We start from the raw sequence: 115343 nt of genomic DNA, 5'->3' as shown, positions 1-115343 counted from the left end.
TCGCGCGACGCTTTCGGCAATACCGCGCCAGAAAGTACGGGCCTTGTCGAGGCTAAAAGGGAGCATAAAGCTGACGGATGCCCCGCCGTTTACGCAGTTTTCGAGGATCCCGGCCAGCGCATCAAGATGGATGAGGATCTCTTCCCGGGTGAGGGTTTTGATTTGCAGTGAGGTATTCATTGTTTTTCCTTACGTTGAATACGCTCACTTTGGGTTTAACAACTTATTAACGCAAGCGGTTCGGACATAGGCTTTTATTATGTCACCGGGCGCGCTGGCGCTGCTGCTTCATGGCATACATCTTTTCATCGGCATCTTTTAACCACTGTTGCAGGTCGTTGCCGTTATGATCGAATTCACTGAGCCCCCATGAGAAGTGTAGCGACCACGGGTGAAGCTTGCGGGCGTTATAGCTTTCCACCTGCTCGGCGAGATACTGCATGGCTATCCAGGCGCCCTGCTCGTCGGTATCCGCGAACAGCACCGCGAACTCATCCCCGCCAAAACGCACCAGCATATCGGCCTCACGGAAAGCGCTGCGCATCAGCTGCGCCATAACTTTAAGCGCCTTATCGCCCTCTTCATGCCCGTAGCGATCGTTAATCTCCTTAAAGCGATCCAAATCCAGCCAGCCGAGCGTCAGCGGCTCCGCCCGGCGTCGGGCAACCGAAAGCGTAAACCGCACCAGCTGATTAAAGCCCCGGCGGTTGAATAAGCCGGTTAACTCATCCGTGGTCGCCGCGCTGATCGCGGCAAACTCATCTTCTGCCAGCGCGCCCAGGTCTCCCAGCACGGCAAGATCGGCCGCCGAGAACTCACGGGGGGCGTAATCAATCAGACACAGCGAGCCCACGCTGGCGCCGTCACGCAGGCGCAGCGGGAAGCCCGCATAAAAACGCACGCGAGGTTCACCCGCCACCAGCGGATTATCCGCAAAACGATCGTCCTGCAGCATATCCCCTACCACCAGCGGTGCTTCGGTGAGGATCGTATGGCCACAAAACGATATATTACGCGGAACGGTGTCAGGCGCCTTGCCATCGGCCGACTTCACGATCAGCGAGTGCTCATCAATGAGGTTGACCATTGCCAGCGGCACCTGGAAGAAGCGCTTCGCCAGACGCGTAAGCCGGTCAAACGCCGGGGAGCTGTCGATCTCAAGCAGACCTGATTCGCGCAGCGAGTTCAGTCTGTCTGTTTCATTTTCAGGGGTTGCAGGTGCTTTCATAATGTCTCCTGACGTAAAGCGTTACTAAAAGCGTAGCTTAAACAGTAACATTGTCAGTGTTCTGACAGTCTGTTAAGCCACTTGCTATTCACGTCAATGCCTTATGACGATTAACGCAGCTCTGTTTCATGCCCGGTGGCGGCAGTAATATGCTCGTCCGCGACCCGGGCGCTGGTACGATTTCGACCCGCTTTTTTTGAACGATAGAGGTGATCGTCCGCTTCGGTCATGAGTTTGTTGAAGACCTCGGTTAACTGCCATGCCTCCGCCTTCCCGCTTCCAAGGCCAATACTGACCGTCAGAGAGAGCGTTTGCTGACGCCATGTAAAAGGATGGTTAGCGACGGTAGTTCTGATACGTTCCGCCAGTTCATAACCGTGTCGAGCGTCGCCAGAGTTGACCACCACCGCGAACTCTTCCCCGCCCATACGCGCGACCATCCCGTCTTCACCGACCACCTGCTGAACCTGCCGGGCGAATGACGCCAGCACGCGGTCGCCACACTCGTGGCCGTAGTTATCGTTGATGCTTTTGAAGTAATCGATATCCAGCAGCATAACGGTCAGGAAACGCGAATGGCGGTGCGTCTCTTCGTGTTTTAACGCCTCATAAAGCCCGGAACGCGAATAAACCTGCGTTAAAAAGTCATAATCCGCCCGCAGGGAAACCTGACGGATCAGAGAATTAATGGCCGCCATGCTGACGGAAACCAGCACCGGACAGATCGCCATCGTGGCAATACCCAGCCGGGCAGAAAACATCATTGGGGTGGTCAGCGGTGTCGCCACGGCAATATTAATCACCGAATTGGCGACCAGAATAATTTCAATGGCGCCCGTGACAAACGTCAGCAAGCAGGTCACAGGCAATGGGTAGCGTACCGCACACCAGATAAGCGCAGGCAGTGGAAAAGAGAGGCTCCCCGCGCCGCCAATCACGACTGACGCGACCACCGAGACGATCAGCGCAATAACCGGTAATAGCTGCTCCAGACGTAACCTGAATTCGCGCACGGGCATGCCTATCGTGAGCATACACGGCACAACAAGCACGCCGGTTGAGAACTGCTCGCTAAACCAGTCGGCAAAGAGCGGCCAGAAGGTGTGGCTGTCAATCCCGACCGACCCCACCGCGCCGAGCAGTGCGCACAGCAATGCGGCAATCAGGCAGTAGTTGAACAGGCGTAATGCGTTAAGCGGATCCGGGGTTTTCTTCATCAGCCGCCTGTCACGCTGAATCAGCACGGCGACCACGACGATAAAGACCATGTTAGACAGGTTGATCACCACGGAGGCTATCCCCCAGTTGGTCGTCACCGCGTCGTACATCAGCATGGCGACATAGGATACCGCGTAGTAATGCAGGCGATTCAGAAAAACATAGCGGGCAAAGATCCCTGCCATCACGCCGTTGAGGGGCCAGAACAGCGACAAGGCCTCCACGAGACGTAATTCCGCACCCACAAAATAGAACAAAGTGGTGAGGATAAAGATCGTCGATGCATTTCGCAGCGGCGTGTCAGGCTGGAACGGCCTGAAAGCGGTAAGAGCAGAACGCATTAAATTTCATTCCATATGAAAGCTTACGGCAGTTATTGCGGTCGTCAGCACGATCGGCGCTCACTTAGGATGAATCTATAACACAAATATAACGGGATCATAACTCGTCAAATTTAGGCGTTCATCTGGAGCACCAGCCAGTGGTGAATCACGCTGACGATATACTGCTGCTGCTGCGCGGTGAGCTGAACACCGTGAGGAATATTATGCCATTTCGCCAGACAGCCCCGACAACAGGTGGCGGTGGCATGCTGGGCGATAAATACCGGGTGACCGCGCATGGGCGTCTGTTTGCCGTCATTCGCGGGTTGTGCAGGGGCAAGGCGCTTTTCGACAAAATCAGCGGCATGCTGATCAATGGTATCGGGGCCTTTGTCCCAGCAATACTGCCGTTCCTTATCGCCTAAGCGGAAGCGCGAGCGAAACGTCGATCGCGCCAGACGGGAAAAAAGGGGATCCAGGTCAGACATCAGTAAACGGAACGTCCCATACGCTGGGTCAGTTTCTCCAGAACCGCGACACCGGCAAGCGAATTTCCGGTTTCATCCAGCTCCGGGCTCCAGACCGCAATCGCCATTTCATGCGGTACAATCGCCACCACTCCGCCGCCCACGCCCGACTTGGCCGGGAGACCAACGCGCCAGGCAAACTCGCCGGCGTTTTGATACATCCCGCTGGTTGCCATCAGCGCGTTGACCTGGCGCGCCTGCAGAGGAGAAACCACCTCCTGATCGAGGTGCGGCGCGTGCCCCTGATGCGCAAGGAACAGGAACGTCTGAGCCAGCTCAACGCAGCTCATTTTCAGGGCGCAGTAGTGGAAATAGTTTTGCAGGACGGTCGCCACGTCGTTATGGAAGTTGCCGAAGGATTTCATCAGCCACGCGATGGCCGCGTTACGGGCAGAGTGTTCGAACTCCGAGCGGGCCACCACAGGATCGTAGGCAATGTCGTCAACCCCCGAGAGCTGGCGTACTATCTCCAGCATTCGCTGACGCGGCGCGCTGAGGCGGCTCTGCAGCATATCGCAGACCACCAGCGCCCCGGCGTTGATAAAGGGATTTCGCGGTTTACCCTGCTCGATTTCAAGCTGAAGCAGCGAGTTAAAAGGCTGGCCGGACGGATCTTTACCCACGCGCTGCCAGATTTCGTCTTCTTCATACTGGCGCATCGCCGCAACCAGACTGAGCACTTTCGAAATGGACTGAATGGAAAAACGTTCTGTTGCATCCCCTGCCTGGAATCGCTGTCCGTCGATGGTGCAGATAGCAATACCCAGCTTATTCCCGCTGACCGAGGCAAGGGCCGGAATATAGTCGGCAACCTTCCCCTTTCCAATTAACGGACGAACCTGCGCCAGAATCTCGTCCAACATCTCATTATGGATGACCGCAGCCACACTTTGCTCCTTGCCCTCAGGCTAAAACGGGCTGCGAGTATAACAGAGGCTTATGTATTGCGTCAGGCGCTAAGACGAAAACGCGAAACGGCCTGCAATAAAAGATCGGATTGCTTTTGCAGCCGCTCAGAGGCCTCCGAGGCGTCAGAGACCAGCAGGTCCGTCTGACGGGAGACCTGGTTCAGCGCCTGAAGCTGACGCGTCATCAGGTGAATACGCTCTCCCTGACTGAGCGTGGCGGTGGAGATCTCATTCAGCAAACTGCTCAAATTGCCCACCAGACCGGTGACCTGCTGCAAATTCTCTTCCATCAGGGTGACGGCGCGGGAACCGTCTTCGATACCCTGCAGTGAACGGTTGATAAGCTCCTGAATGGTCTGCGTCGAGTGGCTGCTCTTTCTGGCCAGCAGTCCAACCTCCCGGGCGACGACGGCAAACCCGCGCCCCTGATTTCCGGCATGGGCGGCCTCAATGGCGGCATTCAGCGCCAGGATGTTCGTCTGAAACGCCACGCTGTCGATCATCGCCACGATCCCGCGCATCTCAGACGATCGGTCAACGATCGCCTGCATAGACGCGTTTACGGTCGACATCATCTGGTCGCCGCCCACGGCTGCCTGGCGCGCTTCATCGGCCCGGGAGCTGGCGAGTCTGGCATAGCCGGTATTCCCTTCCACGTGGCTTTCCAGCGCCGCAATATGCGCCGTCACATCCTCAAGCTCTTTCGCCTGACGTGCCGACTGCTGATAGAGCTTCTGGTTACCCTGCGCCAGAGAATCAATGTTCTCCACCATGGTAGCCGTGGCGTGGCTGACCTGCGTCACCAGCTGCTGCAGGCCGTGCTGCATCGTGGCAATGCTGTCGCTAAGCTGCCCTATCTCCCGGTTGAAGCGCATGACGTTCGGCGGCGTGCCGGAGAGATCCCCTGCTGCCAGCCGGTTGATATGCGCGATGAGCCGACGCAGCGGCGTAATCACCCATCGGGACATACCGAACCAGACGACAGCGGCAATGGCGACTAACAGCAACGGGGCAAACAGGAATAACGTTTGCAGGTCAGAAAGCTGCGCCATGAGGCTCTGACGCCCCTGCATGGCCTGCTTCTCGCTTGCCTGCTGGTAGCGCGCATAGTTGTCGTTAAAATCAGTCTGAAAAGCCTGCGCCGGGACGGCAAAAAAAGCGTCGATGGTATTGGTTTTGACCAGACCTTCCGCCTGCTCGTTGATCGCGCCGTAGAAGAGCTGATAGCTGTTCACCAGCGCGTCGTCTTTCGGCGGATTCAGCGCCAGCCAGGCCTTCCACGCCTGCTGAGACACCGTCAGCGCCTTTTGCGCGTCATCCATCAGGCTGTGCCAGCTTCCGTCGGATCCGGTCTCTTTATCCTGCATAAACCACACCCCGGAGCGGTTAAGGAGATCGCTTGCCGCCAGCAGAGAGACGCGGGCCAGATCCAGCTTGCTCTGCTGCTGCCACGCCAGCAGGTTTTGCTGCTCGTTGCGCTGGGCTTCGTTCAGGGAGGCGTTAAGCAGGAATGACGAGGAGAGCTGCAGCGCGGAGAAAAGGCCAATAATGCAAAAGATCCCTGTCAGCAGGCCAAAGTGACGGGGAGTGAGACGCTGCGCAATACGGCGAAAAATTTGCGTTAGGTTCATAATTAGCTTCATTTACAAGGCGTTAGACGCGAGCGAGTCTACGAAATGAAAATGACAGAACCATTGCAGATTAATGACAACGGCCCTCGCGATGAGGGCCGACATCGCGGGATTACACGCGATCCTTCCACACCGTCTGCACGTTGCAGAACTCATGCAACCCAAAGTGGGAAAGTTCGCGGCCAAAGCCACTTTTCTTCACGCCGCCAAAGGCCACGCGCGCATCGCTGGCGCTAAAGCCGTTGATAAACACCCCGCCGCACTCCAGCTCGCGGGAGAAGGTCTCTGCCAGCGCATCACTGGCCGTAAAGACCGTGGCAGACAGGCCAAAATCGCTGTCGTTGGCCAGCATCAGGGCATGCTCCGCGTCTTTCGCGATAGTAATGGCCGCGACCGGACCAAACAGCTCCTGCCGGAAGGCCGTCATCGCCGGGGTGACGTTCGCCAGCACGGTTGGGGCGTAATAATTCCCCTCACCGCTGATTTTCTCACCGCCCAGCAGCAGCGTTGCACCTTCCGCCAGCGTCGCCTGCACCTGCTGATGGAGTTCATCGCGCAGGTCAAAACGCGCCATCGGGCCAATATAGTTTTCTTCCTGGTCCGGCGCGCCCAGCTTCAGCGCAGCAACCGCATCGACAAAGCGCTGGGTAAAGGTCTTCGCAATACCCTCTTCCACAATGAAGCGTTTGGCCGCCGCGCACACCTGCCCGGTATTCTGGTAGCGGCCTGCTACCGCCGCCTTCACGGCAAGATCCAGGTCGGCATCGTTGAGGACGATGAACGGGTCAGAGCCGCCCAGCTCGAGAACACATTTTTTCAGCGCGGCCCCCGCCTGAGCACCAATGGCAGCCCCGGCACGCACGCTGCCGGTGACGGTCACCGCCGCAATACGACGATCGTTAATCGCCTGGCTGACGCCGTCATTGGTGGCGTTTACCCAGCCGAACACGCCTTCAGGAAAACCGGCATCCGCAAAGATCTGCGCGATAAGCTCCGCCGAGCCGAGGACGTTGGGCGCGTGTTTAAGCAGATAGCTGTTACCTGCCAGCAGAATCGGCACCGCGCCGCGCAGCACCTGCCAGAGCGGGAAGTTCCACGGCATGACCGCGAGGATCGGCCCCAGCGGACGGTATTCAATGACCGCATTCTGGTTTTCGACCAGCGTCGGTTCCGCCTGCAGCATCGCCGGGCCGTGCTCGGCGTACCAGTCGCACAGGCCGGCGGATTTCGCCACTTCGGCCCGCGCCTGCTGAATGGGTTTGCCCATTTCACGGGAGATCGTCTGCGCCATCTCTTCAGCGCGATGACGCAGCGCGGCGCCAAGATCGCGCAGCTTTTGCGCCCGGTGGGAGATGCTTTCGCGACGCCACAGGCGATAGCCCGCATCGGACAGAGAAATCGCGCGGTCAACCTGTTCCGACGTCGCCCACGGATACGCGGCGAGGGTTTCACCCGTTGCCGGGTTGACAGAGAAGGCATGTGTTACAGAGGAATAAGTCATGGTGTTCTCCACGTTTTTCGGTTGATTCATTGTGGCCCACTCTGCTATTTCTTAAAAATGAATAATACTAACCACCTTATTCACGAAACGAGAACGCTATGGATTTAACCCAGCTTGAAATGTTTAACGCCGTCGCGCTGACGGGCAGTATCACCCAGGCGGCGCAGAAGGTGCATCGCGTGCCGTCAAACCTGACGACCCGCATCCGCCAGCTGGAAGCCGATCTGGGCGTTGAGCTGTTTATTCGTGAGAACCAGCGTTTGCGTTTATCCCCGGCTGGCCATAACTTCCTGCGCTACAGCAAGCAGATCCTCGCCCTGGTGGATGAAGCGCGCATGGTCGTCGCGGGGGATGAGCCGCAGGGGTTATTTGCCCTCGGCGCGCTGGAAAGTACCGCCGCCGTGCGCATTCCTGAAACGCTGGCACAGTTTAACCAGCGCTATCCGCGCATTCAGTTTGCCCTTTCTACCGGGCCGTCCGGGACGATGATTGATGGCGTACTGGAGGGAACCCTGAGCGCCGCCTTTGTCGACGGGCCACTGTCGCACCCGGAGCTGGAAGGAATGCCGGTCTACCGGGAAGAGATGATGCTGGTCACGCCTGCCGGGCAGGCGGAAATCTCACGCGCCGCGCAGGTGAGCGGCAGCGACGTTTATGCCTTTCGCGCCAACTGCTCTTATCGCCGGCACCTGGAGAGCTGGTTTCACGCTGACCGCGCCGCGCCCGGCCGCATTCACGAGATGGAGTCCTATCACGGCATGCTCGCCTGTGTTATTGCGGGCGCAGGCATCGCGCTGATGCCGCGCTCGATGCTGGAGAGTATGCCCGGGCATCATCAGGTTGAAGCCTGGCCGCTGGCAGAAAACTGGCGCTGGCTCACCACCTGGCTGGTGTGGCGACGCGGGGCAATGACCCGCCAGCTGGAGGCCTTTATAGCGCTGCTAAACGAACGTCTTCAACCAGCGCCTTCTCCATAAACAGGCTGAGCGGATCGTCAACGTACGGGGGAAACGCCGGACGCAAATCGTATCCGCACTGTTCATAAAGACGCACCGCGGCGCGCTGCTTGATGCCCGTCTCCAGCCGTACCGTATGGCAATGACGGCTCAGGGCCTCATCTTCCAGGGCGGCCAATAGCGTCTCCCCAAGGTGCTGCCCACGATGGGCCGGATCGATATAGACCCGCTTCATCTCCCCCGTACCGTCGCCGTTGAGCACGATGGCGCCACAGCCAACGGCCTGAAGCTGCTGGTCGCGAATGACCATCAGGATCAGCGACGTTTCCGGCAGCGCAGCCAGATCGATCAGATGATTGCTTTCGGCGGGATAGAGTTCGCTCTGATAGCGGTCCAGCGCCGCGATCAGGCTGAGAATGTCCGGGTGACGTGCAGATTCAGAGGTAATGGAATACATGGCAGGCTCCTTGCTTTTTTTGTGAGGCTAAATGTCAACATAGCGCAGGCCTGCCAGGGTGCTTCATACAATTAACTTATCGTACCGCTCCGTTAGCGCAAAAAGATTTTCCCTTTCAGATACAGGGTGGCCTGACCGCCAATCAGCACGCGGTCGCCCTTCATTTCGCAGCGCAGATCCCCGCCACGGTGCGCCCCCTGGTGGGCATAAAGTGACGTTTTACCCAGCTTTTCGCTCCAGTATGGGATCAGCATGCTGTGGGCGGATCCGGTAACCGGATCTTCCGGCACCCCTTCCCCCGGGCAGAAGAAGCGGCTGACGAAGTCATATTTTTCGCCCGGCGCCGTCACGCAGACCATTTTATCCAGCGGGATCATCGCCCCAATATCCGGCGTTAACGCTTCCACCTGCTGCTGGCTCTCCAGCACCACCAGGTAATCACGTCCGACGCGCACCTCTTTTGCGTCTGGGATGCCCAGGGCGCTAAACAGCAGCGCAGGTGGGTTCTCGACCACCTCGGTTGACCACGCGGGGAAGTTCAGCGTCAGCCAGTCGCCGCTGCGTTTGACCGTCAGCTCGCCCACGAAGCGCGTGGTGAAGGTAATTTCAGTGTGAGGATAGTCAAGGTATTCGAAAATAACGTGCGATGCGGCAAGCGTAGCATGGCCGCACAGGTTAATTTCATCGAGCGTGGTAAACCAGCGCAGTTCAAACCCACCGTCGGTGCGTACAAAAAAGGCGGTCTCAGACTGGTTATGCTGCTGCGCCATTTTGAGCAGCGTCTCGTCCGGCAGCCACGCTTCCAGAGGACATACCGCTGCCGCGTTGCCGCCAAAGGTTTTGTCGCTGAAGGCATCCACCAGATAAAAATCAATTTCCTGCATTGTCTCTTCCTCTCTTGTTATGGGTATTTAGCGCAGAAAAACTGTGCCTTTCAGATAAAGTGAAGCCTGTCCGCTCATCAGCACGCGCGAGCCTTTCAGCTCACAGCGCACGTCGCCGCCGCGCGCGGAAACCTGACGGGCAAGCATGGCTGTTTTCCCCAACCGTTCACCCCAGTATGGGATCAGCATGGTGTGCGCGGAGCCGGTGACCGGGTCTTCCGGAACGGATACCCCGGGGGAGAAAAAGCGGCTGACAAAATCGTATTCCCCCTCACCCCGTGCCGTCACGCTCACCTTATGCTCGCCCGGCGTCATCGCCGAAAAGCGTGGCGCGAGTGCTTCAACCTGCTGGCGATTGTCAAGCACGATCAGCCAGGCGCGCCCTTTGCGGGCTGCAACGTAATGACGGATACCGAGCGCCGAGAGCATCTCCGGCGGCGGCGTCTCTTCTTGGGTTGGACATGCCGGGAAGTCCAGCGTCATCCACTCCCCCTCCCGGCTGACCGTCAGGCGGCCAGAGGCGGTATCAAAGTGGATCCGCGAGTCGGGATAATCCAGTTCATTAAACAGAACGTACGCGGCGGCAAGGGTGGCGTGGCCGCAGAGATTGACTTCGGTAAGCGTGGTAAACCAGCGTAGCTCAATGCCTCCTTTAGTGCAGACGAAAAAGGCCGTTTCCGACTGATTATGCTGCTGTGCCATTTTCAGCAAGGTCTCATCGGGTAACCATTCCTTGAGCGGACAAACGGCGGCCGGGTTGCCGCCAAACGTGGTATTGCTGAACGCATCGACCAGATAAAAATCTATCTCCTGCATTGTCTTACCGCCTGTTTTTATTGTGTTGTTCTTTTATATTCAATGAAAACAGCGCTCCCGGCTACCGCTTTCATAAGGTAAATATTGAGATCTGCGTCACATAATGGTTGAGTTTTCGCCATTCAACGTTTTAAGATCGTCTCCTCTTCTTTTCAGCAACGAATCTCCGACATCCCTATGACAACGAACACAGTTTCCCGCAGGGTTGCGTGGCTACGCGTGGTCACGCTGGCAGTTGCCGCGTTTATTTTTAACACCACAGAATTTGTGCCGGTTGGGCTGTTGTCTGACATCGCTGACAGTTTCCAGATGGAAACGGCGCAGGTGGGCATTATGTTGACCATCTACGCCTGGGTAGTGGCGCTGATGTCATTGCCGTTTATGCTGCTGACCAGCCAGATTGAGCGGCGCAGGCTGCTGATCGGTCTGTTTGTCTTGTTCATCGCGAGCCACGTGCTGTCGTTTATGGCGTGGAATTTTACGGTGCTGGTCATCAGCCGCGTCGGTATCGCCTTTGCCCATGCGGTGTTCTGGTCGATCACCGCGTCGCTGGCGATTCGCCTGGCACCGGCGGGTAAACGCGCGCAGGCGCTAAGCCTGATTGCTACCGGTACCGCACTGGCGATGGTGCTGGGCCTGCCGATTGGCCGCATCGTGGGGCAATATTTCGGCTGGCGTACCACCTTCTTCGCCATCGGCATGGGCGCGCTGGTGACGCTGGTGTGTCTGATTAAGCTGCTGCCCGCGCTGCCGAGTGAGCATTCCGGCTCGCTGAAAAGCCTGCCGCTGCTGATGCGTCGCCCTGCGCTGCTGAGCATCTACCTGCTGACCGCCATCGTGGTAACGGCCCATTACACGGCGTACAGCTACATTGAGCCGTTTGTGCAGGTGGTAGCAGGCTTTAGCGCCAACTTTGCCACCGTCTTACTTCTGATCCTCGGCGGCGCGGGGATTATTGGCAGCGTGCTGTTCGGCAAGCTGGGTAACCGGCACGCCTCCTCGCTGGTAAGCAGCGCTATCGGCCTGCTGCTGGCCTGTCTGCTGTTGCTGATGTCCGCCGCGGGCAGTGAAAGCCATCTGGCGATCCTCAGCCTGTTCTGGGGCGTGGCGATCATGATTATTGGCCTGGGCATGCAGGTGAAGGTGCTGGCCCTGGCGCCGGATGCGACGGACGTCGCCATGTCGCTGTTCTCGGGAATTTTCAATCTGGGGATTGGCGCGGGTGCGCTGGTGGGTAACCAGGTCATCCTGCACGTGTCGATGTCGGCGATTGGCTATCTGGGTGCCATTCCGGCGCTGATGGCGCTGATCTGGTCCGTGCTTATCTTCCGTAAGTGGCCGGTGGCGCTGGAGGAACAGGGGCAGCACGGGTGAGGTTTGTTGGTGCCGGGTGGCGCTGCGCTTACCCGGCCTACAAAAAGACGGATTTCGTAGGCCGGGTAAGCGCAGCGCCACCCGGCAATGAACTTAATGATAGGTCTTAATAATTTCCAGCACGCCGTTAATAATAAACTGCACGCCCATACAGACCAGTAAGAAGCCCATCAGACGGGAAATCGCCTCGATACCGCCCTTGCCTACCCAGCGCATGATGGCGCCGGAGCTGCGCAGCGATGCCCACACGATAATCCCGATAATCGCAAAAATCAGCGGCGGTGCCACCGTCAGCACCCAGTCCGGGAAGGTTGCGCTGTCACGCACCGTCGACGCGGAGCTAATGATCATCGCGATGGTCCCCGGCCCCGCCGTGCTCGGCATGGCAATCGGCACGAAGGCGATATTCGCGCTCGGTTCGGTTTCCAGCTCTTCCGATTTGCTGGTCGCTTCCGGCGACTCATGCGCTTTTTGCGCCGGGAACAGCATGCGGAAACCGATAAAGGCCACGATCAGCCCCCCGGCGATACGCAGGCCGGGGATGGAAATCCCGAAGGTATTCATCACCAGTTGCCCGGCGTAGTAAGCCACCATCATGATGGCAAACACATACACCGAGGCCATCATCGACTGATGATTGCGCTCGGCGCTGTTCATATTCCCTGCCAGCCCGAGGAAAAGCGCCACCGTCGTTAACGGGTTAGCCAACGGCAGCAAGACCACCAGCCCAAGGCTGATTGCTTTAATCAAATCCAACATAGTGCGTTGTCGTCCTTATCCATATTTAACACAGCAATTATAGGGGGAAAGTGTGACATTCAGCCATGGGCGCAACGTAACGATTATTTTCCTTCTGAAAAGATAACAGGAAGTTATCCCTATGATTTGAAACACCTTAAAAAAAGTTCATGAAACGTTTTAGCAATTCGTGGCATCGGCTGATTCATTCAGTTGACTTATACTTGCCTGAGCAATAATATCTGCCGTGACTAATTACTTGCCAGGGCAACCATTGTGAAAAGCACCAGTGATATCTTTAACGACGTTGTTCCGCTGGGTCGTCTTATTCATATGGTCAATCAGAAAAAAGATCGCCTGCTCAATGACTATCTGTCACCGCTGGATATCACCGCAACACAGTTCAAAGTGCTGTGTTCCATTCGCTGCGAAGTGTGTATCACGCCGGTTGAGCTGAAAAAGGTGCTCTCTGTCGATCTGGGTGCGTTAACCCGCATGCTCGATCGTCTCGTCTGCAAAGGATGGATAGAACGAAGCCCTAACCCGAATGACAAACGCGGCGTACTGGTGAAGCTGACCAGCGATGGCGCGGCCATGTGCGAGCAATGTCATCAATTAGTAGGACAAACACTGCATCAGGAACTAACAAAAAACTTAACGGCAGATGAAGTGGCAACCCTTGAGCTTTTGCTGAAGAAAATCCTGCCGTAAACAGAAAAAAGAGGTATGACGATGTCCAGACGCAATACTGACGCTATCACCATTCATAGCATTTTGGACTGGATCGAGGATAACCTGGAATCGCCGCTCTCCCTTGAAAAAGTGTCAGAGCGTTCGGGTTACTCCAAATGGCACCTGCAACGGATGTTCAAAAAAGAGACCGGCCATTCATTAGGTCAATATATTCGCAGCCGCAAGCTGACGGAGATTGCCCAGAAACTGAAAGAAAGCAATGAGCCGATCCTTTATCTGGCGGAGCGTTACGGTTTTGAATCGCAGCAAACCCTGACGCGTACGTTCAAGAACTATTTTGACGTGCCGCCTCACAAGTACCGAATCACCAGCGTGCCGGGCGAATCCCGATACCTGTATCCGTTAAAACACTGTAGTTAATCATCGCCTGTCACAGACGTAACCGAGGAAATCATGAAAGTTATCGCCTCCGCCGCCCTCGCCTTGCTGGTGCTGTTCTCCAGCCAGACCTTCGCGGAGCAAACCCCTCGTGCAACGCAGCAAAATAATCCTGATACGATGATTTTGCCGTCCGCACATGACCAGTCGCCTTATGATTTCAACCACATGGGTGCTGGTAGCGACAAATCCGACGAATTAGGCGTGCCTTATTATAATCAGCACGGCTTCTGATTCGTTTTTGCCCCGCAGATGCGGGGCTTTTTTTTATGCCTTTTCGCTTACCCGCGTCGTCCGACGCACCCGCAGACCAAACACGTTAATGTACAGCCCGGCCATGATCAGCACGGCACCGAACAGCTGCAGCGCGCTTAGCGTTTCATCCAGCAATATCGCCGCACTGGCAAGCCCTACCACCGGCACCAGCAGGGATAACGGCGCAACGCGCCAGGTCTCATAACGCCCCAGCAGTGATCCCCAGATCCCGTAGCCCACAATGGTGGCGACAAAGGCCAGATAGACGAGAGACAGGATCGTGGTCATATCGATGTTGACCAGACTGTTCAGCATCACCGCCGGACCGTCCAGAATACTCGACACCAGCAGAAACGGGATAACCGGGATCAGTGCGCTCCACACCACCAGCGACATCACCGCCGGGCGCGCCTCGTGCTGCATGATCAGCTTGTTGAAGATATTTCCGCAGGCCCAGCTCAGCCCCGCCGCCAGCGTCAGCATAAACCCGAGCAGCGCCACGTGCTGACCATTCAGGCTGGCCTCGATCAGCACCAGTACGCCAAACACCGCCAGCGTGATCCCCGCCAGCTGTTTGCCCTGCAGGCGCTCGCCAAACACAAACGCCCCGAGAATAATGGTAAAGAACGCCTGCGCCTGTAACACCAGCGAGGCCAGACCGGCCGGCATACCGAACTTGATGGCGCAAAAGAGAAACGCGAACTGGCCAAAGCTGATGGTCAGACCGTAGCCCAGCAGCAGTTTAAAGGGGATCTTTGGACGCGCCACAAAGAAGATGGCCGGGAAAGCGACCAGCATAAAACGTAAGCCGGCCAGCATCAGCGGCGGCATGTTGTGCAGCCCCAGCTTAATGACCACAAAATTGAGCCCCCATACTACGACCACCAGCAGTGCCAGCAGCCCGTCTTTCCGCGTCATATCCCGCCCCTGAATTATTAATAATTTGTTAACACTTCAAGGTAACAGAAAAAAGTGCGTCACGAGAAGATCATTATTTCTGGCAGGCAGCTGAAGCACTTAGGGATAAATCGGGTGCTATACAAGCCCCTTATGTCATGGTAATCCTGTTAACACACATCGAATAAAAGCATAAGCAACTGTCGGGCAGGAATATGAAACCATCTCTCAGGCGCTCAACCGCAGCGCTGCTGGCATCGTCATTGTTATTAACCATCGGTCGAGGGGCAACGCTGCCGTTTATGACCATCTATCTCACGCGCGTCTACAGCATGAGCGTCGAGAATATTGGTTATGCCCTGACCGTGGCGCTGACCATTGGCGTGGTATTCAGCCTGGGATTTGGCATTCTGGCCGATAAGTTTGATAAAAAACGCTACATGCTGATCGCGATTGTGGCGTTTATCGCCGGATTTGTGGCGATCCCGCTGGTCAATAACGTCACGCTGGTGGTGCTGTTCTTTGCGCTGATCAACTGCGCCTACTCCGTCTTTTCGACGGTGCTGAAAGCCTGGTTCTCCGACGTGCTCACCTCCAGCCAGAAGGCGCGGGTCTTCTCGCTGAACTACAGCTTCCTGAACATTGGCTGGACGGTCGGCCCGCCGATTGGCACCCTGCTGGTGATGTACAGCCTGCAGCTGCCGTTCTGGCTGGCAGCCTTCTGTGCCGCCCTGCCGCTGGGTTTTATCCACTTCTTTGTACAGAAAAGCGTGGCGTTAGATACCGCCGAGGAGAAGACGCCGTGGCAGCCGTCGGTCTTGCTGAAAGACCGCGCGCTGTTCTGGTACACGCTCTCTGGCCTGCTGGCGTCGTACGTGGGCGGGTCGTTCGCGAGCTGTATTTCGCAATACGTTCTGGCCGCACATGCGGACAGCGATTTCGCCGAAAAGGTGGTCGCCGTGGTACTGCCCGTCAACGCCGCCGTGGTGGTAACGCTGCAATATGCGCTGGGCCGCAAAATCTCAGCCAGCAATATCCGCCCGCTGATGTCCCTCGCCACCCTGTTTTTTATCGTGGGGCTGGGCGGCTTTATGCTCTCCGGCGAGAATCTGGTTTACTGGGGCATCGCTGCCGCCATCTTTACGTTGGGTGAGATTATCTATGCCCCGGGTGAATACATGCTGATTGACAACATTGCGCCACCGGGAATGAAGGCGAGCTATTTCTCTGCGCAGGCGCTGGGCTGGCTCGGCGCGGCGGCAAACCCGATGATCACCGGTATCATCCTGACCAACCTGCCACACTGGTCGTTGTTTGTGATTATGATGGCCGCGATTATTGTGGCGTGGCTGATGATTTTGCGCGGGATGAGCGTGAAGGCATGGTGCGAGTCACCCAAAGCGGCGTAGCAAATGTAGGCCGGGTAAGGCGAAGCCGCCACCCGGCAAAAGCAAAAACCTAGTGGTGCAACATCTCCTCTACCACCTGCTCTTTATACATCTCGTTCGGATAATAGGTCGGCCAGTTATCCATCTCTTTCAGCAGCGCCTCGTGGGAGGTATTGCCCATGAAAATATGGAAGTGCGAAGAGGCCTTCGGTCCGATGGTATGGTCGCTGAACTGGACGAACTTCGGCGCCTTGCTGCCGGCGTCCTTGCACTCAAAGAGATAGCGCACGCCTTTCTTGCCTGACGCGTAGGTCAGAATTTTGTAGCCGCTGTAATCATACTGGCAGCGGCTGACCGCTTTCCCCTGATGGAACTCCATCACGTTATTTTCGATGCCGATGGCATCCACGTCCGTCGCATAACCCGTGCGGTAGTAGGCTTTCACCTCATCAAAGGATTTGCTTTTATCCTTCTGCGCTTTCTGCTTAAAGACCGGATCCAGCGAACCATCGAGCAGGAACGGATAGACCGACTGCCAGGTGCCGTCCCAGTCAGACAGCGCTCTGTCCTTCACGTCTTTATCCTCAAATACGCCGTTCGCCGCTTTCTGTTCTGCTTCGGTCATCTGGTGGCCGTGCGAGTGAGCAAACAGCTGGCCGCTGACCAGCAGCGCCCCCAGAGTCATGGCAAGTTTCCCAATATGTGCAGCCAAAGTAACGCCCTCATTCCGTTTTATAAGAATGAAGATGTTATATTATAACATTTCAGATCGCAACCAGCCCGCGAACGCCCTCCTGCTCCATATTTTCACCCCGCCCGCGCTGAATAATAGTGCCGCGGGACATCAGCAAATAGCTGTCGGCCAGCTCGGCGGCAAAGTCGTAAAACTGCTCAACAAGCAGGATCGCCATGTCGCCTCTGTTTGCCAGGGTGCGGATCACGTGGCCGATCTCTTTAATAACGGAAGGCTGTATGCCTTCGGTCGGTTCATCCAGGATAAGCAGCCGCGGACGACTCGCCAGCGCGCGACCAATCGCCAGCTGCTGCTGCTGCCCACCCGAGAGATCGCCCCCGCGACGGTGCTTCATCTCTTTGAGCACCGGGAACAGCTGCCAGATCTCCTCCGGCACCTGCTTCGCCTCGCGGGCGGAAAACCGCGATTGCCCCAGCAGGAGATTCTCCTCCACGGTCAGGCGCGGAAAAATCTCGCGTCCCTGCGGGACATACGCCACGCCAGACTGCACCCGCTGGTGCGGTTTGCTGTGGGTAATCGTTTTCCCCTGCCAGATGACCTCCCCGGTTTTCGCCGGGATCAGCCCCATCAGACACTTCAGCAGCGTGGTTTTCCCCACGCCGTTGCGCCCCAGCAGGCAGGTGACTTCGCCGGTGATGGCCTCAAAGCTCACGCCGCGCAGGATATGGCTGCCGCCGTAATACTGATTCAGTTCGTTGACCTGTAGCATTCCCTCTCCTTAACGTCCCAGATAGACCTCAATCACCTGCTCGTTGGCCTGAACTTCGCGAAGCGACCCTTCCGCGAGCACCCGCCCCTGATGCAGCACCGTCACGTGGTCGGCAATCGTTTCAACAAAGCCCATATCGTGCTCCACCACCATCAGGGAGTGCTTGCCCGCCAGCGTTTTGAACAGCTCTGCGGTGTATTCCGTTTCCGCGTCGGTCATTCCGGCGGCGGGTTCATCCAGCAGCAGCAGATGCGGGTCCTGCACCAGCAGCATGCCGATCTCCAGGAACTGTTTCTGTCCGTGGGAAAGCAGCCCGGCCCGTCGGTCGCGCTCCGCGCTAAGGCGCAGCAAAACCAGCATCTCGTCAATGCGGTCACGCTGCTCGCCGTTGAGTTTTGCCCGCAGGCTCGCCCAGACGGATTTATCCGTTTTCATGGCGATCTCCAGGTTTTCCCACACCGTCAGCGCCTCAAAGACCGTGGGCTTCTGGAATTTACGCCCGATGCCCTGGCGGGCGATGGCCGCAGGCTCCAGCGCGGTCAGGTCGATGGACTGATCGTAAATCGCCCTGCCGCTCTTTGGCCGCGTTTTGCCGGTGATGACGTCCATCAGCGTGGTTTTACCCGCACCGTTGGGGCCAATCACGCAGCGCAGCTCGCCCACGCCGATATTCAGCGAGAGATCGGTCAGGGCCTGAAAACCATCAAAATTGACGTTAATGGATTCAAGCTGAAGTACAGGGTCAGTCTGGTCCCGGTAGCGATCGCCGGGCAGCTGGCGGGTAAATAATCCTTCCGTTGGCTGCATTATTTCTCTCCCTTACGCAACAGACCGTAGACGCCGCCCGGCAAGAACAGCGTGACGGCGATAAAAATCAGCCCCAGAAACAGCTGCCAGTACTCCGGCATCGCGACGGTGAAGAAACTCTTCGCCCCGTTCACCAGCGCCGCGCCAATCACCGGCCCCACCAGCGTGCCGCGCCCGCCCAGCGCCACCCAGATGGCGGCCTCTATCGAGTTCGTCGGCGACATTTCACCGGGGTTAATAATGCCGACCTGTGGGACGTAAAGCGCCCCCGCCAGACCGCACAGCACGGCAGAAAGCGTCCACACCAGCAGCTTGAACCCGCGCGGATCGTAGCCGCAAAAGGTCAGGCGGTTTTCTGCGTCGCGCACGGCGGTCAGGATGCGGCCAAACTTGCTCTTCGCCAGCGCAAACCCGGTGCCCAGGGCCAGAAGCAGCAACAGCACGGTCGCCAGGAACAGCGCGATGCGGGTGGTCGTTTCCGTTACCGAAAACCCGAGCAGCGTGGTAAAACCGGTAAAGCCGTTATTGCCGCCAAACCCGGTTTCGTTGCGAAAGAACAGCAGCATCCCGGCATAGGTCAGCGCCTGGGTCATAATCGAGAAATAGACCCCTTTGATCTTCGAGCGGAAGGCAAACCAGCCAAACACCAGCGCCAGCAGGCCCGGCACCAGCACAATCAGCACCAGCGCCCAGGCAAAGTGCTGGGTGCCCCACCAGAACCAGGGCAGCTCACTCCAGGAGAGAAACGACATGAACGCGGGGAGACCGTCACCTGACGCCTGGCGCATCAGGTACATGCCCATCGCGTAGCCGCCCAGGGCGAAGAAGAGGCCGTGCCCAAGGGACAGCATGCCGGCATAGCCCCACACCAGATCCAGCGCCACCGCCACGATGGCATAGCAGAGGATTTTGCCAATCAGCGTCAGCATCCAGGTCGACAGCGCCAGCGGATGCGTCGCAGGCAGTAAGGCGAAAAACGGCAGTATCAGCAAACACACCACCAGCAGGCTGCCCGCTATCTGCGTGGTGCGTGGCGCTTTGCGCGCCAGCGTTAAGGTCAGCGGCTGGCTCATCAGTCAATCACCCTCCCTTTCAGCGCAAACAGTCCCTGCGGGCGTTTCTGAATAAACAGCACGATCGCCACCAGAATCACGATCTTGCCCAGCACCGCCCCCATCTGGGGTTCAAGGATTTTATTAAAGATCCCCAGCCCAAACGCCGCGGCCACGCTGCCTGCCAGCTGGCCTACGCCTCCGAGCACCACCACAAGGAAGGAGTCGATGATATAGCCCTGGCCCAGCTCAGGCCCGACGTTACCGAGCTGCGATAGCGCCACGCCGCCTAACCCCGCAATCCCGGAGCCAAGCCCAAACGCCAGCATATCGACGCGCCCTGTCGGTACCCCGCAGCAGGCGGCCATGCTGCGGTTTTGCGTCACCGCCCGCACGTTAAGCCCCAGACGGGTTTTATTCAGAATGAGCCAGGTAAAGAACAGCACCAGCAGCACGAAGCCCAGCACCACGATGCGGTTCCACGGCAGCGTCAGGTTGGCAAAAACCTGCACCCCGCCGGAGAGCCATGCCGGGTTCGCCACCTCCAGGTTCTGGGCGCCAAAGGTCATGCGCACCAGCTGGATAAGCATCAGGCTGATGCCCCACGTCGCCAGCAGCGTTTCCAGCGGACGACCGTACAGATGACGGATCACCGTGCGCTCCAGCACCATTCCAATGCCCGCCGTCAGGCAGAACGCGACCGGCAGCGCGATAACGGGATAGAGCGCCAGCCACTGGGGCGCAAGCCCGGCCATCGCCTGCTGCACCATCCAGGTCGCATATGCCCCCAGCATCAGCATCTCGCCGTGGGCCATATTAATCACGCCCAGCAGGCCGTAGGTGATAGCCAGCCCCAGCGCGGCCAGCAGCAGCACCGACCCAAGGGACAGCCCCATAAACGCCTGGCCCAGCAGGTCGCCCCACATCAGGCGGTGCTGGATCTGGCTAAGACTCTCTTCTGCGGCCGCGCGCACCGCGCTATCCGGCTCCGTCTGTGGCAGGGTAAACGGGGTAAGCCTGGACTGCACGTCCGGATCGTCTGACTGGCCTAACAATTCGACGGCCTTGCGGCGCACTTCCGGCTGCGGGCTGGCGAGCTGGAGATTCGCGACCGCCAGCAGCAGCGCCTGACGCGCCACGGCGTCCGTCTCATCGTTCACACGCTTTTCCAGAAAAGCGAGCATCCCGGGCTGAGCATCGCGCTGCAGCTGACGCGCCGCCGCCCGTCTTTCGGTGACACTGTCACTCATCAGCTGATGCGTGGCGATGGCGGTTGCTGCCAGCACGCGCAGCCGGTTCGTCAGGCGCACGGCTTTGGTTGGGCCCTCTGCCGTCTGACTGTCCCCCAGCGGGATGACGTTGCCATCGCGTTGTGCAAAGGCGTGCTTTTGCGTATCGACGTAGAGATTTTCCTTTTGTAGCGCCTCAAGGAGCGGCAGTCTTGACGCATCCGGCGCGGCGGCCCACTGCGTCAACAAATCCGCCTGCTGGCTGCGGCTGGCGGCAACAAAACGATCGGCATCCGATGCCTGCACCATCCCTGGCAGCAGTCCGGAAAGCCATACAAGAGCGATGAACAGGCGCATGGCGTTCATGACGTTTCTCCCTGCGGTGATGGCTTAGTTGCTGGCGGTTTTCATCGGCTGGTCGGGCTTTTTATCATTCCCGGCGATGAACGGACTCCACGGCTGGGCGCGTACCGGCTGTTCGGTCTGCCACACCACGTTAAACTGACCGTTGCCCTCGATTTCACCGATCATGACCGGCTTGTGCAGATGGTGGTTGGTGGCATCCATGGTGAGCGTAAAGCCTGACGGCGCCTTAAAGGACTGACCGGCCATCGCCGCACGCACTTTGTCCACATCGGTAGTGCCCGCTTTTTCCACCGCCTGCGCCCACATGTGAATACCCACGTAGGTGGCTTCCATCGGATCGTTAGTTACGACGGTATCGGCGTTCGGCAGCTTGTGCGCCTTCGCATAGGCTTTGTAATCCGCTACAAACGCCTGGTTAGTCGGGTTATCCACGGACTCAAAGTAGTTCCAGGCTGCCAGGTTACCCACCAGCGGTTTGGTGTCGATCCCGCGCAGCTCTTCTTCACCCACGGAGAACGCCACCACCGGCACGTCCGTCGCCTTCAGCCCCTGGTTAGCCAGCTCTTTGTAGAACGGCACGTTAGAATCACCGTTGATGGTCGACACCACGGCAGTTTTGCCGCCCGCGGAGAATTTTTTAATGTTGGCGACGATGGTCTGGTAGTCGCTATGGCCAAACGGGGTATAAACCTCTTCGATGTCCTTATCCTCCACCCCTTTCGAATGCAGGAACGCGCGCAGGATCTTGTTGGTGGTGCGCGGATAGACGTAATCGGTTCCCAGCAGGAAGAAGCGTTTCGCCGCGCCGCCGTCTTCGCTCATCAGGTATTCCACCGCCGGGATGGCCTGCTGATTCGGCGCCGCGCCGGTATAGAAGACGTTTGGCGACATTTCCTCGCCCTCATACTGCACCGGATAGAACAGCAGGCCGTTCAGCTCCTCGAAAACCGGCAGTACGGATTTGCGCGACACCGACGTCCAGCAGCCAAATACCACCGCCACTTTATCCTGGCTCAGCAGCTGACGGGCCTTCTCGGCAAACAGCGGCCAGTTTGAGGCCGGATCCACCACCACCGGCTCCAGCTTCTTGCCCAGCACGCCGCCTTTGGCGTTGATCTCATCGATGGTCATCAGCGCGACGTCTTTCAGCGGGGTTTCAGAGATGGCCATGGTGCCGGACAGCGAATGCATGATCCCCACCTTGATGGTATCGGCCGCCTGCGCGCCAAAACTCATCCCCATCGCCACGACGGACGCGGATAACGCAAAAGCTTTTAATAAGGTACGACGCTGCATATTTTCACTCCTGAAAAAGAACGCTGTGCGAAAACGTCCGGTACGGCGTGGACGCGGAAAAAAAGTGTCAGCGAAGCAGGAGCAAAAAGAGTGCCAGAATGGAGATAGCGCTATTTCTGGGAGGGGAACGCCGGATGTAAAGAGAACGACTCAGAATGGTACAGCGCTGCACTTTTATAATGCAGCGCCGTATAACGGGGTTACCAGACTTCGCTGGCGATCTGCGTGACCAGCCGGACTTTGTCCCACTGCTGGGCTTCGCTCAGGCTGTTGCCCTCTTCGGTCGAGGCAAAACCACACTGCGGGCTAAGGCAAATCTGCTCTTTCGCCACGTATTTCGCCGCCTCTTCGAGACGGGCTTTAATTCCCTCCGGATTCTCCAGCTCGCCGTTTTTTGTAGTGATAAGACCCAACACCACCTGCTGTTTGCCCGGGCGAACAAAGCGCAGGGGCGCGAAATCCCCGCTGCGGTCGTTATCATATTCGAGGAAGAAGGCGTCAACGTTGACCGTTCCGAACAGCACTTCCGCTACCGGCTCGTAGCCGCCTTCGGAAATCCAGGTGGAACGGAAATTGCCGCGACAGACGTGCAGTCCGATGGTCAGATCGTCCGGCTTGCCCTCCAGCGCCTTGTTCAGCACGCGGGCATAGATGCGCGCCAGCTCATCGGCGTCGTCGCCGCGCTCGCGGATCTGACGGCGCTGGTCGTCCGAACAGAGATAGGCCCAGACGGTGTCATCCAGCTGCAGATAACGGCAGCCCGCGTCGTAGAAGGCCCGGATGGCATCGCGCCACGTGGTCGCCAGGTCATCAAAATAGACGTCAAGGTCCGGATACACGGTCGCATCAATGTCTTTGCGACCGCCGCGGAAGTGCAGCACGCTTGGGCTCGGAATGGTCATTTTTGGCTGGGCGTTACCGCTGATGCTTTTCAGATAGCGGAAATCGTCCAGCATCGGGTGCTCGCCAAAGCCCAGCTTGCCGGTGACGCGCACGCCGTGGGCTTTGGTTTGCACGCCGTTAAACTGGATGCCCTGCTCGGAATCGTAACGCTCAACGCCCTGAAGACCGTCGAAGAAGTCGAAGTGCCACCAGGCACGACGAAACTCACCGTCGGTCACCACATGCAGGCCGCACGCACACTGCTGCTCGACGACGTGGCGAATGGCCTCGTCCTCCACCGCGCGAAGCTGCCCGGCATCAATCTCACCGCTGGCAAATTTCAGGCGAGCCTGCTTGATGGCATCCGGGCGTAAAAAACTGCCGACTACGTCGGCGCGGTACGGGGCGTGGTGTCGTTGCATGGCAATCTCCTCAGTCTGCCGGCGATAATTGCCCGCAGTGATAATTCATTATTCGAAGCTTTAGACTTCTGGATGTCTAAATGTCCAAAAACAATGTCATACCTCACCGGTGCCGGCAAACGAGAAAATTTCACGTATGTTGAAAAAAATTCATCTTCACAGCGCGGCGACGGACGCCTCGCTGGCAAACGCGTAGCGTTCATCTTCCCAGCCGGTGATCCCACCGAGCATGATTTTGACCGGCAGCCCGAGACGCGCCAGCTTCAGCGCCGCCCTGTCCGCGCCGTTACAGTGCGGCCCTGCGCAGTAGACGACAAACAGCGTCCCTTCAGGCCATTGGGCCATGCGCTCAGCGGTCATCTGGCTCCACGGCATATGCAGAGCGCCCGGCACATGGCGACGGGCAAACTGCTCCGGGCTCCCCACCACGTGCAGCAAAACAAAGTCCTGCTCGTTATGCGTGATGGCATGATGCACATCGGCGCAGTCGGTTTCGACGCTCAGGCGACGCAGAAAATGGGTAACGGCTTCCTGCGGTTCGGCAGCCGGAAATTCAGTAACATAGCTCATGATCCTTCCTCATCTTTGGCGTTTGTGTTAACACTACTCTATCCACAAATTCAGCTCATGAATGCGCTCGCTTATGCCAGAAAACAGCAAAAAGATGACAACGTTAAGACAGATTGCCCGCCCGAAGGTGGTGGTGCTGGCGTATGACGGTCTGTGTACCTTTGAGTTTGGGGTGGCGGTGGAAATCTTCGGCCTGCCGCGGCCCGAGCTGGGCGACGACTGGTATCGTTTTGCCGTGGCAAGCGTTGATAAGGGTGAGCTTCGGGCGACAGGCGGGATCCGCATCATTACCGATGGCGATCTCTCCCTGCTTGCGTCTGCCGATCTGATCGTGGTGCCGGGCTGGCGGGGGGTGGACTCGCCGGTTCCGGACGCGCTCTGCAACGCATTACGTCAGGCCAGCGCGCGGAGCTGTCAGCTACTCTCCATCTGCTCGGGCGTATTTGTGCTGGCCGCCTCGGGGCTGCTCAACGGACGCAAAGCCACGACGCACTGGCGCTACATTGAGACGCTTAAAGCCCGCTACCCTGACATCGACGTGGTCGAGGATGTGCTCTACCAGGACGAAGGCGAGATCCTGACTTCCGCAGGCAGCGCGGCGGGGATCGATCTCTGTTTGCACGTCGTGCGTCGGGATTTCGGGATGGAAACCGCCAACAGCGTGGCGAGGCGGCTTGTCATTCCCCCTCACCGGGATGGATCTCAGCCGCAACAGCTGAGCCGCCCGGTGGCGCAGCTGCGGGAAAGCCAGCGCCTCGGTCAGCTGTTTGATTTTCTGCACACGCATCTTACCGAGCCGCACAGCGTCGACTCGCTGGCGCGTCGTGTCGGTATGAGTCAGCGCACGTTTCTGCGTCGCTTCGAAGCGGCAACGGGAACGACGCCTGCCCGCTGGTTACTCAATGAGCGCCTGCTGCGGGCGAAAGATTATCTGGAAAGCAGTCGTTTAAGCATCGACAGCATCGCGGAACAGACCGGGTTTGGTCAGGCATCGACGCTGCGTCATCATTTTCGCCAGCAGTTCGCGATTTCCCCGGCCCAGTACCGTAAACAATTTTCTCATGCCGGTACTGCCCGCTGAGGCGTCAGTCTTTTGGTTTCGCTGGAATACGGAGAACCTGATGGTCACCACACACGTTTTTATCGCAACCAGTCTTGATGGCTACATCGCCCGACACAATGATGATATCGACTGGCTGCTGCAGCGCGATGACCCGAATGAGGATCATGGCTACACGGCGTTCATCGCGGACAAAGACTGGATCGTGATGGGCCGGGGGAGCTATGAGAAGGTGCGGACCTTTGAGACATGGCCTTATGACCGGCCCGTGCTGGTGCTCTCCCGACAGCTGGTCGACACGCCCGTACCCGACGCGCTGAGGGGCAAAGTACAGTTTTCCGGCCGCACGCCAAAGGAGGTGCTCGACGATCTGGCGATACAGAACGCCCGTCGCGTCTATCTCGATGGTGGGCAAGTCATACAGTCGTTCCTGAGAGAAGGACTGGTGGCCGATATGGTGATCACAACCGTTCCTGTCCTGCTCGGTTCGGGAAAATCGCTGTTTGGCGCCCTTCCCGGGGATATCGATTTGACGCTGGTCTCCAGCCGCTGCTTCCCCTCGGGTCTGGTGCAGTCGCACTATCGGGTGACGCCATAACCCCACGGCCAACACCGCTACGTTATGCGCAAAAAAAACCGCCAAAAAATGGCGGTAAATGCTTGCATGGATAGATTTGTATTTTGGTCTCTACGTCCCGACACTCCATGGCCGGGCTGCGGATCCCATACAACCTAACACTCGTTGTCTTAACGAAGGTTAAACAGTTTTATTAACCTGCATGGGTATTGATCTGCAAATAACGCATAAGCCCCTGTTCAGCGCTCTGTTTTGCATCATCATTAATGGCTTCAAGATAAAAGGATCGCGCTACGCCATAAGGTGCCTTTTCAGAAGGAAACACCGCAAACTGGAATGTTTTTCCTCCCTCTTGATGAGTACAATCTAATTCCCAGCGCAGATCGTTAACTTTTTTGCTGCCGCAGGCAACAAGGCCATAGTCGCTGGTTAAATAAGAACCAACGCGAATCTCTGCTGATTGAATATATTCTGGTTCGTCATTAGCTGCATAACGAATTCCCACAACAGCCCCGATCGCAACCGCCAGAAGCGCAAGCGCTATTATTTTTTTCATTTTGTAATGACCCATTCCTTAGCCAGGGATTCTCTATTATATAGGATTTATCCTTAATGCAAATATCCAACTCTGGACCAGAAATGGGACGTTTACCATACGTATATGTACTTTAGGAAAAGTCTTAATCCTTATTATGAACGTACATTATTTGACATTCTCTTTGCGCTAGTTTGAATAGTTGAATAATAACAATAATAAATAATCGGCATCATTAAGCCGCAACGTTATTCGGCGGTGACCTCATGGTTAAAAAAGGTTTATCTCTCGTGATGCTTATCTGTGCCCTCTTTTCAGGCCAGCTTATGGCCGGGCACAAAGGACATGAATATCTGTGGGTAAAGAATGTGGATCATCAGCTGCGTCATGAAGCCGATAGCGATGAATTGCGAAGCGCGGCGGAGGAGTCGGCGGAGGGTTTGCGCGAACACCACCTGTGGCAGAAATCGCGCAAACCGGACACGCACGTTCGGTAGTTAGCTGCCCTTGCGTTTTGGCAGGGTTTTCATCAGATCGTCCGGGCTGACGGACGCCACAATACTGCCGGGCTGCGGCATTTTGAAGATGTGGTTTTTCATCTTGCCAATCACATGCATTTCGCACGGACGGCAGTCAAATTTGAGGGTCAGCACTTCGTCACCGTTTACGAGCTGCATAGGCGTGGCCTTCCAGCTCTTGATGTTGCCTTTCGCCTGCTTAGGACACAGGTTAAACGCGAAACGAAGGCAGTGCTTGGTGATCATCACCGGCACATCGCCCTTCTCTTCATGCGCCTCATAAGCCGCGTCGATCAGCTGCACGCCGTGGCGATGATAGAATTCACGCGCTTTATGGTTGTAGACGTTGGCGAGGAAGGATAAATGCGTATCCGGGTAGACGGGCGCAGGAACGGTTTCTGCTTTACGGCTAGCGCGCGGGTAGTTCGCCAGGCGCGCGTCATCCAGCATCTCGGCGGTTTCACGGCGGAACTGGTTGAGTAAACTGTTCGGCACAAAGAGGGCATCCGGCAGATTGACCTCAACGTTGCGGGCGTAGTAAATCGTCTGCCCCAGCTTCGCGACGCCATCCTTCAGGCTGTTGCGCGCTTTCTCCGCGTTGTTTGCCACCTCGAACAGGCCATCAAGCGTATGCGTTACGCTGATGCCGTCTTCACAGGTCATGGTCAGAATCAGCTGCTCTTCCCAGCCGCCCAGTTCAATATCCACCGCGATACGACGTTCGCTGGAGGTTTTCAGCAGCGCCTGCTGCCAGTTATGATCGAGGTTACGGTTAAGCGCCGCGTTCGGCCGCGCCTTGTAGAGATCGGCCGGCATTTCATTCGGCCATACGCGGTAGCGGTTCTCACCGGTTTTCTCCACCGTGTTGGCGCGGAAGCCCACGACCTCACGCTTAATCATCACGTTAAGGCCATCGCCGTTCGCCAGCGGCTCCGTCACCGCAACATCAAGGTGATCTTTCGCCACTTTCAGCACTTCACCCACCGGCAAACCGATAAACTTCGGTGAGTCAAACGCGCCGATATCCCCTTTACGGGCATTCACGAAATAGTCCGTGCTGCCGCGGTGGAACGTTTTGTCCGTCGACGGAATAAAGAAATGCTCGGTACGACCGGCCGACGCGCGCGCCAGGTCACCGCGATCTTCGATGATGGCGTCCAGCATCTGGCGATAGTGCGCGGTGATGTTCTTCACGTAGCTCATATCTTTATAGCGCCCTTCAATCTTGAAGGAACGCACACCCGCGTCGATCAGCGCGCCCAGGTTGGCGGTCTGGTCGTTATCCTTCATCGAGAGCAGGTGTTTTTCAAATGCCACCACGCGGCCCTGGTCGTCTTTCAGGGTATACGGCAGACGGCAGGCCTGAGAGCAGTCGCCGCGATTGGCGCTGCGGCCCGTCTGCGCGTGCGAAATGTTGCACTGGCCGGAATAGGCCACGCACAGCGCGCCGTGGATGAAGAATTCAATCGTCGCGTCTGTCGCCTGGTGAATATCGCGGATTTGATTCAGGTTCAGCTCGCGGGCCAGAACGATCTGCGAAAAGCCGACGTCGGAGAGGAACTTCGCCTTCTCTACCGTGCGGATATCACACTGGGTACTGGCGTGCAGCTCAATGGGCGGAATATCCAGCTCCAGCACGCCCATATCCTGAACGATCAGGGCATCCACCCCGGCCTGATAGAGATCGGTAATCAGACGTTGCGCAGGCTCCAGCTCATCATCATGAAGAATGGTGTTCAGGGTGACGAACACCTTCGCCCCGAAACGGTGGGCGAACGGCACCAGTTCAGCAATATCGCTCAGGCTGTTGCTGGCGTTATGGCGGGCACCGAAGCCCGGGCCGCCAATGTAGACGGCGTCTGCGCCATGAAGGATCGCTTCACGGGCAATGGCGGCGTCACGGGCCGGGCTTAAAAGTTCAAGATGATGGGATTGCAGGCGCATACTTCGTCGTTATCCGTTATGGTCAAAATGGCGGCTATTGTAGTCAGAAGTCTGCGCCAGCGAAACAGTTTTGCGTAGCCTCAGCGGGGATAATGAATGAGGGAATGAAAATGCACCGTCCGGTCGCTGCTGTTGCGGTAGGCGTGCGGTTTATCGCCGGCAAAACGGACGCCGGAATCGGCAGAAATCGTCTGCCATTTGCCCTCGAGCTTCATCTCCAGCTCGCCGCTGACCACCACCACATGTTCAATCACCCCCGCCTCATGCGGCGTGGATTCACTCAGGGCGCCGGGGGCCAGGGTAATGGAGAAATAATCAAACCGGAGCGCCTCGTCCCACGGAAAGAGCGGCTTGACGACCATCGCCTGCTGCTGCGGGTCAAACACCGCCTGCCGGTCCGCCTCCGGTGTGATGAAGGCGGAAAACGGCACGTTCAGTCCCGTGGCAATTTTCCACAGCGTCGACACCGTGGGGCTGGATTCATTTCGCTCAATTTGCCCGAGCATGGCCTTTGATACGCCGGTTTCGTCCGCCAGCTTCGACAGGCTCCAGCCCCGTGCCTGGCGTAATGTTTTCAGTGTTGCTGCAAGGTGTTGTGTGATGTCCATATTTCCTCCTGACGACGAGCATACCACTTGTACGCTATAACGCACAGTGTTACCTTACCCAGGACGTTATAACGCACAATGGAGTTTTCATGCGCCCTTCCTCTCATCTTGTTCCGGTCGTACTGGCTGGATTTGTCGCCGTTCTGGTGGGTTACGCCAGCTCGGCCGCCATCATCTGGCAGGCCGCCGCCGCGGCTGGCGCCAGCGCGCAGCAGATCGCAGGCTGGATGACCGCGCTGGGGATTGGGATGGGCGTCAGCACGCTGGTGCTTTCCTGGTGGTACAAAGCGCCCGTGCTGACCGCCTGGTCGACGCCCGGCGCGGCGCTGCTCGCCACCAGCCTGCACGGCGTCACGCTGGCGGAAACCATCGGCGTGTTCATCTTTGCCAACGCGCTAATTTTGCTCTGCGGCATCACCGGGCTTTTCGCCCGTCTGATGACGCTGATCCCCCATTCGCTTGCTGCCGCCATGCTCGCCGGGGTACTGCTGCAGTTTGGCCTGCACGCGTTTGCGCATCTTGAGGGGCACTTTCTGCTGTGCGGCAGCATGATTGCGGCATGGCTGATCGCAAAAGCGCTGTCGCCGCGCTATGCCATCGTGGTCACGCTGCTGGTGGGCGGTATCGTGGCCTGGGCCGGTGGTGACGTTGTCACGGATAAGCTCACCCTTTCTCTGGTGATGCCCGACTTTATTGCGCCAGACTTCACCTTCACCAGCCTGGTGAGTATTGGCTTTCCCTTCTTCCTCGTGACCATGGCCTCGCAAAATGCGCCGGGTTTCGCCACCATGAAAGCCTCCGGCTACCCGCTGGCGGCCTCACCGCTCATCATCGTGACGGGTGGACTGGCGCTGCTGTTTTCTCCGTTTGGCGTCTTTTCTATCTGCATTGCGGCCATTACCGCCGCCATTTGTCAAAGCCCGGATGCACATCCGGACGCGGATAAACGCTGGCTGGCAGCCATCGCAGCCGGCGGGTTTTATCTGCTGGCGGGGATTTTCGGTGGCTCCATTACCGGGCTGATGGCCGCCCTGCCGCTCAGCTGGATCCAGACGCTCGCCGGTCTGGCGCTGCTTGGCACCATTAGCGGGAGTTTATACCAGGCGCTGAGTCACGAAGCGGAGCGCGACGCGGCCATCGTCACGTTTCTGACGACCGCAAGCGGCGTCACGATCCTGGGCATCGGTTCGGCGTTCTGGGGGCTGGTGCTGGGCGGGGTATGTTACGCCCTGTTTTCACGCGCTCGCCGCGCGTAGCTGCGACGGCGTCATGCCCGTCGCGCTGCGAAAGCGGTTGCTGAAGTGGCTGGCGGAGTTAAACCCGCAGGCCAGCGCAATGTCCGTCAGTGGAATGGAGGTATGCTGCACCAGCTCTTTCGCTTTGACCATTCGCCTGTGCATCACGTACTGGTGCGGTGCCAGCCCCGTCGACTGGCGGAACATGCGGGCAAAATGGTATTCGCTGAGGGCAGCCTGCGCCGCCAGCTCGGCCAGCGTCAGGGGCTGCCCCAGGTTCTCTTCGATAAAGGCCAGAACGTTGCGCAGAACAAACGGCGATAACCCGCCGGTGACGACCGGCAGCTTCCACTGCACGTTTGAGTAGTTTTGCAGCAGATGGGTCAGCAGCAGCGTGGAGGCCGTGCTCAGGGTAAGCTGGTTGGCGTGCTGCTGCCAGTCACAGCCCAGTAAAAACTGGCGATACAGCGTGGTGATCTTCGGGTCGCTGCCAAAAATACGCTCGTCCAGGGTCAGCGAAAGCGGCCGCTTATCCCAGATTTTTTCTCCCACGTCGCGCAGGTGTTCATCGGTGCAGTAGAGATGCACAAACGACAGGTCATCGCGGATATCCCACGTCGATTCGCTCTCTTTGGGCATCAGGCAGAAACGGTCCGGCCCCCCGCCGTTCTTCCAGCCGCCCGGCGTTTTTTGATAGCTTTCGTAGCCGTCCGCCACGTACAGGCTGAGGGTATGATGGTTGCTCTTTACGGTGATCGTGTCGTGCTTGTTGTACCACGCGGCGAGCTGGATACCCGAATTCAGCGAGACGGTTTCCCGCAGGACTGCATTCTGTTGGCAAAGCGTTTCAAAGGTATCGTAAGCGTGAGACATAACCGTTAGCGCGTGAAGAATTGGAATATCAGTCTAAGAAGAGTTGCCGCCCGTTGCCAGTCCCTCCAGAAGAAAAAAGCGCAAGATTTTGCAAGTCTGCCGCAAGCGGGTGAAAGCCCGTTACGCATCTCAGCGTCATACTGCGGGCTTCCGCGGTGTAAGAAGAGACAACTATGAACGCATTATTATACGGACTCGTGGTCATTATCTGGGGAACCACCTGGATTGCGATTTTCCTGCAGCAGGGCCCCGTCGCGGCGCCGGTGTCCATTTTCTGGCGCTTCGCCGTCGCCAGCCTCACCATGATGGTGGTGTTACTCGCCCTGCGTCGCCTGCGCACGCTGGCGCTTCGGGATCATCTTTTTTGCCTGCTTCAGGGATGCTGTGTTTTCTGCTTTAACTTCTGGTGTTTTTACACGGCAGCGGCACATATCAATACCGGGCTGGAGTCGGTGATCTTCTCCATGGCGGTACTCTATAACGCCATTAACAGCTTTATTTTCTTCGGACAGCGCCCGCCCGCGCGTTTCTGGACGGCGGCGGCGCTGGGGCTGGTCGGGATTGTCACCCTCTTCTGGGACGATCTGCTGGCCAGCGGCTGGAGCGCGTCACTCCTGACGGGCATTGGCCTTTCCGCACTCGGCACGTATGGGTTCTCGCTGGGTAATATGATCAGCATGCGCCATCAGCGCAGAGGCCTGGAAACCATGACCACCAACGCCTGGGCGATGCTCTATGGCACGCTGGTGATGGGCTGCATTGCGCTGTTCAGAGGCGATAGCTTTGTACCGGAATGGACGGTGAGCTATCTCGGCGCGCTGGTGTATCTGGCCCTGTTTGGCTCGGTGATTGCGTTTGGCGCCTACTTCACGCTGGTGGGACGTATTGGCCCGGGCAAAGCGGCCTACAGCACGCTGCTCTTCCCGCTGGTGGCGCTCTCCATCTCCACGGTGTATGAAGGCTACGTCTGGCATGTCAACGGTATCGTGGGATTAGTGCTGATTCTGGGAGGAAATATGGTGATGTTTACCAAACCGGAAACCTGGTTCAGACGCTTACGAATGGCATAAATAAAAAGGCCTGCATTACGCAGGCCGTTTTATTTTATTTCGCGGTCTTTTTCACATCAAACATGGTGGCGTCCGTCGCCATGTCATCAACAACCTGCTTCAGCGTCGCAAAGGTCATTGGTGTGTTTTCGTTATTCAGCTCTTTACCTTCGCCTTTACGTACCACCTTCATAACCGGTTTGTTGGTGGCCGCATCGATCAGCTCGCCTTCAAAGAAGAGATGCGTATCCATGGTGCGGTGTCCGGTTGCCATCTGCGTCCCGGCAACCACCAGCGCAACAGGCACCACTTCATAGAACTGCAGCCCCTCTTTCTGCGAACTCACCCCGGTAATCGCGCCACGGAAAATCAGGCTGTGTTTACCCGGCGTGGTGACAACTGGCTTACGCGTACCAATCGCCGTTTTCATTTTGTTATTGGTGTAATTCAACAACTCATCAAGCGTTTTTTGCCCAATTTGCGTGGTGGGTTTTGGCGTTGGATAATAGGTAATTGGCGTCCAGAGAATGCTGTCGTAATTGGCTTCGTTATACGAAGGATCGACCCAACGCAGCGTTGGTTTTCCCGTCGCCGAGGTCGTTTGCTGCAAGCCTGAATAATCTTTTAAAAAGCCGGAGTATTGTTCCGGAGCGGCGACTTTTGAAGAACAGCCCGCCAACGCCAACAGACCAGTAAGCACTGCAACTTTAAAAAAAGTTTGAGTACGCATGATAGTTTTCCATGTTATCTGCAAGTATGCATTTGAAGTTATAGCAAAAGTCTGGCGGGTTTGTTGTGACAAAAAATGATGCCGGGAGCACAAATTGCAAAAAGATTGCCCGGACGCATGCCGGGCAGTGAAAAATTACTGATTTATATCCACTTGCCAGAACAGATGTTTGCCAAACGGGTCGATTTCATAGCCCTTCACCTCCTTGCGCACCGGTTCGAAAATCGTTGAATGCGCAATCATCACCGCAGGCATCTGGTCATGCATCATCTGCTGAGCCTGTTTATACAGCGCCACCCGTTTATCATGATCGGTTATCGATTTGGCTTCAGCAATGATCTGATCAAACGGCTTATAGCACCATTTCGCCGAATTTGAGCCACCGTTCGCCGAGGTGCAGGTAAACAGCGGACCAAAGAAGTTGTCAGGATCGCCCGTTGCGGTCGTCCAGCCCATCAGCGCGGCCTGATGTTCCCCGCCCTTCACACGCTTAAGGTATTCGCCCCACTCGTAGGTAACGATTTTGGTCTGTACGCCAATTTTCGCCCAGTCCGCCTGAATCATCTCCGCCATGCGTTTCGCATTCGGGTTATAGGGCCGCTGGACCGGCATCGCCCATAAATCGATGCTGACGCCGCTGGCAAAGCCGGCCTCTTTCAGCAGCGCTTTGGCTTTTTCAGGATCGTAGTCGTAATCCTTAAGCTCGCTGTCGGCGCTCCAGACGCCAGGCGGCAGCAGGTTCTTCGCCGCCGTTCCGGTACCGTGGAACACCGCGTCAATAATGGCCGGTTTGTTGATGGCCATCGCCAGCGCCTGACGGACCTTCACGTTATCCAGCGGCGGCTTCTGCGTGTTGAACGCCAGGAAGCCGGTATTCAGTCCGGCTTTGCTCATCAGGTTGATATCTTTATTGGCCTTCATGCGCGGCAGATCGGCCGGGTTCGGGAACGGCATCACCTGACATTCGTTCTTCTCAATTTTGGCAAAACGCACGGAGGCATCCGGGGTGATGCTAAACACCAGCCTGTCCAGCTTCGATTTCCCCTGCCAGTAGTCGGCAAACGCCGTGAACAGGATCCGGGAATCCTTCTGATACTGCGCCAGCTTAAACGGCCCGGTGCCAATGGGCTCCATATCCACCTTCTCCGGCGTGCCCGCTTTCAGCATCGCGTCAGCATACTCCGCCGAAAGGATTGAGGCAAAATACCAGGCCAGATCGGCGACAAACGGCGCTTCCGGGTGCGCCAGGGTAAAGCGCACGGTGTGGTCATCGACTTTATCAATGGCGGTTATCAGGCTGCCGAACTCCAGGCTTTCGAAGTTGGAGTAGCTGCCGTTAGAGACGTTGTGGTAGGGATGATTCACGTCTTTCTGGCGCATAAACGAGAAAATCACGTCGTCGGCGTTAAAGTCGCGGGTCGGCGTGAAGGATTTATTGCTCTGGAACTTCACGCCCTGACGCAGATGGAAGGTGTAAACCTTGCCGTCGTCGCTCACCTCCCAGCGCTCCGCCAGGCTCGGCACCAGCTCCGTGGTGCCGGGTTTGAAATCGACCAGACGGTTATAGACCGGCACGGCGCTGGCATCGACGCTGGTTCCCGAGGTGTAAAGCTGAGGGTTAAAGTTTTCCGGCGATCCTTCGGAGCAATACACCAGCGTTTTTGCAGCGACGGCGGAACTGACCGTGAGTGCCGCGAGCGCCAGCGCTATAGTTGTGAGTTTGCTTGTCATCATTTATTCCTGTCTTTTTAATTCGACGGCTAATTAATTCTTTTGCCATTTCATAAATAACATTAAAGTAATGTGGCAAACACCTGAAAAATAAATAAGGAATAAATCACTATGGGCTCGCCGCTTTCCAGACAATTAACGCACCGTTTTTTCCGCTATCTCGCGATCACCAGCCAGAGCGATCCCAAAGTCAAAACTCTGCCCTCAACGCCGGGCCAGCACGACATGGCGCGCGAGCTGGCGCAGGAGCTGGCACAGCTGGGGTTAGACGACATTGTGATTGATGAATTCGCCACGGTGACGGCGGTTAAAAAAGGCAACGTGCCCGGTGCGCCGCGCATCGGCTTTATTACCCATATTGATACCGTCGACGTGGGACTTTCACCGGATATTCATCCACAAATATTAACGTTTACCGGTGAAGATCTCTGTCTGAATAAAGAGAAAGACATCTGGCTACGGGTAAACGAGCATCCCGAAATTCTGGCTTATCCGAACGAGGAGATTATTTTCAGCGACGGTACCAGCGTATTGGGCGCCGATAATAAATCGGCGGTCACGGTGGTCATGACGGTGCTGGAAAACCTGACGGCGGAGCACCGGCATGGCGATATCGTCGTGGCGTTTGTGCCTGACGAAGAGATCGGCCTGAACGGTGCCAAGGCGCTCGATCTAAAGCGCTTCGACGTCGACTTTGCCTGGACCATTGACTGCTGCGAGCTCGGTGAGATTGTCTACGAGAACTTTAATGCGGCAGCCGCGGAAATCCGTTTTACCGGCGTGACGGCGCACCCGATGTCCGCCAAAGGCGTGCTGGTGAATCCCCTGCTGATGGCGACTGATTACATCAGCCATTTTGACCGCCAGCAAACGCCCGAGTGCACCGAGGGACGTGAAGGCTATATCTGGTTTAACGGCATTCAGGCAGGACAGAACGAGGCCGTTCTTAAGGCCAATATCCGCGACTTTGACAAGGAGCGCTTTGCCGCGCGCAAGCAGCAGATTGCCGACGTGGCCGCGCTGATTGCCGCCCAATATCCGACGGCCAAAGTGGACTATCGCATTGAAGATACCTACAGCAATATCAGCAATGCGATTGGCGAAGACCGACGCGCCATCGATCTGATGTTCGAGGCGATGGAATCGCTCGGCATCACGCCGAAACCGACGCCGATGCGCGGCGGCACCGACGGCGCGGCGCTCTCGGCTAAAGGGCTACTCACCCCGAACTTCTTCACCGGGGCGCATAACTTCCACTCGAAGTTTGAATTCCTGCCGCTGTCGTCGTTTGAGGCGTCTTATAAGACTGCCCTGCAGATCTGCCTGCTGGCCGCCCGTTAAGCGGGCTTGCGTGCCAGCATCGTGGCAAAGCGCAGCTTGATGCGGTTGCCGTTTTCATCGGTGCGGTGCAGTTCGCCAACGTCTTCGTTGTATTTGAGCAACTGCCAGCCTTCATAGTAGTTGCTCAGCTCACCGCTCCTGAACGCAAACGGGAAGCCGACCGTGCAGGGGTAGTCTGCCGTATCCATGGCGGCAACGATCAGGTTGTAACCGCCCGGCGTCGTGCAGCGCTGCATATTGGCGATAAGGCCCGGGATGGTTTTTGCCTCCAGGAACATCAGCACCACGGTAGAGAGAATAAAATCGTACTGGCCGTCAAAGCTCAGGTTGTTCAGATCCTTAATCGCGGTATGCAGATTAGCGAACCCTTCTTCCGCCTTGATGCGCTCGATATTGTCGATGCTCATCGGGTTCTTGTCCCACGCGGTGACATCGTAGCCGTTGGCTGCAAGATAAAGGCTGTTACGGCCGTTGCCGCAGCCCAGATCCAGCGTTTTACCGGGTTTCACGATCTCCGCGCTGTACAGCACTTCTGAATGGGTACGCGTTAAGCCATATTTCTCAGTGAAGTAATTCTCATCGACGGTCATTATTGTTCCTCGGATTGCATAAGCTGCGCTTTATCAGCACGAACCAGAAGTTTGCCCTGAAGCAGCAGAATCAATGTACGCACCAACAGCCACCCAATAATCGCGTTGGTGAAGATAAACAGCGGCACGGCAATGGCGTGAAAAAAGCCCGTCGGACTGCTTTGTCCCAGATGCAGACCCGTGGTTGCCAGGGCCGATACGCCAAAGGAAAAACTCCAGAATGAGGCATTGAACGGCTGGGACAAATACCATGGCATCAGGCGGAGCATAAATAGCAGCTGCAGCAGACCATAGCCGAACAGCATTTTCGCAAACGTATCCGCCTGACCGCCATTTACGCTGAACCAGGCGCTACATGCCACCAGCGCGGGCGCCAGTTGAATACCCAATGAAGTACGCAGTGCGGAGGGCAGTTCTCCTGCACTACGAAGACGCTGAAGAATAACCGGTTCCAGGCTGAGCCAGGAAAAGACGCCCGCGCCAAGGAAGACTAACCCTGCATCGTTGAAGCCCAGGGCACCGCATGCCATCGCGCTGATAAAATTATTCGCCACCGTAGGCAGATATAATCCAGGCGTGGTCGCCTCTTGCGGATGTTTCCCGCGCCATAACCCGGCGCTTTGCCAGGCGGAGTATGCAAGCTGCACCACCACGCCAATGCCAAACAATGCCAGTGACACCGCGCGACACCAGGGGACAAAGCCGATGGCGACCAGCATCGTGGTGGCCGGGAAAAGGCTGACAAAACTGCTCATCACCGGGTGTCGCATCTCTGCCAGCACGCTGCGGGGGAAACGGATCGCGCGCGTCACAAACGCGACCGTTAAAAGAAACCAGCATATCACCGCAAGGGCTACGAGGCCCTCACCCGGCCAACGCGTCACTGGCCAGAGGGTGCTGGCGTATCGCCAGGCGAAACCCATCCCGATGATGCCAAGCACCATGCCAAAATACCCTGCGGGCAAGTTAAGTACCTGTTTGGGTTTGTTAAATTTATTCATTAATTTTAATTTTTAAAATGTATTTTAAATGCCATTTTAAGCGGTTTCTGCAGCGGATGCCAGCAAAACGAAAAGCCGAAAATTTGCTACGTTTAGTTGAGATGCTTACCAGAGATCAAACGATGAAAAAGTACCGGCTCAGCGATGAAACCCGCCTCTGGCAATGGAAAAACGGCGAAACCACCCACGCCACGACGCTGCGGCAGATTATCGCCACGGCGGACTTTAACGACGTGACGGTCGGCACGAAAGGCGGCTGGATTGACGATGAGCGCGCCCTCGCACAGGACGGCGACTGCTGGATCTACGATGAAAACAGCGTGGTGTTCGCCGGGGCAACCGTATCCGGCAACGCGCGTCTTACCCTTCCATGCATCATTAGCCATGACGCGCATATCAGCGACAGCTGCTGGCTGGACGGCGCGGAGGTCAGTCACGGGGCGCGAATAAGTGACAACGTCACCGTTCAGCAATCCTGCGTACGGGGCGAGTGCCATATCTACGGCGACGCGCGCGTGCTGCATCACAGCGTGGTCATTGCCGCCAAAGGGCTGACGCCGGACCATGAACAGATTCTGCAAATCTACGATAAGGCGACGGTGAGCCAGTCGCGCATTGTACACCAGGCGCAAATCTACGGCGAGGCGATGGTCAATTTTGCCTTCGTTGAACATCGGGCCGAGGTCTTCGACAACGCGATCCTGGAGGGTAACGAACTCAACAACGTCTGGGTGTGCGACTGCGCGAAAGTCTACGGCAACGCCCGCGTGATAGCCGGTTTCGACGACGATGCCATCCCGACGGTGCGCTACAGCTCGCAGATTGCGGAGAATGCCGTGGTTGAAGGCAACTGCGTCATCAAGCATCACGTCCTGATTGGCGGTCAGGCATGGCTGCGCGGCGGGCCGATCATGCTGGATGATAAAGTGGTGATCCAGGGGCGCGCGCGAATCAGCGGCGATGTACTTATCGAGCATCGGGTTGAAATCACCGACGATGCGGTCATAGAAGCGTTTGCTGGCGAGAGCATTCACCTGCGCGGCGAAAAAGTGATTAACGGCGACCAGCGCATCACCCGCACGCCGCTGCTGGGCGCGTTATAGGGTATAGATCCGGCCGTAGATATTGACATCGTCAAAGCGGCCATTCAGATATTCCGCTTCCCGCAGGCACCCTTCCAGCGTAAAACCGTTGCGCACGGCAACGCTGTTGCTGTGCTGATTCGCCACCCGACACTTGATCACAAAACGACGGATCTCACCGCGTTCAGCGTAGTAGCACATAAACGCCTGCAGTGACTGAGAGAGAATGCCCTGACCCTGGTGGGCTTCATCCAGCCAGTAGCCGATGTAGCCGGCTTTGTTGGTCGGTTCAATGGTGTTGAACGACAGGACACCAACTAACGCATCATCCTTGAAAATCAAAAACATTTTGGCGTAGCCGCGCTGATGTAGCATCTGGTTGCTCTGCACGTTGCGGCGGGTATCCTCTTCGCTGCCCACGTGCTGCGCCCAGTCAAAGGCTGTTTGCAGAAAGGCTCTGTTTTTAACAAAGAGATTGTGCAGGTCGGCGGTGTAGCGCTCTTCGACGGCGCGAAGTTCGATATCCTGGGTGACGGGGATGATTTCTGAAGACATGGTGCCTCTCAATTGCCGGGTGGCGCTAGCGCTTACCCGGCCTACGTTTCGAAACTGTAGGCCGGGTAAGGCGAAGCCGCCACCCGGCACAATCCCACAAGGGTTAACGCATTACCCTGTCGTCAACGTACTGACGTTTATCCGGCGCCGGTGGGAAATACTGGTACAGCCAGGTTTCACTGATGGCGTCGCCCTGACAGCGCAGGAACAGGCGCATATCCACCGGCTCCGTCGAATCCGACGTCGGGTACCAGTCAAACAGAATGCGATAGCCGTCAAACGGCTCAACGTAGAGGATCTCTACCTGCTTCGCTTCACCGCTGGAGAGCGTAATCACCGGCTCGATGCCTTTTGGCGCAGCGGCCTTCAGGTCGCCACCGACGAAGTCAATCGCAAAGCGACGGGCCCACACTTTCGGGTAGTTTTCCCCTGGAGCCCAGCCTTCCGGGAAGCCGCCCATGCCGGTGCGGGTCGCATAAACGTTCGCCAGCGGGGAGCGCACCGGCGGCATCGCGCTCCAGTAGAGACGATATTTGAAGTCCAGCTCGTCGCCTGCTTTGACGGCTTTTTCCGGCTGCCAGAAGCAGACCACGTTATCCAGCGTTTCACCGGTGGTCGGGATCTCCATCAGGCCAACCGCGCCTTTACCCCAGTCGTTACGCGGTTCCACCCACAGGCTTGGGCGCTTGTTGTACCACCCCATCACGTCCTGATAGTGCGAGAAATCGCGATCGAGCTGCAGCAGCCCGAACCCTTTCGGGTTTTTATCCATATAGGCGTTGAACTGCAGCTTCTGCGGGTTGTTCAGCGGACGACAAATCCACTCCCCGTTGCCGCGCCACATCGCCAGGCGGTCGGAGTCGTGAATTTGCGGGTGAATAGTGTCGCACATGCGGCGTTCGTTATTGCCGCAGCTGAACATGCTGGTCATCGGCGCAATGCCGAGCTGCTTGATGTCCTTACGCGCATAGAGGTGGTTTTCCACCTCCATGATCACCTGGCTCTTCTCGCAGTGGATCACGAACTTATAGGCGCCGGTGATGCTCGGGCTATCCAGCAGCGTATAGACGGTAAAGGTGGTGTCGCCGGGCTTGACGGTTTCAAACCAGAAGGCGGTAAAGTCCGGGAACTCTTCCGGCGTGTCGGTAAAGGTGTCTACCGCCAGACCGCGGGCGGAAAGGCCGTACTGGTAGGTGCCGTCCACCGCGCGGAAATAGCTGGCCCCCAGGAAAGAGACGATATCGCGACGCGCCAGCTCCGGCGCCTTAAACGCGCGGAAGCCCGCAAAGCCGAGATCGCTTTGCCCTTCCAGCTGTTTGGTATCCACGCCCGTTTCACCGTAGCTGAACAGCTCAGGACGGAAGTGGATCTCGCGCGCCATAGAGGCCGACTGGTCCAGCGAGAACATCCGCACGCGGCGACGGAACCCCATTCCCATATGGAAGAACTGCACGTCCAGCTGACGCCCTTCAATGTTGTTCCACAGAGACTGCTTTTCGTCGTAGCGAATGGCGTTGTACGCCTGCGGCGTCATGGTTGCCAGCGTCTCCGGCAGCGGACGCGGCGCGCCACCCCACGGGGTTTTCGCCAGGTCATGCGCCATGGATTGCAGTACGGAGAAGTCAAAACGACGGCTCTGGCCGTCAGCAATGTCAGAGTCGGCAGCGTATGCCGCTTTGGAAAACAGGGAAGCAAGGCCGGATGTGCCGCTCAGGGCTGCCACTGCCAGCGAGCCTTTTAGAAAACGTCTGCGATTCATGCCTGGAAAAACGTCCTTATGGTCGTGTGAATGTGTTCCGCGCTCGGCGAAATGACGGCAAGAAAGAACGCACAGCCTAAACAAAAATGGTTAAGAATCCAATTGTTGGCCGGTGATTATATGAACAAAGTGAGAAATATTTTCTGTCGACCAGAACGGCCCGAAAGTGGTGTAAAGAAAGCCTGGAAAATGTGTATAAAAATGCCCCGTCAGGACATCAGCTGACGGGGCCAATGGGGCGGTTATTTTACGCTGACATCGATACCCAGGAAGTACTTATCAGCGAGTTTGGCGATCGTGCCGTCGGCACGTACCTTATCAATTGCGGCATCAAGCTGCTTTTTGGTGGCCTCGTCACCTTTGCGCAACCCAAAACCGATCCCGCTGCCGAGGATGGTGTCGTCAGATACCGGTTTGCCGATGAAGCCAAACCCTTTTCCCTGCGGCTTGCTGAGGAAACCTGCCTGCCCGGCCGCGGACATGACCAGCGAGGCGTCGATACGGCCATTCAGCAGATCGCCCCAGGCCATATTCTGATCTTTATACGACACCACGGTGACACCCTGCTTTTCCCAGTGCTCTTTGGCATAGGTTTCCTGAATGGATCCCTGCAGCACGCCGATGGTTTTCCCCTTCAGCCCTTCAGGCGTCGCCTCGACCGCCGTCCCGGCCTTGCCGACCAGCTGCGATGGAATACGGTAGATCGGCTGGGTAAAATCAATGCTCTTGCGGCGCTGCTCGGTGATATTCATCGCCGAGTTGATGGCGTCGAATTTCTTCGCCACCAGCCCCGGGATCAGCGCATCAAACGAGGTTTCCACCCAGCTGCACTTCAGCGCTGCCGCTTTGCAGATGGCATTCCCCAGCTCAACGTCAAACCCTTCCAGTTCGCCTGCCGCATTGCGGCTTTCAAACGGCGGATATTCGGCTTCCAGACCGTAACGCAGCTCGGACGCTGCGAAGGAGGAAAAGGTACACAGCAATCCCATGCCGACAACTAGCGCGCGTAATTTCATCTCAAACTCCTTAGCGTGGTTTAACCCGACACAGGGCCTGGGCACCTGCCCGTAACGTCGCCTCATCTTTCGCAAAAGAGAGACGAATCAATTTATTATCCGTACCGTCCGCATAAAACGCCGACAGCGGAATGGTGGCTACACCGTACTCAACGATCAGCCGTTTCACCAGCTCGCTGTCGCGCTCGTCGCTGAACTGGCTGTAGTCCGCCAGCATGAAGAACGAGCCGGCGCTTGGCAGCAGCGTAAACGGCGAATCGGCCAGCAGACTGTGCAGCAGATCGCGCTTGCGCTGGTAAAACGCCGACAGCGACAGCCAGGTTTGCGGGTCGACCATATGTTCAGCAAACGCGTGCTGCATTGGCGTATCGGCAGAGAACATTAAAAATTGATGGACTTTACAAATCTCGTCCATCAGTACCGCCGGTGCAACACAGTAACCCACGCGCCAGCCGGTGACGTGATAGGTTTTTCCGAAAGAAGAAATAATCACGCTACGCTCCGCCAGCTGCGGGTGCGTAGCCATCCCGTGGTGCGGCTCACCGTCAAACACCACGTGTTCGTACACTTCGTCAGACAAAATAATGATGTCAGTATTGCGGGTCAGTGCCGCCAGCTGCTGCAGATCGTCGGCGGAGAAGACCTGACCGCTCGGGTTGTGCGGCGTATTGATGATGATCATGCGCGTGCGCGGGGTGATCGCGGCGCGAACCTCGTCCCAGTTGACGGCAAAATCCGGCACGGTGAGCCTGATGGCAACCGGCGTTGCCCCCTGCAGGCGGACAATCGGCGCGTAGCTGTCAAATGACGGCTCAAAATAGATCACTTCATCGCCCGGATGCACCAGCCCGCTGATTGCCGAGTAGAGCCCTTCGCTGGCGCTGGCGGTCACCAGCACCTCGCGGCCCGGGTCATACTGCGTGCCGTAAAGCGTGGCAATTTTATCGGCAATGCGCTCTTTGAGCGTCTGCAGGCCGGTCATCGACGCGTACTGGTTATGCCCTGCCTCCATCGCGCGGGTGACGCCCGCAACAAGCTTCGGGTCGCAGGAAAAATTCGGTGCGCCCTGAGAAAGGTTTATCGCGTTATGCTGCGCCGAGAGCTGGCCGATAACGGTAAAGATCGTGGTGCCCACATCGGGCAGTTTGGAGCGCGTTTGCACAGGCGTTTGTAAAGTCATCCTCTTTCCCTTCTCATGGACATTGCATAACTATTCAAACAATATCTCTGTTGTCGGGACAATCGAATTGTTGTCATAATAGCCATGAGAAAAATGCATAGCTGAGGTGTTTTCATGTCGCGCCGTTCGCTCCCGCTCAATGCCATCGACGCATTTTTAGTCACCGCGCGTCACCTGAATCTGACCCATGCTGCAGCAGAGCTATGTCTGACGCAGGGGGCCGTGAGCCGCAAGATAGCCTCCCTCGAGGCCTGGTTTGGCTTTCCGCTTTTTGAACGCCACGCGCGCGGCCTGCGCCTCTCTTCACAGGGCTGCGCCCTGCTCCCGGAACTGCAGTCTGCGTTCGAACACTTGCTGACCGTGGCCGACCAGGCCCGCAGCCAGCAAACCGTGATCCGACTCAAGGCGCCCACCTGCGCCATGCGCTGGCTGGTGCCGCGCCTGCTGGAGGTGGAGCGTGAGCAGCCGGATCTGCAGATCGCCCTGACCACCACCACCGATCATAACGTCAATTTCAAAACCGAATCTTACGACGCGGCCATCGTGTTCGGCACGCACATGAGCGCAGGCGACCTGCTGTTCGAAGAGGCGCTCACCCCGGTGATAAGCCCGGTGCGGGCGGGTGCCGCACTGGGTTCGCTGACGTTCCTGCACCCGACAAGGGATAAGACAGACTGGTCGCTGTGGCTGACGAAACAGGAAGGTCCGGGCTTTGCCATGCACAAAAATCAACACTTCGACACGATGGATCTCGCCATCACGGCCGCCATTCAGGGGCTGGGCGTCGCCATTGCCGACGAAACGCTGGTGGCCGAAGATGTCCGCGCGGGAAGACTGATGCGGCCTTATGAAACCAGCATAAAAACCGGCGCGAGCTACCGGCTGGTGCTGCGCGAAACGCCAGGGGAGGAAAATGGGCTGGCGGCGTTTCGCGCCTGTTTGCTTAATCGAGGCTGACGTGGTGCTTCATCACCCGTTTGAAGAGGCTCATCCGGGCGCGCATAAAGCGGTTTTCAAGCCTGAAACCTGCATGTTTATTCACGCCAATGCGTAACAAAACGTCCCGCCCTTTACGGCATGCGGGCCAGTGCGTCGGCCCGGGCAGGATCTCACGAGGTCCTGCGTCTCGCGCAAAGCTCACCCAGTAATCGGCCACCTGAGCAGCAAACTGCACATCCCGTTCGTTGACATACTGGCGTGAAGGCTCCACCTGGCCGAGGGTATCAAAGACGTAAGGCACTTCATTGCCGTGCCACGCGCCGTTGATATAGGTGGCATGTTCCGCTTCCGCAACATAGTCAAACCAGTAACGCCAGCACAATCCGCCGACGCGCTGCTGCGCCTGCATCACGACGTAGCCCATCGTAGTGAACGCCATGTCGCGGCACACCTGCCTGCCCAGCTCCTCATCGCCTTTGACGCCCGGATAGAGCAGCTTAATCAGCCCCAGCCCGAAGCGGCGCTCCCGGCGAAGCTTCTGGATTTGCCCGGCGAGATCGATGCCAAACACCGCCATCACGCTGGCCTCATCGCTGTTCGAGCCGATCATTACCGGCACGGGGTGCTGGCGAGCGGCGAAAAAGACGTCCAGCATCGCTTCAGGCAGAACGCAATCCCCGACGATGGGGGCCGGAGCAATGTTCAGCGTCGCGGTGAGCGGCCAGAACGCCTCCGGCGGAATGGCGCGCAGCTGTTCGGCTGTCGCCTTTTCCAGGCCAAAATGGGCGGCCAGCGCCTCCCCTTTTTGCAACGCCTGCTCTCGCGGCGTGTCCGGCAAGGTGTACCCGCTTTGCACAATCGCCTTATGGAACAATCCTTCTGCAAGCGGAGAGGCCAGCAGAGAGAGCACGCTGCGCGCGCCCGCGGATTCGCCAAACAGGGTCACGTTAGCGGGGTCGCCACCAAATGCGGCGATATTGTCCCTTACCCATTCGAGGGCGGCGATCTGATCCAGCAGGGCAAAATTATGCACAACGCGATCTTCTTCGCCTTCCAGCGCGGGATGGGCAAAAAAACCAAGATGACCGAGACGGTAGTTGATCGTCACCACAACTACGCCGCGCGTGGCCAGCGCTTTGCCGTTATAGGGCGGTAAGCCACCCGCACCGATGGTAAAGCCGCCGCCGTGCAGCCAGACCATAACCGGAAGCGGCCCGGCGCGCTCTGTGGGAGACCAGACGTTCAGATAGAGGCAGTCTTCCGAGAACTGACCGGGATCGCCCCCGCCCAGCTCCTGGCAATATTCGCTGCTTTGCCAGCTTGAGGCCGAAAAAGCGGTAGCCTTGCGAACGCCATCCCACGGCTCAGGATGCCGCGGGGAGCGCCAGCGCCATTCGCCAACGGGCGGTGCGGCATAAGGAATACCGCACCAGACGTGGACATTTTCATCGGTTAAACCAGAGAGTGCGCCCTGGCGCGTTTCAACCACAGGGGCGGAAGGATTTTGCATAACGACCTTATTTTTTCCATCACACCCCAGCAGAGTAACGCTTTCAGAGCAAACCGCAACGCTGTTTGCTGCGCGTTTCAGCCTCCTCATAGAGGGTAAATTCGTCATACACCGGGCAGCCGAGGGCCGCTTCAAACGCATCGCGGCTGGCGTTACCGTGGCTGCGGGCCTGGGTTTCGTTCCCGAGATTGGACTGGAAAATCCCCGCGGCGCTGACCGGGAGGAAATCTTCGTAGGTGATCGGCTGTGCGACGACCCATCCGCGCTCGATCAGCGGCTGCGGATCGTCGCCCGGCCGGAACGCATGCCGATGCGCTTCACCCGCTGGCGTCAGACGGTAGCGGAAATACGCCAGCTCCTGACGGCGCATTAACAGTTCGCTGTCAGGGAAGGCGCTAAAGATCTCCTGCAGATGCAGCTGGTGCGTCAGGTTATCTTTGCCGGTACCAGCCTGGGCAAGGAGGCTATCGTACAGTTCCCGGCCTTTCGGGGTCAGCGCCACGCCGCGCTGCTCAATCTCACCGAAGCGCGCGGTGTGGGTGCCTTTGTGTTCACCGGCAAACAGCACCGGCTCTTCCAGCGCCTTGAAACTGGTTTGACGCAGCAGGACGGGCACCTCGCGACGCGGCGGCCCTTCAATCAAAATTTTCGGCTCAATACCGTACTTCGGCATCAGCTCCTGCACCCGGTCAATATCCAGCGTGCGCGGCGTCAGGTGGTTAATATGACAGCCCGGGAAGCAGACCACATCGGCGATCAGCCGGTGCTCGTTATGCAGCGCGAGATAGGTCTCCTGATCGACCGTCGCATGGCGGTGCCAGCGGAAGGTTTCCAGCGCTTCCTGCACAAACTCCTGCGCCTGCTCGACGGTAAACTGCCCTTCCGATTCATACAGATCGAGAAGCGCCAGACAGCGCGGGGTGAAGATGTTTCGGTGAGACAGAATTTCCGCCGCACGTTCGCGCAGCGCGACGTTTTCAATCAGCTCAAGGCGCAGCAGCGAAGTAAAGATGCGGAACGGATTACGGCACAGCGCCGCATCATCAATCGGCCGAAATGCCGTTGAGTGGACCGGCACCCCCGCCTGGGAGAGATCGTAATAGCTGACCGGGTACATCCCCATAATGGCAAACATACGGCGCAGGGTTGAAAGTTCTTGCGCACTGCCGACGCGAATAGCCCCGTGACGCTCGACGTTCAGACGCGCAAGCTCATCGGCGTTTGCCAGTTGTTCATGTAATAGTGGATCATTTTCCAGCACCGCCAGGTTTACGTCCGCTATCAGTTCAAGCAAGGTGCCGTACTGCGGAACTTCCTGCTGGTACATCGCCGACATAGCCTGCGAAAAGTGTTCCCGAATGTCATCAGCCGTGATGGTGTTCGCCATGATGTCATGCCTCCAGTGAATATTACCTGGAGTGTAGAGAAACCCGTTCCTTCCGGGGGGAAAGATTTCTGATTTGTGATCTTAAGACGACAGTGGTCAAACCGTGTGCGACTGGCCTCTGAACAAGCCTTAACGAAACCGCCCTTTCGCGCCTGGCGCTTTTTATCCAGGATTTTCCTTATAATTATTTATGGTTTCGCTTTCTAGCTATAAAGGAGTATTTTTTATTTTCCCCTGGCTGCAAATCAACCAATTTGAGTGCGTCATTATTTTTATCCTCAGCTTTCAAATTTTTAGCTCAAAGTTAGGAATAATCTGAACAGTTGTTTACAAGTCCTTCCTGTCTATCCATATTTCCAACGCAAGCGAAGCGCAAATTTACAAATATTTAAAAATAACGCAACCGCAAATAGCAAAACGCATTTGACGGATCGCACACAGCGACTAGAGTTATTACTCGAACGACGAGTGATACGGAATATTTTCGTATCGTACTGACATAACCAATATATGACTATGAGGTTTAATATGGCAGAGCATCGTGGTGGTTCCGGTAATTTCGCTGAAGACCGTGAAAAAGCATCAGAAGCTGGACGTAAAGGTGGCCAGCACAGCGGTGGTAATTTTAAAAACGATCCGCAACGCGCATCTGAAGCGGGTAAGAAAGGGGGACAGAACAGTCACGGCGGAGGCCGTAAATCTGATAACTCCTGATCTTATTTAGTACTCTTTTAATAAAACCAGAGAGCATGCTGCGGGCTGAAAAGCTCGCAGTACCCTTTCTTTATTTTACCGGAGCGTAATAATTATGAATATGAAAAGTGTAGAGGATGTATTTATTCATCTTCTGTCGGATACCTACAGCGCGGAAAAGCAGCTTACCCGAGCGTTAAGCAAACTTGCCCGCGCCGCCTCCAGCGAGAAGCTGAGCGCCGCCTTTACCGCACACCTTGAAGAGACGCAAGGCCAGATAGAACGCATCGACCAGATCGTGGAACAGGAAGACGGCATCAAGCTCAAGCGCATGAAATGCGTCGCAATGGAAGGCTTAATTGAAGAAGCTAATGAAGTCATCGAAAGCACGGAAAAAAATGAAGTCCGTGATGCCGCATTAATTGCCGCTGCGCAAAAAGTGGAGCATTACGAAATAGCCAGCTACGGTACCCTTGCCACCCTGGCAGAACAGCTCGGCTATAAAAAAGCCGTTAAGCTTCTTGCCGAAACGCTGGAAGAAGAGAAAGAGACCGACCTTAAACTCACCGATCTGGCCGTAGGCAATATTAACCAAAAAGCGCAGAAATGACGCGATAATACAGGTTAAATAAAATGAGCATCAGTCCCAGGACTATTAAACGGTGCCATTTAGCGGCAGCGATAATATGGTTCATTCTCGCTATCCCTTCCGTCATCTGGTGGAAAAACAGCGTGCTATGGGTCATTATCATCAGTATTTATGCCAATATTGTCGGCCATTTATCTGGCTACAGTGCCGCACGTGCCGATCAGGCTGCTGAAAGTGAGACCAAATAAGCGAACCCCTAATGAGGATACAATGATGAATCACGTAGAACACTACCATGACTGGCTACGCGATGCCCATGCAATGGAAAAGCAAGCCGAATCTATGCTGGAATCCATGGCCAGCCGTATCGATAATTATCCTGATGTTCGCGCCAGAATTGAGCAACATATTAATGAGACAAAACGGCAAATCACATTGCTGGAGGAAATCCTCGACCGTAATGATATTTCTCGTTCGGTCTTAAAAGACTCGATGAGCAAAATGGCGGCGCTGGGACAATCCATCGGCGGCATGTTCCCTTCTGACGAAATCGTGAAGGGCTCGATCAGCGGCTATGTTTTCGAACAGTTTGAAATCGCCTGCTATACCTCCCTGCTGGCGGCGGCCAAAAAAGCGGGTGACACCGCCTCGATACCCGCTATTGAGACGATCCTCGCCGAAGAGCGCGAAATGGCCGACTGGCTGATTCGTCATATCCCGCAAACGACGGAACAGTTCCTGCTGCGTTCAGACGCGTCGGGTGTCGAAGCGAAAAAATAACCCACAGGAGAGTGAGCATGTTTCGACACGTCAAACAGCTGCAATACACGGTTCGCGTCGCCGAACCGAATCCCGGCCTGGCCAACCTTTTACTGGAACAATTTGGCGGACCGCAGGGTGAACTGGCCGCCGCCTGCCGTTACTTTACGCAAGGGTTGAGCGATGACGATCCGGGCCGTAAAGACATGCTGATGGATATCGCGACCGAGGAGTTAAGCCACCTCGAAATCATCGGTACCCTGGTCGGTATGCTGAATAAAGGTGCCAAGGGCGCGCTGGCGGAAGGGGTGGAAAATGAGGCTGAGCTGTATCGCTCCATGACCGAAAACGGGAATGACAGCCACATCACCTCCCTGCTCTACGGCGGCGGAACCCCGCTAACCAACTCAGCGGGCGTACCCTGGACGGCGGCCTACGTCGACACCATTGGCGAGCCGACGGCGGATCTGCGTTCGAACGTGGCGGCCGAGGCCAGAGCCAAAATCATCTATGAACGGCTGATCAACGTGACTGACGATCCCGGCGTTAAAGATGCCCTGGCGTTTCTGATGACGCGTGAGGCGGCGCATCAGCTCTCCTTTGAGAAGGCGCTGCAGTCCATCCGTAATAATTTCCCGCCGGGAAAACTGCCGCCAATCGAGGAATTCACCAACAAGTACTACAATATGTCTGAAGGTGGAGAGGTTCGCGGAAGCTGGAACAGCGATAAACATTTCGATTACGTTGAGTCCCCCCAGCCTGCGGTGGATGGCGGCGATGGCAGTGCCAGCGTGACGCTCACAACCGAGCAGGCAACCCTGGTTAAGGCGATGTCTGCCCGCACGAAGTCCGATCCACATTCCGACCCGCTGACCGGTGCCGAGCTGGGTGCCGGTAAGACTAAACCGTAATCGGTTTGCCGGGCAGGCCTGACCTGCCCGGCAATTCGCGTGCCCCATCGTCTCAGAGGTACGGACCATGTTCGAACTCGATGCGTTTCATCTGGCCAGAATTCAGTTCGCTTTTACCGTCTCGTTCCACATCCTGTTTCCTGCGATCACCATCGGTCTCGCCAGCTACCTGGTGGTGCTGGAGGGCATGTGGCTGCGCACCAAAAACGACGTCTGGCGATCGTTGTACCACTTCTGGCTAAAGATATTTGCCGTTAACTTCGGCATGGGCGTCGTTTCCGGGCTGGTGATGGCGTACCAGTTTGGCACCAACTGGAGCGGGTTCTCCCAGTTCGCGGGCAGCATTACCGGCCCGCTTCTGACTTATGAGGTGTTAACCGCTTTCTTCCTGGAGGCCGGATTCCTTGGCGTCATGATGTTCGGCTGGAACAAGGTCGGCCCAGGGCTGCACTTCTTTTCGACCTGCATGGTGGCGCTCGGCACGCTGATGTCGACCTTCTGGATCCTCGCCTCCAACAGCTGGATGCATACGCCGCAGGGTTTCACTATCGAAAACGGGCAGGTGATCCCGCAGGACTGGCTGGCGATCGTCTTTAACCCCTCCTTCCCGTACCGTCTTATTCATATGGCTATCGCCGCGTTCCTGAGCAGCGCGCTGTTTGTCGGCGCGTCGGCCGCCTGGCATCTGCTGCGCGGTAACGATACGCCCGCCGTTCGCACCATGTTTTCGATGGCGATGTGGATGGCGCTGCTGGTCGCCCCGATCCAGGCGGTGGTGGGCGATATGCACGGCCTGAACACGCTTGAGCATCAGCCAGCCAAAATCGCCGCTATTGAGGGTCACTGGGAAAATCCGCCCGGCGAGGCCACCCCGCTGCTGCTGTTTGGCCTGCCGGATATGGAGGAAGAGCGCACCAAATACGGTCTGGAGATCCCCGCGCTCGGTAGCCTGATTCTGACGCACAGCCTGGATAAACAGGTCCCGGCGCTGAAAGACTTCCCGAAAGAGGATCGACCCAACTCGACCATCGTTTTCTGGTCGTTCCGCATTATGGTAGGGATGGGGCTGCTGATGATTACCCTCGGTCTGCTCAGCCTCTGGCTACGCTATCGCCATCGACTTTACCACTCGCGTCCGTTCCAGTGGTTTGCCCTCTGCATGGGGCCTGCGGGGCTGGTCGCGCTGCTTGCCGGCTGGGTGACCACCGAAGTAGGCCGTCAGCCGTGGGTTGTCTATGGCTACCTGCGCACCATCGACGCGGTATCGCTGCACAGCACCCTGCAGATGAGCATTAGCCTGCTGGCGTTCTTCGTCGTCTACTCATCCGTATTTGGCGTGGGCTATGTTTATCTCATCCGGCTGATTAAGAAAGGTCCTCAGCCCGTTGATACGCTGACGTCAAACACCTCGGGCACGCCTGCCCGTCCGCTGTCAGCCGCGGAGTCTGTTCCGGAAGAGGAGAGAATCTGATGGGCGTCGATATCTCAGTGATTTGGTTTGCCATCATCGTGTTTGCCACGCTGATGTATATCATTATGGACGGCTTCGATCTGGGGATTGGCCTGCTGTTTAACTTCGTGGGCGATGCCAAAGAGCGCGATGTGATGGTCAACAGCGTGGCGCCCGTCTGGGACGGCAACGAGACCTGGCTGGTGCTCGGCGGCGCGGGGCTGTTCGGCGCGTTTCCGCTGGCCTATGCGGTGATCATTGATGCGCTGACCATCCCCCTCACCGCGATGCTGATCGGCCTCATCTTTCGCGGCGTTGCCTTTGAGTTCCGCTTCAAAGCCACCCCTTCACACCGCAAATTCTGGGACTACTCCTTTGCCGGCGGCTCCCTGCTCGCCACCTTCAGCCAGGGCGTGGTGGTGGGCGCCGTGATCAACGGCTTTGACGTGGAGGGCCGACGTTTTGTCGGCTCTTCGCTGGACTGGCTCACGCCTTTCAACCTCTTCTGCGGCATCGGTCTGGTCGTCGCCTACACGCTGCTGGGCACCACCTGGCTCATCATGAAAAGCGAAGGCGCGCTGCAACAACGCATGCGCGAACTGACCCGCCACGTGCTGCTGGCGCTGATGGTGGTTATCGCGGTGGTCAGCGTCTGGACGCCGCTCGGCTGGCAGTACGTCGCCGACCGCTGGTTTACCCTGCCCAACTTCTTCTGGTTCCTGCCGGTTCCGCTGCTGGTCGGGATCTTCAGCGTGCTGATCTGGCGCCTGACCCGCAATCCGGCCAGCCACGCGCGCCCTTTCCTGCTGACGCTGGGGCTGATCTTCCTCGGTTTCAGCGGACTGGGTATCAGCCTCTGGCCGAACATTATTCCGCCGCGTATCACTCTGTGGGAGGCCGCGGCCCCGCCTGCCAGCCAGCTGTTTATGCTGGTTGGAACGTTACTGATTATTCCGGTGATCCTGGTGTACACCGCCTGGAGCTACTACGTGTTCCGGGGCAAGGTTTCGGATACTGAAGGCTATCACTGAGGCTCGCTATGACGGACTGGCATACACGGGCCATTATTTACCAGATTGATACCGCACTCTTTTATGATTTGAACGGCGATGGCTGCGGGGATATCGCCGGGATAACGGCCAAGCTGCGGTACATTCGCCGCATGGGGGCGACGGTTATCTGGATCACCCCGTTTTATCTCACGCCCTTTCTCGATGAAGGCTATGACGTCAGCGACCATCTCCAGGTGGATCCCCGCTTCGGAAAGCTGGCCGATATCATCGCCTTTATCGAACAGGCCCGCGAGCTGGGCATGCAGGTCATTATTGAACTGCTGATCCAGCACACCTCTGACGCGCATCCCTGGTTCCAGCAGGCCCGCCGTAACCCGGCGTCACCCTATCGGGATTACTACCTCTGGTCAGATAGTGACGACGACGATACGCCCCCCATGTTTCCCGGCGTGGAGGAGAGCATCTGGACCTGGGACGACGAAGCGGGACAATACTACCGGCACATGTTCTATCGCCACGAACCGGACCTGAACCTGACCTCACCCGCGGTGCTGAAAGAGATTGAGAACATCATCCTCTTCTGGCTCAAACTGGGCGTGTCGGGGTTCCGCCTGGATGCCGCCTCCCACCTGACCACGCTGGCGGGAAATGGTGATGAAAAAAAGGGTCTGTGGATCCTCGAACACATGCGCCGTCTGATTGAGGAGCATAATCCGGACGCGATCCTGCTGGGTGAAGTGGACGTCGAGGTGGAGGCCTATCAGGACTACTTTGGCAATAATGACCGCCTGAATCTGGTGCTCAATTTCTGGCTCAACAAGTATTTTTACGTCAGCCTGGCCCGCAAAAGCGCCCGTCCGCTGCGCAACGCGGTGAAGAAAATGATCGTCCCGCCCGATTCATGCTGTTTTGCCAACTGGCTGCGCAATCACGACGAGCTGGATCTGGAGGGCATCAGCCAGAAAGACAAACAGTTTGTCCTCGATACCTTCGCCCCTGATGAGGAGATGAACGTCTATCAGCGCGGGATCCGCCGCCGCCTGGCACCGATGCTCAACGGCGATCTGAAGCGGCTGGCGTTCTGCCACGCGGTACTCTTTTCCCTGCCCGGCGTTCCGGTGATGCGCTATGGCGATGAGATCGGCATGGGGGATGACCTCGATCTGGAGGAGCGCTACGCTGTGCGCACCCCCATGCAGTGGGCGGGATCGCAAGGCGGCGGTTTTTCGGCAGCCGACCCGGAAAAATTTATCGCGCCGATTATCGACCGCGGCCCTTACCGCTATCAAAAAATCAACGTCGCTGATTCGCTGCTCCACCGCAACTCGCTCCTGCACCGCATCATTGATATCGCCAATACCCGCTCGGAGTTCCCCGAAATTGCCGTTGCGCCCTTTCGGCTCCTCACGATCGATAGTGACGCGGTGCTGGGGATCTATTACGAGACCGAAGAACGCAGCATCCTGACCTTTGTTAACTTCAGTGACCAGCCGGTGCAGTTCACCGTGAAGGGGATCCGCAACACGACCTGGACCGCCTGTCTCGCGGACAAACGCTACGATGACGCGCTGGTTTGCGGTAAAACCGTCGAGCTCAGCCTTGGCGGCTACGGCTATCGCTGGTTCTGGACGCACCGCAGCGCGCTGCGCTGATTACGGTTTCCGGCGGGTTATCAAACGCGTCAACACAATACCCGCCACCGCAAGGGCCCCTAACGCCACTTTGCCCGGCATACCGGAGGTCACGGACGACGCGCGGGTTTTCGCTTCGTCAGTGAAACGGCCATGGATTTTGTGCAGGTCGTTAACCGGCTGGTCGAGATAATCCCGGCGGTCCGGCGCGTTCAGATCGTCGGTCATCTGACCTTCCCAGGCTTTCTTCACCATCAGCCTGTCCAGAAAACCCGGGAAGAGGAACTGCCCGACAATCGACTGAATGGTGCTGCTGCCTACCCACAGCTCGCGCACCGGCTTTTGCGCAACCCTGAAGATGGCGCTGGCGGCGACTTCAGGCTCGAACACCGGCGGTACCGGCCGCATTGCCCACGCGAACTTGTTCCTTGCCCATTCGAACTGCGGCGTATTGAGCCCCGGCATCTGCACCATCGAAAGCTGAACCCGGCTGTTCTCATGCATCAGCTCGGTGCGCACCGCATCGGTAAACCCGCGGATCGCCGCTTTGGCCCCGCAGTAGGCGGACTGCAGAGGAATGGAACGGTAGGCCAGCGCGGACCCTACCTGAATAATCACGCCCCTGTCGCGCGGAACCATAAGCTCAAGCGCCGCGCGGGTGCCGTTCACGTAGCCGAGGTATGTCACCTCGGTCACGCGCCGAAACTCGTCCGGCGTAAGGGTACGAAACGGTGCCAGCACGGCCCCCATGGCGTTGTTGACCCAGACATCAATCGCACCGAGGCGATACTCAATCTCGTTAGCCGCATCCACCACCGCCTGACTGTCGGCGACGTCCGCCTGCACGGCGTGCGCATTTACGCCGAAGCGGCGCAACTCTTCCTGGGTGGAGTGCAGGCTGGCTTCATCACGGGCGATGAGACCCACATCGTAACCTGCTTTTGCGAAGCGCAGCGCCGTGGCTTTTCCCACGCCCGCCGTCCCACCGGTAATCACTATGACAGCCATAGAACCTCCACGTGAACTCAACCGTTATGCCCGTCCGACAATGTTGTTACCAGCTCTGCCAGCGAAAAATGCACCGCTTTTTCCACCACGTCTTGACAGTCTCCGGAGAAAAGCACGGTACGGGTTTTCGTCTCGCCACGTATGTTCCACGCAAAACAGACCGTCCCCGCCGCCGTGCCGTCGTCGCCCCCTTCCGGACCAGCGTATCCGCTGATGGCGATGCTGATATCCGCCTGGGCAATGTCGCGGATGCTGGCGGCCATCTCGGTCACCGTCTGTTCGCTGACGGCGGTATAGCGCGCCAGCGTTTCAGGACGCACGCCGAGGATCCGCGCTTTCGCGGCATCGCTGAACACCACCAGCCCGACATCATAAAAATCGGCCGTGTTCTCTTCAGCGCAGAGCGCCACCGAGAGCTTTCCCCCGGTGCAGGATTCCGCCGTGGTTAAGCGCAGCCCGGCATCGGTTAACTTGCTCGCCAGTTTTTTTGTCAGTTCACCGACGGTGTAATGGTTATCGTGCAAAAGATTGCTCATCTTGCCGCCTCTTATTTCTCGAAAGGAATGATTGAAATATGTCCATTGCGCTCAAGTATGGCATATTTAATTTGGCTTATTTCGGTAATGCCATTATTCTGACGCGCGGAAACCAGAATATCATCGCAAGAGACATCGACCTTTTTGAGTTTATCCGCCAGGGGAACGCCGTTTTCCACCAGAATCACGGGAGTGCCGTCCAGAATATTCTCTACCGGGGAAAAATATTTTTTCATAAGGCCAAAAATAATATCCACTACCACCAGGGTGGTAATCGTAATCATCGCGCCGGTGACGGAAAAATCCTGCCCCAGAAGGGCCTGCTGCGTGGCTTCACTAATTATCAGGAGAAGAATGAGATCAAAGCTGGTCATCTGCAGCAGCGCGCGTCGCCCGGCCACTTTAAATACCACCACGAGGAACAGATAAATCGCCAGCGCACGAAAGACCATATCCATATCAGCCTCCTACGGGTAAATAAATTGCCAGAGGGTGATCTCCGGCTCGTTGTTTACGCGGATGACCGAGTTCCATTTACCGGCGCGGGACGGTGTGGTAAAGAGTAATACCGAAAAGTTGTCCGTCTTTTTCAGGTTGTGATAAACAAAATAGAGGCTATTTCCGTGGCTGAACATGGCGTCCGGCTGGGGCCAGACGCTGCCTGGATCATACGCCTCGCTACTCTCGCTGGTGACGCTGAGGGTATAGGTCCCCTCCGTTTTCACCGGAAACGCAAGCTGCATCCGTGTCTCCGTCTCCCGCCGCCCGAAGCGCTCATAGTTTATGGTCAGCGACTTAGCGGAATTTGTTTTTACCGTATCGCTGACTATTCCGCTTGAAAACAGACCGGCAATGGCGGCAACGATAATACCTAACAGAACAATAAACCCCACCTGACGAAACGCGTATTCAAACGTCAGCAAGCGATACCTTTCCTCAATCCCGGGTAACTTTTCATTTTCTTGCTTCATGGCCATCGTCACCGTTTCGCTTATTATCCGAAAATTATGATTTCTAACGCGAATGTTTTTAGGACTTATCACATTTGCCACATAAAGGAATAGCAACAATACTTAATAAGTCAAGACACCGAAAATGAAGGATATCCGATGAAATTATCGCTTATTTCCGCTTTTTTGATATTTCTGGTTCCGGCCGCATGGGCAGATAATAACGGCGGGTTACAAAAAGGTGAAGCCCCGCCGCCGCCCCACGCGCTGGATAGCGGATATCGCGGAACCGATGATGCGCGTATTATGACCATCGATCAGGCAAAACAACTGCACGACGGTGCGACCATTTCATTACGCGGTAATCTTATTGACGGTAGCGGCGATAAGTTTGTATTTCAGGATAAAACCGGAAAAATCGACGTTATTATTCCCCAGGCAGTCTTCGACGGCAGAACGGTAAAACCCGACCAGATGATCAGCATCAACGGTTCGCTTGATAAAAAATCATCTCCTGCCGTCGTCCGTGTCGATCGTTTGCAGAAATAATTCAGCGAAGCGTTAACGCTGCAGTTATCCATCAAATCTCACCCCTTGGCTTAAGGAGTCAGCTATGAGTGATACCCAACAACGTACGAACGCTTACCCGCAACCCCCGTTCCCGGAACAGCCACAGACGCCACCGGGACTGGCATCCGAAATGCAGCCTGTACCCGACCACGGGGAAACTAGCTACAAAGGGCATGGCCGCCTGGCCGGTAAAAAAGCGCTGATCACCGGCGGTGACTCGGGTATCGGTCGCGCAGTGGCCATCGCCTATGCCCGCGAAGGTGCAGACGTGGCCATTAACTACCTGCCTGAAGAGGAAAAAGACGCCGCGGAGGTCATCGATCTGATCAAAGCCGAAGGCCGGAATGCCGTCGCGCTGCCGGGGGACGTTCGGGACGAAACCTTCTGCCAGAATCTGGTCGAAGAAGCCGTCTCGAAGCTGGGCGGGCTGGATATTCTGGTCAATAACGCCGGTCGTCAGCAGTTCCGTGAATCCCTTGAAGAGCTGACTACCGAAGATTTTGACGCGACGTTTAAAACCAACGTCTATGCCCCCTTCTGGATCACGAAGGCGGCGCTGCGCCACCTGAAAGCCTCGTCCGTTATCATTAATACCTCCTCCGTTCAGGCCGTGAAGCCGAGCCCGGTGCTGCTGGACTACGCCCAGACCAAAGCCTGCCTGGCGGTATTTACCAAATCCTTAGCCAAGCAGCTGGGTCCGAAAGGCATTCGCGTCAACGCGGTCGCTCCCGGACCTTACTGGACGGTGCTGCAATCCAGCGGTGGCCAGCCGATGGAAAAAGTGAAGGAGTTTGGCGGCGATACCCCGCTGGGACGTCCGGGTCAGCCCGTCGAGATTGCCCCGCTGTACGTCACGCTGGCCTCGGATGAATGTTCATTTACCTCCGGCCAGGTATGGTGTTCTGACGGCGGTGACGGCGTGATCTAACCCCTTAACCCTCCCTCTCTGCAGTGAGCAATAAATGAACAAGGATGTTCACATTTCTTCCCCTGCCGAAAAACATGTTGTAACTCAAACAGATCAAATGTTAAAAATATTTTGCTATCAAGTTATCAAAATTAAACAACTTAGCTTGTCACCCGCATCGCTCTGTTTTTAACATCGCCTATGGAAAAAAATGGTCTGTTCAGTCAGCGCATACGCTTGCGCCATTTGCATACATTTGTGGCCGTCGCTCAACAGGGAACGCTGGGGCGTGCGGCTGAAACTCTTAACCTGAGCCAGCCTGCGCTCTCGAAAACCCTCAACGAGCTTGAACAGCTGACCGGCGCCCGTCTTTTTGACCGGGGTCGGCTGGGGGCGCAGCTTACCATCGTGGGCGAACAGTTCCTTACGCACGCCGTCAAAGTGCTGGATGCGCTCAATACCGCAGGCCAGTCGCTGCATCGAAAAGAAGAACACACCAGCGAGGTCGTCCGCGTCGGGGCCCTGCCCACCGCCGCGCTGGGCATTCTTCCGCCGGTGATTGGCCAGTTCCACAAGCAGCAACGGCATACCACGATCCAGGTTGCCACCATGAATAACACCATGCTGCTCGCGGGACTGAAATCGGGCGAGCTGGATATCGGGATTGGCCGCATGTCCGACCCTGAACTGATGGGCGGTCTCAATTACGAGCTGCTGTTCCTGGAATCCCTGAAGCTGGTGGTTCGTCCCGATCACCCTCTGCTGCAGGACACGGTGACGTTAAGCCGCGTCATGGAGTGGCCGGTCGTGGTGTGCCCGAAAGGGACCGTCCCGCGTCAGACCGCCGAAACCTTGCTGCAAATGCAGGGGTGTACGCTGCCCTCAGGGTGTATCGAAACGCTGTCAGCCTCGCTTTCACGCCAGCTCACCCTCGACTATGACTACGTCTGGTTCGTTCCCTCCGGCGCGGTAAAAGATGATTTGCGCCAGGGCACGCTGACCGCTCTCCCCGTAACGGCCCCAGGCGCTGGTGAACCTATCGGCATTTTGACCCGTGTAGATACCCCGCTTTCCACCGGCGCGCAAACGCTGCTGAGCGCCATCCGTAAATCGATGCCGGTTTAATATCCCTCACCCTAGCCCTCTCCCCTGAAGGGGCGAGGGAACAGACCTGCGCGTTAATCAAATAATGCGAAATCATTCATTAACAATTGCGTAAAGCAATTTAACAGTTTTATCATAGCCGTGAATTCACCAAATGGTTCACAAACGGTTTGATAAAAACGAATTCACCCGTACCAATCATCAATCCCACCGCATTTATTACCCAACTGGTACATACCCGACACGGCGGCGGGATCTAAAGGAGAGAGAAATGGCATTTGGCAGCGCGCCACGTGGAATACCGCGTATTCTGCAGTGGCTTCTTGCCGGACTGATGATGCTCATCGGTCTGGCGGTCGGCGGGTTGGGCTTTAAGCTCGCCACCGTAGGCGGGAGTAGTTACTTCCTGATAATGGGCGTGGCAATGGTGATTGCCGCGATCCTGATTTTCCTCAACCGCACCAGCGGGATCCTGCTTTACGGCATCGCGTTTATTGCCTCGCTGTTCTGGGCGGTAAGCGATGCGGGCTGGGATTTCTGGCCGCTCTTCTCCCGCCTGTTTACCTTTGCCGTGCTGGCGTTCCTGTGCGCCATCGTCTGGCCCTTCCTGCGTGCGGCAAACCACACTGCACCAAACAAAGCCCCCGCTTTTGGCGTCGCGGCGCTGCTCGCGGTGGCCATGCTGGTCAGCCTCGGCTGGATGTTTAAGCCGCAAACCCTTGTGGCAGCGAACGAGCCCGTGCCGGTGAAACCCGTCGCACCCGGCGAGCAGCAAAAGAACTGGGAGCACTGGGGCAACACCACCCACGGCGACCGCTTCGCCGCGCTGGATCAGATTAACAAGCAAAACGTCAGCTCGCTGAAAGTCGCGTGGGTTGCGCACACCGGCGATATTCCGCAGAGCAACGGCTCGGGTGCGGAAGATCAGAACACGCCGCTGCAGATTGGCGACACGCTGTATGTCTGTACGCCGTACAGTAAAGTGCTGGCGCTGGACGTGGATTCCGGTAAAGAAAAATGGCGTTATGATTCGAAAGCCACCGCGCCGAACTGGCAGCGCTGCCGCGGTCTGGGCTACTTTGAAGATCATGAAAACGTGACAGCGTCACAGACCGGAACATCGCCAGCGGCATGCCCTCGCCGCCTGTTCCTGCCCACCACCGATGCCCGTCTGATTGCCATTAACGCGGATAACGGCAAGGTCTGCGACGACTTTGGCGATCACGGCACCGTGGATCTGAGCGTCGGCATGGGTGAGATTAAGCCCGGATATTATCAGCAGACCTCCACGCCGCTGGTGGCCGGGAACGTCGTTGTCGTCGGCGGTCGCGTCGCGGATAACTACTCGACCGGCGAGCCGCCGGGCGTGGTTCGCGCCTACGACGTTCACACCGGTAAGCTGGCCTGGGCGTGGGATCCGGGTAATCCGAACCTGACCGGCCTGCCGCCGGAAGGCCAGACCTACACCCGCGGCACGCCGAACGTCTGGTCAGCGATGTCCTACGACGCCAAACTGAACCTGATCTACCTGCCAACCGGCAACGCCACGCCAGACTTCTGGGCGGGCGAGCGTACCGCGCTGGACGATAAGTACAGTTCCTCCATCGTCGCCGTCGACGCGGCCACCGGCCAGGTCCGCTGGCATTTCCAGACCACCCACCACGACCTGTGGGACTTTGACCTGCCTTCCCAGCCGCTGCTGTACGACCTGCCTGACGGCAAGGGCGGCACCACGCCTGTGCTGGTGCAGACCAGCAAGCAGGGCATGATCTTCATGCTTAACCGCGAAACCGGCAAGCCGGTGGCGAAGGTCGAGGAACGCCCTGTCCCGGCGGGTAACGTTGAAGGTGAACGCTACTCCCCAACCCAGCCGTACTCTGTTGGCATGCCGATGATTGGCAACCAGACGCTGACCGAGTCCGACATGTGGGGCGCGACGCCAGTCGACCTGCTGCTGTGCCGCATTCAGTTTAAAGAGATGCGTCATCAGGGCGTCTTCACTCCACCGGGTCTTGACCGTTCCCTGCAGTTCCCTGGCTCACTCGGCGGGATGAACTGGGGCAGCGTCTCCGTTGACCCGAACAACAGCCTGATGTTCGTCAACGATATGCGTCTGGGTCTGGCAAACTACATGGTGCCGCGCGCGAACGTGGCGAAAGATGCCAGCGGCATCGAGATGGGGATTGTCCCGATGGACGGCACGCCGTTCGGTGCGATGCGCGAGCGCTTCCTGTCGCCGCTGGGCATTCCGTGCCAGAAGCCGCCGTTTGGCACCATGTCGGCCGTTGACCTGAAAACCGGCAAGCTGGTGTGGCAGGTTCCTGTTGGCACGGTGGAAGATACCGGCCCGCTGGGCATTCGCATGCACATGCCAATCCCAATCGGCATGCCGACGCTTGGGGCATCGCTCTCGACCCAGTCTGGCCTGCTGTTCTTTGCCGGCACCCAGGATTTCTACCTGCGCGCGTTTGATACCGCCACCGGGAAAGAGATCTGGAAAGACCGCCTGCCGGTCGGCAGCCAGTCCGGCCCGATGACCTACGTGTCGCCGAAAACCGGTAAGCAGTACATCATCATTAACGCCGGTGGCGCCCGCCAGTCGCCGGATCGCGGTGATTACGTTATCGCGTACGCGTTACCTGACAAGAAATAAGATGTGAAAAAGGGACCGAAAGGTCCCTTTTTTTTGCCCGGTGGCGCTACGCTTACGCGGGCCTACAAATACAAGTAGGTCGGGTAAGGCGAAGCCGCCACCCGACAAAACACGCGACTCAGAACGTCTCCCAGTTATCCCCCGAAACTGTCGCCGCCGGGCGCAACGGCGCGCTCGTCGCCACTGGCGCTGACGCCACCGCGCGGTTCGGCTTCGCACCGCTCAGACGAAACGCCCCAACCGCCTCGGTCAGACGCGCGCCCTGTTCTTCCAGAGAAGCCGCCGCTGCGGAGGCTTCTTCCACCAGCGAGGCGTTCTGCTGGGTCACTTTATCCATCTCCGAAATCGCCTGGCTCACCTGGACGATACCGCGACTCTGCTCATCGGACGCCGCGGCAATCTCCAGCATGATGTCGGTGACGCGCTTCACCGCGTCGACGATCTCATTCATGGTGTTACCGGCGGCAACAACTTCACCGGACCCCTGATCGATCAGCGAAACCGATTCGTTGATCAGGCTTTCGATCTCTTTTGCGGCATTCGCACTGCGGCTTGCCAGGGTGCGCACTTCACTGGCCACCACGGCAAATCCGCGCCCCTGTTCACCCGCCCGCGCCGCTTCTACCGCCGCGTTAAGCGCCAGGATATTGGTCTGGAAGGCAATGCTGTTAATCACGGCGGTGATTTCAGAGATCTTCTTCGAGCTGCTGGAGATATTGCCCATGGTTTTCACCACGCCGGAGACCATCTGGCCGCCGCGGGTGGCTTTCCCGGAGGCATCTTCCGCCAGCTTGCTGGCATGATGGGCGTTATCCGCGTTCTGCTTCACCGTCGCGGTCAGCTGTTCCATGCTGGCGGCGGTCTGCTCGATGGCGGCAGCCTGCTGCTCGGTGCGGGACGAGAGATCGGTGTTACCGGCAGAAATTTCGCTGGTGCCACGGTAAATCTCCTCCGCCCCCTGACGCACGGTGCCGACCGTTTTTTCAAGCGAGTGCTGCATGGTTTGCAGATCCCGCGTCAGGCGGCCAATTTCGCTGCGCCCGGCCACGTCGTCCGGCATCGTCAGGTCGCCCTTAGCGATATTCTCGATACGTTTCGCTGCCCGCTGCAGCGGATTGATTACCGTGCGGCGCAGCACGACAAAGGTCATCGCCGTCAGCACCAGCGCCAGCGCAAACGCGCCCACCATAAACATCAGGCCCAGCTGCGTGCGGCTGTGCGCCTGCGCCGTTAGCGCATTGGCACGGTCGGTACGGATCTTAATCGCCTTCAGCAGTACGGCGTTGTACGCGTCGTCCAGCGGACGCGCCGTTTCGTTTTCGTGGTTGATGATCGCCTCGAACATGCCGTTTTTGGCGAATTTGACCATCGGCTGCATGCCCGCGATATAGGCGTCATACCGGGTCTTAAGCTCCGCATCCAGCGCTGCGCCCTCGGCGGTACGCACGGCGCGATTCATGTAGGCGGTAAAGCTCTCCTGAGACTGCTTAATGCGCGTTTCCGCCTCGCTGATGTTCTGCTTCATCGCATCCATCTCTGCGATACGGCTTGCCGCACCGGCGTGGATCAGATTGATACGCGCGGTTCGCAGATGGTTTGAGCTGTTCGACAGCCCCATACGCACCTGAATTTCGGATGTGACATCCTGCTGATCGTTATCGGCCTGCAGCAGGAAATACCCTGCCAGACCCGAGCTCAAGGCAAACAGAAGAATAATGCCACCGAGAATGGAGGAAAACAGCGGAACCAGCCTGATGTGATGCAAGAAGCCCAGCTTGCGCTGCGCCAGCATCGAAGTAGTGTTGTCCATGACCGTCGACTCTCTTGTAGGTAAGATGCGTAAAAACACGCCTGTTAAATAGTCATCGGCACGGCAGAGATTTAGATTACGGCTAAAAACGCCGCACTGGTCACACTTTAGAGAAGATTATTAAAGAAATGCCAGCGGCGAAAAACCGCTGGCAGAAGAGTTACTTGTCGCCGAAATGGATAACGGTACGGATGGATTTTCCTTCGTGCATCAGATCAAACGCCTCGTTGATCTGCTCCAGCGGTAAGCGGTGGGTAATGAACGGATCGAGCTGAATCTTGCCGACCATCGCATCTTCAACCATACCCGGAAGCTGGGTACGGCCCTTCACGCCGCCAAACGCGGAACCGCGCCATACGCGCCCGGTGACCAGCTGGAATGGACGGGTTTTAATCTCCTGGCCCGCACCGGCCACGCCAATGATGATGCTCTCGCCCCAGCCTTTGTGGCAGCACTCCAGCGCGGAACGCATCACGTTGACGTTGCCGATACACTCGAAGCTGAAGTCCACGCCGCCGTCGGTCATCTCAACGATGACGTCCTGAATCGGCTTCTCGTGATCTTTCGGGTTCACGAAATCGGTCGCGCCCATTTCACCCGCCAGCCTGAATTTCTCCGGGTTGGTATCGACCGCGATGATACGACCGGCCTTCGCCTGCACCGCGCCCTGAATCACCGCCAGACCAATGCCGCCGAGACCGAACACCGCCACGGTATCGCCCTCTTTGACTTTTGCGGTGTTATGCACCGCGCCAATACCGGTGGTCACGCCGCAGCCCAGCAGGCAGACTTTATCCAGCGGCGCCTGCGGGTTCACCTTCGCCAGCGAGATCTCCGCGCAAACGGTGTATTCGCTGAAGGTGCTGGTGCCCATGTAGTGATAAACCGGCTCGCCGTTGTACGAGAAACGGGTCGTCCCGTCGGGCATCAGCCCTTTCCCCTGGGTGGCGCGAACGGCCTGGCAGAGGTTAGTTTTGCCGGATTTACAGAACTTACACTCGCCGCATTCCGCGGTGTACAACGGGATCACGTGATCGCCCGGCTTCAGGCTGGTCACGCCCTCGCCCACTTCCACCACAATCCCGCCGCCTTCATGGCCGAGCACCGCCGGGAAGACGCCTTCCGGGTCGTCGCCCGAGAGCGTAAACGCATCGGTATGACATACGCCGGTATGGGTGATTTTGATCAGCACTTCGCCTTTCTTCGGCGGTGCCACGTCAATTTCAACGATTTTGAGCGGCTGGCCGGGGCCAAATGCAACTGCAGCGCGAGATTTCATATGTCTTCCCTTCTTGTCAGGTATGTGGATTTATTTTAGATAAGAGCGCAGTAAATGGCCGACTTCCGCCATACGAACGGCACGCTGATCCGGCGTGGTGTCCCCCGCTACCAGCTCATCTTTGAGGTGAATTTCAACCATTTCGCCCATCAGGCCATTGGCAGCCCCGCGCACGGCGGCAATTTGCTGCAGGATGGCCAGACAGGGGTCGCCGGACTCCAGCGCGCGTTCCAGGGCATCAACCTGGCCCCGAATGCGGCGGACGCGGGTAAGAATACGTTTTTTATCTTCGGGTGAATGCGGCATACGCCCTCCTGATACTATAGGGGGGTATGGTACCTATTTTGTTACCGCTGTGTAAACCTAAAGATTAGAGGGTTGAGGTTTTGTACAAAACTCGGGGGAGGCATTGAATACGCCAGATAACGAAGCAAAATAAAAAAGCGTAAAGTCTCATCCTGATAAGCCGATAAAAACAGGGTCTTTTTTTTATATAGGGATATTACATGCGTAAACTCATCTCCTCCATTGGGCTCATAGCAGGTATGGCTGTAGCCACACCCACGGTTCACGCCAGCACGTTGACACAAACGTTGACCCGCTGCGACTCAACCTTATTCAACGAGATTTATCATCAGCGAGCCAAACTCAGTCGCGTAGCCCCCTTAACGCTTAACAAGCATTCGCAGGCCTGGTTCAAAGCCCCTGAAGACGGCAATCGCACCATCTGGTTTGCTCAACCGCTGCATGAATTAAATCTGACGGTATCGGGATATTACCTGCAAACCAGCAATCTCGATGAAATCAATTACGGTAAGTACTATTACTGGGGACTCATTTTCAAAGAGTCACAAGAAGAAGTGATGTCCAGACTTGATCATTTGTCCTGGAAAAAGGCGGGAGATGATTATGTTTCTCAGACGATGATTAAAATCAACCCAAACAGTGACTGGGAAGACAACGCGCAGGCGGTGTCAGGTATTGCTCCTGCAAAAGAAAGTACCGAAAAGCTGTTAATGCTCAGCAAAAGCAAAGACGGGACATTATTGCTCTGTACCGTTCAGGGAAATGTAACGCCTGACATGCTGACGAGATTACGACCTGATTTATCCGCAGGGGATGCGAAATGAAAAAGCTAACATGGCTGTTATTACTTATGCTGACAGGTTGTACCGGGACAAGTAAACCCCAGCCCCAGTCTCCCCCCAAGCCACCGGCAGGCGTCATAAAAATCCTTGAAGATAAAAGAATTGCTTCGTATATCGATTTTCGGGTGATTTCAACTTATCAGGGTAACGACCGCTTACGCCGCTTTTATTTCATCAATAACTACGCCGAGAAGACACTCATTATAAAAAATCCTCCCGTCTACATAGCGAGCTCACGGGCAATCGACGTGATTAACTGCGACAAAAACCAGCGTGCCGTTATGGCGCGAACCTATTTTTCGAAACCGTTCGCGGAAGGCGATGTCGTACATGTGACACAGGATGTGGGACAATGGGAAAGTTACCCGAAAGACTCTCTTTTTGGGATAATAGCGGAAAGCATGTGCAGTATTCCCGTTGAAAAACTCAAGCCAGAGCCAGCGAAAGATAATCGAAAACCGTTACTGGATGAATAAAATCTTCAGGACCTAAGCTTCTATGGACAGACTCGCTCTGCTCTATATTAAAGCGCGGGCTGGGCTGTCCGCTAACAAATAGCCTACCGTCCCCTGACAGCCTGCGCCAGCATCTGCAGTTCCTCCTTCAGCCAGCGCGTTGCGCCCCGCTGGGCGCTGCGTTTATGCGAGTAAATTTTCACTTCAAACGTGCGTATCGAGAACGGTAAAGGAAAAATCCTCAGGCCTGCTGCCGTAACCAGCTTCTCAGCGGCGTAACGAGGAATGGCCATCAGCAGGTCACTTTCCGCTACGATAAACGGTGCGCTGAGCATCGACGGCGTTTTGATCGCGATTTGTCGGGTATAGCCCAGTTGCTCAAGCCGTACGTCAAGAACGCCCTGCTTCTCATTCCATGGCGTCACCACCAGGTGTCGGGCCGCGAGATACTCCTCCAGCGTCAGCCGCGTCCGGCGCGCGTTGCTGATGACCACATACTCATCTTCAAACCAGCCGATCTCTTCCAGTTCCGGATGACGGATATCCTCCGGCGTGCTGAAACCCAGCGCCAGATCCACCTCGCCCGCCAGCAGTTCCGTCAGCGCCGGGCTGTGCGGCAGATAGCGCAATTCAAAGCGTAAACCCGGGGCTGTAAGCTGCAGCCTGTGCATCAGAGCCGGAAAAATGCACAGCGCGGTAAAGTCCGTTATCGCAATCTGAAGGCTCTCCGTACTGCTGGCTGCATCAAACTCCGGCTGCGGAGTCAGCTCATGATTCAGGAACGACAGTGCGGAAGCAATCGAAGGCGCGAGCTGAGAAGCATACACGCTGGGGGACATGCGGTGCCCTTCGCGGAAGAACAGCGGGTCATTCAGGGTGGCACGCAGACGCGACAGCGCATGGCTGAGCGCGGATGTGCTCATCGCCAGCTCGTCAGCGGCCAGCCGAACGGAGCGGTGGCGGTAAATCGCGTCGAAAACGGGCAGCAGGTTTAAATCAAGACGTCTCAGGGCCGGATGCATAATATTCATCATTTGTTGATTTCATTGCACTTAATTCTTCAGACAATACGCCGTATGCTTAACGCAATCAATCAAGACGCACGCTAAAAAGCAGGAAAAACAATGAGCATCACCCTTCGTCAGGCACGCCCCGAAGATGCGGCAGCCATTTACGCCATGATTTATGAGCTGGCGGTGTATGAAAAAGCCCCGGAAGAAGTGGTTACCACGCCGGAGGAGATCCGGGAAACGCTCTTTGGCGCAGGTACTAAAACCGAAGCGCTGATCGCGGAGTGTGAAGGCAAGATCGCCGGCTATGCCGTGTTCTTCACCAGCTATTCAACCTGGCTTGGCCGCAACGGGATTTATATGGAAGATCTGTATGTTTCCCCAGCTTATCGCGGCCTGGGGGCGGGAAAAGCACTGCTGAAACATATCGCCCAGCTCGCCGTACAACGGCAGTGCGGTCGCCTTGAATGGAGCGTGCTGGACTGGAACCAGCCCGCCATCGATTTTTATCTGAGCATTGGCGCGCTCCCGCAGTCCGAATGGGTGCGCTACCGTCTTGACGGAGAAGCGTTGCTCAAATTTGCCGAATAGCGTCACGTCATACCCGAGAAGATCCCGCCCCGCGGGATCGCGCTTTCCTGCGTCGATCCCGTCTCAACAGATTATGAATTTATGCTACCCTTCCATAAATTTCATAAACATAGTGCAGAACGCCATGACGACAGCCCCTTTTATCCGCCCTCAACTCACCCTGCCAAACGGCGCTGACAAACTGCTGCTGCACTCCTGCTGCGCCCCCTGCTCCGGTGAAGTGATGGAGGCTATTCAGGCGTCGGGCATTGAGTACGCCATTTTCTTCTATAACCCCAATATCCATCCGCAAAAGGAATACCTCATTCGTAAGGAGGAGAATATTCGCTTTGCGGAAAAGCACGGCGTGCCGTTTGTTGATGCCGATTACGACACCGATAACTGGTTTGAGCGCGCGAAAGGCATGGAATGGGAACCCGAGCGCGGCGTCCGCTGCACCATGTGCTTCGATATGCGTTTCGAGCGTACGGCGCTCTATGCGGCAGAAAATGGATTCAGCGTCATCAGCAGCTCGCTGGGGATCTCCCGCTGGAAGAACATGCAGCAGATAAATGACTGCGGCCAGCGTGCGGCGGCGCGCTATCCGGGTATGGTGTACTGGGACTATAACTGGCGTAAACAGGGCGGCTCCTCGCGCATGATTGAGATCAGCAAGCGAGAACAGTTTTACCAGCAGGAATACTGCGGCTGCGTTTATTCGCTCAGGGACAGTAACCTGCACCGTAAGTCACAGGGCCGCCCGCTGATCCGCATCGGGAAACTGTTTTACGGTCAGGATGACAATGAGAAATAACGGGTTCCGGGTATAGAGATATATCCGAAAACCGCCCTTTCAGGTGCCGAATTTAGCCTTTCGTCTGCCGTATCCACAAAGAGCGGCTATCCTTTAACTATCAACAAAAGGAGGCAAAAATGTCTGATTTCGGTACTGATAAAAACACCCAGTTTGCTGAAGATAAAGCAAAAAATAAATTTGATGAACTTGCAGGTTCAGCGCAGCAGCAGTTTGGTGAATTCGTTGATTCACCAAAACATCAGGTTAAAGGTGCTGCTAAAAAATATGCCGCTCAGGCCAGCGATGCCGTTTCCGATGTCACTGAAGCCGTCAGAAACAATCCCCTCACCGGCCTCGTTGCCGCGGGTGCAATCGGTATTGTTCTCGGCTTGTTGCTGGGCCGGAAATAACCCAGGGCCCTTCGGGGCTTTATTTTTTCTTAACTAAACAACCTGACCATGCGGTCTAACTCCTCCTCTTTCACGGCACGCGATAAATAATATCCCTGAAAGTTCTTGATGCCCAGCTCGACTAATTTCTCAAACTTTTCTTCACTATCAACCCCCTCTGCAATACAGTCCGTTCCGGTCATGTCGCTGTAAACCTGTATCGCTTTAATCAAATTATAGTCATTGTCGTTTGCCACAAAATGCTCAACGATGTCCCGATCCAGCTTAAGCCCATCGAAATGCACCTGGCGCACCGGGAACATGGTTTGATGGTTAGAGAAGCAGTCATCCAGGAACAATCGACACCCCGTATTGCGTAAATGCCGCATGGTTTCAGGGATCCTTTTGTCCTTCGTCACGTCAATATCTTCTGCAAATTCAAAAACCAGCTTTTCAGCCCACTGCGGTTTGAGCAGCATGCCGATGGCTTTCCGTGCCATATCAGGCAAAGCATTCCCGGACGCCAGACGAGGCGGAATATTCACTGAAAAATAGTATTTCCCGTTATACTTATTAATACCTGAAACGGCGGCATGGATGACCAAAGCCGTAATTTTCAGCCAGATTTCATGATTGGAAACATCCGTTAAAAAACTGGCAGGCTTGACAATTTTACCGTTTTTATTCCAGCGAATCAGGATTTCAAACCCAACCCCTTTTTTATCTCGATCGGTAATAATCTGATATGCCGGGAATATTTCCCGATTACGTAACGCATTAAAAATTTCGGCTTCTTTTTCCGTGAACCCCACTTTTTGACGCGGGTGTTTATCAGGTTTATCTGCTTTAAAATTGTGCGGATCGTGTAACCAGCGCTTAATTAAACGTAATTTAAGCACGCCTTCCTTTCGGTGGGTATAAACCGTTTTATTCGACAATCCCATTCTATCGCACATTTCCTTTACGGACATACCACGATAGAAATTTAATAAAACGTCAATCTCTCTTCTTGTTAACCACTTTAGATTTTCTTCAGAGCCAATATCCATGTAGCGTTCGCGTAATACTCGAGAACGATCCTTAAAGCTTTTGTAATGGGTATTAAAACAGCCTACTATGTCCGAAACGCTGGCTACGCGAATCAATGATAATTGATAACTGTTATTTAAAAGACTGCCCAGCGTGCGGTACAGCCAGCCGTCAGGAATATCACCATACAGGGTGACATGCCGAATAACGGGGAGTGCATTGAGTACCGAGGCCAGTCGCTTCAGGCTTTCCAGGAGATTGACGACACCTTTCCCGAGGAACACCACGATATGGGCATCCTGATTTTTAAGGATATTTTCAACATCCTGTTGGGATGCCTCATCTCCGTTAAAGTGAATTTGGGAAGCGTGGATCCCGTACTTATTGAGGATCGAACAATACCCCTGAAATGTGAAGCCGCAGGCTGAGATGACAAATTTATGTTCATCGCAAACCCCATTTTTGAGAGACATTTTTTGGGTCATAACCCGCTCCTGGGCACCAAAGCGCCATTTCTGTTTGAGTATGCGTAAAATCTATTGCATCTGTTGCGTAGTATAATTTTACAGTAGCACCCAGGGTTAAGAAACTGTTATCAGCCTAATTCACCGGAACATCTTTGCGTTAATCACAAACGTTTAACTATACTTTTCTTTTCAAATAACCACGGCAAATGTTTTATTCTCAGGGTATAATGAAAATTCCGAAAAAGAAGACTGGACACTTCATCTATCGGCTCATTCAAATACGAGAAAAATGCTATGGATAATCATATCTCATCCAGGGCCTTGCTACATCGAAGGGATGTCATAAAGAGCAATCCACGATTCGGTGAGGCAATATTAGAGCACTACACAATTAATGACACCATCTACAAAAAACAACCTTTGTTCTACAAGACAATGCTACAGGAATCACGGTTCAACATTATCCTCTCCATGTGTTGTTTTATTTTTGGCAATCAGGCCGAGTCAGTTTCTGAAATTAAAGAGTTATGTTCTCGCTATAAGATAGCCAGCCCCAACAGCGTTATTGCGATCATTACGATACTCAGAACCACCGGGCGCATCAGGACCTGGCGCTGTACGGAAGACAGACGAAAGACGAGAATCGCGCCAACCGAAAAAGGCCTGAATGAACTAAAGCGTTATATGTCCGGCGCTTTTTTGCCCGTCAGTATTCTTTATCCGACATTTAATATTAATGTAAACCTGCTGGATAATGATATTTTGAGAAGCAACTTCTTTCGCCGCGCGGCAGAATATCTTTTTCGGGGATTAACGTTCAGAAAGGTTTTGCCTGAAGTAGGATTATTTATTGATAAAGATGGTGGCCGTATGATTATGCTTTATCTTTACCTGCAGGCTATGAAAAACAAATCCGCCCATGGTGCCGTTATTGACTATTCAGCCAGCACGCTCGCAAAAGAATTTTTTGTATCGCGCATCCACGTCAACCGGATTATCAAATCAGCTCAGGAGGCGGGCTATCTTAAAGATCGGGGTGATGGTCGGCTATCGGTCTATCCGGCGTTTATCGAACTCGTCGAAAATTATGCCGGATTATATTTTGCGTATGTCACGCATTACATCAACGTGGTTCCTAAAGAGCGACGCCACGCTCACAACGTGACGTCAACCGTATAATTCACCAGGCGTTCGGTGTTCCGAACGCCCTTCACCTATCGTTCCCGCAGCGCCTCTTTTGCCTTGTTCAGCGGTTTCAACAGATAATCCAGAATGGTTTTGCTGCCGGTTTTAATATCAACGGTGGCAATCATGCCCGGAAAGACCGGAAATTCCTGACCCTGCTTATTGGTCAGATGGTTACTGTCGGTACGAATATAGACGCGATAGTAATAAACATCTCTTTTCACCTCATCCTGCAGGGTGTCCGGTGAAATCATGGTTACTTCCCCTTCCAGCCCGCCGTAAATGGAGTAGTCATAGGCCGTCACTTTCACCAGCGCCTTCTGGCCAGGATGGATAAACGCCACATCGCGCGGCGAAATTTTCGCCTCAATCACCATCTGATCGTCAAGCGGAACCAGACTCATCAGCTTGCCGTTCGGCGGGATGACGCCGCCCACGGTCGTGACGTCAATATCCTTTACGATCCCGCGAACAGGCGCATTGAAGGTCAGTCGGGTCAGGGAGTCTTCCCGACCCTTCATCACCGAACGCTGGGCTTCAATCTCCGCATTGGCTTTCGCCAGCTCTTCACGGGCGCGAACGTAATACTGGTTTTTCATCTCGGTGATTTTATTCTCAAGCTCATTTTTTTGACGCTCAAGACGCAGCACCTCCACCTTGCTGGCCGCCCCCTGGGTAACCAGCGGACGGGTCAACGACAGCTCGCGTTGCACCAGCTCGGCACCCTGACGTAAACCAGCCAGCCCCTTTTCAAGGCTCTCGCGACGGGACTGATAGAGCGCCGTTTCCTGCTTAACCAGCTCAACGTCGTCATCCAGCTCCTCGGGAAACGTCAGCTCCGTGTCGTTAACTTCGGCCTTCAGGCGTGCCGCCGTGGCCAGCGCCGCATTCAGACGCGACTCGCTTTCCAGCACGCTCGACTCGGTTTTTGTCCGATCGAGCTGCGCGAGCTGCTGGCCGCGCTCGACGATGTCGCCTTCGCGCACCATCAGGCTGTGGATAATGCCGCCTTCCAGGGACTGGATGACCTGCTCATGAGAAGACGGTATCACCTTACCGCTGCCGGTCGTCACCTCATCAAGATGGAACAGGCTCGCCCAGGCGATAAACGCCGCCAGCAGGGCGAACAGCGACCATGCCACCAGCGTGGCGCGCGGAAGGCGCGGCTCTTTCAGTCGGCTATTAAAACGGGAGAAATCATTCATGCCGCGCCCTCCTCTGCAACCGCCGCCGGTTTCATGGTCACGGTGCGCTGTGCTGTCTTTTGCGGCACCATACCGTGCTGGTGCAGGATGGCGTCGCGCGGGCCGTCCATCACCACCTTGCCGTTTTCCAGCACGATGATGCGGTCGACCAGATCCAGAATCGGCAGGCGATGCGTGGCCACCACCAGCGTCCGGCGTTTACCCAGCCATGTGTGAAGATGCTGAATAAACTGCTTCTCGCTCATTTCGTCCAGCCAGGCGGTAGGCTCGTCCAGCAGCAGAATAGTCGGCGAGGTGATCAGGGCGCGCGCCAGCAAAAGCGCCTGACGCTGACCGCCGGAGAGGCCCGTTCCGCCCTCGTTGATGATGGTGTTCAACCCCATTTTCTGTTTGCGCACAAACTCCAGCGCGCCGCTGTTGACCAGCGCCTGGTGAATCTCATCGTCGGTCGCCAGCGGGTTGCCCATCAGGATGTTGTCCCGCACGGAGCCAAAGAACAGACGGGCCTGCTGGCTCAGCAGCTGCATGTCGCGACGCACGTCGGCCGGGTCGAGATGATTAAGGGCAATATCGTCCAGCAGAATGCTGCCCTGCTGCGGCTCCTGCATGCCCGCCAGAAGCTGTAGGAGCGTGCTTTTGCCGGAGCCATTGCGCCCGAGCACCGCCACGCGTTCTCCGGCGCGGATCTGCAGCTTGCTGATGTTGAGCACGGTGAGTTTCTCTTCCTCGTCGTAATAAAACCCGACGTCCTCAAGCGCATAGTCGCCGCGCAGGTGGGCTTTGTGCACCTTCTTGCCGTGCTGCGGATCGTCAATCGGCCGCTGCATCAGGTCGTCCAGCCCCTTGCGGGCCACTTTTGCCGACTGCCAGCGCGAGAGCACGCCTGAGATCTGCGACAGCGGCGCAATGGTCCGCGACGCCAGAATCGAGGTGCCCACCAGCGCACCGGTGGTCATGTCACCGCTGATGACCAGATAGCAGCCCACCAGCAGCACCACCGCGTAAACAATCGACTGCACCTCCTGCGTCCAGGTGAGCAGCAGGCCCGTCAGCCAGCGCTGCTTCATGCCGACGCTGGCGGCGACGTCGTTGGTGTTATTCCACTGGTTCTGGAAACGCTGCTCGGCGCGCATCAGCTTGATGTCTTCAATGCCCTGCACCGCTTCCACCAGCGTGGCGTTACGAATGGCGGATTCACGCATCCCTTCGCTGGAGAGTTTCCCCAGCGGGCGCTGCACCAGCAGGCCAGGAATAAGCAACAGCGGCACGGCGAGCAGGACCACCAGCACCAGCGGACCGCCAATCATCCACAGAATGAAGACGAACAGCAGGAAGAACGGCAGATCGGAGAGGGCCGCAATGGTCGTCGAGGTGATCAGCTCGCGCACCGACTCCAGCTCGCGGATCTGCGCGATAAACGATCCGGTTGATTTTGAGCGTGCGCCGTTTTTAATCCGCAGCGCGTGGGCAAAGACGCGTTCAGAGATGCGCAGATCGGCGCGCTTCCCCACCACGTCGGAAATGTGCACGCGCAGCATGCGCATGATGAATTCGAACACGATGGCAATCATCACGCCGCCAAACAGCACCCACAGCGTGGCTTCTGACTGCGACGGTACCACCCTGTCGTAGACCTGCATGGAGAAGACCATGCCGGAAAGCGCCAGCACGTTGGCGACCAGCGCCACCAGCATAATGTCGCCGTAACGTCGCCAGTCCTTCAGCGCCAGCTGCCAGAACCAGTTTTTCTCATACGGTTTGATGTAGTCATCCACGCGGGCATCCGGCGTGGACTCGAGCGGGCGCAGCACCATCAGGCCCTTTAATCGCGACCCGAGCGCCTCGCGCGTCAGCGTCGTCTCCAGGCCGCCGTCGCCGCTGAACTGCAGGCTGACGTTGCCTTCGTTGTCCATGCGGTTGATCACCGCAATCTGCCCGCCGGTGAATTCCGCCAGCAGCGGCAGACGCCACGGATCGAGGGATGCCTCTTCCGCCGCCACCACGCGCATCCCCAGCCCAAGCTGGCGCGCCATCTCCTCCAGCACCAGCTGGCGCGGCGACTGGCTTTCATGGTTAATTGAGACCCGAACGTGCTCCACCGAAAAGTCCAGCCGGTAGTGCTTCGCGATGATGAGCATGCCCTGCAGCCAGGGTTCGTACTGTGGATGTGTCTTCATAATCTCCGGGGTAACGCAATTCGTCTAAAGAAACGCCAAAAGGCCGCGGGGATTGCTCCCCGCGGCGTTGTTTTACGCAATTAACAGTTGATGGTTCGCCAGCAGCGTTGCCAGATCCGTCTGCACGCCGTTCAGCGTCACCAGGGTGGTTGGCGAGAACTGACCGCCGGTACCGTCCAGGTCAACCTGGATCTCGGTATTGCTGCCGTTCTGCACCACGCGGATGTAATCGCTGATATTCCCCGCGCCGCTGTCCAGCGTGGCCACGCCGTTCACATAGCTCGCCGAGCCCGTGCCGGTATAGCCGCTGCCGGAGAGCAGATCTCGCAGGTCAATACGATCCGTGTCCGCCGTCCCTTCCCAGGTGCCGACCGTAAAGCCGTTCACCACGTCGTGACCGTTACCGCCCGTGGCATCCGAAGCGTTGATCAGCTTGTAGAGCAGCGTATCGTGACCGCCGCTGCCGATGTTGAAGGTGTCGTTTCCGCCACGGCCTTCGAACCGGTTATCACCGCTGTTGCCGGTGATGACGTCGTCGTAATCCGAGCCGTTAATCCCTTCAATGTTCAGCAGACGCGTGGTGCCGAAGCCGGTGTCCTGCGCGGTTGAGAGGCGCAGGTCAACGGTCACGCCAGAGGTCGCGTTGCGGTAATCCACCACGTCCATCCCGCCGGTGTTGCTCCAGGTGTCATGGTCGGAATGGGTAGTCCAGCCGCCGGAACCGTTGTAGGTATACGTGCCATTTTCGGCGATAAAGGTGTCGTTATACCCGGTTCCGGTAATGGTTCCGCTGTGGCCGCCGGTGGCCGCTTCGGCCGTCAGGACGTAGCCCTCTTTGCCGTTGCCCGCTTCCAGACCGCTCCAGGTGACGTTATCCGACACGCCGTTGGTGATCTTCAGGATCTCGGCCGAATAGGTTTCATTCGGATCCAGCCCGTAGAAACTCACCAGCGCGGACGTATCGTTCGACCCGATACCGGACTGGGCGTTGATGATCTGCGAGGCCACCAGCACGCCCGCGGCGTTGTAGAGGTTGACCGTATTGCCGTAGTAGGCGTTGATGCCCTCGCTGTCGACAATGTGCAGATGCATCGCGGTGCCGTCAGCAATGGTTTTGCTGTTTCGTACCAGCACCACCTTGCCGTTCTGCTGAGAGACCAGCAGGTCCTGCGCGCCGTCCCAGTTGTAGTCCACTGCCGCCACGCCGGTGGCGTAAGCAATGCCGGACGCCAGCTGGCTGGCGGTCCAGGTGGAGCCGTAGCCGTTGTTGGTGAACAGCGTCGCCGTCTGCGAGCCGCCGTAGGTGCTGAGCTTGACGATGTCCATCTGCCCGTCGCCGTTCCAGTCCACCGCCACCGACAGATAGCCCGCCGCTGCGTTAGAGGCCTCGACCGCGCTCTTGGTGGCCGAGAGCTTCCCGGTACCGTCGTTGTAGTAGATCACCCCGCCGTTGTTGTTGTAGCTGCTGCCCAGGTACAGATCCATGTAGCCATCGCCGTTGAAGTCCGCCCACGTCATGGACGCCGCCGTGGTGGTATTCGAGGCGTTGGGCACAAACACGTTCGTCAGGTTCTGACCGATGGAGAGCGTGCCGTTGCCGTTGTTGTTGATCACGGTTAACGAGTACGCGCCGCTGCGGTTGGTGTGCTGAACCACATCCACGGTGCCGTCATTGTTAATATCGACGCCGGAGATTTCACGCATGGTGGTGAACTGTCCCCAGAATCCCGCGCCGCCGTAGGTGCCGTCAGGCGAGAGTACCCCGTTTTTGTTGATCAGATAGGTAATGGAGTCCGCGCCGGAGTCACCGTACGCCAGATCCAGATACCCATCCCCGGTTTTATCGTAGGCAATCACGCCGCCGAACCAGATGGTGGTGCCCATTGCCAGCTGGCTGGCGTTATAGGTGCTGCCATCGTAGGTCCACATCACCTGCGTTGACCCGGCGTAGGTATTTTCCGTCGCGAAAATGTCCTGCGTGCCGTTACGGTCAAAGTCGGCGGCGGTCTGGCTCACCACGTAGTAGTTACGGGTGTTAGTCAGCGTATTGCCGGCATAGGTCGAGCTATCGCTGCTGGAGTAAGACTGGCCGTTAGCGATGATATTCCACAGACCGCTGCTGTTCATGCCGAGGGTCATGGTGGAGTTGTTGCTGTTCCCCGCCGTGGTTGCCCAGTCGGTGTTCACCGAGGTGGTATCAATCACCAGGCTGCCGGTCGCCGTACCGGTGGTGTTGCCGTTACCCGCGCTGCTCTTCACCTGCGCGGTTACGCTGTAGCTCGCCACGCTCAGCGCATCGCCGTCCGGGATCTGCAGATACCAGGTGTTGTGATCCGGGTCGACCACCACCGCACCGCCCGTCTGGGAGGTGTAGGTTTTGCCGTTCACCGTCACCACCAGGTATTCACCGTTCACCAGGTCAGCGGAGACGGTACCGCTGACAATCGGGGTGGTATCCGACGTGGTCTGCGCGGTAATCGCCGCCGTGGTGGTTGGAATGCTGGTATCGACGTTCAGCACAAAGCCGTCCGATTCCGTGTAGTTTCCGGCCCTGTCGGTGACGCGCACGATGTAGGTGTGATTCCCGTCGCTCAGGCCGTTGTCCTGGAAGGACCAGCTTGCGCTGCCGTTCATGGTCACCTGGCCGAGCAGAACCCCGTCACGGTAAAGCTGCACGATCTCGCCGTCGTCCGGGGCGCGGTTCAGCGTCCCGTTGATCAGCGGCGAGTTATCGTCCGTTGCCACCGCGCTGCCAAAGGTGCCCTGACGCTCGCCTTCGCCGTCGGTATAGCTCACGACCGTACCGACCGTGGTCGGCGGCGTGGTGTCTACCGTGACGACCTGAGACGCGGTGGAACCCACGTTGCCCGCCTGGTCGATAATCCGCACCTGGTAGGTGTAGTCTCCGTCAGGCAGATCGCGGGTATCGGTGTAGCTCCAGCGCTGGTTGGTGACCGTGGTATCAAGCCACGTATTCCCGCCGTCCAGGCTGATCTGCACGCGCTCGTCGCTTGCCAGCGCGCTGCCCAGCGAACCGTTGATCGTCAGCGTGGTGTCCATGGTGATGAAATCACTCCCGGACTGGCCGGTATCGTCGCTGATGCTGTCGATGGTGACGCCGTACTGCGGCGCCTGCGTATCCACCGTCACCGCCTGCGAGGTGGTGGCCCCGACGTTCCCCGCCTGGTCGACAACCCGCACCTGATAGTTATGGCTGCCGTCGGTCAGGGTACGCGTATCGCTGTAGCTCCACTGGGTGCCGCTGACGGTGGCGTACACCCAGGTCGTGCCGCCGTCCATGCTCACCTGCACGTACTCGCCCGCGCCGAGTTCAGCGCCGAGCGTTCCGTGCAGGGTGTACGAGGTCGAACTGGTCAGGAAGTCGTTATTGTCGAAGCCGGTATCCACGGTGATGTTATCCACCGACACCGTGATCGCCGCATCCGGAGCAATCGTATCGACGGTCACCTGCTGATGGGCGCTGGCTCCCACGTTACCGGCGGCATCCACCACGCGGACGTAATAGTCATAGGTCTGGTTACCCAGCGTGCGGCTATCGACGTAGTACCAGCTGTTGCCGGTGACGATCACGTTCTGCCAGGTGACGCCGCCGTCGAGGCTGATCTGGGCGTATTCGCCGTCGGCCAGCGTCGCGCCGAGCGAGCCGTGCAGCGTCAGGGACGTGTCGCGAGTGATAAAGTCGCTGCTGCTCAGGCCGGTATCGTCGCTGATGCTGTCGATGGCGATCGTTTTGCTGGCGTCCGGTGCAACCGTATCAATGGTCACCACCTGAGAGGCGGTGGCGCTGATGTTGCCCGCATCGTCAATCACGCGCAGCAGGTAGTTGTAATCCCCGTCGGCCAGCGTGCGCCCATCGACGTACGTCCAGCTCAGGCCGCTGACGCTGACGTCGATCCAGGTGACGCCGCCGTCAAGGCTGATCTGCGCGTGGTCGCCGCTGCCCAGCGCCGCGCCCAGCGTCCCTTTCAGGCTGATCTGGTTGTCGCTGGTGATAAAGTCGCTGCCGGACAGGCCGGTATCCTGCGTAATGGAATCCACGGTAATGGTGGTTGCCGCAGGCTTCGTCAGGTCAATCACCACGTCCTGGCTGTCCGTTGCCCCCACGTTGCCCGCGTTATCAATCACGCGGACCTGGTACTGATACGTCCCGTCCGTCAGGGTGCGGCCATCGGCGTAGCGCCAGGTGGTGCCGGTCACGGTCAGGTCGATCCAGGTGACGCCGCCGTCGAGGCTGATCTGCGCCTTCTCGTTATTGCCGAGCTGCGCGGTCAGCGAGCCGTTGACGACGACCTGGCTGTCGTTGGTGATGAAATCCGTTGCGCTCAGGCCGGTATCGTTTTGCAGCGAATCAATGCTGATCCCCATCGACGGCGCGGTGAGGTCCACCGTGACGGTATGGTTATCGCTGGCGCTGTTGCCGATGGTATTGCTGACCTGCGCGTTAATCACGTACGAGCCGCCGTCTGCCAGCGCGGCCACGTCAGCGCTGCTGACCGTGTAGCTCCAGGTGCCGTCCTTCTGGACGGTAGCCGCATAGGTTTTACCGTTCAGCGTGAGGGTCACCGTCTGGCCTGCAGGCGCGTCGGTGGTACCGCTGACGACCAGCGGCGTGCCGTGCTCGGCGGCGTTGACGATGTCGTCCTGCGCAAAGGTGTTAATGGTGATGGTTGGAACATCGCCGTTCAGCGTCACGTCGTGCGTTGCGCTGCCCGGGTTGCCCGCCCTGTCGCTTACCGACGCGGTGATGGTGTACTCCCCGTCGCTCAGGCCGAGGAAATCACGGCCCGGTACGAAGACCGACCACGATCCGTCCGCCCCGACGGTCGCCTGATAGCTGTGCCCGTTGAAGGAGACGGTCACCGTCTGGCCCTGTTCCGCCGTGGTAGTGCCGCGGATGGTCTGGCCCGCCAGCTGCTCCGCGTTGTTGACGATATCGTCATCGGCCACGGTGCTGATGGTCACGGTTGGCGCGACGGTATCCACCGTTAAGGTGTGCGTGGTCTGGCCGCTGTTACCGGCTTTGTCGTTGACCGAGGCGGTGACCGTCAGCGCGCCCTGGCTCAGGGTGGCCAGGTCGGCTGCCGGCACGTCGAGCGTCCAGGTGCCGTCGCTGCCGACAAGCGCAGTGTAGGTTTTTCCTCCCAGCGTCACGGTAACGGTCTGACCCGCCTCCGCACTGGAAGATCCGTGCACGGTCAGCGGCTGCTGCGCTTCCGCGGCGTTCAGCATGTCGTCAACCGACAGTGTCCCAATGCTCACCACCGGCGCAGTGGTATCCACGCTGATGCCGTGCGTTGCCGACGCGCTGTTGCCCGCGCTGTCCTGTGCCGACACCGACACCTGATAGCGTGCGCCATCGGCCAGAGCACCCACGTCGGCGGCCGGTACGGTGGTCGTCCAGGTGCCGTCGCTCTGGATCGTAGCCGTATAGGTCTTGCCGTTCAGGGTCACGGTGACCTGGGTCCCGCTGGCGAACTGCGCGCTGGAACCGTTAATCACCAGTGACGAACCGGCTTCAGCCGCGTTGATGACGTCGTCACCGCTAACGGTGTTCACCGTCAGCACCACGGAGGCGGTGTTGACCACCACGTCATGGGTCTGGGTGCTGCTGTTACCCGCGCTGTCGGTAATGGTCGCGCTGAGGGTCACGGTGCCGTCAGTCAGCGCGGAAATCACGCTGGCCGGAACGCCCACGCTCCAGTTGCCGCTGGCGTCAACGGTGGTGGTGTACTGGTGCGAACCGAGGGTGATAATCAGCTTATCGCCGACGTTCGCGCCGGTTGCCGACCCGCTGACGATCTGCGCCTGTCCGTGCTCCACGCTGTTAATCACGTCATCGCCCGCCACCACGTTAAAGCTGACGGTCGGCGGCGTGGTATCAAGCGTAATTGTCTTGCCCGCGCTGCCCGGGTTCCCCGCGGCGTCGCTCACGCTCACCTGCACGGTGTAGCCGTTATCCGCCAGTGCGGTCAGATCGCTGCCCGGCACGTTCACGCTCCAGACGCCGCCCTGCTGCACCTGCGCGGTATAGCTTTTCCCGCCCAGCGTCACGGTGACCGTCTGCCCGGCTTCCGCCGTAGTGGTGCCGGAGATAGCAACGCCCGCAGCCGCTTCGCTGGCGTTAATCACGTTATCGCCTGCGACCGTATCAATGGTCACGGTTGGCGCAGTCGCGTCCACGCTGTATTCGCGGCCCGCCGAGGCGCTGTTGCCGTGCGCGTTGGTGACGCTCACCTGCACGCTGGCGTCACCGTCCTTCAGGCCCGCGAGATCGGCGGAAGGCACGGTGGCCGTCCAGTTACCGTCGGCATCCACCTTCGCGGTGTACGTCTTGCCGCCGAAGGTAACGGTAACGGTCTGGTTTTCCTCAACGTTCGAGGTGCTGCCGGAGAGCACCAGATCCACGCCCTTCTCCGCCGCGTTAATCACGTCGTCGGTGGCAATCGCATCGATGCTGATAGCCACCGCCGCCAGATCGACGGTCACGTCATGGCTGATGGTCACCGGGTTGCCCGCCGCGCTCTGGCCTGCAACGGTCACGGTGACCGTACCTGCTGCGAAGGCCGCGACGTCTGCCGCCGGGATCGCCGCGTTCCAGGAGCCGTCTGCCAGCACGGAGGCCGCATAGGTTTTGCCATTGACGGTCACGGTGAGCGTTGTGCCTGCCGCCAGCCCGTCGCTGGTGCCGGAGACGATCAGGTTTTGAGTATGTTCGATGCTGTTGATCACATCGTCGCCCGCTACCGTATCGACGCGCAGGCCCGGCAGGCTGGCGTCTATAACGACTTCGCGCTCGCCCGTTCCCGTGTTGCCGTGGCCGTTGGTCACAGTCGCAGACACCGTCAGGTCGCCGTTGCCCAGCGCCGTCAGGACGGTTTCCGGCACGTTCACGGACCAGGTCAGATCGCTCTGCACTGTTGCGGTGTAGGTGTTGCCGCCAATGGTCACAGTGACGGTATTGCCCGCCTCCGCGTTCGCGACCTTGCCGCTGAGGGTCTGGCCCGCGGCCACTTCCGCCGCGTTGATGACGTTATCGCCCGCCACGGTGTTGATGGTGACGGTTGGCAGCGCGGTATCCACCAGCAGGTTCGCGGTGTTGCTCACGCTGTTGCCCACGCCGTTGGTGGCGCTCGCGCTCAGGGTGTAATTCGCTTCGCCCAGACCCGCCAGATCCGCCGCCGGAACGGTCAGGCTCCAGGTACCGTCTGCCGCCGTCGTGGCCGTGTAGTTTTTGCCGTTGAGGGTCACGGCCACCACGGTGCCTTCTGCCAGGTTGGCGCTGGTGCCGCTGACGCGCAGATCCTGACCCTTCTCTACCGCGTTCAGCACGTTGTCATCGCTGATGGCGTTGAAGCTGACCGAAGGCAGACCGGTATCGACGGTCACGTTATGCGTGCCGGTGCCGGTATTGCCCGCCGCGTCGGTAACCGATGCCGTGACGGTCACGCTGCCGTCGCTGAGGCCGGAAATCACGCTCGCCGGGACGCCTACGCTCCAGTTGCCCGCCGCGTCCAGCACGGTGGTGTAGGTCTCGCCGCCGATGGTGACGGTCACCTTATCGCCCGCGGCCGCGCCGGTGGCGGTGCCGCTGATGATGTGCGCCTGGCTGTGTTCTGCGAGGTTAATGACATCGTCGCCCGCCACGGTATTGATGGTCACCGCAGGAACGGTCACGTCCACCGTCAGAGTGTGATCAACCGACGCCGGGTTACCCGCCTTGTCGCTGACCGATGCGGTCACGGTCACGCTGCCGTCCGTCAGGGCCGCAACATCGGACGCCGGAACGTTCAGCGTCCAGCTGCCGTCCGCGCTGACGGTGGTGGTGTAGTCTTTGCCGTTCAGCGACACGGTTACCGTCTGGCCCGCTTCGGCGGTGCTGGTGCCGGACACGGTCAGTTCGCTCTTCGCTTCAGCGGCATTCAGAATGTCGTCCGTCGCCAGGGTGTTAATCGTGACGGTCGGCGCGGTGGCATCCACGCTGTACTCACGTCCCGCCGAGGCGCTGTTGCCGTTCACGTTGGTGACGCTCACCTGCACGCTGGCATCGCCGTCCTTCAGGCCAGCCAGATCCGCAGACGGTACGGTCCAGGTCCAGTTGCCGCTGTCGTCTACTTTCGCACTATAGATTTTGCCGTTCAGGCTGATGGTCACGGTCTGCCCGGCTTCCACGTTGATGGTCGCACCGGACAGCACCAGATCCGCGCCCTTCTCCGCCGCGTTAATCACGTCGTCGGTCGCAATCGGATTGATGCTGATGGCAACGGTCGCCAGATCTACCGTCACATCGTGGCTGATGGTAATCGGGTTACCCGCTGAGCTGTCGCCGGTAACGCTGATTTTGACGGTACCTTCCGGCCACGCGCTCACGTCCGCTGATGGAACAGCCGCGCTCCAGCTGCCGTCCGCCAGCACCGTGGCCGCATAGTCTTTACAGTTGATGGTGACGGTCAGGGCCGTACCCGGTGCCAGCCCGTCGCTGGAGCCGGTGACAATGAGGTTCTGCGCATGCTCAATGCTGTTGACCACGTTGTCGCCCGCCACGGTATCGACGCGCAGGCCCGGCAGGTTAGCGTCGATCGCGATCTCGCGCTCGCCGGTGCCGGTGTTGCCGTGGCCGTTGGTGACGGTCGCCGTCACGCTCAGGCTGCCGTTGCCCAGCGCGGTCAGCACGTCAGACGGCACGTTGACAGACCAGGTCAGATCGTTCTGCACCGTTGCGGTGTAGCTGTTGCCGCCAATGGTCACGGTCACGGTGTTGCCCGCTTCGGCATTCGCCACGATGCCGCTCAGGGTCTGGCCTGCGGCCACTTCCGCCGCATTAATGACGTTATCGCCCGCCACGGTGTTGATGGTGACCGTTGGCAGCGCGGTGTCTACCAGCAGGTTCGCGGTGTTGCTCACGCTGTTGCCCACCCCGTTGGTGGCGGTCGCGTTCAGGATGTAGTTGGCCTGACCCAGACCGACCAGATCCGCCGCCGGAACCGTCAGGCTCCAGGTACCGTCTGCCGCGGTCGTCGCCGTGTAGTTTTTGCCGTTCAGGGTCACGGTCACCACGGTGCCTTCCGCCAGGTTGGCGCTGGTGCCGCTCACGCTCAGATCCTGACCTTTTTCCACCGCGTTCAGCACGTTATCGTCGCTGATGGCGTTGAAGCTGACCGATGGCAGACCGGTATCGACGGTCACGTTATGGCTGCCGGTGCTGGTGTTGCCCGCCGCGTCGGTGACGGACGCCGTGACGGTCACGGTGCCGTCGCTGAGGCCAGAAATGACGCTTGCCGGTACGCCCACGCTCCAGTTCCCCGCCGCGTCCAGCACGGTGGTGTAGGTCTGGCCGCCGATGGTGACGGTCACCTTATCGCCCGCGGCCGCGCCGGTAGCGGTGCCGCTGATAACGTGTGCCTGACTGTGTTCAGCCACGTTAATCACATCGTCACCCGCGATGGTGTTGATAGTGACCGCAGGAACGGTCACATCCACCGTCAGGTTGTGGTCCACGGACGCCGGGTTACCCGCCTTGTCGCTGACCGATGCGGTCACGGTGACGCTGCCGTCGGTTAATCCTGCCAGATCGGCCGCCGGAACGTTCAGCGTCCAGCTGCCGTCTGCGCTGACGGTGGTGGTGTAGTCTTTGCCGTTCAGCGACACGGTGACCGTCTGGCCCGCTTCGGCGGTGCTAGTACCGGAAACCGTCAGATCGCTCTTCGCTTCGGCGGCGTTCAGAATATCATCCGTCGCCAGGGTGTTAATCGTGACGGTCGGCGCGGTCGCGTCCACGCTGTACTCACGGCCCGCCGAGGCGCTGTTGCCGTTCACGTTGGTGACGCTCACCTGCACGCTGGCGTCGCCGTCTTTCAGACCCGCCAGGTCGGCGGCTGGCACCGTGGCCGTCCATTTGCCGTCGGCGCCGACGGTCGCGGTGTAGCTCTTGCCGCCGAAGGTGATGGTAACGGTCTGGTTTTCCTCAACGTTCGAGGTCGCCCCGGAGAGCACCAGATCCGCGCCCTTCTCGGCGGCGTTAATCACGTCGTCTGAAGCAATCGCATCGATGCTGATGGCAACGGTCGCCAGATCTACCGTCACATCGTGGCTGATGGAAACCGGGTTACCGGCGCTGCTCTGGCCTGCAACGGTCACGGTGACCGTGCCTGCATTCAGCGCACCCACGTCCGCAGCCGGGATGGCCGCACGCCAGGTGCCGTCGGCCAGCACGGTGGCCGGGTAGGTTTTGCCGTTGACGGTGACGGTCAAGGTGGTACCTGCGGTCAGGCCATCGCTGGATCCGGTCACAATCAGATTCTGCCCGTGCTCGATGCTGTTGATCACGTCGTCGCCCGCCACGGTATCCACGCGCAGGCCCGGCAGGTTAGCGTCGATCGTGATATCGCGCTCAGCGGATCCGCTGTTGCCGACGCCGTTGGTCACGCTGGCGGTCACCGTCAAATCGCCGTTGCCAAGCGCCGTCAGCACAGATTCCGGCACATCGACGGACCAGGTGAGATCGTTCTGCACCGGTGCGGTGTAGCGGTTGCCGCCAATGGTTACGGTCACGGTGTTGCCCGCCTCGGCATTCACCACCTTACCGCTGATGGTCTGGCCGGCAGCCAGCTCGGCGGCGTTAATCACGTCGTCGCCCGCAATGGTGTTGATAATCACGCCCGGCAGAACGGACTCCACGTTTACCGTGTGCGACGCGCTGGTGCTGTTGCCGACGCTGTCCGTGGCTGACGCGGTGACGGTATAAAGCGCCTCGCCCAGCTGACCGACCTCGCTCGCCGGAACGGTGGTGGTCCATTTTCCGTTATCGTCCACCTGCGCACTGTACGCTTTGCCGTTCAGCATCACGGTCACTACCGCGCCTGCCGCCAGGCCGGACGCCGTACCGGAGATCGTCAGATCCTGGGTTTTCTCGGTGCTGTTGATCACATCGTCACCGGAAACGGTGTCAATGGTCAGCCCCGGCGCGGTCAGGTTCACCGCCACACCGTGCGTGGCGCTGTTGCTGTTGCCCGCTTTATCGGTCAGCGCCGCGGTAATAGTGTAATCCCCGGCGGCCAGCGCGTTAACGTCTGCCGCAGGCACGCCCACGCTCCAGTTGCCGGAGGCATCCAGGGTGGCGGTGTACGATTTGCCGTTGAGGGTGACGGTGACCACGTCGCCCGCCGCCGCGCCGGTCACGGAGCCGGTGACAATCAATGCCTGCACGTGCTCGGCGCTGTTGATCACGTCGTCGTCGGACACGGTGTGAATGGTCAGCTGCGGGACGGTGGTATCGACCAGCACGTCGCGATCCGCGGAGGCGGGGTTGCCCGCCTTGTCCGATACGGCGGCGCTGACGGTGTAGTTCCCGTCGGAAATACCGCTCAGATCCGCGGACGGCACGGTCACGCTCCAGCTGCCGTTAGCCGCAACGGTGGTGGTGTAGTCCACGCCGTTCAGGGTCACGGTGACGGTCTGGCCCGCTTCGGCGTTGGTTACACCATTAACGACCAGATCCTGCTGCGCTTCGGCCGCATTGATGATGTTGTTGTCGCTGATGATTTCAATAGACACCGTCGGCGCGGTCGCGTCCACGCTGTACTCGCGGCCCGCCGACGCGCTGTTGCCGTTCACGTTGGTGACGCTCACCTGCACGCTGGCATCGCCGTCCTTCAGGCTGCCCAAATCGGCAGACGGTACGGTCGCCGTCCAGTTGCCGCTGGCATCCACGGTCGCGGTGTACGACTTGCCGCCGAAGGTGATGGTGACGGTCTGGTTTTCTTCCACGTTGGTGGTGGAGCCGGACAGCACCAGGTCCGCGCCTTTCTCCGCCGCGTTAATCACATCGTCAGAGGCAATCGGGTTAATGCTGATGGCGACTGTCGCCAGATCCACCTTCACGTCATGGCTGATGGAAACCGGGTTGCCCGCCGCGCTATGACCTTCAACCTTCACGGTAACCGTGCCCGCGCCGAGCGCGCTGACGTCGGCCGCCGGAATGGCCGCCGTCCAGGTGCCGTCCGCCAGTACGGTGGCCGCGTAGGTTTTGCCGTTGACGGTGACGGTCAGCGCCGCGCCCGTTGCCAGACCGTCGCTGGAACCGGTGATAATCAGATTTTGAGCGTGTTCAATGCTATTGATCACATCGTCGCCCGCCACGGTATCGACGCGCAGGCCCGGCAGGTTGGCATCAATGGTGATGTCGCGCTCGCCAGTGCCGGTGTTGCCGTGGCCGTTAGTGATGCTGGCTGACACCGTCAGATCGCCGTTACCGATGGCGGTTAAGACCGAGGACGGCACGTTGACCGACCAGCTCAGATCGTCCTGAACCGTCGCGGTATAGGTATTGCCGCCGAGGGTAATAGTGACAGTGTCACCGATCGCCGCACCGCTCACTTTCCCGCTCAGGGTCTGTCCGGCAGCCACTTCCGCCGCGTTAATCACGTCGTCCGTCGCGACCGGATTGATGGTGACCTGCGGCAGCGCGCTGTCAACCAGCACGCTGTGGCCGGTGCTCGCGCTGTTGCCCGCGGCGTCAGTTACGCTCGCCGTCACGTTGTAGCTCGCTTCGCCCAGCGCCGAGACGTGTGCCGCCGGAACGGTCACGCTCCAGTTCCCGCTCGCGTCGGTGGTAGCCGTATAGTTAATCCCGTTCAGGGACACCGTAATGGCGGTTCCTTCCGGCTGGTTGCTGGTGCCGGACACCTGCAGATCCTGGCCTTTCTCGGCCGCATTGATCACGTCGTCAGCCGCCAGGGTATTGATGGCGACCACCGGCGAGGTCAGGGAGACGTCAAATTCGTGCGTCGCAGTGGCGCTGTTACCGGCTTTGTCGGTGAGGGTCGCGGAGATCGTCTGGTCGCCGTTGACCAGCGCGCCCACGTCCGCCGCCGGAACGCCCACGCTCCAGCTGCCGGACGCGTCCAGCATGGCAGTGTAGTCTTTACCGTTCAGGGTCACGGTAATCACGTCGCCCGCCTGCGCGCCCGTCACCTTACCGGAGACGATCAGCGCCTGGCCGTGCTCGGCAATATTCACGATGTCGTCGCCCGCGACGATGTTGAAGCTAATCTGCGGTACGGTGGTGTCCACCAGCACCGATGAGCCCGCGCTGGCCGGGTTACCTGCTTTATCGGACACGGTCGCCGTGACCGCCGCGCTGCCGTCGGTGATGCCTGACAGATCCGCCGCAGGCACGTCGAGCGTCCACCTGCCGTCCGCCTGCACCTGCGCAGTGTACTGATTGCCGTTGAAGGTCACGGTGACCGTCTGGCCCGCTTCGGCAGTAGAGGTCCCGCTCAGGGTCAGATCCTGCGCCGCCTCTGCCGCATTCAGCATGTTATCGCCGCTGATGGTGTTGATGGTCACCGTCGGCGCGGTGGTGTCGACGCTGAATGCCTGCGCCGAAGACGCGGCGTTGCCGTTCACGTTGGTGACGCTGACCTGCACGCTGGCGTCGCCGTCTTTCAGGCCGCTCAGATCGGCAGCCGGAACGGTCCAGGTCCAGTCGCCGTTGGCATCCACCGTCGTGGTGTACGTTTTTCCTGCGAAGATAATGGTGACGGTCTGGCCCGCTTCAACGTTAGATGACGTGCCGGACAGCACCAGATCCTGGCCTTTTTCCGCCGCGTTAAGGACGTTGTCGTCGGTCACGCTGCTGATGGTGATGGCGACAGGCGCGAGATCGACGTCCACGACGGTCCCGATAGCCACCGGGTTGCCGGAGGCATCCTGCGCGCTTGCCTTGATATCCAGCGAGCCATCTGCCCACTGGGACACGTCAGCCGCCGGTACCGCGGCCTGCCAGGAGCCGTCCGCCAGTACCGTTGCGGAATACGCTTTTCCGTTGATGGTCACGGTGACGGCGCTGCCCGCCGCCAGATCGGTGCTGGTGCCGGACACAATCAGGTTCTGAGCGTGCTCAATCACGTTGATCACGTCGTCGCCTGCGACCGTATCAATACGCAGCCCCGGAAGCTGGGCGTCGATGGTGAAGTCGAGCGAAGAAGAACCGGTATTGCCGTGCGCGTTGGTGACGCTGGCCGATACGGTGAGATCGCCGTTGCCCAGCGCGGTCAACTGGCTCTGGGTTAACGGCAGGCTCCAGGTGAGATCGTCCTGTACGGTGGCAGTAAAGGTCTGGCCGCCCAGGGTAATCGTGACAGTGTCACCTGCCGCCGCGTTCGTCACCTTACCGGACAGGGTTTGCCCTGCCGCCACTTCCGCCGCGTTAACGATATTGTCGCCCGCCAGCGTGTTGATCGTTACCACCGGCAGCGAGCTGTCCACCAGCACGTCGTGCGAGGTTGAGGCGCTGTTGCCGACGCTATCGGTGACGTTCGCCGTCACGGTGTAATTCGCCTCGCCCAGCGCCGAGACGTTTGCCGCCGGAACGGTCAGGCTCCAGTTGCCGCTCGCGTCAGCGGTGGCCGTATAGTGAATGCCGTTCAGGGTCACCGTAATGGGCGTGCCTTCCGGCTGGTTGCTGGTGCCAGAAATCTGCAGAGCTTCGCCTTTCTCTGCCGCGTTGATCACGTCGTCTGCCGCCAGCGTGTTGATACTGATGACAGGCGTCACGGTATTCACCACCACATCCAGTGAAGTGCTTCCGGTATTGCCGGATCGGTCGGTCACGGAGACGTCGATGGTCCAGGTGCCGTCCGTCAGCCCCTGTACGACAGACGCCGGCAGGCCAAGGCTCCAGTTGCCCGCCGCATCCACCACGGTGGTGTAATCGACGCTGTTAATAGTGATAGTCACCCGATCGCCCGCTGCCGCCCCGGTGACGGAGCCGCTCAGGATCTGCGCCTGTGCATGGGCGAGCTGGTTAACGGTATTGGTGTCGGTGACGAAGTGGTTGATGGTCACCTGCGGCACGGTCGCGTCCACCAGTCCCACGCGATCGGCGCTGCTGCTGTTGCCCGCCACGTCGCTTACGGTGGCCGTCACGGTCACGATGCCATCGTTGAGGGCACCGACGTCAGCCGCCGGTACGATCAGCTGCCAGGTTCCGTCCGTCTGGACCGTGGTCTGATACGTTTTGCCGTTTAGCGTCACGGTGACCGTCTGGCCCGGTTCCGCAGTACTGGTGCCGCTTAAGGCTAAATCCTGCTGCGCCTCAGCCGCATTGATGATGTTATCGCTGGTGAGGTTATCGAGGGTAATCGCCGGCGGCAGCGTATCCACCGTGACCACGCGCGACGCGTCGGCACTGTTACCGTTGACGTTCGTGACGCTGACGCTCACCTGCGCGCGCCCGTCGATCAGGGTTTCCATGGCGCTGGCGGGCACGGTCAGGCTCCAGGAGCCATCCTGCTGCACCTGGGCGGTAAAGGTCTGGTCGGCGAATTTCACCACCACGGTCTGCCCCGCCTCCACGCCCTGCGTCTGGCCGGAAAGGGTTAAATCACTGCCTTTTTCAGCCGCATTCAGCAGGTCATCGCCGGAGACGGTATCAATGGTGACCGCCACGGCGTTGAGATCGAGTTCAATCGGGTGTTCAGCCGCAACGGTATTGCCCCAGGCATCTTTTGCGCTGACGCTAACCGTCACCTCTCCCGCGGTCCAGGCCTGCAGGTCCGCAGCAGGAACGCCAATGCTCCAGCCGCCGCTGGCGGTAACCACGGCGTTATATTCGACGTTGTTAATGGTGACGACGATCGGCGTGCCCGCGGCCAGGTGGGTGCTGGCGCCGGTGACGGTCAGATCCTGCTGCTGTTCGATGGCGTTGACCACGTCATCGCCGGAAATGGTGTTCACGCGCAGGCCCGGCAGCTGTGCGTTGATGTTGATATCGCGCTCGCCGGTGCCGGTATTGCCGTGCGAATTGGTCACCGACGCGGTGAAGGTTAAATCGCCGTCGCCGAACGCCTTAAGATCCGCTGACGGGATTTTCACGCTCCAGGTCAGATCGCTGCCCACCGTGGCGGTGTAGCTCTTGCCGCCCACGGTGACAGAAACGGTATCGCCCGCCGCCGCGCCGGTAACGCGACCGCTGAGGGTTTGATCGACGCCCGCTTCGGCGTTATTGACCAGGTTGTCGCCCGCAAAGGTGTTGATGATCACCTGCGGCAGCACGGTATCCACCAGCAGCGTCGCCCCGGCAGAGCCGCTGTTACCCACGCTGTCAGTGCCGCTGACGCTGACGGTGTAAAGGGTGTTCGCCAGATTCAGCACGTCGGAAACCGGCACCTGGACCGCCCAGATGCCGTTTTCAACGGTGGCCTGATAGCTGACGTTGTTCAGCGTCACGGTAATGGCGCTGCCGTCAGGCAGGTTGCTGGTGCCGGTCAGGCTCAGCGGCTGCATCGCCTCCTGGGCATTCAGCACGTTGTCCTGGCTGATGGCGTCAATCGTAAATTCTGGCGGGTTGCCGCTCAGCGTAATGTCGTGCGTGGCGCTGCCGGTGTTGCCTGCCGCGTCGGTCACGGATACTGAAATCGTGTGGTTGCCTTCACCCAGCGCGCCCAGCACGGATGCCGGAACGCCCACGCTCCAGCTGCCGTCCGCCAGCACCACGCCGGTGAAGGACTGGCCGCCAACGGTCACGGTGACCACATCGCCTGCCGACGCGCCGCTCGTCTGCCCGGAAATAATCTGCGCCTGGCCCTGTTCGCTGGTGTTCAGTATGTCGTCGCCCGCCACGGTATCGATGGTGACCACCGGCGCGGTGGTATCCACCGTGAAATCTGCGGTGACAGACGAACCGTTGCCCGCTTTGTCGCTGACGTTCACCGTCAGGGTGTGATTACCCTCGTTGAGCGCCTGCACGTCGTCCACAGCAAGCGTGACGGACCAGGTACCGTCGCTGCCCACCGTGGCGTTGTAGTTTTTACCGTTCAGCGTGACCGTGACGATCTGACCGGCTTCCGCAGTCGTTTTGCCGGTCAGCGTCAGCGGCTGGCTGTGCTCGGCGGCATTAATGATGTTGTCCTGCGCGAGGGTATCGACAGAGAGGGTTGGCGCGACGCTATCCACGCCGATTGTCTGGCTGCCGCTCACGGTGTTACCCGCCGCGTCTTTGCCGCTGACGTTGACCGTCCAGGTGCCATCGCCCAACGCCTGCGCGTCGGCCGCGGGCACGTTAACACTCCACGTCCCGTCCGCCCCCACTTCCGTCGTATAGGTTTTACTGTTCAGCGTCACGGTGAGTACGGTACCCTGCGCCAGATTCTTGCTGGCACCGGAGAGCGTAAAGCCCGCGGATTGCTCGCTGGCGTTAAGCACGTTGTCGCCCGCCGTGGTAGCCAGCGTAATGGCAGCCTCGGCGGTCGAGACCGTTACGGTAATGTTGCCCGCATCGGTGGTTTTACTGCCGTCGATCTGCACCACCGACCAGGTGTGTTCCCCGTCCGTCTGGGTCGGTAATTTTACCGTCCAGGTGCCCTCTTTACCGACCATGGCGCTGGCGATGGTGCTGCCGCTGCTGTCTTTGATCTGGATGGTCGCGCCCGGCTGACCGGTACCGCTAAAGGTTGGCGTGTTGTCGTCCGTGATCGCGTTTGCTGTCAGCACGCCCTGCTTGTCGCCCGCTTTATCCGACAGCAGGAAGGTTGGCGTGGCGCTTTCCACTTCTTTCGTATTATCAATAACTTTTGTTTTAGTCTCGCCGTCGCCGCCGTTTGCCAGCAGCGCCCCGATGGCACCGCCGCCTAATGCAGCTCCCGCAATCCAGCCCCACGGGGCGTCGCTTAAGACGCTTCCCTGCTCCAGGAAAGGTTGAATGCTGCTAATCGGTGTGGCCTGCGCGGTTAGCTCGGTCACCGCAATGCCTGACGCTTCCCCGGTATCGGCAAAAGAAATATGCGTCAGTTCCTGACGATCGTTGAACACCAGCTCTGACTGGTTGTGCGTCTCAGGATCTTCAACAAAATAGTTATTGCAGCGAATCACGCTGCCATCTTTCATATAAATGAGGAGATCTTTACCCTGGCGGACATATCGCACCACATCCTGAGCAGAACCCTGGATTTCAATCACGCTCGGGGAGGAAATAGAGACCGACAAATTTCCTTCGCCGGTTAATTTCGTTTTCTCCGCCGTTTTGCGAATGATGACATCAACAACCTTTATGTTACTCATATTTCTCTCCTTGCAGGTGTGCGGATTCCTGTGGATATGTCCACCAGACGGATGTAGCTATCCCTGGGAAAAAACACCCATTATTTTCAGACTTATTTTGCGCGACAATACGCGTCTTTTTTTAACTCAAATCGGGTAGTTTTGCGGCAGCGTTTTTCTCTATTCCAATAAGCGGTATTAAATTATCAACCGCGGAAGCATAATTAATTGCTGAACTCCAGCCATCATACTCAGCGATTATTTTCGCCGAGGTGGCCTGCCAGACATCCTGCTCAACGCTGAGCAGATCGTTAATGCTCCGCTTGCTCAGGGTGTACTCATTTTTATAAACATCACGGGCGCGCAGCGCATTTTCCAGCTGCTGTTTCCCGGCCTCCATTCTTCCCCGCGCGCCGGTCCAGTCCGCCTGCGCGACGGAGGCTTTTTGCAGGACGTCGAAACGCGCCTGATCGACCTGAGAGGAGGCCATCGCCCGCGCGCCTTCAGCCTGCCGCACGCGTGCAGAGACCGCGCCGCCCTGATAAAGCGGTGCGTCAATGTTGAGTTGGATCTGGTCGTCCCAGTACGAACGGTTGTCAGACTCGTAACGGGTACGTCCGCCCTTCAGGCTGAGGGTCGGCCAGTGCTGGGACTTCGCCGTCTCCACGCCATACTGGGCAGAGCGCTCCATGTTTTGCGCGGCCATGACCGCCGGTATCAGCGAATAATCAATGCGGTTGAGCGAATCAGGTTCAACCGCGAGGTTTGCGGGTACAGGCGAATAGTTTTCTGCCTGCATGCCGGTTAATACCGCAAGCCTTGCGCGGGCGCTGTTTAAGGCGGCCTGATACTGCGCGACCGTTGCCTGCATACCGGCAATACGCGTGCGGGTCTGGAGCTCATCGGAGGTCGAGCTCACGCCCGCGTCGGCGCGCAGCTTTGCTAGCTGCTCAACATTTTTCAGGGCCTGAACGTTCTCCTTTGCTGCCTGCAGCAGATCGGCATAGCGTTTGACCTCGACATAGCTCAGCGCCGTTTTTTCCGCCACGTCAGAGAGCGTGCTCATCAGCTGGTAGCGATAGCTATCGCGCTGGGCGGAAGACTGGCTGATGCTGTTATTGGTCTTGCCAAAATCATAGATCAGCTGCGTCAGGCTCAGTCCCCAGGCGGCTGAATTCTTCAGCGACCCGCTGGAATCGGTGGTCTGGCTATGGCCCGTGCTCCCGTTCAGCGATATTTGCGGCATCCAGCCGCTGCGCGCTTCATCTATTTGTGCCTGACCAATACCGAGCTGCGCGGCCTGCTGACTAATAGACGGATCGCGATCGATAGCAAAAAGAATACTTTCTTTTAAGGTTGTCCTGGCAACCGGGGCAATACCCACCTGACTACTATTGGCGTACGCCGTATTTATGGCTAATGAAATGAATGCCAGCGCTGCTGTAAATCGGCGTAACATTGGCTTTCGTAATATCGTCATTTTATCTCCCTGACTCTGAGTGACACTGAAGAAATTACCCAAAAAGAGGTATAGATAATTAGACAAATATCTTTTTTAGCATCCTTGCCGAATTTTAGGTAAAACTCCCCATACCCATTTCCCCCTGGAGATGAGATCTGCCTGCGTCTTATTTAATTAAGAATTTACTTATTTCCTAAAGTGGTTAGCAGCATAACAAAATGTGTTATAGGCCACTACACCCACAATGTTAATGTGGTGTTACAATTAAGAAAAAAGATGGGGTTTCTGGACAAAAGTCTTAAAATGACCTTTCAGATGAAACATATAAACCGTCTGTTATTTAAGGAAAATTCTTAATTTGCTCCCTGCACATTTTTGCGTTAATTTCCGCGCGGGTCAGACACAAAGATTTTCAAAGAAGTGTCAATTTAAGTAGCCAAACAGGATGAATTGGGATTTATCGCTATTAAAAAACTAATTAAAGCAATTAATATCTATAAATATCTATTTTGTCGAAACTTAACTCCAGACAATGGTGTTGCACTGGTTACATAATCCAAACCGTTAAATAAAACATAACAATAACATTATGATTAACATTCAAAACGGCTTGCTTATACCTGTTTAATAAAATTTTAATAATCACGCATCTGAATCATCACCTCACTCCCCGACATCAAAACCACGTTGCCCTTCTCTCTGCGTTAAAATGCTGTATTATGCAAACTATTGCGATATTTTGCAGGAATGTAACCGATGCACAAAACTGCACGACAGCGCCACGTTCTGGATATCCTGAGCGAGCAAGGCCAGGCCAGCATCACCGAACTGGCAGAAAAGCTGCAGGTTTCAGCCGATACCATCCGTCGGGATCTGACCGACCTGGAGAACCAGGGCCTGGCGCAGAAGAACCACGGCGGAGCCATCGCGCTGAATCTCTCCGCCATGAACCGTCAGGGCCGCAATACGCTGCTGCCGGAAACCAAACAGCGCCTCGGAAAACAGGTCGCCCTGCAGGTCCCTGCGGGTTCTACCCTGTTTCTGGATGCGGGCAGCACGGTGATGGCTGTCGCCTCCTTTCTTCGCGGGCCGCTCACCGTCATAACCACGTCGCTGGATATCGCCCAGCATTTTAGCGACCGGGAAGACGTTGAACTGATCCTGCTCGGGGGGAAATGGGACCAGCAGCAGCGCCTGTTTGCCGGAAGCGCCACGTTGTCGTTGCTGTCCCGTTATCGGGCAGATATCGCCATCCTCGGGGCGTGCGCCATTCATGCCGAACTCGGTTTGAGCGCCGGTAAAGAAGCGGATGCCGAGGTTAAGCGCGCGATGCTTGACGCAAGCCATGCGCACTGGATTGTTGCCGACCACCTGAAAGTCAACCGCTGCGAGCCGTATCTGGTTTCCGGGTTATCCAACATTCAACAACTCTTTTTAGATCGTCCCTGGCCTGAGCTTGGGGACCCTGGCGCATTGCAGGTCACGGTGTGCGCGAATTAACGTGGAGAAGTTCATGAGTACAGTTCGAACAATTAACATTGCGCTGATCGGGTATGGATTTGTGGGCAAAACCTTCCATGCCCCGTTAATCCAGTCTGTGGATGGGCTTAAGCTGGCCGTGGTCTCTTCTCGTGATGAAGAGAAGGTTAAACGCGATCTGCCGGACGTAGAGGTGGTCGCCACCCCTGAAGAGGCTATTCAGCATCCTGATGTTGACCTGGTGGTGATTGCCTCCCCCAACGCCACGCACGCCCCGCTGGCGACGCTGGCTCTGAACGCCGGCAAGCATGTCGTGGTGGATAAGCCCTTCACCCTCGACATGCAGGAAGCCCGCGACCTGATTGCGCTGGCGGAGGAAAAGCAGCGTCTGCTCTCCGTCTTCCACAACCGCCGCTGGGACAGCGATTTCCTCGGCATTAAGCAGATTATTGAGCAGGGCACGCTCGGCAAGATTAAACATCTGGAGTCGCATATTGACCGCTTCCGCCCGGAAGTGCGCGTGCGCTGGCGCGAGCAGAACGTCCCCGGAAGTGGCTTATGGTTTGACCTGGGTCCTCATCTTATCGACCAGACGCTGCAGCTCTTTGGCCTGCCGCAGTCGGTTCAGGGGAATATCGCGACGCTTCGCGACGGTGCAGAAATCAACGACTGGGCGCACGTGGTCTTAAACTACCCGGAGCATAAGGTGATTCTGCACGCCAGCATGCTGGTGGCGGGCGGTACGGCGCGCTTTGCCGTCCACGGGGAAAAGGGCAGCGTGGTGAAGGCCAGAATCGATCAGCAGGAAGCACAGCTGCTCTCCGGGGTGATCCCCGGCAGTGAGGCATGGGGCGAAGACAGCGACAACATGGTGTTCTTTGGCGCTGACGGTGCATCGCAGACGATCCCTACCCCGAAAGGCGATCAGCGCCAGTATTACATCAACGTGCGTGATGCGCTACGCGGGGAAATCGCCAATCCGGTCCACCCGGTTGAGGCATTGGCGGTAATGGCTGTCCTGGAAGCGGCGGTGACGTCGTCGGAAACGGGGTCAACGCAGACGCTGGCGTTAACGGCTGAAGAGCGTGCTCTGTTGGGTTAAAAAACAAGCCGGGTGACGCGTAGCGCTCCCGGCCTACGATTCTGGAATTGCATCGTAGGCCGGGGAAGGCATAGCCGCCACCCGGCAAGCGTTAAAGACTACGAACGCTTTTTCGGCATCATGCGCAGAAGGGTATTATCTTTCCAGAAATAGTGATGCATCAGCGCCGCCGCGGCGTGCAGGCCAATCACAAAATAGCCCAGATTTGCCAGCGTCTCGTGCCACTCTTTCAGCATATCTACCAGGTCAAAATTGGACTCCGCCGCATGCGGCATCGCCAGGCCAAAAGCAAACCAGTCGCTGCCCCGGTTATACATCATCACAATGCCAATCAGCGGCAGCGCAATAAACAGCAGATACACCACCAGATGCCCCAGATGAGACATCCCCGTCACCATCGCTTTTGGCTTCGGTTGAATCGGTGGTGCACGGAATTTCAGGCGAACCAGCAGACGCGTCACCATCAGCACCAGGATACTGATCCCGCATGAGACGTGGATCATGTTGATCGTCGGGCGCGCGGTGCGCGGGAAGAAACCTCTGAACTCCATGGCGCAGTAGGCGACGATGATTAACAGAAACACCAGCCAGTGGATGCCGATTTGCAGGCTTGTATATTTAGTGCGCATGTGATTTCTCGATTAAAAACAGTTACCGCGCCAACATAATCTCCTTTCCTTAAAAATTCATTAACTTTTCTGTATGGTTTTTCAAATACATCCTCCCGCATGAAGCATCTTCAATTGCCGCCCTGCCCGTGATGGTCTAAGCCTGGATGAGTTCAAACTGTCACATCGACACGTTTACAGGAGAACACCATGAGTAAAATTGGCATTAACGGATTTGGACGCATCGGACGTCTTGTTCTGCGCCGCCTTCTTGAAACCCAGGACAGTAATACCGTCGTCGCCATCAACGACCTCACCTCTCCCAAAGTGCTGGCCTACCTGCTCAGGCACGATTCCAACTACGGTGGCTTCCCGTGGAGCGTGGATTTCACCGAGGATGCGCTGATCGTTGACGGTAAAACCATCGCGGTGTATGCCGAAAAAGAGGCAAAGCACATTCCGTGGAAAACCGCGGGCGTGGATATCGTCGTGGAGTGCACCGGCTTTTATACGTCTGAAGAGAAATCACGGGCGCACCTGGACGCGGGCGCGAAGAAGGTGCTGATCTCTGCGCCCGCGGGGGACATGAAAACCATCGTCTACAGCGTGAACGACGAGACCATTGACGCCAGTGATACCATTATTTCCGTCGCCTCCTGCACCACCAACTGCCTCGCCCCGCTGGCAAAAGCCCTGAACGATGCGTTTGAAATTAAGGTGGGCACCATGACCACCATTCATGCCTATACCGGTACCCAGGCGCTGGTGGATGGCCCGCGCGGGAAAGATCTTCGCGCCTCCCGGGCGGCGGCAGAGAATATCATTCCGCACACCACCGGCGCCGCCAAAGCCATTGGTCTGGTGATCCCTGCGCTCAGCGGCAAACTGAAAGGCCACGCCCAGCGCGTGCCGGTTAAAACGGGCTCCGTGACCGAACTGGTGGCCATTCTGGGCAAGAAAGTGACCGTTGAGGAGATCAACGCCGCGCTGAAAAAGGCCACTCAGGGCAATAAATCCTTCGGGTATACCGATGAAGAGATTGTGTCGTCAGATGTGATTGGCTCGCATTATGGTTCGGTGTTTGACGCCACGCAGACGGAGGTGTCAGAAGCGGGAGACCTTCAGCTGGTGAAAGCCGTTGCCTGGTATGACAACGAGTATGGGTTTGTGACGCAGCTGGTGCGGACGCTGGATAAGTTTGCGGCGCTGTGATTTTCCCCCCCCCTCACCCTAACCCTCTCCCCAAAGGGGCGAGGGGATTGTTCCGTGCCTAAATTATTTTACGTGCGCCCTTCAGGACAGGATCCTGCTGTAGCTGTTTCCACGCGGCCATGACGGCCTCGGGGAATTCAACGTGAGCAATATAATCCCGCCCGGCCGGGCCATAGCCGTTAGCGTCGTCATACAGGCGCGGCAGCTCCCCCATAACCAGTGAAAGGTAACGGTCAACGGGCCACAGCCCGGTGTGGCCCTCGCTGAATTCCACGCCCTCGTTACCGTTTTGCAGCGTCGGCGTAAACCCCGGATGGCTGACCCACTGCGGTGAAACGGGCTCATCACGACACACGCGGGCAAACGTCGCCATCGTGCGGCGCTGCATCGTCGGATCCTGCACCACCAGCACCCGCCCGGTCGTTCGATGACGCTGTTTCAGCATGTTCCAGCTAAAGCGCGCGTTTTCACCGCAGTTGGTGGAGCGATCCTCAACCCACAGACGCGCCTCGGGGATCTGCCAGAACGCCCGCGCAATGTCGGCAAGAATGCTCGCTTCGGCCCGCCCTGTGACCGGTACGGTGTGGTAACGCGGATGATTGCCAATGGCGGTATATAAAAAGGGGGTCGAATGGCCGATGCCGCCGCTGATCAGAAGCGGTACATCTCTCTGGGCGGCAATACGGCAGGCCGCGTCAATGGTTGGGATCACCGCGTTTCCGGCCAGAATCACCGCATCGACTTCCGGGAGCGGACTCGTCGCGCTCAGGTCGTCCTGCGCCAGCCATTCACCGACAGTATTGAAGGCCGCCAGCGTGGCATCCGCCAGAACGGGAAAATGGGGCTGAACCATGGTGAACTCCTCACGTTGTTGAAGCGCCGAATTTATCATTTTTCTGAAATAACCAGAAACATCCAAAAATCATCGGGTTGCACCTGGCTATTATGCTTTTGATTTCCAGCCCTACAAAACATTGTATTGTGCAGGCGTCATGAAAAAGCACCCAACGCTGCTTATTTCGCCGTGATCTGACCAGTTTTATCCCCCCTGCGCTTGCCAAAGACAACATCCAACCCTAAGTTGCTTAACAATTTCACAACCTTTTTTATCATCACAGGTTGCACCTGAAGCGCGCCAGGTGACACCTCTCTCATCATCAACGTGGCGGGGTTTCAGGTCATGACAGAACATGAAAGTACGACGACGGTGTTACGTAAAAATAAAAAGGTGTTAATCGCCAGCCTTACCGGGAGCGCCATTGAATGGTTTGACTATTTTCTCTACGGTACGGCGGCCGCGCTGGTCTTCAATAAGATCTTTTTCCCGATGGTCGATCCGGTGATCGGACTCATCCTCTCTTATCTCTCTTTCTCATTAACCTTCTTTATTCGCCCCATTGGCGGGGTACTTTTCGCCCACATCGGCGACCGCATCGGACGTAAAAAAAACCTCGTGCTGACCCTCTCTTTGATGGGAGGTGCAACCGTTATGATTGGCCTGCTGCCCACGTATGAGATGATTGGCCTCTGGGCGCCTGCTCTGCTGATCCTGATGCGCATCATTCAGGGGATGGGCATCGGCGGTGAATGGGGCGGCGCGCTGCTGCTGGCCTATGAATACGCGCCAGAAAAACGTAAAGGCTTCTTCGGCAGTATTCCGCAGGCGGGCGTCACCATCGGCATGCTGATGGCAACCTTTATCGTGTCGCTGATGACCCTGTTCAGCGAGGAGGATTTTCTCTCCTGGGGCTGGCGCATCCCGTTCCTGCTGAGCTCGGTGCTGGTGTTGCTCGGCCTGTGGATCCGCAAAGATATTGATGAAACGCCCGATTTTCAGCGAGTCAAAGCGTCCGGTCAGGTGGCGAAGGCTCCCCTGCGCGATACGCTGAAACATCACTGGCGTGAAGTGCTGATTGCCGCCGGTTTGAAGGTGGTTGAAACCGCGCCGTTCTATATTTTCTCGACCTTCGTGGTGAGCTATGCCACCAGCACGCTGACGTATCAGAAATCGCAGGCGCTGGAAGCCGTGACGCTGGGAGCCCTGGTGGCGACCATTATGATCCCGCTAATGGGGCTGCTCTCCGATAAGCTAGGCCGTCAGCGCATGTACGCAATCAGCGTCTTCGTGCTGGGCCTGTTTATCGTACCGTGGTTTATGCTGCTCAATACCGGCACCACGTGGGGTATCGTGCTCGCGACGGTCATCGCCTTTGGCGTGTTGTGGGCCCCTGTCACGGCGGTACTCGGCACGCTGTGCTCTGAAATCTTTAGCGCAAACGTGCGCTACACCGGCATTACGCTCGGGTATCAGCTGGGTGCCGCGCTGGCTGGCGGTACCGCGCCGCTGATTGCCACCGGCCTGCTGGCAAAATACGACGGCGACTGGGTGCCGGTGGCCTGGTATCTTGCCGTCACGGTGACCATTTCTTTAATCGCGATTTTCTGCGCCAGCCGCGTTAAGCGCGCCACTCTCATCCAGGCGCAGCCCGAACGTCTCTGACCCTTCCCGGCCCGTCCTGCGGGCCGCTCTTTTTCCTTAAATTTCCCTTCACCATTTGATTAACATGCGTAAATCATATTCACTTGAATTATCATTTGCGGGAGTCGTAGAATCGCTAGCCCGCTAATTATTCAATCATTTCTAAGGTAAACGACGTTATGCGCCTGCCCGAACGCGACCCTTATGCTCCTCGCGAGTGGCAGCCACATGAGAAACCCGCCCTGCTGGGTTCGCCCTCCACGCCCGAACACAGTACGCCAAAACGCATTGCCTATGGCGTCGTGGGCCTGCTGGTCTGCCTGACGGGAGCGCTGGGGAATGCGGTGGTAACCGCCAACCTGCAAAATTTGCAGGGGACCTTCGGCGCCTGGTCAACCGAAATCGCCTGGCTGCCCGCGGTTTATGTGATGACCAACATCTCCATCAACCTGCTGCTGGTTAAATTCCGCCAGCAGTACGGCCTGCGCGCCTTTACGGAAGGTTTTCTGGTGCTGTACGTGCTGGTCACCTTTTTCCACCTGTTCGTTAACGATCTCAGCTCGGCGCTGATGGTGCGCGCCGCGCACGGCATGGTTGCCGCCGCGCTTAGCTCGCTGGGGATTTACTATCAGATCCAGGCCTGGCCTGCGAAGCACCGCCTGAAGGCGCTGACCATCGGCATCACCGGTTCATCACTCGCCATCCCGCTGGCGCGCCTGTTTTCAACCGAGCTGCTGCAGCTGGACGAGTGGCGCGGGCTCTATTTCTTCGAGCTGGGACTGGCGCTGATCTCCCTGGCCTGCGTCATCGCCTTAAAACTGCCGCCGGGCGACCGGCGCAAGGTCTTTGAGAAAAAAGACTTTATCACCTTCTTTTTACTGGCTCCCGGGATGGCCCTGCTCTGTGCCGTCCTCTCTCTGGGCCGCCTTGACTGGTGGTTCGAAGCGCCGTGGATCGGCTGGTCGCTGGCGCTATCGCTGGTGCTGATTGTCGCAGCCATCGTCTTTGAACATAACCGCAGCAACCCGCTGCTGAACACCCGCTGGCTGTCGAGCGGCAGCATCGTCCGCCTGGGGCTGATTATGCTGCTGATCCGTATCGTGCTGGCAGAGCAGAACACCGGCGTCATCGGCTGGCTGCAGTACGTGGGCTTACAGAACGAGCAGATGACGCATCTGGCGTGGTCCATTTTCGCCGGGATCGTCTGCGGGATTGTCACCAGCTGTCTCACCATCAAGCCGACGAAACTGGCGTGGCCAATCATCACGTCTCTGGCGCTGATGATTGTTGCCTCGCTGCTGGACAGCCAGTCCAACAACCTGACCCGTCCGGATCAGCTGATGGTAAGCCAGTTCCTGCTGGGCTTCGGTAGCGCCTTCTTCCTGGCGCCCGCTATGCTGGCCGCCATTGGCGGGGTGATCGCCGACCCGCGTAACCTGGTCAGCTTCTCGGTGATGTTTGGCATGAGCCAGAACCTGGGCGGCCTGCTGGGCTCCGCGATCCTCGGCACCTTCCAGACCTGGCGCGAGAAATACCACTCCAGCCTGCTGGCGGACCAGCTCACCACGCTCAACCCGCTGGTCAACGAGCGAATTCAGCTTTATACCCAAATGTACAAAAGCCTGATTGGCGACAGCGCGCTGCTGGGCACCCAGGCGATAACGCAGCTGCAAACGGTCACCGCGCTGGAGGCGAATATTCTGGCTTATAACGATACTTATCTGCTGACGGCGAGCATCGCTGCCGCCACGCTGGTCTGGATTTTATGGCGCTTGCTGCGCCTGCGCATCACTGCCCGTCTGGCGCTGAAGAACGCCACCGGCAACAAATAATTGAAAGAGTTCTGGAGAGTTTATGAGTCAGCAGGATGCCGCCAAAGAGCAGGCCAACACCCGCAAAAATGTGCGCATTGTTTCCGTTTTCACCGCCGCCGCCATCGGTATTGTCGGCGTGCTGGTGATCCTTTATGCGTGGCAACTGCCGCCGTTCACCCGTCACGCGCAGTTTACCGATAACGCCTACGTGCGCGGCCAGACGACGTTTATCAGCCCGCAGGTGAACGGCTATATCACCGAGGTGAAGGTTCAGGACTTTGTGCAGGTCAAAAAAGGTGACCTGCTGCTGCAGATCGATGACCGTATCTATCGTCAGCGGGTGCATCAGGCAGAGGCGCAGCTGGCGATGAAAATTGCCGCCCTGAATAACAACCTGCAGCAGCGTAAAAGCGCCGAAGCAACAATCGCCAAAAATGACGCCGCGCTGAAAAATGCCCGCGCCCAGAGCCTGAAAAGCCAGGCGGATTTAAAACGGGTGAAAGAGCTGACGGCGGACGGCTCGCTTTCCATTCGCGAGCGCGACGCCGCGCTGGCCAGTGCCGCTCAGGGTAGCGCCGACATCGACCAGGCGAAAGCCGCCCTTGAGATGTCGCGTCAGGATCTGCAGACGGTGATTGTCAATCGCGGTGCGCTGGAAGCGGATGTTGAAAACGCCAAAGCGGCGCTGGAGCTGGCGCAGATTGACCTGCAAAACACCCGCATCATCGCCCCGCGCGACGGCCAGCTCGGCCAGATCGCCGTGCGTCTCGGGGCGTATGTGACCGCCGGAACCCATCTCACCACCCTGGTGCCGCCGCAGCACTGGGTCATTGCGAATATTAAAGAGACTCAGCTCGCAGAGCTGCGCGTCGGCCAGCCGGTGAAGTTCACCGTAGATGCCCTGAACAACAAGGCGTATCAGGGCCGCGTGGAGAGTATTTCCCCGGCGACCGGCGTGGAGTTCAGCGCCATCACGCCGGACAACGCCACTGGCAACTTTGTCAAAATCGCCCAGCGTATTCCGGTGCGCATTGAGGTGCTCGGTAAGCCAGAAGATTCCGCGCTGCTGCGTCCGGGTATGTCGGTACAGGTGACCATTGATACGCGGGAGGCGAAGCAATGATCCTTCGCCCGATTGCCGCGCTGGCGGCGGCGGTCATGCTGGCCGGATGCCAGTCCGCAGACGTAAAACCGGCGCAGCCGACGCTGCAAATTCCTGCGCAGTGGCGCACCGTCTCCGGCCCTGCCACCCCGGCGGAGCAGCTCTGGTGGCGCAATTTTCATGACAACCACCTCAATCGCTATGTGGATCAGGCGCTTAAGAATAACAGCGACGTGCTGATCGCCCGCGAACGAATTAACGAGTATCAGGCGCGGGTCTATGCAGCTGACGGGAGCCTGTTTCCTTCGCTTGACGCGGGCGTAACCGGGATGCGCGCCCGTTCACAATCCGCCGCTACCGGGCTGCCGGTTTACGGCACGCTGTACAGAGGGAGCCTGACGGCGAGCTATGACGTGGATATCTGGGGCGTCAACCGCAGCACGGCCAATGCCGCCGAGGCCTCGCTGGCGGCGCAAAAAGCCGCCGCCGCGGCCGCGGATTTGACCGTCGCCTCGTCTGTGGCATCCGGGTATGTCACCCTGCTCTCGCTTGACGAGCAGCTGCGGGTGACCCAGTCCACGCTGAAATCGCGCGAGGAGGCGTTTAACCTCGCGAAGCGTCAGTTTGAGACGGGCTACAGCTCGCGCCTGGAGCTGATGCAGTCGGATTCCGAACTTCGCTCAACGCGGGCGCAGGTGCCCGTGCTGCAGCACCAGATTGCACAGCAGGAGAATGCCCTCAGCCTGCTGCTGGGAAGCAACCCGGGCGACGTGGCGCGCAGTGAAAGCTTTGCAGCACTGACGCCGCTAACGCTGCCGTCGCAGCTGCCTTCTACGCTGCTGAACCGCAGGCCGGATATCGTCCAGGCCGAACGCCAGCTGGTGGCGGCGGATGCCTCGCTCGCGGCGTCGCGCGCCAGCCTGCTGCCGTCGATCAACCTGACCGCGACAGGATCGGTTCAGGATCGCACCCTTTCCGGCCTGCTGGACAACCCGCTTCAGCTCTGGAGCGTCGGAGGCAGTATTCTCGCCCCGCTGCTGAACCGCCAGGCGCTGAATGCGCAGGTGGACATTTCTCAGTCCCAGCGTAACCAGGCGCTGTACGCCTATGAAAAAACCGTGCGTAACGCGTTTGCCGAAGTGAACAACAGCCTTGATGCGATAAGTCGCTATCAGGAACAGCTGACGGAGCTGCTTGCCCAGCAGGATGTGGCCCAGGAGACGCTGCGCATTGCGCAGAATCGCTATCGCAACGGCTACTCCTCCTATCTGGACGTGCTGGACGCGCAGCGCACGCTGTTCTCGGTCCAGACCAGCGTCGTGCAGGTGAAAAACAACCTGCTGCTGGCGCAGATTGATTTGTATAAAGCGCTGGGCGGCGGCTGGGTCAATGTCTGAAGGCGCTTAACGGGCCTGGATTTCGTCACGTAGGCCGGGTAAGGCGCAGCCGCCACCCGGCGATTCCCCCTCAGGAGACAATCTATGCAACAACAGTGGTCTGCAGTTGATAATTTCATGATTTCTTCGCTTATTCCTGACGATGACGTACTGAATCAGGTGCTGGAAAACAACAAACGCGCCGGGCTGCCTGAACATGATGTCGCGGCCAATCAGGGGCAGCTGCTGGCGCTGTTCGTGCGCATGACGCAGGCAAGACGCATTCTTGAGATCGGGACGCTGGGTGCCTACAGCTCAATCTGGATGGCGCGCGCGCTGCCGCCGGACGGTAAGCTGATTACGCTTGAGGCCGATCCCACGCATGCCCGCGTTGCGCGCGAGAATATTCAGCTTGCGGGGTTAAACGAACGCATTGAATTAATTGAAGGCCCGGCGCTGAGCTCGCTGGAGAATTTCGGCGAGGTTCCGCCGTTCGACCTGATCTTTATTGATGCCGATAAGCCGAACAATCCCGGCTATCTGGAATGGGCGCTGCACTACTCCCGCCCCGGTACGGTGATTATCGGCGATAACGTGGTCCGTGATGGCGAAGTCATTAACGGCCAAAGCGACGACGCGCGCGTGCTGGGCGTGCGGCGTTTTATTGAAATGATGGGCGATAACCCGCGCTTAACCGCCACCGCGCTGCAAACGGTGGGGATTAAGGGATGGGATGGGTTTACGCTGGCGATTGTAGAACGATAACCAGCCCGGTGGCGGCTTTGCCTTACCCGGCCTACATTTCGCACTCGTAGGCCCGGTAGGCGCAGCGCCACCGGGCAAGGGTTTAACCGGAAATCTGCTCCATCGCCTGCAAAATACGCTTATCCGAAATCGGATACGGCGTACCGAGCTGCTGGGCAAAGAAGCTGACGCGCAGCTCCTCGATCATCCAGCGGATCGCCTGCACGTCTTCATCGTCGCGGCGCGCTGGCGGCAGCTTGTTCAGCCACTGCTGCCACGCCTGCTGGACGCTCTCCACTTTCAGCATCTGCGCGCGATCGCGGTGCGGGTCGATAGCCATTTTCTCCAGCCGTTTTTCAATCGCCTGCAGATAGCGCAGCGTATCGCCGAGACGGTTGAAGCCGTTGCCGGTGACAAAGCCGCGGTAAACCAGCCCCGCCATCTGCGCCTTCACGTCCGACAGGCCCAGCGCCATGGTCATATCCACGCGCCCTTTCAGACGCTTGTTGATGTTGAACACGGTGGTGAGGATCTGCTCGACCTGTTTGGCAATCTCCACCACGGTGTCGTTCAGCTCCGCACGCACCTTCTCGTGAAGCTGAGCAAAGTCCTCTTCCGTCCAGACCGGGCCGCCCGCCTCGTGGATCAGTTTGTCCACGCCGCAGGAGATGCAGTCGTCAATCAGATCCAGCACCTTGCCGTACGGGTTAAAGTAGAGCCCCAACTTGGCCTTGTTCGGCAGCTTCTCGTGCAGATACTTGATCGGCGACGGGATGTTGAGCAGCAGCAGGCGACGCAGCCCGCGCCACATCATCTGCTGCTGTTCCTGCGGGTTATCAAACAGTTTGATCGCCACGCTGTCGCGCTCGTCCACCAGCGCAGGCCAGGCTTTCACCTTATAGTTGCCGCGCTTCTGCTCGTAGCTTTCCGGAAGCTGGCCAAAGCTCCAGATGTGCAGCCCGCTCTGCTCGATGCCGTCGTCGGCCACCGCAGAGAGCGTCTCCTGGACTTTGCCTTTTAGCGCCTCTTTCAGTTCGACGAGCGAACGCCCTTCCTGCAGCTTTTTGTTTTTATCGTCCACCACGCGGAAGGTGATTTTCAGGTGATCGGGCACCTGATCCCAGTTCCAGTCGTCGCGGTCGATGGTCGTTCCTGTCATGCGGCGGAACTCGCGCTCCAGCGCGTCCAGCAGCGGCAGCTCCAGCGGCGTGACGCGGCCCAAAAACGCTTCCGCGTAATTTGGCGCAGGCACAAAGTTGCGGCGCACCGGTTTCGGCAGGGATTTGATCAGCGCAATCACCAGCTCGCGGCGCAGGCCGGGAATTTGCCACTCGAACCCGCTCTCGTCCACCTGGTTTAACAGCGGCAGCGGAATGTGGACGGTCACGCCGTCCGCGTCGGCCCCCGGCTCAAACTGATAGGTCAGCCGCAGCTTGAGGTTGCCCTGATGCCAGAAGTTCGGGTAGTCGAGCTTGCTGACCGACTCCGCCCCCTCTTTAATCAGCATGCTCTTTTCGAAGTTGAGCAGGTCCGGCGTCTCTTTGCTGGCCTTCTTCCACCAGCTGTCGAAGTGGCGGGCGGAAATCACATCGTGGCTGATGCGCTGGTCGTAAAACTCGAACAGCGCTTCATCGTCCACCAGAATGTCGCGGCGGCGGGACTTGTGCTCAAGTTCCTCCACTTCCGCGCGCAGCTTCAGGTTTTCGCGGAAGAAGGCGTGGCGCGTCTGCCAGTCTCCCTCCACCAGCGCGTGACGGATAAACAGCTCGCGGCTGAGCGCCGGATCGATCTGGCTGTAGTTGACCTTGCGCGCGGCGACCACCGGCAGGCCGTAAACGGTCACTTTTTCGGTCGCCATCACCGCGCCCTGCGCGCGCTCCCAGTGCGGTTCACTGTACGAGCGCTTAAGCAGATGTAGCGCCACCGGCTCCACCCATTCCGGATCGATACGGGCGGCAATGCGTCCCCACAGGCGGCTGGTTTCCACCAGCTCGGCAACCATGGTCCATTTCGGCGGCTTCTTGAACAGGCCAGAACCCGGGAAGATGGCGAAACGGGCGTTGCGCGCGCCGGTATACTCCTGCTTCTCGGCGTCCTTCATCCCAATGTGGGACAGCAGGCCGGTCAGCAGCGCGATATGGATTTCGCGGTACTCCGCCGGTTCGCTGTTCACCGGAATGCCCAGCTCTTTCACCACCTGGCGAAGCTGGGTATAGATATCCTGCCACTCGCGCACGCGCAGGTAGTTGAGGAAATCCACCCGGCACTGGCGGCGGAACTGGTTCGAAGAGAGCGCCTTCTGCTGCTCGCCGAGGTAGTTCCACAGGTTCACGAAGGCGAGGAAATCGGACTCTTTGTCGTGGAAGCGACGGTGCTTTTCGTCCGAGGCCTGCTGTTTGTCCATCGGACGCTCGCGCGGATCCTGAATGGAGAGCGCCGAGGTAATGATCATCGCCTCGCGCACGCAGCCGTGCTTTTGCGCTTCCAGCACCATACGCGCCAGGCGCGGGTCGACCGGGAGCTGGCTGAGCTGGCGGCCCAGCGGCGTCAGCTTATAGACCGTCGCCTGCTCGTCGGTGGTAATCGCCCCGAGCTCTTCCAGCAGACGCACGCCGTCCTGAATGTTGCGCTTATCCGGCGCTTCGACGAACGGAAACGCCGCGATGTCGCCCAGCCCCAGGGCAGTCATCTGCAGGATAACGGACGCCAGATTGGTGCGCAGAATTTCCGGGTCGGTAAATTCCGGGCGCGACAGGAAATCGTCTTCGGAATAGAGACGAATACAGATCCCTTCCGACACGCGGCCGCAGCGGCCCTTACGCTGGTTAGCAGACGCCTGCGAAACGGGCTCAATCGGCAGCCGCTGGACCTTGGTGCGGTAGCTGTAGCGGCTGATGCGCGCCGTACCCGGATCGATCACGTATTTAATCCCCGGCACGGTGAGCGAGGTTTCCGCCACGTTGGTCGCCAGGACGATGCGGCGTCCGCTGTGCGGCTGGAAGACGCGGTTCTGTTCGCTGTTGGACAGGCGGGCATACAGCGGCAGGATCTCGGTGTGGCGTAGGTCGCGCTTGCTGAGCGCATCGGCGGTATCGCGGATTTCGCGTTCGCCGCTCATGAAGATCAGGATGTCGCCCGCGCTTTCGTTGCCCAGCTCGTCAACGGCGTCGAAGATGGCCTGCAGCTGGTCGCGCTCGGTATCATCCGCCTCTTCCACAATCGGGCGATAGCGCACTTCCACGGGATACGTGCGTCCCGACACTTCAATAATCGGCGCATTGTTGAAGTGCTTCGAGAAGCGTTCCGGGTCGATGGTCGCGGAGGTGATGATCACTTTCAGATCCGGGCGACGCGGCAGCAGCTCTTTCAGGTAGCCAAGCAGGAAGTCGATGTTCAGGCTGCGCTCGTGCGCTTCGTCAATGATGATGGTGTCGTACTGCATCAGCAGGCGATCCTGCTGAATTTCCGCCAGCAGAATACCGTCGGTCATCAGCTTGACCAGGGTGTTATCGCTCACGTGGTCGCTGAAGCGCACCTTGTAGCCGATGCAGCAGCCCGGCTCCGTCTGCAGCTCTTCGGCAATACGGTTGGCGACGGTGCGCGCCGCCAGACGACGCGGCTGGGTGTGGCCAATCAGGCCTTTTATCCCGCGGCCCAGCTCCATACAGATTTTCGGCAGCTGGGTGGTTTTCCCCGAACCGGTTTCACCCGCGACAATCACCACCTGGTGGTCGCGTACGGCCTCAAGAATGTCCTGTTTCTTCTGGCTGACGGGCAGGTTTTCCGGGTAGGTAATCGCCGGGCGCGCAGCTTCGCGCAGCACAACCTTCCCTGCCGCCTGTTCAATCTCTTTCGCCATCTCCTGGTAAATGGCCTGTTGAGCATCAGGATTTTTAACCTTCTTGACGCCGTGCAGACGGCGGGCGAAGCGCTGTTTGTCGCGCAGCGTCAGAGAATCGAGCTGTTGCAGGAGCATCGGGAAGGTGAATTTTTGTTGTTCTGTCATAGCGTTAAAGGGCAGTACACGCCCTGATAAACTCTCTTTTTAATGATTGCTATAGAGTACCACACTGACGCCTTTCGTGCCTTATTCAAAAAATTCGAACATAGGCTTCGATATATTGCGCTATCTCTGTGGCAGGATTGTGAATAGAGTGTCAACAAGCAACGGGGCACCCCCCTTCAATCAAATGCAACAACAGGAATCACCCATGAGCAAAGTATTAGTTTTGAAATCCAGTATTCTGGCAGGGTACTCTCAGTCTGGTCAGCTGTCTGATTACTTCGTTGAACAGTGGCGTGAACAGCATTCTGCTGATGAAATCACCGTGCGTGACCTGGCTGCAAACCCCATTCCTGTGCTTGATGGCGAGCTGGTTGGCGCGCTGCGCCCAAGCGATGCACCGCTGTCTCCACGCCAGCAGGAAGCGCTGGCCCTGTCCGACGAGCTGATTGCTGAGCTGCAGGCGCATGACGTTATCGTCATCAACGCCCCAATGTACAACTTCAACATCCCAACCCAGCTGAAGAACTACTTCGACCTGGTGGCGCGTGCTGGCGTAACCTTCCGTTACACCGAGAACGGCCCTGAAGGTCTGGTAAAAGGCAAACGCGCTATCGTGCTGACCAGCCGCGGCGGTATCCATAAAGATACCCCAACCGACCTGGTTGCGCCGTACCTGAGCCTGTTCCTGGGCTTCATCGGCATCACTGACGTGAACTTCGTGTTCGCGGAAGGCATCGCTTACGGTCCGGAAGTGGCGACCAAAGCGCAGACCGACGCGAAAGCCGCTATCGACAGCCTGGTTGCAGCGTAAGACTTCACCCTCTCACCGCCCGGTGGGAGGGTTTTTCTTTTCCCCCGCATTTCGTTATCATCCGCTCCCACTCTCCAGCCGGGCGGCCTGATGTCTGCGATCATTGATTCTTTTATTGCCCCACCGTGTCACGATGACATTCAGATCCTCTGGCAGGATGAACATCTGCTGCTGATCGATAAGCCTTCCGGCCTGCTCAGCCTCTCGGGCAAAAATCCGCAAAACCTTGATTCCGTCCATTATCGTCTGGTCCAGACGTTCCCGGGCTGCACGCTGGTGCACCGTCTGGATTTTGGTACGTCCGGGCTGATGGTGGTTGCGCGCAATAAGGCCATCAACGCGGCACTGTGCCAGCAGTTTAGCCAGCGCAGCGTGGAGAAAGTCTACTGCGCCCTGCTTTGCGGCCACGTGGAAAATGATGAAGGGGTTATTGATGCACCGATTGCCAAAGACCCGGCGCTGTTCCCGCTGATGTCGATCTGCGCCATTACCGGTAAACCCGCCCGCTCCCGTTACCAGGTTGTGGAACGGTTTTATCAGGGGGCGGGATTACCGTTAACGCGGGTGAAACTGATCCCGGAGACCGGGCGAACCCATCAGCTGCGTATTCACTGCCAGCAGCTGGGACACCCGATTCTGGGCTGCGATCTGTATGGCGGTCTTGACGTGCCGGGTGCTGAGGAAACGCCCCGGCTGATGCTGCATGCCAGCGAGCTGAATTTTATTCATCCCGTGAGCGGCGAGCCGGTTAACGCCCGCCACGCCGCCCCGTTCTGAATGTGGTTTACCACATCAAATCGTCAGGGATTTTGAAGTCCGCGTACGGATCGTCTTCGTCCTGCTCTTCCTGGCTGAGCGCGCTGTTTAACACGATGCTGTCGGCATCGCGCTGGGCAATTTTATCGGCCACTACCGCCGGGATAATCGCGTAGTCGCAGTCACCGTTAGCATTGAGCACTAGGCGAGCAATCGCCAGACGGCCGTTGATCAGCTGGGTCTGCGTTTGCTTATCGACTTCAATCTTTTTAATCAGCGTACCGTCGGTAAAGTTAAAGGTGATGTTGCCTTTCGCCACGGTGATGCGGTTCATCTCAATCAGCTGCTTCACCTGCGCCTTAAACTCTTTCGCCAGCACGGCCTGCTTCTGCTGCTCGCTCAGCAGCTTGTCACGCTCGATCTGCGCCTTCTTGTTCTCTTCTACCGCTTCCCGAGCCTCACGCGCCTGAACGCGTGATTTCTTTGCCGTGCGCTGCACTTTCGCCGCTTTCTTGCTGCTGACGAGGCCCGCTTTCAGCATCTGCTCTTGTAAGGTGAGTTTTGTCATGATTATTTCTAAACCGGTTGGAAATTTTGGGGATTATAGCGGGAATTGAGGAAAGAGTGCGACATTAGCAGATGAAGCGTTACACATCCTGGCTGGGCGCCATATATCGCACCCAGGATCCTGATTGATAAAGATTAGCAGTAAAATCGTGATACTAGGGTTTTTGTGATGCTGCTTTTGACCACGCATCGCCATACTTAATCATGCCATCCAGGTAGTGCCATTCAATACTGTTGAAGCGTAACTTCACGGTCTCGACCATGTTATGATGATTTGAACCAGGTATATATGTGTGATTGGCATTCACTGACATGATGACAACACTCTCCATGGATATCCGATAAACTTCACGTTCAATCCCTGCATCGTTTGTCTCATAGTAGCGAATGACCGCTTTTTGCAGACGTCTCCCGTCGCAAACATACACTGCGAACAGGGGTGAAAGTTTATCCAGCTGTTTGTGTATGATAAAAGGTTCGTGTTGTCTGGTACCCCCCATTCTACCGGTATGAGGGTCGACTGGCTGGCTAATGCCGTAGCTGCTGCTCATGACTTCAACCGCACCCTCTCGACCTAACGCGAGACATTCTCCTTTTAACTGCATTCCGTTTTCATCATAAAGAAACAGGTATGCGGGTAATGACATGCTACTTTCTCCCTAAGTCGAGTATATTGCCTTGGTTATCGATTATAAAAGTATAATAAAAATTCTTTTTATTTAACGTATAATGTGCCCCATAGACAGTACCTTTAGTTAAGTTCACGTTAAAACATGTGTTCGGATATGATAATGCTAAAAAGTCTCCCTTTAATAACTCAGAATAATCTTTGCCGTTTGATGCCAGTACATAACGACTAAGGATATCTTTTTTATCGACTGTAAAGCATACCAGACCATCATAAACGTAGATAGATTGTCTTTCCCCAGACGCAGCGCCTTCTTTTCCTTTACCCGGACACCCCGTCAGAAAAATGGCAGACAGCAACAGTGATATATATCTCAACCGGGAAACCCCTCTAAAATACGTTCATACTTTTTAATCAATATCGTTACTGGTTCAGCAGGATCATAGTTTCTATAATCAAAGAGATGACTATTACCCCAAAAACCATAGCTTTTTAATAACCAGTAATCACTGACAATCGAAGCTTGTTGCTCAAGTCCGTACTCCAGTAAGTTAGTCTTATCAAGACTGTACGTATAATCAGCAGCCCAGGAGAAAGCACCACGCATACGCACCCACATACCACGTTGATGCTGCCAGACATGCATCATTTCATGCATAAAAAGATGTTGAGCATCAGTCACTGGGTGGCTAACAGGCATAGAAAAGTCATGTTCATATTTTTCAGACCTGAACCACATTTCTCCATCAGGACTCATTGCCTGGCCAGGGTTTTGAAGATTAAAAGGCAGATAACTTTCAAGGTGAATCCATACTTTATGATAGTAAATACTATACCCAAAGAGCGAACTCGCTAAATTTATTTCTCCAAGCCTGAGGCGTCGAAGTCCCCCTTCGCGAATCACTGGCCAACTGATGGAGTTTGGATAGTACACAATGGTATCCTCAGAATTTTACTCGTCGGGTAAATGCTACACGCTTAAATAATTATGAGATAGCAAGAAATCATGTTTAAGATCGCAAAATAAATAAAACCACAAACAACTCAACATTGCTGACAATACATATAAAATTCATACCAAAAATATTTTTATAAAATTAAATAAGCAACATCAATTAATCGTAACTGCGGGGTTAATAGATTGCTTTCTTTCAGATGCATAATTACGGTGTAATACACCATATTTAATGAGATGGTCACTCCCTCCTTCCCGGTACTATGCTGAGGACAGGCTTTCATTCGGAGAACTATCATGGAAAACATTGCGCTCATTGGTATCGATCTGGGTAAAAACTCTTTCCATATTC

At 57.5% G+C, this 115343-nt stretch carries 96 protein-coding genes (1 of these 96 running past the window's edge); 42 read left to right on the top strand and 54 right to left on the bottom strand.

Annotated features, from left to right (window positions below; all coding sequences use genetic code 11):
* The 7 genes from LLF79_RS20925 to sad all read right to left on the bottom strand — a co-directional run.
* Window positions 1–180 carry the start of a GNAT family N-acetyltransferase gene (locus tag LLF79_RS20925; RefSeq protein ID WP_063435471.1) on the bottom strand. Its footprint begins 348 nt before the window's first position, so only the first 180 of its 528 coding nucleotides appear in the window; its start codon is at window positions 178–180; its stop codon lies off the left edge, out of view.
* A gap of 82 nt (window positions 181–262) precedes the next feature.
* Window positions 263–1228 carry a sensor domain-containing diguanylate cyclase gene (locus tag LLF79_RS20920; protein WP_021242497.1) on the bottom strand — a complete coding sequence of 322 codons (966 nt, stop codon included), beginning with the start codon at window positions 1226–1228 and terminating at the stop codon, window positions 263–265.
* A gap of 110 nt (window positions 1229–1338) precedes the next feature.
* Window positions 1339–2787, bottom strand: coding sequence for a GGDEF domain-containing protein (locus tag LLF79_RS20915; protein ID WP_021242498.1), 1449 nt, complete (start codon window positions 2785–2787; stop codon window positions 1339–1341).
* A gap of 113 nt (window positions 2788–2900) precedes the next feature.
* A complete protein-coding gene (locus LLF79_RS20910; RefSeq protein ID WP_021242499.1) occupies window positions 2901–3257 on the bottom strand; it encodes a DUF4186 domain-containing protein in 357 nt (118 codons plus the stop codon).
* A complete protein-coding gene (gene glsB / locus LLF79_RS20905) occupies window positions 3257–4183 on the bottom strand; it encodes a glutaminase B (RefSeq protein ID WP_008503201.1) in 927 nt (308 codons plus the stop codon). Before glsB ends, LLF79_RS20910 begins: the two co-directional genes overlap by 1 nt.
* A gap of 62 nt (window positions 4184–4245) precedes the next feature.
* A complete protein-coding gene (locus LLF79_RS20900) occupies window positions 4246–5835 on the bottom strand; it encodes a methyl-accepting chemotaxis protein (RefSeq protein ID WP_025911134.1) in 1590 nt (529 codons plus the stop codon).
* Window positions 5836–5947: 112 nt separating this feature from the next.
* Window positions 5948–7336: a succinate-semialdehyde dehydrogenase gene (gene sad, locus LLF79_RS20895; RefSeq protein ID WP_227880339.1), complete on the bottom strand. Its 1389-nt coding sequence runs from the start codon at window positions 7334–7336 to the stop codon at window positions 5948–5950.
* 98 nt (window positions 7337–7434) lie between these two features.
* Here sad and LLF79_RS20890 point away from each other — a divergent pair, with 98 nt between their 5' ends.
* Window positions 7435–8313 (top strand): LysR family transcriptional regulator, encoded by an 879-nt coding sequence (locus LLF79_RS20890; RefSeq protein WP_021242502.1) that lies wholly within the window; start codon window positions 7435–7437, stop codon window positions 8311–8313.
* Here the strand turns inward: LLF79_RS20890 and LLF79_RS20885 are convergent.
* From LLF79_RS20885 to LLF79_RS20875, 3 genes are all read right to left on the bottom strand, one after another.
* Window positions 8267–8749: a GNAT family N-acetyltransferase gene (locus LLF79_RS20885; RefSeq protein ID WP_023292427.1), complete on the bottom strand. Its 483-nt coding sequence runs from the start codon at window positions 8747–8749 to the stop codon at window positions 8267–8269. The genes LLF79_RS20890 and LLF79_RS20885 overlap by 47 nt on opposite strands.
* Before the next feature lie 92 nt (window positions 8750–8841).
* Complete coding sequence (locus LLF79_RS20880) at window positions 8842–9633, bottom strand: PhzF family phenazine biosynthesis protein (protein WP_021242504.1); 792 nt, start codon at window positions 9631–9633, stop codon at window positions 8842–8844.
* Between the two features lie 27 nt (window positions 9634–9660).
* Complete coding sequence (locus LLF79_RS20875) at window positions 9661–10449, bottom strand: PhzF family phenazine biosynthesis protein (RefSeq protein ID WP_032663529.1); 789 nt, start codon at window positions 10447–10449, stop codon at window positions 9661–9663.
* 177 nt (window positions 10450–10626) lie between these two features.
* Here LLF79_RS20875 and LLF79_RS20870 point away from each other — a divergent pair, with 177 nt between their 5' ends.
* Window positions 10627–11823: a sugar transporter gene (locus LLF79_RS20870; RefSeq protein ID WP_032674775.1), complete on the top strand. Its 1197-nt coding sequence runs from the start codon at window positions 10627–10629 to the stop codon at window positions 11821–11823.
* Between the two features lie 93 nt (window positions 11824–11916).
* On the opposite strand, the gene LLF79_RS20865 is transcribed toward LLF79_RS20870, so the two are convergent.
* Window positions 11917–12582 (bottom strand): MarC family NAAT transporter, encoded by a 666-nt coding sequence (locus LLF79_RS20865; protein WP_008502235.1) that lies wholly within the window; start codon window positions 12580–12582, stop codon window positions 11917–11919.
* Between the two features lie 255 nt (window positions 12583–12837).
* On the opposite strand from LLF79_RS20865, the gene marR reads away from it, so the two are divergent.
* The 3 genes from marR to marB are packed head-to-tail and all read left to right on the top strand — an operon-like array spanning window position 12838 to window position 13926.
* Window positions 12838–13272, top strand: coding sequence for a multiple antibiotic resistance transcriptional regulator MarR (gene marR / locus LLF79_RS20860; protein ID WP_008502236.1), 435 nt, complete (start codon window positions 12838–12840; stop codon window positions 13270–13272).
* 21 nt (window positions 13273–13293) lie between these two features.
* Window positions 13294–13674 (top strand): MDR efflux pump AcrAB transcriptional activator MarA, encoded by a 381-nt coding sequence (gene marA, locus LLF79_RS20855; RefSeq protein ID WP_008502237.1) that lies wholly within the window; start codon window positions 13294–13296, stop codon window positions 13672–13674.
* 33 nt (window positions 13675–13707) lie between these two features.
* On the top strand, window positions 13708–13926 hold the full coding sequence (gene marB, locus LLF79_RS20850) for a multiple antibiotic resistance protein MarB (RefSeq protein ID WP_008502238.1): 219 nt from the start codon (window positions 13708–13710) through the stop codon (window positions 13924–13926).
* Between the two features lie 33 nt (window positions 13927–13959).
* Here marB and eamA read toward each other — a convergent pair whose 3' ends face one another.
* A complete protein-coding gene (eamA, locus tag LLF79_RS20845; protein WP_123922421.1) occupies window positions 13960–14865 on the bottom strand; it encodes an O-acetylserine/cysteine exporter in 906 nt (301 codons plus the stop codon).
* Window positions 14866–15059: 194 nt separating this feature from the next.
* Here eamA and ydeE point away from each other — a divergent pair, with 194 nt between their 5' ends.
* A complete protein-coding gene (gene ydeE, locus LLF79_RS20840) occupies window positions 15060–16253 on the top strand; it encodes an efflux MFS transporter YdeE (protein WP_023292430.1) in 1194 nt (397 codons plus the stop codon).
* A gap of 49 nt (window positions 16254–16302) precedes the next feature.
* Here ydeE and zinT read toward each other — a convergent pair whose 3' ends face one another.
* The 8 genes from zinT to LLF79_RS20800 all read right to left on the bottom strand — a co-directional run bounded on the left by zinT (window position 16303) and on the right by LLF79_RS20800 (window position 24319).
* A complete protein-coding gene (gene zinT, locus LLF79_RS20835) occupies window positions 16303–16944 on the bottom strand; it encodes a metal-binding protein ZinT (RefSeq protein ID WP_227880326.1) in 642 nt (213 codons plus the stop codon).
* 52 nt (window positions 16945–16996) lie between these two features.
* Entirely contained in the window at window positions 16997–17695 is a 699-nt protein-coding gene (gene urtE / locus LLF79_RS20830) for an urea ABC transporter ATP-binding subunit UrtE (RefSeq protein WP_206804964.1), read from the bottom strand.
* Window positions 17696–17704: 9 nt separating this feature from the next.
* Window positions 17705–18502: an urea ABC transporter ATP-binding protein UrtD gene (gene urtD, locus LLF79_RS20825; protein ID WP_008502243.1), complete on the bottom strand. Its 798-nt coding sequence runs from the start codon at window positions 18500–18502 to the stop codon at window positions 17705–17707.
* The gene (gene urtC / locus LLF79_RS20820; protein ID WP_023344132.1) at window positions 18502–19575 is read right to left on the bottom strand and encodes an urea ABC transporter permease subunit UrtC; all 1074 of its coding nucleotides are present in this window, start codon (window positions 19573–19575) and stop codon (window positions 18502–18504) included. The genes urtD and urtC overlap by 1 nt, the downstream gene beginning before the upstream one ends.
* On the bottom strand, window positions 19575–21149 hold the full coding sequence (urtB, locus tag LLF79_RS20815; RefSeq protein ID WP_227880324.1) for an urea ABC transporter permease subunit UrtB: 1575 nt from the start codon (window positions 21147–21149) through the stop codon (window positions 19575–19577). Before urtB ends, urtC begins: the two co-directional genes overlap by 1 nt.
* Before the next feature lie 24 nt (window positions 21150–21173).
* Window positions 21174–22445: an urea ABC transporter substrate-binding protein gene (urtA, locus tag LLF79_RS20810; RefSeq protein ID WP_008502246.1), complete on the bottom strand. Its 1272-nt coding sequence runs from the start codon at window positions 22443–22445 to the stop codon at window positions 21174–21176.
* 200 nt (window positions 22446–22645) lie between these two features.
* Complete coding sequence (locus LLF79_RS20805; RefSeq protein ID WP_032663532.1) at window positions 22646–23749, bottom strand: cobalamin-independent methionine synthase II family protein; 1104 nt, start codon at window positions 23747–23749, stop codon at window positions 22646–22648.
* A 156-nt stretch (window positions 23750–23905) separates the two neighbouring features.
* A complete protein-coding gene (locus LLF79_RS20800) occupies window positions 23906–24319 on the bottom strand; it encodes a rhodanese-like domain-containing protein (RefSeq protein WP_008502248.1) in 414 nt (137 codons plus the stop codon).
* Between the two features lie 73 nt (window positions 24320–24392).
* Here LLF79_RS20800 and ftrA point away from each other — a divergent pair, with 73 nt between their 5' ends.
* Window positions 24393–25400 (top strand): transcriptional regulator FtrA, encoded by a 1008-nt coding sequence (ftrA, locus tag LLF79_RS20795; RefSeq protein ID WP_227880323.1) that lies wholly within the window; start codon window positions 24393–24395, stop codon window positions 25398–25400.
* A gap of 40 nt (window positions 25401–25440) precedes the next feature.
* Entirely contained in the window at window positions 25441–25977 is a 537-nt protein-coding gene (locus LLF79_RS20790; RefSeq protein ID WP_206804970.1) for a dihydrofolate reductase family protein, read from the top strand.
* A gap of 172 nt (window positions 25978–26149) precedes the next feature.
* Here LLF79_RS20790 and LLF79_RS20785 read toward each other — a convergent pair whose 3' ends face one another.
* Window positions 26150–26512, bottom strand: a complete 363-nt coding sequence (locus tag LLF79_RS20785) for a hypothetical protein (RefSeq protein WP_039025083.1) — start codon at window positions 26510–26512, stop codon at window positions 26150–26152.
* Between the two features lie 245 nt (window positions 26513–26757).
* On the opposite strand from LLF79_RS20785, the gene LLF79_RS20780 reads away from it, so the two are divergent.
* Window positions 26758–26988, top strand: coding sequence for a DUF2554 family protein (locus LLF79_RS20780; protein ID WP_008502251.1), 231 nt, complete (start codon window positions 26758–26760; stop codon window positions 26986–26988).
* On the opposite strand, the gene LLF79_RS20775 is transcribed toward LLF79_RS20780, so the two are convergent.
* Window positions 26989–28953 (bottom strand): U32 family peptidase, encoded by a 1965-nt coding sequence (locus LLF79_RS20775; protein ID WP_025911165.1) that lies wholly within the window; start codon window positions 28951–28953, stop codon window positions 26989–26991.
* 80 nt (window positions 28954–29033) lie between these two features.
* The gene (locus tag LLF79_RS20770; RefSeq protein WP_008502254.1) at window positions 29034–29561 is read right to left on the bottom strand and encodes a helix-turn-helix domain-containing protein; all 528 of its coding nucleotides are present in this window, start codon (window positions 29559–29561) and stop codon (window positions 29034–29036) included.
* An 89-nt stretch (window positions 29562–29650) separates the two neighbouring features.
* Between LLF79_RS20770 and LLF79_RS20765 the strand changes: the two genes are divergently transcribed.
* Window positions 29651–30817: a benzoate/H(+) symporter BenE family transporter gene (locus tag LLF79_RS20765; protein WP_227880320.1), complete on the top strand. Its 1167-nt coding sequence runs from the start codon at window positions 29651–29653 to the stop codon at window positions 30815–30817.
* On the opposite strand, the gene LLF79_RS20760 is transcribed toward LLF79_RS20765, so the two are convergent.
* Window positions 30797–31669 (bottom strand): helix-turn-helix transcriptional regulator, encoded by an 873-nt coding sequence (locus tag LLF79_RS20760; RefSeq protein ID WP_227880317.1) that lies wholly within the window; start codon window positions 31667–31669, stop codon window positions 30797–30799. The genes LLF79_RS20765 and LLF79_RS20760 overlap by 21 nt on opposite strands.
* Before the next feature lie 173 nt (window positions 31670–31842).
* Between LLF79_RS20760 and LLF79_RS20755 the strand changes: the two genes are divergently transcribed.
* Window positions 31843–32739: a DMT family transporter gene (locus LLF79_RS20755; RefSeq protein WP_008502257.1), complete on the top strand. Its 897-nt coding sequence runs from the start codon at window positions 31843–31845 to the stop codon at window positions 32737–32739.
* A 34-nt stretch (window positions 32740–32773) separates the two neighbouring features.
* Here LLF79_RS20755 and LLF79_RS20750 read toward each other — a convergent pair whose 3' ends face one another.
* Window positions 32774–33448, bottom strand: coding sequence for a DUF3313 domain-containing protein (locus LLF79_RS20750; protein ID WP_008502258.1), 675 nt, complete (start codon window positions 33446–33448; stop codon window positions 32774–32776).
* A gap of 135 nt (window positions 33449–33583) precedes the next feature.
* Window positions 33584–35179, bottom strand: a complete 1596-nt coding sequence (locus LLF79_RS20745) for an ABC transporter substrate-binding protein (RefSeq protein WP_055321927.1) — start codon at window positions 35177–35179, stop codon at window positions 33584–33586.
* Window positions 35180–35290: 111 nt separating this feature from the next.
* Here LLF79_RS20745 and pepT point away from each other — a divergent pair, with 111 nt between their 5' ends.
* Window positions 35291–36520 (top strand): peptidase T, encoded by a 1230-nt coding sequence (gene pepT, locus LLF79_RS20740; RefSeq protein ID WP_227880315.1) that lies wholly within the window; start codon window positions 35291–35293, stop codon window positions 36518–36520.
* Here pepT and tehB read toward each other — a convergent pair.
* Together tehB and tehA are read right to left on the bottom strand one after the other, a co-directional pair.
* A complete protein-coding gene (gene tehB, locus LLF79_RS20735; RefSeq protein WP_227880313.1) occupies window positions 36517–37110 on the bottom strand; it encodes a tellurite resistance methyltransferase TehB in 594 nt (197 codons plus the stop codon). The two genes, pepT and tehB, sit on opposite strands and share 4 nt — an antisense overlap.
* Window positions 37110–38111, bottom strand: a complete 1002-nt coding sequence (gene tehA, locus LLF79_RS20730) for a dicarboxylate transporter/tellurite-resistance protein TehA (protein WP_135346293.1) — start codon at window positions 38109–38111, stop codon at window positions 37110–37112. Before tehA ends, tehB begins: the two co-directional genes overlap by 1 nt.
* Window positions 38112–38233: 122 nt before the next feature.
* On the opposite strand from tehA, the gene ydcK reads away from it, so the two are divergent.
* Window positions 38234–39214: a YdcK family protein gene (ydcK, locus tag LLF79_RS20725; protein WP_094942520.1), complete on the top strand. Its 981-nt coding sequence runs from the start codon at window positions 38234–38236 to the stop codon at window positions 39212–39214.
* Here ydcK and rimL read toward each other — a convergent pair.
* The 4 genes from rimL to LLF79_RS20705 all read right to left on the bottom strand — a co-directional run bounded on the left by rimL (window position 39209) and on the right by LLF79_RS20705 (window position 43703).
* Window positions 39209–39748, bottom strand: coding sequence for a 50S ribosomal protein L7/L12-serine acetyltransferase (gene rimL, locus LLF79_RS20720; RefSeq protein ID WP_227880310.1), 540 nt, complete (start codon window positions 39746–39748; stop codon window positions 39209–39211). The two genes, ydcK and rimL, sit on opposite strands and share 6 nt — an antisense overlap.
* Window positions 39749–39851: 103 nt before the next feature.
* Window positions 39852–41507 carry a glucan biosynthesis protein D gene (locus LLF79_RS20715; RefSeq protein WP_227880308.1) on the bottom strand — a complete coding sequence of 552 codons (1656 nt, stop codon included), beginning with the start codon at window positions 41505–41507 and terminating at the stop codon, window positions 39852–39854.
* A 242-nt stretch (window positions 41508–41749) separates the two neighbouring features.
* Window positions 41750–42523, bottom strand: a complete 774-nt coding sequence (locus LLF79_RS20710; protein WP_227880307.1) for a transporter substrate-binding domain-containing protein — start codon at window positions 42521–42523, stop codon at window positions 41750–41752.
* A gap of 10 nt (window positions 42524–42533) precedes the next feature.
* On the bottom strand, window positions 42534–43703 hold the full coding sequence (locus tag LLF79_RS20705; protein ID WP_095442190.1) for a pyridoxal phosphate-dependent aminotransferase: 1170 nt from the start codon (window positions 43701–43703) through the stop codon (window positions 42534–42536).
* A 114-nt stretch (window positions 43704–43817) separates the two neighbouring features.
* On the opposite strand from LLF79_RS20705, the gene LLF79_RS20700 reads away from it, so the two are divergent.
* The gene (locus LLF79_RS20700; RefSeq protein WP_008502268.1) at window positions 43818–44660 is read left to right on the top strand and encodes a LysR family transcriptional regulator; all 843 of its coding nucleotides are present in this window, start codon (window positions 43818–43820) and stop codon (window positions 44658–44660) included.
* Here the strand turns inward: LLF79_RS20700 and LLF79_RS20695 are convergent.
* Window positions 44647–46152: a carboxylesterase/lipase family protein gene (locus LLF79_RS20695; RefSeq protein WP_227880305.1), complete on the bottom strand. Its 1506-nt coding sequence runs from the start codon at window positions 46150–46152 to the stop codon at window positions 44647–44649. The two genes, LLF79_RS20700 and LLF79_RS20695, sit on opposite strands and share 14 nt — an antisense overlap.
* Before the next feature lie 43 nt (window positions 46153–46195).
* Window positions 46196–47539 (bottom strand): VOC family protein, encoded by a 1344-nt coding sequence (locus LLF79_RS20690; protein WP_032651829.1) that lies wholly within the window; start codon window positions 47537–47539, stop codon window positions 46196–46198.
* Window positions 47540–48067: 528 nt separating this feature from the next.
* Between LLF79_RS20690 and LLF79_RS20685 the strand changes: the two genes are divergently transcribed.
* The 8 genes from LLF79_RS20685 to LLF79_RS20650 all read left to right on the top strand — a co-directional run bounded on the left by LLF79_RS20685 (window position 48068) and on the right by LLF79_RS20650 (window position 54606).
* Entirely contained in the window at window positions 48068–48253 is a 186-nt protein-coding gene (locus LLF79_RS20685; protein WP_004150795.1) for a general stress protein, read from the top strand.
* A gap of 94 nt (window positions 48254–48347) precedes the next feature.
* On the top strand, window positions 48348–48842 hold the full coding sequence (locus tag LLF79_RS20680; protein ID WP_008502272.1) for a ferritin-like domain-containing protein: 495 nt from the start codon (window positions 48348–48350) through the stop codon (window positions 48840–48842).
* A gap of 23 nt (window positions 48843–48865) precedes the next feature.
* Window positions 48866–49069, top strand: a complete 204-nt coding sequence (locus tag LLF79_RS20675; RefSeq protein WP_008502273.1) for a hypothetical protein — start codon at window positions 48866–48868, stop codon at window positions 49067–49069.
* Window positions 49070–49094: 25 nt separating this feature from the next.
* Window positions 49095–49601 (top strand): ferritin-like domain-containing protein, encoded by a 507-nt coding sequence (locus LLF79_RS20670; RefSeq protein ID WP_014883791.1) that lies wholly within the window; start codon window positions 49095–49097, stop codon window positions 49599–49601.
* Window positions 49602–49618: 17 nt separating this feature from the next.
* Complete coding sequence (locus LLF79_RS20665; RefSeq protein ID WP_008502274.1) at window positions 49619–50491, top strand: manganese catalase family protein; 873 nt, start codon at window positions 49619–49621, stop codon at window positions 50489–50491.
* 67 nt (window positions 50492–50558) lie between these two features.
* A complete protein-coding gene (locus tag LLF79_RS20660) occupies window positions 50559–51962 on the top strand; it encodes a cytochrome ubiquinol oxidase subunit I (protein WP_021242535.1) in 1404 nt (467 codons plus the stop codon).
* Window positions 51962–52972 carry a cytochrome d ubiquinol oxidase subunit II gene (gene cydB, locus LLF79_RS20655; RefSeq protein ID WP_008502276.1) on the top strand — a complete coding sequence of 337 codons (1011 nt, stop codon included), beginning with the start codon at window positions 51962–51964 and terminating at the stop codon, window positions 52970–52972. Before LLF79_RS20660 ends, cydB begins: the two co-directional genes overlap by 1 nt.
* 8 nt (window positions 52973–52980) lie before the next feature.
* On the top strand, window positions 52981–54606 hold the full coding sequence (locus LLF79_RS20650) for an alpha-amylase family protein (RefSeq protein WP_227880304.1): 1626 nt from the start codon (window positions 52981–52983) through the stop codon (window positions 54604–54606).
* On the opposite strand, the gene LLF79_RS20645 is transcribed toward LLF79_RS20650, so the two are convergent.
* From LLF79_RS20645 to LLF79_RS20630, 4 genes are read right to left on the bottom strand one after another with little or no spacing between them, the layout of a single operon-like run.
* Complete coding sequence (locus tag LLF79_RS20645) at window positions 54607–55593, bottom strand: SDR family oxidoreductase (protein WP_044596403.1); 987 nt, start codon at window positions 55591–55593, stop codon at window positions 54607–54609.
* A 17-nt stretch (window positions 55594–55610) separates the two neighbouring features.
* On the bottom strand, window positions 55611–56129 hold the full coding sequence (locus LLF79_RS20640; RefSeq protein ID WP_045353983.1) for a 2-oxo-tetronate isomerase: 519 nt from the start codon (window positions 56127–56129) through the stop codon (window positions 55611–55613).
* An 11-nt stretch (window positions 56130–56140) separates the two neighbouring features.
* Window positions 56141–56587 carry a DUF421 domain-containing protein gene (locus tag LLF79_RS20635; protein ID WP_008502280.1) on the bottom strand — a complete coding sequence of 149 codons (447 nt, stop codon included), beginning with the start codon at window positions 56585–56587 and terminating at the stop codon, window positions 56141–56143.
* Between the two features lie 9 nt (window positions 56588–56596).
* Window positions 56597–57100, bottom strand: coding sequence for a hypothetical protein (locus tag LLF79_RS20630; RefSeq protein ID WP_045336173.1), 504 nt, complete (start codon window positions 57098–57100; stop codon window positions 56597–56599).
* Window positions 57101–57238: 138 nt separating this feature from the next.
* On the opposite strand from LLF79_RS20630, the gene LLF79_RS20625 reads away from it, so the two are divergent.
* From LLF79_RS20625 to LLF79_RS20610, 4 genes are all read left to right on the top strand, one after another.
* Window positions 57239–57628 (top strand): YdeI family stress tolerance OB fold protein, encoded by a 390-nt coding sequence (locus LLF79_RS20625; RefSeq protein WP_008502282.1) that lies wholly within the window; start codon window positions 57239–57241, stop codon window positions 57626–57628.
* A 64-nt stretch (window positions 57629–57692) separates the two neighbouring features.
* Entirely contained in the window at window positions 57693–58577 is an 885-nt protein-coding gene (locus LLF79_RS20620) for an SDR family oxidoreductase (protein ID WP_021242539.1), read from the top strand.
* A 180-nt stretch (window positions 58578–58757) separates the two neighbouring features.
* The gene (locus LLF79_RS20615) at window positions 58758–59681 is read left to right on the top strand and encodes a LysR substrate-binding domain-containing protein (protein ID WP_021242540.1); all 924 of its coding nucleotides are present in this window, start codon (window positions 58758–58760) and stop codon (window positions 59679–59681) included.
* Window positions 59682–59931: 250 nt separating this feature from the next.
* Window positions 59932–62313, top strand: a complete 2382-nt coding sequence (locus LLF79_RS20610) for a glucose/quinate/shikimate family membrane-bound PQQ-dependent dehydrogenase (RefSeq protein ID WP_227880303.1) — start codon at window positions 59932–59934, stop codon at window positions 62311–62313.
* 118 nt (window positions 62314–62431) lie between these two features.
* Here the strand turns inward: LLF79_RS20610 and LLF79_RS20605 are convergent, their stop codons facing one another.
* The 3 genes from LLF79_RS20605 to LLF79_RS20595 form a co-directional block, all read right to left on the bottom strand.
* The gene (locus LLF79_RS20605; RefSeq protein ID WP_025911194.1) at window positions 62432–64123 is read right to left on the bottom strand and encodes a methyl-accepting chemotaxis protein; all 1692 of its coding nucleotides are present in this window, start codon (window positions 64121–64123) and stop codon (window positions 62432–62434) included.
* Window positions 64124–64283: 160 nt separating this feature from the next.
* Window positions 64284–65402: an S-(hydroxymethyl)glutathione dehydrogenase/class III alcohol dehydrogenase gene (locus LLF79_RS20600; RefSeq protein ID WP_021242543.1), complete on the bottom strand. Its 1119-nt coding sequence runs from the start codon at window positions 65400–65402 to the stop codon at window positions 64284–64286.
* A gap of 30 nt (window positions 65403–65432) precedes the next feature.
* On the bottom strand, window positions 65433–65708 hold the full coding sequence (locus LLF79_RS20595) for a metal/formaldehyde-sensitive transcriptional repressor (RefSeq protein ID WP_008502288.1): 276 nt from the start codon (window positions 65706–65708) through the stop codon (window positions 65433–65435).
* A gap of 200 nt (window positions 65709–65908) precedes the next feature.
* Here LLF79_RS20595 and LLF79_RS20590 point away from each other — a divergent pair, with 200 nt between their 5' ends.
* The gene (locus LLF79_RS20590; protein WP_227880302.1) at window positions 65909–66532 is read left to right on the top strand and encodes a hypothetical protein; all 624 of its coding nucleotides are present in this window, start codon (window positions 65909–65911) and stop codon (window positions 66530–66532) included.
* Window positions 66529–67026, top strand: coding sequence for a surface-adhesin E family protein (locus tag LLF79_RS20585; RefSeq protein ID WP_224162501.1), 498 nt, complete (start codon window positions 66529–66531; stop codon window positions 67024–67026). Before LLF79_RS20590 ends, LLF79_RS20585 begins: the two co-directional genes overlap by 4 nt.
* Before the next feature lie 83 nt (window positions 67027–67109).
* Here LLF79_RS20585 and LLF79_RS20580 read toward each other — a convergent pair whose 3' ends face one another.
* Entirely contained in the window at window positions 67110–68039 is a 930-nt protein-coding gene (locus tag LLF79_RS20580) for a LysR family transcriptional regulator (RefSeq protein ID WP_227880300.1), read from the bottom strand.
* A gap of 90 nt (window positions 68040–68129) precedes the next feature.
* On the opposite strand from LLF79_RS20580, the gene LLF79_RS20575 reads away from it, so the two are divergent.
* The 3 genes from LLF79_RS20575 to LLF79_RS20565 all read left to right on the top strand — a co-directional run bounded on the left by LLF79_RS20575 (window position 68130) and on the right by LLF79_RS20565 (window position 69791).
* Window positions 68130–68606 (top strand): GNAT family N-acetyltransferase, encoded by a 477-nt coding sequence (locus LLF79_RS20575; protein ID WP_008502292.1) that lies wholly within the window; start codon window positions 68130–68132, stop codon window positions 68604–68606.
* A 124-nt stretch (window positions 68607–68730) separates the two neighbouring features.
* Entirely contained in the window at window positions 68731–69399 is a 669-nt protein-coding gene (locus LLF79_RS20570) for an epoxyqueuosine reductase QueH (RefSeq protein WP_227880298.1), read from the top strand.
* A gap of 119 nt (window positions 69400–69518) precedes the next feature.
* On the top strand, window positions 69519–69791 hold the full coding sequence (locus LLF79_RS20565; protein WP_008502294.1) for a YqjD family protein: 273 nt from the start codon (window positions 69519–69521) through the stop codon (window positions 69789–69791).
* 29 nt (window positions 69792–69820) lie between these two features.
* On the opposite strand, the gene LLF79_RS20560 is transcribed toward LLF79_RS20565, so the two are convergent.
* Window positions 69821–71284, bottom strand: coding sequence for an EAL domain-containing protein (locus LLF79_RS20560; protein WP_126325325.1), 1464 nt, complete (start codon window positions 71282–71284; stop codon window positions 69821–69823).
* A 276-nt stretch (window positions 71285–71560) separates the two neighbouring features.
* Between LLF79_RS20560 and LLF79_RS20555 the strand changes: the two genes are divergently transcribed.
* The gene (locus LLF79_RS20555; RefSeq protein WP_032663545.1) at window positions 71561–72445 is read left to right on the top strand and encodes a hypothetical protein; all 885 of its coding nucleotides are present in this window, start codon (window positions 71561–71563) and stop codon (window positions 72443–72445) included.
* 35 nt (window positions 72446–72480) lie between these two features.
* Here LLF79_RS20555 and LLF79_RS20550 read toward each other — a convergent pair whose 3' ends face one another.
* From LLF79_RS20550 to LLF79_RS20535, 4 genes are all read right to left on the bottom strand, one after another.
* Window positions 72481–73656, bottom strand: coding sequence for an HlyD family type I secretion periplasmic adaptor subunit (locus LLF79_RS20550; protein WP_008502297.1), 1176 nt, complete (start codon window positions 73654–73656; stop codon window positions 72481–72483).
* Window positions 73653–75833: a type I secretion system permease/ATPase gene (locus tag LLF79_RS20545; RefSeq protein WP_227880297.1), complete on the bottom strand. Its 2181-nt coding sequence runs from the start codon at window positions 75831–75833 to the stop codon at window positions 73653–73655. The genes LLF79_RS20550 and LLF79_RS20545 overlap by 4 nt, the downstream gene beginning before the upstream one ends.
* A 72-nt stretch (window positions 75834–75905) precedes the next feature.
* Entirely contained in the window at window positions 75906–93911 is an 18006-nt protein-coding gene (locus tag LLF79_RS20540) for an Ig-like domain-containing protein (protein WP_227880296.1), read from the bottom strand.
* 121 nt (window positions 93912–94032) lie between these two features.
* The gene (locus tag LLF79_RS20535; protein WP_227880295.1) at window positions 94033–95370 is read right to left on the bottom strand and encodes a TolC family outer membrane protein; all 1338 of its coding nucleotides are present in this window, start codon (window positions 95368–95370) and stop codon (window positions 94033–94035) included.
* 738 nt (window positions 95371–96108) lie between these two features.
* Between LLF79_RS20535 and LLF79_RS20530 the strand changes: the two genes are divergently transcribed.
* The gene (locus tag LLF79_RS20530) at window positions 96109–96852 is read left to right on the top strand and encodes a DeoR/GlpR family DNA-binding transcription regulator (RefSeq protein WP_039024293.1); all 744 of its coding nucleotides are present in this window, start codon (window positions 96109–96111) and stop codon (window positions 96850–96852) included.
* A gap of 13 nt (window positions 96853–96865) precedes the next feature.
* Window positions 96866–97933: an oxidoreductase gene (locus tag LLF79_RS20525; RefSeq protein WP_227880294.1), complete on the top strand. Its 1068-nt coding sequence runs from the start codon at window positions 96866–96868 to the stop codon at window positions 97931–97933.
* A gap of 98 nt (window positions 97934–98031) precedes the next feature.
* On the opposite strand, the gene cybB is transcribed toward LLF79_RS20525, so the two are convergent.
* Window positions 98032–98562 (bottom strand): cytochrome b561, encoded by a 531-nt coding sequence (gene cybB, locus LLF79_RS20520; protein WP_021242559.1) that lies wholly within the window; start codon window positions 98560–98562, stop codon window positions 98032–98034.
* Window positions 98563–98751: 189 nt separating this feature from the next.
* On the opposite strand from cybB, the gene gap reads away from it, so the two are divergent.
* Window positions 98752–99753: a type I glyceraldehyde-3-phosphate dehydrogenase gene (gene gap / locus LLF79_RS20515; RefSeq protein ID WP_025911237.1), complete on the top strand. Its 1002-nt coding sequence runs from the start codon at window positions 98752–98754 to the stop codon at window positions 99751–99753.
* A gap of 58 nt (window positions 99754–99811) precedes the next feature.
* On the opposite strand, the gene LLF79_RS20510 is transcribed toward gap, so the two are convergent.
* Window positions 99812–100606, bottom strand: a complete 795-nt coding sequence (locus LLF79_RS20510; protein WP_115465452.1) for a YdcF family protein — start codon at window positions 100604–100606, stop codon at window positions 99812–99814.
* Window positions 100607–100933: 327 nt separating this feature from the next.
* Here LLF79_RS20510 and LLF79_RS20505 point away from each other — a divergent pair, with 327 nt between their 5' ends.
* The 5 genes from LLF79_RS20505 to LLF79_RS20485 all read left to right on the top strand — a co-directional run bounded on the left by LLF79_RS20505 (window position 100934) and on the right by LLF79_RS20485 (window position 107289).
* Window positions 100934–102253: an MFS transporter gene (locus tag LLF79_RS20505; RefSeq protein ID WP_227880293.1), complete on the top strand. Its 1320-nt coding sequence runs from the start codon at window positions 100934–100936 to the stop codon at window positions 102251–102253.
* A 158-nt stretch (window positions 102254–102411) separates the two neighbouring features.
* Window positions 102412–104064, top strand: coding sequence for an MFS transporter (locus LLF79_RS20500; protein ID WP_008502308.1), 1653 nt, complete (start codon window positions 102412–102414; stop codon window positions 104062–104064).
* A gap of 22 nt (window positions 104065–104086) precedes the next feature.
* Window positions 104087–105169, top strand: a complete 1083-nt coding sequence (locus tag LLF79_RS20495) for an HlyD family secretion protein (protein ID WP_227880291.1) — start codon at window positions 104087–104089, stop codon at window positions 105167–105169.
* Window positions 105166–106545 (top strand): efflux transporter outer membrane subunit, encoded by a 1380-nt coding sequence (locus tag LLF79_RS20490; protein WP_227880289.1) that lies wholly within the window; start codon window positions 105166–105168, stop codon window positions 106543–106545. The genes LLF79_RS20495 and LLF79_RS20490 overlap by 4 nt, the downstream gene beginning before the upstream one ends.
* Window positions 106546–106629: 84 nt before the next feature.
* The gene (locus LLF79_RS20485) at window positions 106630–107289 is read left to right on the top strand and encodes an O-methyltransferase (protein WP_008502311.1); all 660 of its coding nucleotides are present in this window, start codon (window positions 106630–106632) and stop codon (window positions 107287–107289) included.
* Window positions 107290–107371: 82 nt separating this feature from the next.
* Here LLF79_RS20485 and hrpA read toward each other — a convergent pair whose 3' ends face one another.
* A complete protein-coding gene (hrpA, locus tag LLF79_RS20480) occupies window positions 107372–111274 on the bottom strand; it encodes an ATP-dependent RNA helicase HrpA (protein ID WP_227880288.1) in 3903 nt (1300 codons plus the stop codon).
* A gap of 205 nt (window positions 111275–111479) precedes the next feature.
* Between hrpA and azoR the strand changes: the two genes are divergently transcribed.
* Window positions 111480–112085 carry an FMN-dependent NADH-azoreductase gene (gene azoR / locus LLF79_RS20475; protein ID WP_008502313.1) on the top strand — a complete coding sequence of 202 codons (606 nt, stop codon included), beginning with the start codon at window positions 111480–111482 and terminating at the stop codon, window positions 112083–112085.
* A 90-nt stretch (window positions 112086–112175) separates the two neighbouring features.
* Entirely contained in the window at window positions 112176–112862 is a 687-nt protein-coding gene (locus LLF79_RS20470; protein WP_227880287.1) for an RluA family pseudouridine synthase, read from the top strand.
* Between the two features lie 7 nt (window positions 112863–112869).
* Here the strand turns inward: LLF79_RS20470 and LLF79_RS20465 are convergent, their stop codons facing one another.
* From LLF79_RS20465 to LLF79_RS20455, 4 genes are all read right to left on the bottom strand, one after another.
* Window positions 112870–113409 (bottom strand): DUF2058 domain-containing protein, encoded by a 540-nt coding sequence (locus LLF79_RS20465; protein WP_008502315.1) that lies wholly within the window; start codon window positions 113407–113409, stop codon window positions 112870–112872.
* A 154-nt stretch (window positions 113410–113563) separates the two neighbouring features.
* The gene (locus tag LLF79_RS20460) at window positions 113564–114055 is read right to left on the bottom strand and encodes a type VI secretion system tube protein Hcp (protein WP_032651857.1); all 492 of its coding nucleotides are present in this window, start codon (window positions 114053–114055) and stop codon (window positions 113564–113566) included.
* A gap of 1 nt (window position 114056) precedes the next feature.
* Window positions 114057–114395 (bottom strand): lipoprotein, encoded by a 339-nt coding sequence (locus tag LLF79_RS27090; RefSeq protein WP_331282856.1) that lies wholly within the window; start codon window positions 114393–114395, stop codon window positions 114057–114059.
* A gap of 14 nt (window positions 114396–114409) precedes the next feature.
* Entirely contained in the window at window positions 114410–114973 is a 564-nt protein-coding gene (locus LLF79_RS20455) for a type IV secretion protein Rhs (RefSeq protein WP_084832081.1), read from the bottom strand.
* Between the last annotated feature and the right edge of the window lie 370 nt (window positions 114974–115343).

Source organism: Enterobacter cloacae complex sp. 2021EL-01169 (assembly GCF_020733125.1).
GTDB classification, from domain to species: domain Bacteria; phylum Pseudomonadota; class Gammaproteobacteria; order Enterobacterales; family Enterobacteriaceae; genus Enterobacter; species Enterobacter roggenkampii.
Note: the sequence above shows the minus strand (reverse complement) of the source record. Positions and strands in the feature narration are given on the sequence as shown.

Coding starts and splice junctions, on each gene's coding strand:
- LLF79_RS20920 (WP_021242497.1), bottom strand. CDS start 1,228: ATGAAAGCACCTGCAACCCCTGAAAATGAAACAGACAGACTGAACTCG.
- LLF79_RS20915 (WP_021242498.1), bottom strand. CDS start 2,787: ATGCGTTCTGCTCTTACCGCTTTCAGGCCGTTCCAGCCTGACACGCCG.
- LLF79_RS20910 (WP_021242499.1), bottom strand. CDS start 3,257: ATGTCTGACCTGGATCCCCTTTTTTCCCGTCTGGCGCGATCGACGTTT.
- LLF79_RS20900 (WP_025911134.1), bottom strand. CDS start 5,835: ATGAACCTAACGCAAATTTTTCGCCGTATTGCGCAGCGTCTCACTCCC.
- sad (WP_227880339.1), bottom strand. CDS start 7,336: ATGACTTATTCCTCTGTAACACATGCCTTCTCTGTCAACCCGGCAACG.
- LLF79_RS20890 (WP_021242502.1), top strand. CDS start 7,435: ATGGATTTAACCCAGCTTGAAATGTTTAACGCCGTCGCGCTGACGGGC.
- LLF79_RS20885 (WP_023292427.1), bottom strand. CDS start 8,749: ATGTATTCCATTACCTCTGAATCTGCACGTCACCCGGACATTCTCAGC.
- LLF79_RS20880 (WP_021242504.1), bottom strand. CDS start 9,633: ATGCAGGAAATTGATTTTTATCTGGTGGATGCCTTCAGCGACAAAACC.
- LLF79_RS20875 (WP_032663529.1), bottom strand. CDS start 10,449: ATGCAGGAGATAGATTTTTATCTGGTCGATGCGTTCAGCAATACCACG.
- LLF79_RS20870 (WP_032674775.1), top strand. CDS start 10,627: ATGACAACGAACACAGTTTCCCGCAGGGTTGCGTGGCTACGCGTGGTC.
- LLF79_RS20865 (WP_008502235.1), bottom strand. CDS start 12,582: ATGTTGGATTTGATTAAAGCAATCAGCCTTGGGCTGGTGGTCTTGCTG.
- marA (WP_008502237.1), top strand. CDS start 13,294: ATGTCCAGACGCAATACTGACGCTATCACCATTCATAGCATTTTGGAC.
- marB (WP_008502238.1), top strand. CDS start 13,708: ATGAAAGTTATCGCCTCCGCCGCCCTCGCCTTGCTGGTGCTGTTCTCC.
- eamA (WP_123922421.1), bottom strand. CDS start 14,865: ATGACGCGGAAAGACGGGCTGCTGGCACTGCTGGTGGTCGTAGTATGG.
- ydeE (WP_023292430.1), top strand. CDS start 15,060: ATGAAACCATCTCTCAGGCGCTCAACCGCAGCGCTGCTGGCATCGTCA.
- urtE (WP_206804964.1), bottom strand. CDS start 17,695: ATGCTACAGGTCAACGAACTGAATCAGTATTACGGCGGCAGCCATATC.
- urtD (WP_008502243.1), bottom strand. CDS start 18,502: ATGCAGCCAACGGAAGGATTATTTACCCGCCAGCTGCCCGGCGATCGC.
- urtC (WP_023344132.1), bottom strand. CDS start 19,575: ATGAGCCAGCCGCTGACCTTAACGCTGGCGCGCAAAGCGCCACGCACC.
- urtB (WP_227880324.1), bottom strand. CDS start 21,149: ATGAACGCCATGCGCCTGTTCATCGCTCTTGTATGGCTTTCCGGACTG.
- urtA (WP_008502246.1), bottom strand. CDS start 22,445: ATGCAGCGTCGTACCTTATTAAAAGCTTTTGCGTTATCCGCGTCCGTC.
- LLF79_RS20805 (WP_032663532.1), bottom strand. CDS start 23,749: ATGCAACGACACCACGCCCCGTACCGCGCCGACGTAGTCGGCAGTTTT.
- LLF79_RS20800 (WP_008502248.1), bottom strand. CDS start 24,319: ATGAGCTATGTTACTGAATTTCCGGCTGCCGAACCGCAGGAAGCCGTT.
- ftrA (WP_227880323.1), top strand. CDS start 24,393: ATGCCAGAAAACAGCAAAAAGATGACAACGTTAAGACAGATTGCCCGC.
- LLF79_RS20790 (WP_206804970.1), top strand. CDS start 25,441: ATGGTCACCACACACGTTTTTATCGCAACCAGTCTTGATGGCTACATC.
- LLF79_RS20785 (WP_039025083.1), bottom strand. CDS start 26,512: ATGAAAAAAATAATAGCGCTTGCGCTTCTGGCGGTTGCGATCGGGGCT.
- LLF79_RS20780 (WP_008502251.1), top strand. CDS start 26,758: ATGGTTAAAAAAGGTTTATCTCTCGTGATGCTTATCTGTGCCCTCTTT.
- LLF79_RS20775 (WP_025911165.1), bottom strand. CDS start 28,953: ATGCGCCTGCAATCCCATCATCTTGAACTTTTAAGCCCGGCCCGTGAC.
- LLF79_RS20770 (WP_008502254.1), bottom strand. CDS start 29,561: ATGGACATCACACAACACCTTGCAGCAACACTGAAAACATTACGCCAG.
- LLF79_RS20765 (WP_227880320.1), top strand. CDS start 29,651: ATGCGCCCTTCCTCTCATCTTGTTCCGGTCGTACTGGCTGGATTTGTC.
- LLF79_RS20760 (WP_227880317.1), bottom strand. CDS start 31,669: ATGTCTCACGCTTACGATACCTTTGAAACGCTTTGCCAACAGAATGCA.
- LLF79_RS20755 (WP_008502257.1), top strand. CDS start 31,843: ATGAACGCATTATTATACGGACTCGTGGTCATTATCTGGGGAACCACC.
- LLF79_RS20750 (WP_008502258.1), bottom strand. CDS start 33,448: ATGCGTACTCAAACTTTTTTTAAAGTTGCAGTGCTTACTGGTCTGTTG.
- LLF79_RS20745 (WP_055321927.1), bottom strand. CDS start 35,179: ATGACAAGCAAACTCACAACTATAGCGCTGGCGCTCGCGGCACTCACG.
- pepT (WP_227880315.1), top strand. CDS start 35,291: ATGGGCTCGCCGCTTTCCAGACAATTAACGCACCGTTTTTTCCGCTAT.
- tehB (WP_227880313.1), bottom strand. CDS start 37,110: ATGACCGTCGATGAGAATTACTTCACTGAGAAATATGGCTTAACGCGT.
- tehA (WP_135346293.1), bottom strand. CDS start 38,111: ATGAATAAATTTAACAAACCCAAACAGGTACTTAACTTGCCCGCAGGG.
- ydcK (WP_094942520.1), top strand. CDS start 38,234: ATGAAAAAGTACCGGCTCAGCGATGAAACCCGCCTCTGGCAATGGAAA.
- rimL (WP_227880310.1), bottom strand. CDS start 39,748: ATGTCTTCAGAAATCATCCCCGTCACCCAGGATATCGAACTTCGCGCC.
- LLF79_RS20715 (WP_227880308.1), bottom strand. CDS start 41,507: ATGAATCGCAGACGTTTTCTAAAAGGCTCGCTGGCAGTGGCAGCCCTG.
- LLF79_RS20710 (WP_227880307.1), bottom strand. CDS start 42,523: ATGAAATTACGCGCGCTAGTTGTCGGCATGGGATTGCTGTGTACCTTT.
- LLF79_RS20705 (WP_095442190.1), bottom strand. CDS start 43,703: ATGACTTTACAAACGCCTGTGCAAACGCGCTCCAAACTGCCCGATGTG.
- LLF79_RS20700 (WP_008502268.1), top strand. CDS start 43,818: ATGTCGCGCCGTTCGCTCCCGCTCAATGCCATCGACGCATTTTTAGTC.
- LLF79_RS20695 (WP_227880305.1), bottom strand. CDS start 46,152: ATGCAAAATCCTTCCGCCCCTGTGGTTGAAACGCGCCAGGGCGCACTC.
- LLF79_RS20690 (WP_032651829.1), bottom strand. CDS start 47,539: ATGGCGAACACCATCACGGCTGATGACATTCGGGAACACTTTTCGCAG.
- LLF79_RS20685 (WP_004150795.1), top strand. CDS start 48,068: ATGGCAGAGCATCGTGGTGGTTCCGGTAATTTCGCTGAAGACCGTGAA.
- LLF79_RS20680 (WP_008502272.1), top strand. CDS start 48,348: ATGAATATGAAAAGTGTAGAGGATGTATTTATTCATCTTCTGTCGGAT.
- LLF79_RS20675 (WP_008502273.1), top strand. CDS start 48,866: ATGAGCATCAGTCCCAGGACTATTAAACGGTGCCATTTAGCGGCAGCG.
- LLF79_RS20670 (WP_014883791.1), top strand. CDS start 49,095: ATGAATCACGTAGAACACTACCATGACTGGCTACGCGATGCCCATGCA.
- LLF79_RS20665 (WP_008502274.1), top strand. CDS start 49,619: ATGTTTCGACACGTCAAACAGCTGCAATACACGGTTCGCGTCGCCGAA.
- LLF79_RS20660 (WP_021242535.1), top strand. CDS start 50,559: ATGTTCGAACTCGATGCGTTTCATCTGGCCAGAATTCAGTTCGCTTTT.
- cydB (WP_008502276.1), top strand. CDS start 51,962: ATGGGCGTCGATATCTCAGTGATTTGGTTTGCCATCATCGTGTTTGCC.
- LLF79_RS20650 (WP_227880304.1), top strand. CDS start 52,981: ATGACGGACTGGCATACACGGGCCATTATTTACCAGATTGATACCGCA.
- LLF79_RS20645 (WP_044596403.1), bottom strand. CDS start 55,593: ATGGCTGTCATAGTGATTACCGGTGGGACGGCGGGCGTGGGAAAAGCC.
- LLF79_RS20640 (WP_045353983.1), bottom strand. CDS start 56,129: ATGAGCAATCTTTTGCACGATAACCATTACACCGTCGGTGAACTGACA.
- LLF79_RS20635 (WP_008502280.1), bottom strand. CDS start 56,587: ATGGATATGGTCTTTCGTGCGCTGGCGATTTATCTGTTCCTCGTGGTG.
- LLF79_RS20630 (WP_045336173.1), bottom strand. CDS start 57,100: ATGAAGCAAGAAAATGAAAAGTTACCCGGGATTGAGGAAAGGTATCGC.
- LLF79_RS20625 (WP_008502282.1), top strand. CDS start 57,239: ATGAAATTATCGCTTATTTCCGCTTTTTTGATATTTCTGGTTCCGGCC.
- LLF79_RS20620 (WP_021242539.1), top strand. CDS start 57,693: ATGAGTGATACCCAACAACGTACGAACGCTTACCCGCAACCCCCGTTC.
- LLF79_RS20615 (WP_021242540.1), top strand. CDS start 58,758: ATGGAAAAAAATGGTCTGTTCAGTCAGCGCATACGCTTGCGCCATTTG.
- LLF79_RS20610 (WP_227880303.1), top strand. CDS start 59,932: ATGGCATTTGGCAGCGCGCCACGTGGAATACCGCGTATTCTGCAGTGG.
- LLF79_RS20605 (WP_025911194.1), bottom strand. CDS start 64,123: ATGGACAACACTACTTCGATGCTGGCGCAGCGCAAGCTGGGCTTCTTG.
- LLF79_RS20600 (WP_021242543.1), bottom strand. CDS start 65,402: ATGAAATCTCGCGCTGCAGTTGCATTTGGCCCCGGCCAGCCGCTCAAA.
- LLF79_RS20595 (WP_008502288.1), bottom strand. CDS start 65,708: ATGCCGCATTCACCCGAAGATAAAAAACGTATTCTTACCCGCGTCCGC.
- LLF79_RS20590 (WP_227880302.1), top strand. CDS start 65,909: ATGCGTAAACTCATCTCCTCCATTGGGCTCATAGCAGGTATGGCTGTA.
- LLF79_RS20585 (WP_224162501.1), top strand. CDS start 66,529: ATGAAAAAGCTAACATGGCTGTTATTACTTATGCTGACAGGTTGTACC.
- LLF79_RS20580 (WP_227880300.1), bottom strand. CDS start 68,039: ATGATGAATATTATGCATCCGGCCCTGAGACGTCTTGATTTAAACCTG.
- LLF79_RS20575 (WP_008502292.1), top strand. CDS start 68,130: ATGAGCATCACCCTTCGTCAGGCACGCCCCGAAGATGCGGCAGCCATT.
- LLF79_RS20570 (WP_227880298.1), top strand. CDS start 68,731: ATGACGACAGCCCCTTTTATCCGCCCTCAACTCACCCTGCCAAACGGC.
- LLF79_RS20565 (WP_008502294.1), top strand. CDS start 69,519: ATGTCTGATTTCGGTACTGATAAAAACACCCAGTTTGCTGAAGATAAA.
- LLF79_RS20560 (WP_126325325.1), bottom strand. CDS start 71,284: ATGACCCAAAAAATGTCTCTCAAAAATGGGGTTTGCGATGAACATAAA.
- LLF79_RS20555 (WP_032663545.1), top strand. CDS start 71,561: ATGGATAATCATATCTCATCCAGGGCCTTGCTACATCGAAGGGATGTC.
- LLF79_RS20550 (WP_008502297.1), bottom strand. CDS start 73,656: ATGAATGATTTCTCCCGTTTTAATAGCCGACTGAAAGAGCCGCGCCTT.
- LLF79_RS20545 (WP_227880297.1), bottom strand. CDS start 75,833: ATGAAGACACATCCACAGTACGAACCCTGGCTGCAGGGCATGCTCATC.
- LLF79_RS20540 (WP_227880296.1), bottom strand. CDS start 93,911: ATGAGTAACATAAAGGTTGTTGATGTCATCATTCGCAAAACGGCGGAG.
- LLF79_RS20535 (WP_227880295.1), bottom strand. CDS start 95,370: ATGACGATATTACGAAAGCCAATGTTACGCCGATTTACAGCAGCGCTG.
- LLF79_RS20530 (WP_039024293.1), top strand. CDS start 96,109: ATGCACAAAACTGCACGACAGCGCCACGTTCTGGATATCCTGAGCGAG.
- LLF79_RS20525 (WP_227880294.1), top strand. CDS start 96,866: ATGAGTACAGTTCGAACAATTAACATTGCGCTGATCGGGTATGGATTT.
- cybB (WP_021242559.1), bottom strand. CDS start 98,562: ATGCGCACTAAATATACAAGCCTGCAAATCGGCATCCACTGGCTGGTG.
- gap (WP_025911237.1), top strand. CDS start 98,752: ATGAGTAAAATTGGCATTAACGGATTTGGACGCATCGGACGTCTTGTT.
- LLF79_RS20510 (WP_115465452.1), bottom strand. CDS start 100,606: ATGGTTCAGCCCCATTTTCCCGTTCTGGCGGATGCCACGCTGGCGGCC.
- LLF79_RS20505 (WP_227880293.1), top strand. CDS start 100,934: ATGACAGAACATGAAAGTACGACGACGGTGTTACGTAAAAATAAAAAG.
- LLF79_RS20500 (WP_008502308.1), top strand. CDS start 102,412: ATGCGCCTGCCCGAACGCGACCCTTATGCTCCTCGCGAGTGGCAGCCA.
- LLF79_RS20495 (WP_227880291.1), top strand. CDS start 104,087: ATGAGTCAGCAGGATGCCGCCAAAGAGCAGGCCAACACCCGCAAAAAT.
- LLF79_RS20490 (WP_227880289.1), top strand. CDS start 105,166: ATGATCCTTCGCCCGATTGCCGCGCTGGCGGCGGCGGTCATGCTGGCC.
- LLF79_RS20485 (WP_008502311.1), top strand. CDS start 106,630: ATGCAACAACAGTGGTCTGCAGTTGATAATTTCATGATTTCTTCGCTT.
- hrpA (WP_227880288.1), bottom strand. CDS start 111,274: ATGACAGAACAACAAAAATTCACCTTCCCGATGCTCCTGCAACAGCTC.
- azoR (WP_008502313.1), top strand. CDS start 111,480: ATGAGCAAAGTATTAGTTTTGAAATCCAGTATTCTGGCAGGGTACTCT.
- LLF79_RS20470 (WP_227880287.1), top strand. CDS start 112,176: ATGTCTGCGATCATTGATTCTTTTATTGCCCCACCGTGTCACGATGAC.
- LLF79_RS20465 (WP_008502315.1), bottom strand. CDS start 113,409: ATGACAAAACTCACCTTACAAGAGCAGATGCTGAAAGCGGGCCTCGTC.
- LLF79_RS20460 (WP_032651857.1), bottom strand. CDS start 114,055: ATGTCATTACCCGCATACCTGTTTCTTTATGATGAAAACGGAATGCAG.